The organism is Streptomyces sp. NPDC005302, from assembly GCF_040607345.1.
GTDB lineage: Bacteria > Actinomycetota > Actinomycetes > Streptomycetales > Streptomycetaceae > Streptomyces.
On record NZ_JBEXGN010000002.1, the window covers coordinates 397,862 to 496,082 of the forward strand.

90 protein-coding genes, 1 tRNA gene and 3 pseudogenes are annotated in these 98,221 nt (G+C 71.9%); 51 read left to right on the plus strand and 43 right to left on the minus strand.

Annotated elements, in window-relative coordinates:
- Positions 1-567 precede the first annotated feature (567 nt).
- A complete protein-coding gene (locus ABZT74_RS04140; RefSeq protein WP_356167250.1) occupies positions 568-1,068 on the plus strand; it encodes a hypothetical protein in 501 nt (166 codons plus the stop codon).
- Positions 1,069-1,118: 50 nt separating this feature from the next.
- Here ABZT74_RS04140 and ABZT74_RS04145 read toward each other — a convergent pair whose 3' ends face one another.
- A complete protein-coding gene (locus ABZT74_RS04145) occupies positions 1,119-1,820 on the minus strand; it encodes a pentapeptide repeat-containing protein (RefSeq protein ID WP_355873630.1) in 702 nt (233 codons plus the stop codon).
- A 149-nt stretch (positions 1,821-1,969) separates the two neighbouring features.
- Between ABZT74_RS04145 and ABZT74_RS04150 the strand changes: the two genes are divergently transcribed.
- From ABZT74_RS04150 to ABZT74_RS04160, 3 genes are all read left to right on the plus strand, one after another.
- The gene (locus ABZT74_RS04150) at positions 1,970-3,136 is read left to right on the plus strand and encodes an NAD(P)-binding protein (RefSeq protein ID WP_355873627.1); all 1,167 of its coding nucleotides are present in this window, start codon (positions 1,970-1,972) and stop codon (positions 3,134-3,136) included.
- 180 nt (positions 3,137-3,316) lie between these two features.
- Positions 3,317-4,300 (plus strand): zinc-binding dehydrogenase, encoded by a 984-nt coding sequence (locus ABZT74_RS04155; protein WP_356433335.1) that lies wholly within the window; start codon positions 3,317-3,319, stop codon positions 4,298-4,300.
- A gap of 80 nt (positions 4,301-4,380) precedes the next feature.
- Positions 4,381-5,880 (plus strand): MFS transporter, encoded by a 1,500-nt coding sequence (locus tag ABZT74_RS04160; protein ID WP_356167255.1) that lies wholly within the window; start codon positions 4,381-4,383, stop codon positions 5,878-5,880.
- 52 nt (positions 5,881-5,932) lie between these two features.
- Here ABZT74_RS04160 and ABZT74_RS04165 read toward each other — a convergent pair whose 3' ends face one another.
- Together ABZT74_RS04165 and ABZT74_RS04170 are read right to left on the minus strand one after the other, a co-directional pair.
- Complete coding sequence (locus ABZT74_RS04165) at positions 5,933-7,339, minus strand: FAD-dependent oxidoreductase (RefSeq protein WP_356433336.1); 1,407 nt, start codon at positions 7,337-7,339, stop codon at positions 5,933-5,935.
- A gap of 10 nt (positions 7,340-7,349) precedes the next feature.
- Positions 7,350-8,003 (minus strand): rhomboid-like protein, encoded by a 654-nt coding sequence (locus tag ABZT74_RS04170; protein ID WP_355873616.1) that lies wholly within the window; start codon positions 8,001-8,003, stop codon positions 7,350-7,352.
- A 174-nt stretch (positions 8,004-8,177) separates the two neighbouring features.
- Here ABZT74_RS04170 and ABZT74_RS04175 point away from each other — a divergent pair, with 174 nt between their 5' ends.
- On the plus strand, positions 8,178-11,150 hold the full coding sequence (locus tag ABZT74_RS04175) for a BTAD domain-containing putative transcriptional regulator (RefSeq protein ID WP_356167260.1): 2,973 nt from the start codon (positions 8,178-8,180) through the stop codon (positions 11,148-11,150).
- A 183-nt stretch (positions 11,151-11,333) separates the two neighbouring features.
- Here ABZT74_RS04175 and ABZT74_RS04180 read toward each other — a convergent pair.
- From ABZT74_RS04180 to ABZT74_RS04190, 3 genes and pseudogenes are all read right to left on the minus strand, one after another.
- Positions 11,334-11,873: pseudogene (locus tag ABZT74_RS04180) on the minus strand (sigma-70 family RNA polymerase sigma factor); the annotation flags it as partial.
- Positions 11,874-12,056: 183 nt separating this feature from the next.
- Positions 12,057-13,361 carry a hypothetical protein gene (locus ABZT74_RS04185; protein WP_356433337.1) on the minus strand — a complete coding sequence of 435 codons (1,305 nt, stop codon included), beginning with the start codon at positions 13,359-13,361 and terminating at the stop codon, positions 12,057-12,059.
- 11 nt (positions 13,362-13,372) lie between these two features.
- Positions 13,373-14,191, minus strand: coding sequence for a lytic transglycosylase domain-containing protein (locus tag ABZT74_RS04190; protein ID WP_355873608.1), 819 nt, complete (start codon positions 14,189-14,191; stop codon positions 13,373-13,375).
- A gap of 317 nt (positions 14,192-14,508) precedes the next feature.
- Between ABZT74_RS04190 and ABZT74_RS04195 the strand changes: the two genes are divergently transcribed.
- From ABZT74_RS04195 to ABZT74_RS04230, 8 genes are all read left to right on the plus strand, one after another.
- On the plus strand, positions 14,509-15,468 hold the full coding sequence (locus tag ABZT74_RS04195; protein ID WP_356433338.1) for a hypothetical protein: 960 nt from the start codon (positions 14,509-14,511) through the stop codon (positions 15,466-15,468).
- Positions 15,465-15,746, plus strand: a complete 282-nt coding sequence (locus ABZT74_RS04200; protein ID WP_081217966.1) for a hypothetical protein — start codon at positions 15,465-15,467, stop codon at positions 15,744-15,746. Before ABZT74_RS04195 ends, ABZT74_RS04200 begins: the two co-directional genes overlap by 4 nt.
- 78 nt (positions 15,747-15,824) lie before the next feature.
- On the plus strand, positions 15,825-16,112 hold the full coding sequence (locus ABZT74_RS04205) for a hypothetical protein (RefSeq protein WP_164371050.1): 288 nt from the start codon (positions 15,825-15,827) through the stop codon (positions 16,110-16,112).
- 13 nt (positions 16,113-16,125) lie between these two features.
- Positions 16,126-16,881 (plus strand): hypothetical protein, encoded by a 756-nt coding sequence (locus tag ABZT74_RS04210; RefSeq protein ID WP_356167267.1) that lies wholly within the window; start codon positions 16,126-16,128, stop codon positions 16,879-16,881.
- A gap of 1 nt (position 16,882) precedes the next feature.
- The gene (locus ABZT74_RS04215; RefSeq protein WP_355873598.1) at positions 16,883-18,121 is read left to right on the plus strand and encodes a hypothetical protein; all 1,239 of its coding nucleotides are present in this window, start codon (positions 16,883-16,885) and stop codon (positions 18,119-18,121) included.
- Positions 18,122-18,295: 174 nt separating this feature from the next.
- On the plus strand, positions 18,296-19,789 hold the full coding sequence (locus tag ABZT74_RS04220) for an SCO6880 family protein (protein ID WP_356167269.1): 1,494 nt from the start codon (positions 18,296-18,298) through the stop codon (positions 19,787-19,789).
- Positions 19,786-21,603, plus strand: coding sequence for an ATP/GTP-binding protein (locus tag ABZT74_RS04225; RefSeq protein WP_356167272.1), 1,818 nt, complete (start codon positions 19,786-19,788; stop codon positions 21,601-21,603). The genes ABZT74_RS04220 and ABZT74_RS04225 overlap by 4 nt, the downstream gene beginning before the upstream one ends.
- A gap of 35 nt (positions 21,604-21,638) precedes the next feature.
- The gene (locus tag ABZT74_RS04230) at positions 21,639-23,399 is read left to right on the plus strand and encodes a TraM recognition domain-containing protein (RefSeq protein ID WP_356167560.1); all 1,761 of its coding nucleotides are present in this window, start codon (positions 21,639-21,641) and stop codon (positions 23,397-23,399) included.
- On the opposite strand, the gene ABZT74_RS04235 is transcribed toward ABZT74_RS04230, so the two are convergent.
- Positions 23,317-24,549, minus strand: coding sequence for a DUF418 domain-containing protein (locus ABZT74_RS04235; RefSeq protein WP_356167275.1), 1,233 nt, complete (start codon positions 24,547-24,549; stop codon positions 23,317-23,319). The genes ABZT74_RS04230 and ABZT74_RS04235 overlap by 83 nt on opposite strands.
- Positions 24,546-24,956, minus strand: a complete 411-nt coding sequence (locus ABZT74_RS04240) for a hypothetical protein (RefSeq protein WP_356167278.1) — start codon at positions 24,954-24,956, stop codon at positions 24,546-24,548. The genes ABZT74_RS04235 and ABZT74_RS04240 overlap by 4 nt, the downstream gene beginning before the upstream one ends.
- Before the next feature lie 141 nt (positions 24,957-25,097).
- On the opposite strand from ABZT74_RS04240, the gene ABZT74_RS04245 reads away from it, so the two are divergent.
- Positions 25,098-26,138: an NlpC/P60 family protein gene (locus ABZT74_RS04245; RefSeq protein WP_356433339.1), complete on the plus strand. Its 1,041-nt coding sequence runs from the start codon at positions 25,098-25,100 to the stop codon at positions 26,136-26,138.
- 155 nt (positions 26,139-26,293) lie between these two features.
- Here ABZT74_RS04245 and ABZT74_RS04250 read toward each other — a convergent pair whose 3' ends face one another.
- A complete protein-coding gene (locus ABZT74_RS04250) occupies positions 26,294-26,737 on the minus strand; it encodes a DUF4913 domain-containing protein (RefSeq protein WP_355873589.1) in 444 nt (147 codons plus the stop codon).
- 197 nt (positions 26,738-26,934) lie between these two features.
- Between ABZT74_RS04250 and ABZT74_RS04255 the strand changes: the two genes are divergently transcribed.
- The 4 genes from ABZT74_RS04255 (at position 26,935) to ABZT74_RS04270 (ending at position 32,127) form a co-directional block, all read left to right on the plus strand.
- On the plus strand, positions 26,935-28,623 hold the full coding sequence (locus tag ABZT74_RS04255; RefSeq protein ID WP_356433340.1) for a hypothetical protein: 1,689 nt from the start codon (positions 26,935-26,937) through the stop codon (positions 28,621-28,623).
- Positions 28,624-28,982: 359 nt separating this feature from the next.
- Positions 28,983-29,177, plus strand: a complete 195-nt coding sequence (locus ABZT74_RS04260) for a hypothetical protein (RefSeq protein ID WP_356433341.1) — start codon at positions 28,983-28,985, stop codon at positions 29,175-29,177.
- Entirely contained in the window at positions 29,174-30,448 is a 1,275-nt protein-coding gene (locus ABZT74_RS04265; protein ID WP_356433342.1) for a hypothetical protein, read from the plus strand. Before ABZT74_RS04260 ends, ABZT74_RS04265 begins: the two co-directional genes overlap by 4 nt.
- A 104-nt stretch (positions 30,449-30,552) precedes the next feature.
- Positions 30,553-32,127 (plus strand): glycosyl hydrolase, encoded by a 1,575-nt coding sequence (locus ABZT74_RS04270; RefSeq protein ID WP_356433343.1) that lies wholly within the window; start codon positions 30,553-30,555, stop codon positions 32,125-32,127.
- A gap of 107 nt (positions 32,128-32,234) precedes the next feature.
- Here the strand turns inward: ABZT74_RS04270 and ABZT74_RS04275 are convergent, their stop codons facing one another.
- Positions 32,235-35,180: a BTAD domain-containing putative transcriptional regulator gene (locus ABZT74_RS04275; RefSeq protein ID WP_356433344.1), complete on the minus strand. Its 2,946-nt coding sequence runs from the start codon at positions 35,178-35,180 to the stop codon at positions 32,235-32,237.
- A 269-nt stretch (positions 35,181-35,449) separates the two neighbouring features.
- Here ABZT74_RS04275 and ABZT74_RS04280 point away from each other — a divergent pair, with 269 nt between their 5' ends.
- Positions 35,450-37,192: a hypothetical protein gene (locus ABZT74_RS04280; protein WP_356433345.1), complete on the plus strand. Its 1,743-nt coding sequence runs from the start codon at positions 35,450-35,452 to the stop codon at positions 37,190-37,192.
- A gap of 290 nt (positions 37,193-37,482) precedes the next feature.
- On the opposite strand, the gene ABZT74_RS04285 is transcribed toward ABZT74_RS04280, so the two are convergent.
- Positions 37,483-37,559, minus strand: a tRNA-Thr gene (locus ABZT74_RS04285).
- Between the two features lie 241 nt (positions 37,560-37,800).
- Between ABZT74_RS04285 and ugpC the strand changes: the two genes are divergently transcribed.
- The 3 genes from ugpC (at position 37,801) to ABZT74_RS04300 (ending at position 40,576) form a co-directional block, all read left to right on the plus strand.
- Positions 37,801-38,937, plus strand: coding sequence for a sn-glycerol-3-phosphate ABC transporter ATP-binding protein UgpC (gene ugpC / locus ABZT74_RS04290; protein WP_355873540.1), 1,137 nt, complete (start codon positions 37,801-37,803; stop codon positions 38,935-38,937).
- Between the two features lie 233 nt (positions 38,938-39,170).
- Complete coding sequence (locus ABZT74_RS04295) at positions 39,171-39,620, plus strand: hypothetical protein (RefSeq protein ID WP_356167298.1); 450 nt, start codon at positions 39,171-39,173, stop codon at positions 39,618-39,620.
- A 224-nt stretch (positions 39,621-39,844) separates the two neighbouring features.
- Positions 39,845-40,576, plus strand: a complete 732-nt coding sequence (locus ABZT74_RS04300) for a nucleotidyltransferase family protein (RefSeq protein WP_355873534.1) — start codon at positions 39,845-39,847, stop codon at positions 40,574-40,576.
- Positions 40,577-40,795: 219 nt separating this feature from the next.
- On the opposite strand, the gene ABZT74_RS04305 is transcribed toward ABZT74_RS04300, so the two are convergent.
- From ABZT74_RS04305 to ABZT74_RS04330, 6 genes are all read right to left on the minus strand, one after another.
- The gene (locus ABZT74_RS04305) at positions 40,796-42,448 is read right to left on the minus strand and encodes a DoxX family membrane protein (protein WP_356433346.1); all 1,653 of its coding nucleotides are present in this window, start codon (positions 42,446-42,448) and stop codon (positions 40,796-40,798) included.
- 117 nt (positions 42,449-42,565) lie between these two features.
- On the minus strand, positions 42,566-43,507 hold the full coding sequence (gene rlmB / locus ABZT74_RS04310; protein WP_355873528.1) for a 23S rRNA (guanosine(2251)-2'-O)-methyltransferase RlmB: 942 nt from the start codon (positions 43,505-43,507) through the stop codon (positions 42,566-42,568).
- A gap of 119 nt (positions 43,508-43,626) precedes the next feature.
- On the minus strand, positions 43,627-45,027 hold the full coding sequence (cysS, locus tag ABZT74_RS04315) for a cysteine--tRNA ligase (protein WP_356167304.1): 1,401 nt from the start codon (positions 45,025-45,027) through the stop codon (positions 43,627-43,629).
- 251 nt (positions 45,028-45,278) lie between these two features.
- Entirely contained in the window at positions 45,279-45,803 is a 525-nt protein-coding gene (gene ispF, locus ABZT74_RS04320; protein WP_356167307.1) for a 2-C-methyl-D-erythritol 2,4-cyclodiphosphate synthase, read from the minus strand.
- Positions 45,793-46,545 (minus strand): 2-C-methyl-D-erythritol 4-phosphate cytidylyltransferase, encoded by a 753-nt coding sequence (gene ispD, locus ABZT74_RS04325; RefSeq protein WP_356167310.1) that lies wholly within the window; start codon positions 46,543-46,545, stop codon positions 45,793-45,795. Before ispD ends, ispF begins: the two co-directional genes overlap by 11 nt.
- A 381-nt stretch (positions 46,546-46,926) precedes the next feature.
- A complete protein-coding gene (locus ABZT74_RS04330) occupies positions 46,927-47,409 on the minus strand; it encodes a CarD family transcriptional regulator (RefSeq protein WP_003953493.1) in 483 nt (160 codons plus the stop codon).
- 723 nt (positions 47,410-48,132) lie between these two features.
- On the opposite strand from ABZT74_RS04330, the gene ABZT74_RS04335 reads away from it, so the two are divergent.
- On the plus strand, positions 48,133-48,804 hold the full coding sequence (locus ABZT74_RS04335; protein WP_356167313.1) for a DUF461 domain-containing protein: 672 nt from the start codon (positions 48,133-48,135) through the stop codon (positions 48,802-48,804).
- Positions 48,805-48,935: 131 nt separating this feature from the next.
- Here ABZT74_RS04335 and ABZT74_RS04340 read toward each other — a convergent pair whose 3' ends face one another.
- Together ABZT74_RS04340 and ABZT74_RS04345 are read right to left on the minus strand one after the other, a co-directional pair.
- On the minus strand, positions 48,936-49,616 hold the full coding sequence (locus ABZT74_RS04340) for a response regulator transcription factor (protein WP_009340348.1): 681 nt from the start codon (positions 49,614-49,616) through the stop codon (positions 48,936-48,938).
- Entirely contained in the window at positions 49,613-50,890 is a 1,278-nt protein-coding gene (locus ABZT74_RS04345) for an ATP-binding protein (protein WP_355873514.1), read from the minus strand. The genes ABZT74_RS04340 and ABZT74_RS04345 overlap by 4 nt, the downstream gene beginning before the upstream one ends.
- Before the next feature lie 246 nt (positions 50,891-51,136).
- Between ABZT74_RS04345 and phoU the strand changes: the two genes are divergently transcribed.
- Positions 51,137-51,838 carry a phosphate signaling complex protein PhoU gene (phoU, locus tag ABZT74_RS04350; RefSeq protein WP_355873511.1) on the plus strand — a complete coding sequence of 234 codons (702 nt, stop codon included), beginning with the start codon at positions 51,137-51,139 and terminating at the stop codon, positions 51,836-51,838.
- A 153-nt stretch (positions 51,839-51,991) separates the two neighbouring features.
- Positions 51,992-52,144, plus strand: coding sequence for a hypothetical protein (locus ABZT74_RS04355; RefSeq protein WP_356167316.1), 153 nt, complete (start codon positions 51,992-51,994; stop codon positions 52,142-52,144).
- 88 nt (positions 52,145-52,232) lie between these two features.
- On the opposite strand, the gene ABZT74_RS04360 is transcribed toward ABZT74_RS04355, so the two are convergent.
- From ABZT74_RS04360 to ABZT74_RS04370, 3 genes are all read right to left on the minus strand, one after another.
- On the minus strand, positions 52,233-53,000 hold the full coding sequence (locus tag ABZT74_RS04360) for a calcium-binding protein (RefSeq protein ID WP_356433347.1): 768 nt from the start codon (positions 52,998-53,000) through the stop codon (positions 52,233-52,235).
- A 156-nt stretch (positions 53,001-53,156) separates the two neighbouring features.
- Positions 53,157-53,606 (minus strand): VOC family protein, encoded by a 450-nt coding sequence (locus ABZT74_RS04365; RefSeq protein ID WP_356433348.1) that lies wholly within the window; start codon positions 53,604-53,606, stop codon positions 53,157-53,159.
- Between the two features lie 110 nt (positions 53,607-53,716).
- On the minus strand, positions 53,717-54,202 hold the full coding sequence (locus ABZT74_RS04370; protein WP_355873502.1) for an ATP-binding protein: 486 nt from the start codon (positions 54,200-54,202) through the stop codon (positions 53,717-53,719).
- Between the two features lie 155 nt (positions 54,203-54,357).
- On the opposite strand from ABZT74_RS04370, the gene ABZT74_RS04375 reads away from it, so the two are divergent.
- The 7 genes from ABZT74_RS04375 to cpt all read left to right on the plus strand — a co-directional run bounded on the left by ABZT74_RS04375 (position 54,358) and on the right by cpt (position 61,918).
- Complete coding sequence (locus tag ABZT74_RS04375; protein ID WP_356433391.1) at positions 54,358-55,272, plus strand: helix-turn-helix transcriptional regulator; 915 nt, start codon at positions 54,358-54,360, stop codon at positions 55,270-55,272.
- Entirely contained in the window at positions 55,235-55,366 is a 132-nt protein-coding gene (locus ABZT74_RS04380) for a DUF397 domain-containing protein (RefSeq protein WP_356433392.1), read from the plus strand. Before ABZT74_RS04375 ends, ABZT74_RS04380 begins: the two co-directional genes overlap by 38 nt.
- 302 nt (positions 55,367-55,668) lie before the next feature.
- Positions 55,669-56,580 (plus strand): hypothetical protein, encoded by a 912-nt coding sequence (locus tag ABZT74_RS04385; protein ID WP_356433349.1) that lies wholly within the window; start codon positions 55,669-55,671, stop codon positions 56,578-56,580.
- Between the two features lie 289 nt (positions 56,581-56,869).
- The gene (locus ABZT74_RS04390; RefSeq protein ID WP_356433350.1) at positions 56,870-58,288 is read left to right on the plus strand and encodes a hypothetical protein; all 1,419 of its coding nucleotides are present in this window, start codon (positions 56,870-56,872) and stop codon (positions 58,286-58,288) included.
- A gap of 463 nt (positions 58,289-58,751) precedes the next feature.
- Positions 58,752-59,045 carry a hypothetical protein gene (locus ABZT74_RS04395; RefSeq protein ID WP_356167330.1) on the plus strand — a complete coding sequence of 98 codons (294 nt, stop codon included), beginning with the start codon at positions 58,752-58,754 and terminating at the stop codon, positions 59,043-59,045.
- A 282-nt stretch (positions 59,046-59,327) separates the two neighbouring features.
- Complete coding sequence (locus ABZT74_RS04400; RefSeq protein WP_356433351.1) at positions 59,328-61,289, plus strand: Ig-like domain repeat protein; 1,962 nt, start codon at positions 59,328-59,330, stop codon at positions 61,287-61,289.
- A 95-nt stretch (positions 61,290-61,384) separates the two neighbouring features.
- Complete coding sequence (gene cpt / locus ABZT74_RS04405) at positions 61,385-61,918, plus strand: chloramphenicol phosphotransferase CPT (RefSeq protein ID WP_356433352.1); 534 nt, start codon at positions 61,385-61,387, stop codon at positions 61,916-61,918.
- 340 nt (positions 61,919-62,258) lie between these two features.
- Here cpt and ABZT74_RS04410 read toward each other — a convergent pair whose 3' ends face one another.
- Both ABZT74_RS04410 and ABZT74_RS04415 read right to left on the minus strand, forming a co-directional pair.
- On the minus strand, positions 62,259-62,549 hold the full coding sequence (locus tag ABZT74_RS04410) for a hypothetical protein (protein ID WP_356433393.1): 291 nt from the start codon (positions 62,547-62,549) through the stop codon (positions 62,259-62,261).
- A 281-nt stretch (positions 62,550-62,830) separates the two neighbouring features.
- Positions 62,831-63,307, minus strand: a complete 477-nt coding sequence (locus tag ABZT74_RS04415) for an ArsI/CadI family heavy metal resistance metalloenzyme (RefSeq protein WP_356433353.1) — start codon at positions 63,305-63,307, stop codon at positions 62,831-62,833.
- Between the two features lie 79 nt (positions 63,308-63,386).
- On the opposite strand from ABZT74_RS04415, the gene ABZT74_RS04420 reads away from it, so the two are divergent.
- From ABZT74_RS04420 to ABZT74_RS04440, 5 genes and pseudogenes are all read left to right on the plus strand, one after another.
- Entirely contained in the window at positions 63,387-63,767 is a 381-nt protein-coding gene (locus ABZT74_RS04420; protein ID WP_356167345.1) for a metalloregulator ArsR/SmtB family transcription factor, read from the plus strand.
- A complete protein-coding gene (locus ABZT74_RS04425; protein WP_356433354.1) occupies positions 63,764-64,507 on the plus strand; it encodes an MIP/aquaporin family protein in 744 nt (247 codons plus the stop codon). Before ABZT74_RS04420 ends, ABZT74_RS04425 begins: the two co-directional genes overlap by 4 nt.
- Positions 64,508-64,536: 29 nt before the next feature.
- Positions 64,537-64,959, plus strand: a complete 423-nt coding sequence (locus ABZT74_RS04430) for an arsenate reductase ArsC (RefSeq protein WP_356167347.1) — start codon at positions 64,537-64,539, stop codon at positions 64,957-64,959.
- Positions 64,956-65,248 (plus strand): annotated as a pseudogene (locus tag ABZT74_RS04435) (GNAT family N-acetyltransferase); the annotation flags it as partial. The gene ABZT74_RS04430 and the pseudogene ABZT74_RS04435, both read left to right, overlap by 4 nt.
- Positions 65,249-65,255: 7 nt before the next feature.
- Positions 65,256-65,462: pseudogene (locus ABZT74_RS04440) on the plus strand (ribosomal protein L7/L12); the annotation flags it as partial.
- Positions 65,463-65,565: 103 nt separating this feature from the next.
- Here ABZT74_RS04440 and ABZT74_RS04445 read toward each other — a convergent pair.
- Complete coding sequence (locus tag ABZT74_RS04445; RefSeq protein ID WP_355879170.1) at positions 65,566-66,327, minus strand: phosphoglyceromutase; 762 nt, start codon at positions 66,325-66,327, stop codon at positions 65,566-65,568.
- Positions 66,328-66,525: 198 nt separating this feature from the next.
- Here ABZT74_RS04445 and ABZT74_RS04450 point away from each other — a divergent pair, with 198 nt between their 5' ends.
- On the plus strand, positions 66,526-68,016 hold the full coding sequence (locus tag ABZT74_RS04450) for an MFS transporter (protein ID WP_356433355.1): 1,491 nt from the start codon (positions 66,526-66,528) through the stop codon (positions 68,014-68,016).
- Between the two features lie 55 nt (positions 68,017-68,071).
- Here the strand turns inward: ABZT74_RS04450 and ABZT74_RS04455 are convergent, their stop codons facing one another.
- Positions 68,072-68,515 carry a DUF2000 domain-containing protein gene (locus ABZT74_RS04455; RefSeq protein WP_356433356.1) on the minus strand — a complete coding sequence of 148 codons (444 nt, stop codon included), beginning with the start codon at positions 68,513-68,515 and terminating at the stop codon, positions 68,072-68,074.
- Between the two features lie 49 nt (positions 68,516-68,564).
- Here ABZT74_RS04455 and ABZT74_RS04460 point away from each other — a divergent pair, with 49 nt between their 5' ends.
- Positions 68,565-69,356, plus strand: a complete 792-nt coding sequence (locus tag ABZT74_RS04460; protein ID WP_356433357.1) for an AraC family transcriptional regulator — start codon at positions 68,565-68,567, stop codon at positions 69,354-69,356.
- A 90-nt stretch (positions 69,357-69,446) separates the two neighbouring features.
- On the opposite strand, the gene ABZT74_RS04465 is transcribed toward ABZT74_RS04460, so the two are convergent.
- The 3 genes from ABZT74_RS04465 to mshA all read right to left on the minus strand — a co-directional run bounded on the left by ABZT74_RS04465 (position 69,447) and on the right by mshA (position 73,273).
- On the minus strand, positions 69,447-71,180 hold the full coding sequence (locus ABZT74_RS04465; RefSeq protein ID WP_356433358.1) for a glycosyl hydrolase family 28-related protein: 1,734 nt from the start codon (positions 71,178-71,180) through the stop codon (positions 69,447-69,449).
- Positions 71,181-71,329: 149 nt separating this feature from the next.
- A complete protein-coding gene (locus ABZT74_RS04470) occupies positions 71,330-71,821 on the minus strand; it encodes a YbjN domain-containing protein (protein ID WP_355879155.1) in 492 nt (163 codons plus the stop codon).
- A 114-nt stretch (positions 71,822-71,935) separates the two neighbouring features.
- Positions 71,936-73,273: a D-inositol-3-phosphate glycosyltransferase gene (gene mshA, locus ABZT74_RS04475; RefSeq protein WP_355879152.1), complete on the minus strand. Its 1,338-nt coding sequence runs from the start codon at positions 73,271-73,273 to the stop codon at positions 71,936-71,938.
- A 391-nt stretch (positions 73,274-73,664) separates the two neighbouring features.
- Between mshA and ABZT74_RS04480 the strand changes: the two genes are divergently transcribed.
- From ABZT74_RS04480 to ABZT74_RS04490, 3 genes are all read left to right on the plus strand, one after another.
- A complete protein-coding gene (locus tag ABZT74_RS04480) occupies positions 73,665-74,402 on the plus strand; it encodes a class I SAM-dependent methyltransferase (RefSeq protein ID WP_356433359.1) in 738 nt (245 codons plus the stop codon).
- Between the two features lie 207 nt (positions 74,403-74,609).
- Positions 74,610-75,719, plus strand: a complete 1,110-nt coding sequence (locus ABZT74_RS04485) for an NlpC/P60 family protein (protein ID WP_356433360.1) — start codon at positions 74,610-74,612, stop codon at positions 75,717-75,719.
- 491 nt (positions 75,720-76,210) lie between these two features.
- Complete coding sequence (locus ABZT74_RS04490; protein ID WP_355879143.1) at positions 76,211-77,542, plus strand: SpoIIE family protein phosphatase; 1,332 nt, start codon at positions 76,211-76,213, stop codon at positions 77,540-77,542.
- Between the two features lie 220 nt (positions 77,543-77,762).
- Here ABZT74_RS04490 and ABZT74_RS04495 read toward each other — a convergent pair whose 3' ends face one another.
- The 3 genes from ABZT74_RS04495 to ABZT74_RS04505 all read right to left on the minus strand — a co-directional run bounded on the left by ABZT74_RS04495 (position 77,763) and on the right by ABZT74_RS04505 (position 79,398).
- On the minus strand, positions 77,763-78,101 hold the full coding sequence (locus ABZT74_RS04495) for a DUF2516 family protein (protein WP_355879192.1): 339 nt from the start codon (positions 78,099-78,101) through the stop codon (positions 77,763-77,765).
- A 114-nt stretch (positions 78,102-78,215) separates the two neighbouring features.
- Entirely contained in the window at positions 78,216-78,806 is a 591-nt protein-coding gene (locus tag ABZT74_RS04500) for a hypothetical protein (protein WP_356433361.1), read from the minus strand.
- A gap of 61 nt (positions 78,807-78,867) precedes the next feature.
- On the minus strand, positions 78,868-79,398 hold the full coding sequence (locus ABZT74_RS04505) for a helix-turn-helix transcriptional regulator (RefSeq protein ID WP_355879137.1): 531 nt from the start codon (positions 79,396-79,398) through the stop codon (positions 78,868-78,870).
- A gap of 216 nt (positions 79,399-79,614) precedes the next feature.
- On the opposite strand from ABZT74_RS04505, the gene ABZT74_RS04510 reads away from it, so the two are divergent.
- The 3 genes from ABZT74_RS04510 (at position 79,615) to ABZT74_RS04520 (ending at position 81,229) form a co-directional block, all read left to right on the plus strand.
- The gene (locus ABZT74_RS04510) at positions 79,615-80,085 is read left to right on the plus strand and encodes a DIP1984 family protein (RefSeq protein ID WP_356433394.1); all 471 of its coding nucleotides are present in this window, start codon (positions 79,615-79,617) and stop codon (positions 80,083-80,085) included.
- A gap of 275 nt (positions 80,086-80,360) precedes the next feature.
- Positions 80,361-80,774 carry a DUF5958 family protein gene (locus tag ABZT74_RS04515; RefSeq protein ID WP_356433362.1) on the plus strand — a complete coding sequence of 138 codons (414 nt, stop codon included), beginning with the start codon at positions 80,361-80,363 and terminating at the stop codon, positions 80,772-80,774.
- A gap of 86 nt (positions 80,775-80,860) precedes the next feature.
- A complete protein-coding gene (locus ABZT74_RS04520; RefSeq protein ID WP_356433363.1) occupies positions 80,861-81,229 on the plus strand; it encodes a hypothetical protein in 369 nt (122 codons plus the stop codon).
- Positions 81,230-81,366: 137 nt separating this feature from the next.
- Here the strand turns inward: ABZT74_RS04520 and ABZT74_RS04525 are convergent, their stop codons facing one another.
- The 4 genes from ABZT74_RS04525 to ABZT74_RS04540 all read right to left on the minus strand — a co-directional run bounded on the left by ABZT74_RS04525 (position 81,367) and on the right by ABZT74_RS04540 (position 84,939).
- Positions 81,367-82,296 carry an RNA polymerase sigma-70 factor gene (locus ABZT74_RS04525; RefSeq protein WP_356433364.1) on the minus strand — a complete coding sequence of 310 codons (930 nt, stop codon included), beginning with the start codon at positions 82,294-82,296 and terminating at the stop codon, positions 81,367-81,369.
- Positions 82,293-83,231, minus strand: a complete 939-nt coding sequence (locus ABZT74_RS04530; protein ID WP_356433365.1) for an NAD(P)-dependent oxidoreductase — start codon at positions 83,229-83,231, stop codon at positions 82,293-82,295. The genes ABZT74_RS04525 and ABZT74_RS04530 overlap by 4 nt, the downstream gene beginning before the upstream one ends.
- Before the next feature lie 186 nt (positions 83,232-83,417).
- A complete protein-coding gene (locus tag ABZT74_RS04535) occupies positions 83,418-83,966 on the minus strand; it encodes a GNAT family protein (protein ID WP_355879123.1) in 549 nt (182 codons plus the stop codon).
- A gap of 109 nt (positions 83,967-84,075) precedes the next feature.
- Positions 84,076-84,939 (minus strand): SDR family oxidoreductase, encoded by an 864-nt coding sequence (locus ABZT74_RS04540; protein ID WP_356433366.1) that lies wholly within the window; start codon positions 84,937-84,939, stop codon positions 84,076-84,078.
- A 105-nt stretch (positions 84,940-85,044) separates the two neighbouring features.
- On the opposite strand from ABZT74_RS04540, the gene ABZT74_RS04545 reads away from it, so the two are divergent.
- The 3 genes from ABZT74_RS04545 (at position 85,045) to ABZT74_RS04555 (ending at position 87,938) form a co-directional block, all read left to right on the plus strand.
- Complete coding sequence (locus ABZT74_RS04545; protein WP_356433367.1) at positions 85,045-85,932, plus strand: sigma-70 family RNA polymerase sigma factor; 888 nt, start codon at positions 85,045-85,047, stop codon at positions 85,930-85,932.
- A gap of 483 nt (positions 85,933-86,415) precedes the next feature.
- A complete protein-coding gene (locus ABZT74_RS04550) occupies positions 86,416-87,270 on the plus strand; it encodes a nitroreductase/quinone reductase family protein (RefSeq protein WP_356433368.1) in 855 nt (284 codons plus the stop codon).
- Positions 87,267-87,938 (plus strand): SDR family NAD(P)-dependent oxidoreductase, encoded by a 672-nt coding sequence (locus ABZT74_RS04555; RefSeq protein ID WP_355879111.1) that lies wholly within the window; start codon positions 87,267-87,269, stop codon positions 87,936-87,938. Before ABZT74_RS04550 ends, ABZT74_RS04555 begins: the two co-directional genes overlap by 4 nt.
- A 49-nt stretch (positions 87,939-87,987) precedes the next feature.
- Here the strand turns inward: ABZT74_RS04555 and ABZT74_RS04560 are convergent, their stop codons facing one another.
- Together ABZT74_RS04560 and ABZT74_RS04565 are read right to left on the minus strand one after the other, a co-directional pair.
- The gene (locus ABZT74_RS04560; RefSeq protein ID WP_356433369.1) at positions 87,988-90,084 is read right to left on the minus strand and encodes an AAA family ATPase; all 2,097 of its coding nucleotides are present in this window, start codon (positions 90,082-90,084) and stop codon (positions 87,988-87,990) included.
- Between the two features lie 76 nt (positions 90,085-90,160).
- Positions 90,161-90,790, minus strand: coding sequence for a TetR family transcriptional regulator (locus tag ABZT74_RS04565; protein ID WP_356433370.1), 630 nt, complete (start codon positions 90,788-90,790; stop codon positions 90,161-90,163).
- 138 nt (positions 90,791-90,928) lie between these two features.
- Between ABZT74_RS04565 and ABZT74_RS04570 the strand changes: the two genes are divergently transcribed.
- Positions 90,929-91,912 carry a zinc-binding dehydrogenase gene (locus ABZT74_RS04570; protein WP_356433371.1) on the plus strand — a complete coding sequence of 328 codons (984 nt, stop codon included), beginning with the start codon at positions 90,929-90,931 and terminating at the stop codon, positions 91,910-91,912.
- A 28-nt stretch (positions 91,913-91,940) separates the two neighbouring features.
- On the opposite strand, the gene ABZT74_RS04575 is transcribed toward ABZT74_RS04570, so the two are convergent.
- The 3 genes from ABZT74_RS04575 to ABZT74_RS04585 all read right to left on the minus strand — a co-directional run bounded on the left by ABZT74_RS04575 (position 91,941) and on the right by ABZT74_RS04585 (position 94,935).
- Positions 91,941-93,017 (minus strand): phosphotransferase, encoded by a 1,077-nt coding sequence (locus ABZT74_RS04575; RefSeq protein ID WP_356433372.1) that lies wholly within the window; start codon positions 93,015-93,017, stop codon positions 91,941-91,943.
- Between the two features lie 299 nt (positions 93,018-93,316).
- On the minus strand, positions 93,317-94,054 hold the full coding sequence (locus ABZT74_RS04580) for an HAD-IA family hydrolase (RefSeq protein ID WP_356167400.1): 738 nt from the start codon (positions 94,052-94,054) through the stop codon (positions 93,317-93,319).
- Complete coding sequence (locus tag ABZT74_RS04585) at positions 94,054-94,935, minus strand: winged helix-turn-helix domain-containing protein (RefSeq protein WP_356433373.1); 882 nt, start codon at positions 94,933-94,935, stop codon at positions 94,054-94,056. Before ABZT74_RS04585 ends, ABZT74_RS04580 begins: the two co-directional genes overlap by 1 nt.
- Positions 94,936-95,112: 177 nt before the next feature.
- Between ABZT74_RS04585 and ABZT74_RS04590 the strand changes: the two genes are divergently transcribed.
- A complete protein-coding gene (locus ABZT74_RS04590; protein ID WP_355879089.1) occupies positions 95,113-95,301 on the plus strand; it encodes a hypothetical protein in 189 nt (62 codons plus the stop codon).
- A gap of 27 nt (positions 95,302-95,328) precedes the next feature.
- Here the strand turns inward: ABZT74_RS04590 and ABZT74_RS04595 are convergent, their stop codons facing one another.
- Complete coding sequence (locus ABZT74_RS04595; RefSeq protein ID WP_355879086.1) at positions 95,329-96,237, minus strand: GntR family transcriptional regulator; 909 nt, start codon at positions 96,235-96,237, stop codon at positions 95,329-95,331.
- A 213-nt stretch (positions 96,238-96,450) separates the two neighbouring features.
- Here ABZT74_RS04595 and ABZT74_RS04600 point away from each other — a divergent pair, with 213 nt between their 5' ends.
- Positions 96,451-96,636 carry a hypothetical protein gene (locus tag ABZT74_RS04600; RefSeq protein WP_355879083.1) on the plus strand — a complete coding sequence of 62 codons (186 nt, stop codon included), beginning with the start codon at positions 96,451-96,453 and terminating at the stop codon, positions 96,634-96,636.
- A 233-nt stretch (positions 96,637-96,869) separates the two neighbouring features.
- On the opposite strand, the gene ABZT74_RS04605 is transcribed toward ABZT74_RS04600, so the two are convergent.
- Positions 96,870-98,147 (minus strand): GNAT family N-acetyltransferase, encoded by a 1,278-nt coding sequence (locus tag ABZT74_RS04605; protein WP_356433374.1) that lies wholly within the window; start codon positions 98,145-98,147, stop codon positions 96,870-96,872.
- Positions 98,148-98,221 lie beyond the last annotated feature (74 nt).

Here is a 98,221-nt window from a genome sequence, read left to right on the forward strand (position 1 = left end):
CCGTTCCCCGCGCCCCTGGACAGCAACCGGCGTCGGCCCGGGCTTCGCCCCCGCCCATGCGCGCCGCCGCCCATCCGCCGCCCGCCGGTGGGGGCTCTTCGCACAGTTCCCCGCGCCCCTGAACACCGCCCGGCATCCCCTGGGCTTCGCCCGCACCCCTGCGCGCCGCCGTGTGTCGGCCGCCCGTCGGTGGAGGTCGAGCGCGCCGTTCCCCGCGCCCCTGGACAGCAACCGGCGTCGGCCCGGGCTTCGCCCCCGCCCATGCGCGCCGCCGCCCATCCGCCGCCCGCCGGTGGGGGCTCGTCGCGCAGTTCCCCGCGCCCCTGAACACCGCCCGGGGTCCCCCGGGCTTCGCCCGCACCCCAGCGCCCCGTCGTCCATCCGTCGCCCCGCCGGTGGGGGTCGAGCGCGCCCCTGGACAGCAACCGGCATCTTCCGGGCTTCGCTGGGGGTCGGCGCGTCCCTGGGCACCTTCCGGGGGCGCCGTGCGCGGGCGGCGCGTCGTCGGTGGGGTGCCGGTCGGTCGTCCGGCGTTCGGGTGGTGGGGGGCGTGGCACCATCTTCTACGTGCTCGACATCGGCTACGCCCTCTCCAACCGCTTTCCCGATCCCCCGCAGACCGACTACCGTCGCGCGGACGTCCGTGCGCTGCGGCACGACCTGTTCTGCGGGGACGTCTACCTCGCCGACACGAAGGCGGACCGCGAGGTGTCCACGGGCTGGGGATGGGTGCCGGTGCTCGACTTCGCGTGGGCGTTGTGCGACATCGTCGAGCAGCTCGACCGTGACCCGCTCGGCAGCCGGGCCTCCCGGCCCCAGCAGGCGGAGCTGGACTTCACCGAGTCGACCGACCGCATGCTCTTCGAGCGGCGCTTCGGCTGGGTGGACATCGAGGCCGACTGGATGCGGCGCGAGGAGGAGCCGCTGACCTTCTCGTTCACCGCGCTGCGCCGCGAGGCCCGCGACTTCCTGCACGACCTGCTGGCCGACCTGACCGACCTGCACGACGACCTGGCCGAGAACCCGGCCATCTGGACCCTCCAGGCCCGCTTCCCCCGCATCTCCTAGCCGCCTGTCGTTCGGGTCAGGTGGCGCCGAGGTACCCCGGACGACAGACCCTAGGGGCCCTCCACCCGGACGCCCAGCGCGGCGGCCAGCACCGGTGCCAGGTCCAGGAGCTGGGCCGTGCCGATGACCGCGCCGGCGAGCCGGTCCACTCCCCGTGCGATGTCCAGCTCCGCCGCGGCCCGCAGATCCACGTCCGTCAGGGTCGCCCCGGTGAGGTCGGCGCCCTTCAGGACGCAGTCCACGAACTCCACCCGCTCCAGGCGCGCGCCCCCGAAGTCCGGCTCGACCAGGACACAGCCCTCGAAGACGACGTCCTTCAGCCGCGCCTTGCGCAGGTTCAGATAGTCGATCTTCCCGCCGCGCACCACCACCCGCTCCAGCACGGAGCCGTGCAACTGCACGCCGCCGAGGCGCGCGTCGACCACCTCGACGTCCCGCAGCATCGCCTCGGCGAGATCGGTGCCCACACCCCGTATCCCCGTGAGGACCGAGTCCAGCACGCGCGCGTGGTGCAGCCGCGTCTCGTCCAGCGCGCAGCGCGTCAGCGCGCAGTCCATGAAGCGGGCTCCCCCGCCGTCCTGCCCGGCGAAGTCCGCGTCCGTGAACTCCAGCCCGTCGTAGTCGCCGTCCGGCTCCAGCTCCCCGCCGTCGTACGGCTCCAGGGCGGGCAGCCGCAGCTCGGGCCGCCGGGCCGCCTTCACTCCCCCGCCGGACGCCTTCGCACCGGACCCGCCCGCAACTCTCCTCGCCATGCCCCCATCCTGCCCTCCCCCACTGACAAACGCCCTGGCCTGCGCGAACCCGGCCCATGTCACATTCCCGGGTCCCCGATCGGTCCTCTTCACAGAAAGGCCCGCTGTCAGAGACCTCTCGGACCCCGAGCACGAGGAGACCTCCAGCCATGGACCGCATCACCGTCATCGGCGGCGGCTTCGCCGGACTGACCGCCGCGATCACCGCCGCGGAGGCGGGCGCGAGCGTGACCGTCCACGAAGCGCACCACACCCTCGGCGGGCGGGCCCGGACCGCCGAGGGGCCCTACCGGACCAACGAGGGCCCGCACGCCCTGTACAGCGCGGGACCGCACTGGACGTGGCTGAAGCAGCGGGACCTGATCGGACCGCTCGCACCGGTACCGCCCCGGGAGGCCGCCCGGCTGCGGCTGCACCACAAGGGCGCGCTGCGCCGCACCCCGCCCTTCGCGATGCTCAAACTGCTCCGGCGCTCCTGCCAACAGGCGCCCGAGGACGTCGACTTCATGACCTGGGCGACCGGACAGGCCGGAGCGGAGGGTGCGCGGGCCGCCGCCAACTACGCGGCCGTCGCCCTCTTCCACCACGACCCCGGATCGCTGTCCGCCGCTTTCGTGCAGGAGCGGCTGCGCCGGGCCATGAGGCTGCCCCCGGAGGCCAACTGCCCGCGCGGCGGCTGGGCCAACGTCATCGACCGGATGGCGGGGCGGGCCTGGAACCTCGGGGTGCGGATGGAGACGCTGGCCCGGGTGGACCGGCTGCCCGTGGGGAAGGGGCCGGTCGTCGTCGCGACCTCGCTCGCCTCCGCCCGGCGCCTGCTCGGGGACGCCTCGCTGACCTGGCCGAGCGGCCGTACCGCGCTGATCGACCTGGCGCTGACGAGCCGGCGCGGTGACGCGTTCGCCGTCTCCGACCTGGACGCGCCGGGCTGGATCGAACGGTTCACCGCGCGGGACCGCACCCTCGCCCCGGCCGGCGAGCAGCTCCTCCAGGGGCAGATCCCGATCGCGCCGCGGGAGTCCGGGGCCGACGGGGTCGCGCGCGCCGAGCATCTGCTGGACCTCGCCTTCGAGGGCTGGCGCGAACGGGTCACCTGGCGGCGGGAGTCGGTGGCGAGCGGCCGTACCGGCGCGGTCGACCCGCCCGGCACGAGCTGGCGGGACCGGCCCTCCATCGACCGCGGGGACGGCGTCTACCTCGTGGGCGACCAGGTGGCCGCCCCCGGCGTGCTCTCCGAGGTCTCGTTCAACAGTGCGCTGGAGGCGGTCGCGCTGGCCCTGCGCATCCGCGAGCGCCTTGACCTCAAGCATGCCTGAGGTTGAAGAGTGGTGAACCCACCGGCAGACCCGCGGTCTCGGGGCCACCGGCAGACCCGCGGTCTCGGGGCCGGCAGGCCCGGCGGTCTCCGGGGCCACCGGGCCGGCACCACGCGCACGGCCCGCGGCCTTCGCCCTCCGACCACCCTCGTACGCCTCTCCGAGCTTGAGGAGCCCCTGATGCACGCCATCCGACTGCACGCCTTCGGTCCCGCCGATCACCTGGTCCACGAGCGCGTCGACGACCCCGTGCCGGGGCCCGGCCAGGTACGGATCGCCGTGGCCGCCGCGGGGGTTCATCTGCTGGACGCGGCCCTGCGCGAGGGCATGCGGGGCGGTCCGGCGCCCGGGCCGACCGTTCTGCCGACGATCCCCGGGCGGGAGGTGGCCGGGACCGTGGAGTCCCTCGGCGAGGGGGTCGCGGCGCTCTGGCTCGGCCGCCGGGTCGTCGCCCACCTCGGCTTCGCGCCCGGGGGCTACGCCGAACTGGCCGTCACAGACGTCGACCGCGTCCACGACATCCCCGAGAACCTGGACTTCGCGCAGGCCGTCGCCATGATCGGAACCGGCCGTACGGCGATGGGGATCGTGCAGTTCGCCGAGCCGGGGCCCACCGACGTGGTCGTCGTGCCCGCCGCGGCCGGCGGCATCGGCACCCTGCTCGTGCAGTACGCGCACCACCGGGGCGCGACGGTGATCGGTCTGGCGGGCGGCCCGGAGAAGGTGGCCAGGGTCCGCGCGAACGGCGCGGACCACGCCGTCGACTACACGGAGCCGAGCTGGTCGGAGAAGGTCCGCGCGCAGCTCGGCGGCCGGACGGCGACCGTCGTGTTCGACGGCGTCGGCGGCGAGGTCGCCCGGGAGGCCGTGGCCCTGCTCGGACCGGGTGGCCGCCACATCGTCTTCGGCTGGTCGGGCGAGGGCATCCGGGACGGCTCCCCCTACCTGGTGGAGGGGGTGTCCGAGCAGGTGCTCGGGCCCGTGATGCTGAGGCGGGCGGGCGGCCCCGATCCCGTACGGACCCTGGAGCTGCGTGCCCTCGCCCATGCCGCGTCCGGGCGGCTCAGCCCGGCCGTGACCCGTTTCCCGCTGGTGGAGGCTGCCGCCGCGCACCGTGCCCTGGAGAGCAGGGCGACGATCGGAAAGGTGGTGCTGGAGCCGTGACCAGGAGCCCCGAAAAGGAGTCCCGTCAGGCCGTTTCGTCCGGAGATGCGACCCGCGCCGATCCATGGTCTTCTGAGCGGGTGAGTGCCCCCCGGACAGGCGAACCCAGCGTCCCCGCAGGTCAGGATGCCCACCGCTGGTGGGCGTTGGTGGTCATCGCTCTCGCACAGCTGATGGTGGTGCTGGACGCGACGATCGTGAACATCGCGCTTCCCTCGGCGCAGAACGACCTGAACATGTCCGACGCCAACCGGCAGTGGGTCATCACGGCCTACACGCTGGCGTTCGGCGGACTGCTGCTGCTCGGCGGCCGGATCGCCGACCTCGTCGGGCGCAAACGCACGTTCATCATCGGCCTGATCGGCTTCGCCGGTGCCTCGGCGCTCGGTGGCGCGGCCACCACGTCGGCGATGCTCTTCGGCGCCCGCGCGCTCCAGGGTGCGTTCGCCGCGCTGCTCGCGCCCTCCGCGCTCTCCCTGCTGACCACGACGTTCACCGATCCGAAGGAACGCTCGAAGGCCTTCGGCATCTACGGCGCGCTGGCCGGCTCGGGTTCGGCGATCGGCTTCATCGCGGGCGGACTGCTGACGGAGTACCTGAACTGGCGCTGGTGCCTGTACGTCAACATCCCCATCGCGATGATCGCGGTCTTCGGCGCGTACTCGCTGCTGCACGACCGGCCGGGCCACAAGAACGTCCGGCTCGACGTGCCCGGCGCGATCCTGGGCTGCGGCGGACTGGTGGCGATCGTCTACGGGTTCAGCGAGGCGGGGTCGCGCGGCTGGACCGACTCCCTCGTGCTGGCCCTCCTCGCGCTCGGCGTCGCGATGCTGGTCGCGTTCGTGTGGTGGCAGAACAGGGCTCCGAGTCCGCTGCTGCCGCTGCACATCGTGACGGACCGCAATCGCGCGGGCTGCTTCCTGACGATGGGGCTGGCCGTCATCGGCCTGTTCGGCGTGTTCCTGTTCATGACCTACTACCTCCAGGTCATCCTCGGGTACTCGCCGGTGAAGACGGGTCTGGCGTTCCTGCCGCTGACCGTCGCCATCATCATCGGCTCGACGCAGGTCTCCGCGCGGCTGCTGCCCCATGTGGCGCCGCGCAGGCTGATGGTCCCGGGCATGGTCCTCGCGGCCGGCGGCATGCTGTTCTTCACCCAGCTCACCGTCGACTCCGACTACGCGGGCGAACTGCTGCCGGGTCTGCTCCTGCTGGGCTTCGGTATGGGCATGACCTTCATGCCGGTCTTCGCCACGGCCACCGCGGGCGTCGCCCCGCAGGACTCGGGCGTGACCTCCGCGACGGTCAACACCTCGCAGCAGGTGGGTGGTTCCATCGGCACCGCGCTGCTGAACACCATCGCCACCACCAGCAGCGCGACGTTCATCGCCGCTCATCTGCGCAACCCCGCCCAGAAGGACCTGGTCATCCGCGAGGGCATCGTCCACGGGTACACGGTGGCCATCTGGTGGGCCGTCGGCATCATGCTGGCGGCCGGTTTGATCGCCGGACTCATGGTCACGGCCAAGGCCCCGAAACACCTCGCGCCGGACGCGCCGGTCCCGGAGTCGGCGGCCTGAGGCCCGGCGGCTCCATGGGCCGGGGTGGCCGGGGTGGCCGGCGGGACCGGGGTCAGTGCCGGCCGGCCACCCGGTCCGCGAGCCGGGCCAGCCGGGACGACTGAGCGCTGTGGGCGGCCAGTTCGCGCCGGTCGGCGGTGCGGTAGGTGGCGTACATGCCGTGCACGCCGATCCAGCGGAACGGTTCCGGCTCCCATTTGCGGACCTCGTGGTTGACCCAGGGCAGGCCGGTCAGCTCGGTCGCGCCCGCCTGTCCGGAGTCCTGCTGGACGAGGTCGCGCAGGGTGCGGGCCGCCAGGTTGGTGGTGGCGACGCCGGAGCCGACGTATCCGCCGGCCCAGCCGAGGCCCGTCGAGCGGTCCAGGGTGACCGTGGCGCACCAGTCACGCGGGACGCCGAGGACGCCGGACCATGCGTGGGCCACGCGCACACCGGTCAGCGGCGGGAAGAGGCGCACGAGGATCTCGTACAGGGCGTCGATGGTGGCCTGCTGGGTGCGGCCGTCGTTGTCGGTGCGCGAGCCGAAGCGGTACGGGACGCCGCGTCCGCCGAGCGCGATGCGGCCGTCGGCGGTGCGCTGGGCGTACATGTACGCGTGCGCCATGTCGCCGAGCGTCTCGCGGCCCTCCCAGCCGATGGCCGCCCACTGCTCGTCGGTCAGCGGCTCCGTGGCGATCATCGAGGAGTTCATCGGCAGCCAGGTGCGCTTCTGGCCCTTGAGGTTCGCGGTGAAGCCCTCGGTGCAGCGCAGGATGTAGGGGGCGCGGACGGTGCCGTAGGGCGTGACCGCGTGCTTCGGGCGGATCTCGGTCACCGGTGTCTGCTCGTGGATGGTCACGCCGAGGGCCTCCGCGGCGGCGGCGAGGCCCTTGACCAGCTTGACCGGGTGCAGCCGGGCGCCGTGCGGTGTCCAGGTCGAGCCCACCGCGTCGGCGACCCGGATCCGCTCGGCGGTCTCCTTCGCGCCGTACAGCTCGCGGTCCTTCTCGCCGTACGACAGCTCGTGCGCGTGAAAGGCCTTGAGCCGGGCCAACTGGGCCGGTGTGTACGCCACTTCGAGGACTCCGCCCTGGTGGACGTCCGCCTCGACGCCCTCCTCGGCGGCCACCCGGACGACCTCGTCCACGGTGTCGTTCATGGCCTGCTGGAGGCGGGTGGCCGCCTCCTTGCCGTGCAGTTTCGCGTACCGGTCGCGGCCCGCGATGCCGTTGTAGAGCCAGCCGCCGTTGCGCCCCGAGGCGCCGTAGCCGCAGAACTTCTGCTCCAGGACGGTCACCCGCAGGAAGGGCGCGGCCTTCTTCAGGTAGTACGCGGTCCACAGTCCGGTGTAGCCGCCGCCGACCACCACGACGTCGGCGGTCGCGTCGCCGGGCAGCGGTTCCCGGGGGGCGGGGAAGCCGTCGTCCGCGTACCAGAAGGAGATGCCGCCGTTCACGGCGTTGCCTGCCGAGCTGCTCATGAGCGGGACGTTAACCCCTGAACGCGGTGACTGTCTCCTTCGGATTCCATGCTTTTCCCCGCCCTCTGACCAGCGGATAACAGGCGAGACCGATCACGACGGAGGTGAAATGCCCGAGATCGGTGAAGGTGCGCCCGGTGACGAGAGGGACCCCGTAGACGGCCAGCACGATCACCAGATACGGGTACCGCCAGGGCGTCGCGATCCGGTAGGTGAGCACGCCGATCACCCCGGCGAGCGCGTAGCTGACGCCGATGTCGAGGGTGTCGGCGGCGGAGTGCGGGGCCATGCCGTGGCGGATCGCCCAGAGCAGCGCACCCTCGCTGATCAGCGTGGACAGCACGTGGGCGGCCGCGTTCACCGCGAGCCAGCGCGCGGTGCCCAGCCAGCGTTCGGCCGGCGCCTGGAAGACGGTGTAGAGCACGGCGTACGGCACCCAGTGCCCGCCGTCGATCCACATCGCGCTGGCGACGAGGACCCGCACCGGGTTGCTCGACAGCTCGTGCAGGTTCGTGGAGCGCTGCCGCAGGAACTCCGCTTCGAAATCCGGAGACATGTGATGCAGAGCGACGGTCGTGACGAACAGGATCGCCAGCCAGATGTACGTGCCCGGAGCACCGCGCACATATGTCCACACCCTGTGGATACCCCGCTCACCACGCACGGCCGGCCTCACCCATGCCAGTAGTGTCCCTTATGTGATCGGCGTTCCGGCGACATTCGGAACAGGCCACTCCGTACCGAGCGACCCCGACATCGCGCCCAATACATGGCTCGAACACATGAATCTCACGTTCGACAGAGTGTTCGTAACAGTGGCTCGCTACTCTCCGGTGCCGTGAGCGTTACCGGTGGTGCCGAAGTTCTGCGTTTTTCCTTACTGGGCCCGCTGCGGGCCTGGCGGGCCGGCACGGAGCTGCCGCTCGGTCCGCCGCAGCAGCGGGCCGTTCTCGCGGTGCTGCTGCTGCGCGGCGGACGCGCGGCCGGCGTCGGCGAACTGGTCGACGGCGTCTGGGGACCCAGCCCGCCGTCCGGCGCCGTCCCCATGCTGCGCACCTACGCGTCCCGGCTGCGCAAGCTGCTGGAGCCCGCCCGGCCGGCGGGCGCTCCGCCCCGGCTCGTGGTGTCCGTCGGCGACGGATACGCCCTGCGCACCGAGGAGATCACCAGCGACCTCGGCGTGTTCGAGGAGTGCCTGGCGCAGGCCGAGCGGCGCCGCGCCGCGGGCGACAGCCGCGGCGCGGCCAGGCTGCTCGACAGCGCGCTCGCCGCATGGCAGGGCCCGGCGCTGGGCGGTGTACCCGGCCCGCTCGCCCGCGCCGAGCGCACGCGGCTGACCGAGCGGCGGCTGGGCGCCCAGGAGTACCGGCTGCGCGTGGAGCTCGAACTCGGCCGCCACGAGGCGGTGTTGCCCGAGCTCAAGGCATTGCGTGAGGCACAGCCGTTGCGCGAGGCGGTGTGCGAACTGCTGCTGGTGGCCCTGCACCGGTGCGGCCGGCGGGCCGAGGCCCTGGAGATCTACGCGCGCACCCGCCGCACCCTCGTGGACGAACTGGGCATCGAACCCGGCCCGTCGCTGCGGGCCGCGCACGCACGGCTGCTGTCCGGCGACCCGGACCTGTCGCCGCCGGCCGTACCGGTCCCGGCCGCCGCCACCTCCGCGACCACCTCCACCACCGCCGACGGCGAGGCCGGACCGAGCACCGGACCCGCGGACGACCACGACGGGACCGAGCCCGTACGGCCCAGGGGTGACACCCAGCCCTCCCAACTCCCGGCAGATCTGGCGCTGTTCACCGGAAGGGAGGCCGAACTCGGTCTCGTGGAGGCGCTGCTGCCCGCCGCCGACCACCCGGACAAGGCCGTCATCGGCCTCGTCAACGGCATGGCCGGGGCGGGCAAGACCACGCTGGCCGTGCACTGGGCCCACCGGGTCGCCCACCGCTTCCCCGACGGCAGCCTCTACGTGAACCTGCGCGGATACACCCAGGGCGGTTCCGTCATGCACCCCTCCGAGGCGCTGGAGACGTTCCTCGTGGCGCTCGGCGTGGCCCCGCAGGCCGTCCCCGAAGGACTCGACGCGCAGGCCGCCCTCTACCGCAGCGTGCTCGCCCGGCGCCGCGTGCTGATCGTGCTCGACAACGCCCGCGACACCGAGCAGATACGGCCGCTGCTGCCCGGCACACCGGGCTGCCTGGTCATCGTCACCAGCCGCAGCCGGCTGACCGGCCTGGTGGCGGGACACGGTGCCCACCCGCTGACCCTCGGCCCGCTCACCGGCGACGAGGCGCGCGCCATGCTGACCCGGCGCATCGGCCGCGCACGGGTGGAAGCGGAACCGCAGGCCACCGACGCCATCGTCGAGCTGTGCGCCCGGCTGCCGCTGGCCCTCGCCATCGTGGCCGCGCGGGCCGCCCACCACCCGGGGTTCCGGCTCGCGGACATCGCCGCGGAACTCCGTGAGAACCACGGCAGCCTGGACGCCTTCACCGGCGGCGACGCGCGCACGGACGTACGCGCCGTCTTCTCCTGGTCCTACCACGCGCTGCCGCGCCAGGCGGCGGAACTCTTCCGCCGGCTCTCCCTGCACCCGGGGCCCGACATCGGCACCGCCGCGGCCGCGGCCCTGGCCGCCGAGCCGGCCCGCACGGTCCGCGCGCGCCTGAGCGAACTCACCGGGGCCAGCCTGCTCGGCGAACACGCGCCCGGCCGCTACGCCTTCCACGACCTGCTGCGCGCCTACGCGGGGGAACTGGCCGACGCCGAGGACGGCGCGGAGCGGCGCGCGGCGGCACTGCTGCGCCTGCACGACCACTACCTGCACACCACCCACAACGCCTCCGCGACCATCGGCCCGCTGCGCGAGACCCTCCCCCTGCCGTCCAGCACAACGGACAGCGGGCCCCTGCGGTTCACCGGCCGCAAGCAGGCCATGAACTGGCTGCGCGCGGAGCGCCACGTACTGCGCGCCGTCGTCGAGCAGGCCGCCGCCCTCGGCCACGAGGACCACGCCTGGCGCACCGCCGTCGGCCTCGACCTCTATTTCGACCGGCTCGGCTTCTGGCACGACCTGATGGAGATCAACAGTGCCGCGCTGCGCGCCGCCCGTGCCGTCGGCGACCGGACCGGGGAGGCGCACGCACTGCGCGGACTGGGCTTCTTCCACACGCGGTTCGCGCACTCCGCCGAGGCCCGCCGCGACCTGGTCCGCGCGCTGGAGCTGTTCCGGGCCGAGGGCGACGCGTTCGGCGAGGCCCGCACCCGGCGCTGCCTCGCCTACCAGGCCAACGGGGAGGGCAGGTTCGCCGTCTCGCTGGACCACTACGCGCACGCCCGCGAGCTGTACCGGGGCGAGGGCAGCACGAGCAGTGAGGCGATCGTCCTGAACGAGGTCGGCTGGACGTACATCCTGCTCGGCGAGCACGACAAGGCGCTGGAGCACTGTGAGAAGGCCGTGGCCCTGCATCAGGAGATCGGCGACCCGGTCGGGGAGGCCGCGGCGCAGGACAGCGTCGGATACGCGCATCACCAGCTCGGCCAGTACGGCGCGGCGGTCGAACGCTTCGAGCGGGCGGTAACGCTCTACCGGGAGATCGGCGACCACTACCTGGAGGCCGACACCCTGCGGCACGCGGGGGACGCGCACCTGGCCGCGGGCGATCGGGAGACGGCGGTCGCCGCGTTCGGGAGGGCGCTCGCTCTCCTGGAGGAGACCGGCCATCCGGAGGCCCCGGATCTGCGGGAGACCCTGCGCGGCCTGGACGAGCCGGGCCGGGGTGACACCGGTCCGGGAGGGAGCGGGAGCACGTGATCAGGCGGCGGCGTGCTCCGGGTGCCCGGACGGCGCCTGCCGGTCCTGGGGCTGCGGGTCCCGCGCGTGCTGGTGCTGCTCCTGCGGGTGCTGCGTCTGCTGGTCCTGCGCCTGCCGGTCCTGCGCCTGCCGGGAGTTCGGCCGCCCGGTCCGTGCCGGCTGCCGGTCCGCCTCCTCCACGACGACGCCCTGGTCGCGCAGGGCCAGCCGCAGACTGCGCAGGGCGTAGTACACCCGGGACTTGACCGTGCCCTGCGGGATGCCGAGGGCGTCAGCGGCCTCCTGGGTCGTACGGTCCGCGAAGAACGTCGCCCGGATGACGTCCCGGTGGGCGGGGGTGAGCGTCTCCAGGGCCTCCTGCACCACGATGGACGACAGCATCTGCTCGATGTCGTCGACCTCGGCGCCCAGTTCGCTCAGCCAGGTGGCGCCGCCGATCTCCAACGGCCGGGCCATCCGGGTCCGGTGTCCGTCGATGACGAGGTTGCGGGCCACCCGGAACATCCAGGGGCGCACCGCCATCCCCTCGTCGTCGACGAGGTTCCGCTTGTTCCAGCAGCGCAGCAGCGTCTCCTGGATGACGTCCTCGGTACGGTGCGTGTCCCCGCCGAGCATGCGCAGCACGTACGTGTAGAGCGCGGGTCCGTGCTCCAGGTACAGGTCGCGCAGCGCCCGTTCCTCGGCGGAGACCGCGCTCGCCGATCCGATGACCGTCACGTTCATGGTGTGCTCCTGTTCCTTGGGAATGGCCGGCTCCATGGGGGGTACGAGGAGCCGGGGCCTCCTGGGGAACGGAGTGTTCCGAGGGGTGTTCCACGTTCGTTTGACATCGGTTGTACGGATCGATGGACGAGCTGGTCGGGACGGGTGTGACCAGAGGTACGCGTGAGGTTTGCGCTCCGTGACTCAGACGTAGGCCGCCAGCGACTCCACCTGACTGCGGACCTGGCCGACGAGGGCCGCGTAGCCCGGGGGCAGCAGGCCGTTGCGCTCCAACGTGGTCCACATGTGCAGCAGTTCGCGGCCGTGTGCGACCACCGCCCGGTCGTCGTCGAGCTGTTGCCAGGCGGCCGCCGCCCGCGCCACCTCCGCCGGGGCCCGGCCGTCCCGCGCGCGGCACCGGATCCGGGCCACCGCCAGGGCCAGCACGATGGCCTCCCGGTGGTCGCCGCGCAGGTGGGCGAGGTAGGCCTCGACGGCCCGCGCTTCGACGGCGTGCGGATGCTCGGCGCCCATCGACTCGGTGAGGCTCTCCCGCAGCTCGGTCGCGTCGTCGAACGCCTCGTCGAGCATGCCCGCGGCGGCCAGTGCGTTGATGCGGCCGATCCGCTGGGTGAGCCAGTCCGGGAAGTCGGTGCGCACGGCGGGCGCCGTCACAGCCGCCGGGTCCGGCACCTCCGCCCGCGCGGCGGCGGTGGCCCGGGCCCTGGCCACCGCGGTGGCGACGGCGGAGGCCGTGGCCGCGGCGGACGGCGGCACGACGACAGCCGCGGGAGCCGGAACCGGGGCGGGGGCGGCAAAGGGGGTGGGCGCCGGGGCCGGCGTCGCGAACTCAGCGGGAGCGGCAACCGGTGCGAACGCGGGTGCCGGGACAGGCACCGGGGACGCGAACCCGGCCGGGGCAGCAGTCTCCGCAGGCGCGGCGGTCATCGCAGGGGCCGGGGCCGGCGTCACGAACTCGGCCGGAGCGACAGCCGGTGCGGGGACCGGGGGCGCGAACCCGGCCGGGGCAGCAGTCGCCGCAGGCGCGGCGGTCATCGCAGGTGAGGGGACCGGCGTCGCGAACTCGGCCGGGGCGACAGCCGGTGCGGGGGCCGGGGGCGCGAACCCGGCCGGGGCGGCAGCCTCCGTAGGCGCGGCGGTCACCGCAGGGGCCGGGGCCGGCGTCACGAACTCGGCCGGGGCGACAGCCGGTGCGGGGGCCGGGACAGGCGCCGGGGGTGCCAATTCGGCCGGGGCGGAGTCGGGCGCGGGGGGCTCGGCCGGGTCGAGGACGTGGCTGGAGCCGTCCGGGAGGACCTGGAGGACGAACCGTGCGGCGTCCGGACCGTCGTACACCGTCGCCTCGACCGCGCCACCGCGCTCCTGCGCGTGGGTCTGCAACCGGTCGAGCACCGCCTCGTGCACGGGCTGGCCCGGCGCGGGGACGAGGGTGTGTCCGTCGATCTCGGCGATCCCCTCACCCGAGATGTACACGTCGAAGTGGGCCATCGCTGTCCTCCTCATGCGGCGGGGCCGGTCGTGGTGGCGTCGGGGTCGGGGGTGACGCCGGGGGTGGCGCCCGAGGGCGGCGCGCCGATGCCCTGGTACTTGGCGAACTGGGCGCGGATCGCGAGGACATACCCCTGGGCCTCGTTCGTCTGCGGCACGCCCTTCGCCGCCTTGACCGCGTCCATCCCGACGTCGTACGCGGCAAGGGCGAGGTCCAGCGAGGTGTTGCTCGTCCCGTCCTCGCCGGTCTCCTGGATCTCGCCGCTGTCGATCAACGCCTGTCCCTGTTTGGCCAGTTCGCACATGTACCGGCCCTGGGCCATGATCGAGTCCTCCGCGTCCAGGGCCGAGGTCTTGTCGTTGTCGTCGTCGTCCTTGCCGTACTGCTTGAAGATCTCGGGCGGCAGCTGCGAGATGCCCTCTTCGCCGTTCGGGCCCACGAGCGACTTGTTGAAGCCGGACTCCTTCTCGATCTGCGAGGCGATGACGATCGGGCCGATCGCGCCGCACAGTTCACCGGCCTTCTGGATCGGGTCCACCAGGTCCTCGGGCACCGTCGAGGTGTCCAGCTGCCCCTTGCCGTCGCCCTGGAAGATGCTGAGCGTCTGATCCGCGGTGTCCTGGCTGGGGGGATCCCCGCCACCGCCGTGGAACAGCAGGTAGAGCGCGATGAGCGGGGCGAGCAGAACGCCGAACCCGCCCAGGATCACGACGACCACCAGCGTGCCGGCCAGGGCGAGCGGCGACAGCAGGCAGCCGCAGCCGGTGCCCGCGATGAGGCCGTTCCGGACGGCGGTCGACGCACCGCCTTCTCCGCCTTCTCCACTCATGGCGCCCGCCTTCTTCCCCACACCTTGAACCGCTGTGGCCACATGACCCGTTGTGCTGTCCGACGGGCTCGACAGATCCAAACGGCGCCCGGAGCAAATAAGTTCAAACCAGTGGAAACCAGATGAGCCAGAGCAGCGGATTCACGAGCGAAGAGGGGGGCGGGGCACACATGGGCACTCCTTCGGCACTGCCGTCGGGCCCGGGGTCATGGGTACGGGGACCGAAGAACCCACAGCCGACGCCTCCGGAAGCGCGGCCCGCTCCTGACACCGACGGGACGGTTCCCGCGGAGGCGGCCGGACCCGCGGTGGCCCCGGTGGCCCCGGCGGCCCCGGCGGCCCCGGCCCAGCAGATACCCCAGGCGGTCCAGCAGATACCCCAGGCGGCACCGGCCGCCCAGCCCGTACAGGCGACTCCCGTACAGGCGACCCCAGTTCAGGCGGCTCCGGCGCAGGCCGCTCCCGTTGCCTACACGGCACCGCAGCCGCACTCCGTTCCGGTGCAGGCGGCTCCGGTGCAGCCCGCCGCACCGCAGGTCCAGTCAACCCCGCACACGGCGGCCCCCGTTCAGCCCGCGTACGTGCAACAGGCAGCACCGCAGCCGACGTTCCAGCAGGCTCCCGCCGCGCAGTACTCGGCGCCCGCCGCCCCGGTGGCCCCGCAGCCGGCGGCCCCAGCGGCCCCCACACCCGCACCCGCCGCCCGGAAGGCCCCCGCCGCCCCGCGTCCCAAGTCCGCGGGCTCACCGCGGGCCGCGGGTGCGCGGCGTACGGCGCCGGCCTCCGACGCCGAGGCCGGGTGGGGGCAGGCGAAGCGGCCCCGGCCCGTCCGCGGAAAGTCGCGCGACGACGTCGGCTGGGTGAAGGCCCACGGCGGGTCCGGCGCGACCTCGATGGTCGAGGCCTTCGGCGGAGTCGACGTGGGAGCCCGCTGGCCCGACCCCGCCCGCGGCGAACCCCGCCGGGTCGTGCTCGTCGGCAGGACCAGCGCGCGCGGACTGCAGTCCGTCTCCCAGGCACTCGGCGCGCTGAAGGACGGCAACGCCCCGCAGGGACTCGAACTGCTCGGCGTGGTCCTCGTCGCCGACGCCCCCGGACGGCTGCCGCTCAGCCTGCTCCGCCGTATCCGCGTGCTCCGCTCGGTCGCCCGCGTGCACCGCGTGCCGTGGATCCCGGCCTGGCGCACCGGCGGCCGGCCGAGGTCCGTCCCCAGGCAACTCGCCACGCTGTCCCGGCTGGTGGGCGGCGAGCTCTACGGCGAGGGAGCCGTGTCATGACCCCACCCCTCCTCGACGCGCGGTTCCTCGCCGCGTACACCCCGCCCGTGGGTGCCGACACCATCCTCGGCCTGCTCGCCTGGTGCGCCTCGGCGTGCGGGGTCGGCGGACTGATCATCGTCGGCATCCAGATGGCGCTCCAGCTGCGCCGCGGCGACCCCGGCGAGGGCGGCGAGCACTTCCGCGGCGTCTTCTTCGTCACCCTCAGCTGCCTGGTCGCCACCTGCGCCGGGCCGCTCGTCGCGGCCCTCGGCAGCCTCCAGCTCCTCGGTCCCTGACCCCGCAACACCTTCGCGCAACGCCAGTCACCCAGTCGCCCACCGCTCGTGCCGGGCGCCGATTCCTCGGAGATCCCCATGTCCTCTCTGCTGTACGAAGCCTCCAACATCCTCGCCGCCGGTGTTCCCCAGCCGGCCCGCAACGCCCCCGGCGAGCTGACCGCGAAGGTCAACACGGTCCTCGGCATCGCCGCCTGGGCCGGCACCGCCGCCGGTGTCGCCGGTGTCCTCATCACCGGCGCGATGATGGCCGTCTCCGTGAAGCGCGGCGAGAGTTCGGAGCACATGAGCCGCCTCGGCATGGTCCTCGGCGGCTGTGTCCTGGTCGCCACCGCGGGCCCGCTGATCAGCTTCGTCTTCGCGTAAGCGGGCGCCGGTCGTGAAGTTCACACGCAGGGAGCGCCGGCCCGCGGAGACCGGGCCGTACTACAAGCAGCGCAGCTGGCAGCTGTCGGCGGGGTTCATCGGCATCGTGGTCGTGGTGGGCGGGATCGCCGGCCTGCTGTCCGGACCGGGTGCGAGCGCGGACGGTACGAACTCCGCGGCCTCCGAAGGACCGCTGTCGAAGGCCTCCGCCACGAAGGACGGACGCCCCAAGGGCTGTGACACCGACGACAGCGCCGGTTCCGCCCTGCCCAAGGCCGCGCCCAAGGACGTGACCTGGCGCACCCTCGGTGTCGCGCGGGTGCCGGTCTCCGCCTCGGCGGGCCCCACCCTGATCCAGGGGCCCCTGTGGTGGTGCTACGCGCACACGCCCGCCGGGGCCGCGCTGGCCGCGCACATCATCCCTTCGCAGATGAGCGGATCGCACTGGCGCACCGTCACCGAGCAGCAGGTGGTGGCCGGGCAGGGGCGCCAGATGTTCGAGTTCCAGCGGGCCACCGTCGCCAACACCGACGCGCAGAGCGACGGCGCGGCCGTCGCCTCGTACGCCGGCTTCTCGGTGACCTCGTACTCGGAGTCGGCGGCGACCGTGCGGCTGCTCCTGAAGAGCGCCCAGGGATATGCGGCGACCAACATCTCCCTGCGCTGGAGCGGCGGCGACTGGAAGGTGCGGCCCGACGACAACGGATCCCTGCACTCCCCGGTGTCCTCCGTCCAGAGCACCAACGGCTTCACCCTCTGGGGGGTCTGACGTGAACTGCACGTCCGGAAATCCGGTCATCGACCTGGTGAAGGGTTTCTTCAGCTTTCTCGGCGACCCCATCGGGACCATCGTCGACCTGATCGCCAAGACCATTCTCGCGGGCGCGGTCGCCGTGTTCGCGGCGCTGACCACCAACGTCCCGACGCTGGAGCAGACCGACACGTCGAAGGGCATCAGCGCCGACACGCAGTGGATCGTCGTCTACCTGGCCGTCGGCTCGCTGCTCTTCGCCGCCTGCCGCATGGCCATCGAACGCAAGGGTGACGCGGGGCGCACCGCGCTCAAGGGCATCATGCGGGTGGTGCTCGTGTCGGGCGCCGCCACCACCGTCGTCATGGCCGCCGCGGCCGTGGGCGACAGCTACTCCAACTACCTGTTCAACAACGCCGTACGCGATTCGCTGAACAACGTCGGAGCCTGTTCGGACGGCAGCGGCATCCAGTCGTTCCTGCTGCTGGTCCTCGCGTTCCTGCTGCTGATCTCCGGGATCATCCACACGATCCTGATGTACATCCGGCTCGGCGTCATGATGCTGCTGCTGGGCACCCTTCCGCTGGCCGCCGCGGCCTCGATGACGGACTGGGGTGCCGGCTGGTGGCGCAAGCACGTCGGCTGGATGATCGCCTGGCTGCTCTACAAACCCGCGGTCGCCCTCGTCCTCAACGCGGGCATGGCGATGATCAATTCGGGCCAGAACAGCGGCACGGGTGACGCGGCCACCATCAACACCCGCATCGCCGGTATCGGCGTGATGCTGCTGTCCGCCATCGCGCTGCCCGCCCTGCTGAAGCTGATCGTGCCCGCCACCGCCGCCATGGGCACCGGCAACCCGATGTCCAGCATGGGGCAGGCGGGTTCCAACCTGGCCAGTGGCGCGGTGCAGCTCGGCGGCCGGGGCGGCGGCTCCGGCGGCGGCGCGCAGGTGGGTCCGAGCGGGGCGTCCGGCACGGGCGGCGCGAAAGGGTCCGGCGGTTCGTCCGGCGCGGGCGGCTCCTCCGGCGGCGGCGGCGAGGCCGGCGCGACCGGATCGGGCGGCGCGAACGGCGCGGCTGCCGCGGGCCGGGCCGGTGGTGCCTCGGGTGCCGGAGCGGCGGGCAGCGGTGCCGCGGCGGCCGCGGGACCCGCGGGGGTCGCGGTGCTCGCGGCGGTGGCCGCCGCGCAGGTGGCCAGTTCGACGGTCTCCGGCGCCGTGGAGGGCGCCGACGGCGAGCTGGGCAACAACAAGTGACGCACGGGGAGCCGACGGCGGCCGGACCACGCCTCTGACGCGTCCGCCCCGCGTCTCCCCCTCGACCGGCCGCCGGGCTCCCTTCCCCCCTGGGAGTCCGGCGGTCTCCTCCCCACCGCCCGTCGCGCACCGCCTCGCCGCCCCCCCCATCACTTCACGAAGGGAACCGGACTCATGTCCACGGAAGCCGCCACCCATCCGACCTACGGAAACTGGCGCAGGCCACGGCGACCGGGGCTCGGACCGCTCGGACTCGTCGGCACCTTCGGGGTGTTCGGCGGTCTCATCGTCACCCTGCTCGCGTCGCTGATCTCGCTGTACGCGGCGCTGGTCGTGCTCGTCCCGGTCGTCCTGTTCCTGGTGCCGCTCTCCATCCGCACCCAGGACGGCCGCAACGTCTACCAGTTGATGACCCTGCGCATCGGCTGGTGGCGCCGCAAGGCGAAGGGCGCGCACCTGTACGTCTCCGGTCCGCTGTCCGCCCGTCCCGGTGGCCGGTTCCGCCCGCCGGGCCTGCTCAACAAGGTCACCGCGACCGAGGGCCGGGACGCGTACGACCGCCCCTTCGGCGTCCTGCACCACCCGGTCCGCAACCTGTACACGATCGTCCTCGGCTGCGACCCCGACGGCGGTTCGCTCATCGACCCCGACCAGGTCGACGTGTGGGTCGCGCTGTGGGGCGAGTGGCTGGCCCGGCTGTCCCACGAACCCGGCCTGCGCGGCGCCTCCGTGATCGTGGAGACCGCTCCCGACCCGGGCACCCGCCTCGCCCACGAGGTGCTGCCGCGCATCCACCCCGACGCCCCGCCGGCCGCCCGTGCCGTGATGGAGGAGGTCGTGGAGCGGTATCCGAGCGCGTCCTCGGAGATGCACACGTACATCACCCTGACCTACGGGGTCCCGCCGGGCCAGCGGCGCAAGAAGGACGACGTGATCACCGACCTCGCCATCCGCATCCCGGGTCTGCTCAGCGGACTCGTCGCGGCCGGCGGCGGTGCCGCGTACCCGCTGTCGGCGGAGCGGATCGCCGAGGTCGTCCGGGTCGCCTACGACCCCGCCGTCGCCGCCGACGTCCTCACCGCCCGCGCCCAGACGGGCGGAACGGGCCTGGAGTGGGACGACGCGGGCCCCGCCGCCGCCGTCGAGACGGTGAACAGCTACCAGCACGACTCCGGCGTCTCACGGACCTGGCTGCTGACCCTCGCGCCGCGCGGCACGATCCGCTCCTCGGTGCTGCGGGGCATGCTGGAGGCCGCCCCCGGCACCCGCCGCAAGCGCGTCGCCCTGGTCTACCGCCCCATCGACCCGGCCACCTCGGCCCGCATCGTGGAGGCGGACCGGCGCAGCGCACAGTTCATGGCGACGTCCGGCAAGGGCATGGTCCAGGCCCGCGCGGCCTCCGAGGTCCGGGCGGCGGAGCAGACTGCGGCCGAGGAGGCGTCGGGCGCCGGACTCGTGGAGTTCTCACTGATGCTGACGGTCACCGTCGACACCATGGAGGAGCTGGCGGACGCGAGCGTGACCGTGCGCAACCTGACCGCGGCGTCCCGCGTGCTGATGCGGCCCGCGGACCGGATGCAGGCGGCGGCGTTCAGCTGCACCCTGCCCGCCGGGATCCTCCCCTGGGAACAGACCCTCATCCCGCACGAGCTGCAGGAGGCACTGTGAGCCGCCGCCGCGAGGAGAAGCTGGCCGAGCGGGCCGACCGGCTCGCCGAGGAGCAGGCGCTCACGGCGCCCGCGCCGGGCGGGACCGGCGCGCAGCCCTGGCCGGAGCCGGCCGGGCGGAAGAAGCGGTCCAAGGCGGCGAAGTCCGCCGCCTCGGACAGCGCGACCACCTTGGCGCCCGGCACCGCGCCGACGGGCAGACCGGCTCCGCCGGACAAGCCCGCCAGGTCCGGCAAGGAGAAGACGCCGGGCAAAGCCAAGGAACTGTTCGTCCCGCACCGCGGCTGGTACGGCGTGGGCGGCGGACGCGTCGGCTACATGGACCCGCCCACCATGTGGCGCGCGACCACCGTGCAGGCCTGCGGCATGTGGCCCTTCGCGGCCGGTTCCGGCTCGCCGATGACCGGCGTACCGCTCGGTCAGCATCTGTTCACCGGCGCCACCGTGTGCGGCGACCCGCTGAACTGGTTCACCCGGGCCCGCTACATCTCCAACCCCTCCCTGTTCATGCTCGGCATGCCGGGTCTGGGCAAGTCCACCCTGGTCAACCGGATGCTGATCGGGCTCGCCGCGACCGGTGTCGTCCCGCTGGTCCTCGGCGACCTCAAGCCGGACTACGCCGACACCGTGCGCGCGCTCGGCGGCCAGGTCATCTCCATCGGCCGCGGCCGGGGCGGCATCAACGTCCTCGACCCGGGTGCGATGGGCGCGGCCGCCGCGAAGATCGGCGGCGAGGCGGGCGAGGTCCTGAAGGCCGAGGCCCACGGCCGCGTCCTGAACATGGTCGCCGCCCTCATCACCATCGTCCGCGGACGCCCCATGGACGATCACGAGCAGTCCGTGCTCTCCGCCGTCCTGCACCATCTGCGCGAACGCACCCCCGTGGGCCGCACCGTGCTGCTGCCCGACGTGCTGCGCGTCCTGACCGAGGGCCCGCCCCGGGTCCGCGCCGTCACGCTCGACCGGGGTGACGACGCCCGCTACCGCGACGCCGTCGACCCGCTGCACCGCTCCCTGCTCGGCATCCTCGACGGCCCGCTCGGCGACACCTTCGCCTCCGAGACATCCACCCGGATCAACCCGGACGCGCCCGCCGTGTGCATCGACATCTCCGGCATCGGCGAGGCCGACACCCAGCTCACGGCCGCCGCGATGCTCGCCGCCTGGTCCGACGGACTCGGCACGGTGGCGGCCTCGCACGCCCTCGCGGACGCCGGACTCGCGCCCAGGCGCTGGTTCTTCACCGTCCTCGACGAACTGTGGCGCCCGCTGCGCGCGGCCTCCGGCATCGTCGACCGCATCGACGCGCTCACCCGCCTCAACCGCTCGCTCGGCCTCGGCGACGCGAAGATCACCCACACCCTCAAGGACGCCGAGGCGCTCGGCACCGACGCGGACCGCGCCAAGGCGCGCGGCTTCGTCGAGCGTGCCGGGATGGTCGTGTGCGCCGGGCTCCCGCGGACCGAGATGGAGGACCTGGGCAAGGTGGTCGGCCTGTCGCGGCGCGAGATCGAACTCGTGTCGTCCTGGTCGTCACCGCCGGGCTGGGGTGTCAACGGCGACAACGAGGAGCCACCGGGGCGCGGCCGCTTCCTGATCAAGGTCGGTGGCCGCCCCGGCATCCCCATCAAGGTCGCCATCACCGACGCGGAGCGTCACCTGCACAACACCAACACCCGCTGGACGCCCAACGAGGACGCCGTCGAACAGGCCGCCGCGCGCGCCGCGCAGCAGGTAGCGCGGGCCGCCCGGGAGGGCGTCCACGGACTCCCCGGCGGGCCCGGCGCCGACGCCTCGGGGAGGTGGACGGCGTGAGCGCGCCCCGCGGCGGCGGCGGTGACCTGCACGACATGCTCCCGTGGGCGATCGTCGCGGTCGCCGGCACCGGCCTGGTGATGTTCACCGTCGCCTGGTCCGGCGGCACCCTCGGCGCGGGCCTCTCCGGCAACGGCTGGGACGCCCCGCCGTTCGCGCTGTCCACCATCGCCCACCTGGTCTCCGACGGGCCCGGCGCGCTGTGGCCGGCCGCGCCGCCAGCCGCCGTCTACGCGGGCATGCTCGGGCTGCTGGTCCTCATCGCGGTTCCCCTCGCCCTGGTCGTCCGCCTCTTCATGGACCACTCGGCGCGTCCCAAGGGCCTGGCCGGACGGCGGGAACTCGCCGCCATGTGCCCCAAGGGCATCGAGTCCCGCGCCCGCGAACTGCGCCCCGGCCTCAAGGGCCGCGACCACGTGCACCCGGACGAGACGGGCAACCTCCTCGGCGACCTGGAGCCCAAGGGCCCCGAGCTGCGCAGCAGTTACGAGGACGTGGAGCTCGACCTGATGGCGCCGCGGGCCGGCAAGTCCACCGGCATCGCCGTGCCCCGCGTCCTGCGCGCCCAGGGCGCGGTGCTGCTCACCTCCAACAAGGCCGACGTGTACGCCGTCACCCGCGCCGAGCGCGCGAAGGCGGGCACGGTCTGGACGTTCGACCCGCAGGGCATCGCGCACACGCCGCGCGCCCTGTGGTGGAACATCCTCGGCGAGTGCCACACCATCGAGGGCGCCCGCCGGATGGCCGGCCACTTCGTCGCGTCCGTCAACGACGACACCGCGAAGAAGGACTTCTGGATCTCGGCCGCCCAGAACACCCTGACCGCCCTGTTCCTCGCCGCCGCACGCGGCAGGGCCCCGCTGACCGACCTCCTCGCCTGGCTCGCCGACCCCGCCGACCGCACCCCGATCGACCTGCTGCGCGAGGTCGGACTCGTCGCGATGGCCGAGCAGTTGCAGGGCACGGTTCGGGGCGCGGTGGAGACCCGGGACGGCATCTACGAGACGGCACGGCAGACCGTCTCCTGCCTTCTCGACCCGGAGATCCTCGCCTGGGTCACCCCGGACCCCGACCTCCCGGAGTTCCGGCCCGACCGGCATGTCCTCGGCCACGACACGCTCTACCTGCTGTCGAAGGACGGCGGCGGCTCCGCGGCCGGCGTCATCGCGGGGCTCGCGGACGCGACGATGCGGGCGGGCGTGGTGGCCGCCGAGCGGATGGGCGGGCGCCTCGACCCGCCGCTGACCGCCGTGCTCGACGAGGCGGCGAACGTCTGCCGCATCTCCGATCTGCCCGACCTCTACTCGCACTTCGGCTCCCGCGGCATCAACGTCGTGACGCTGCTGCAGAGTTACCGGCAGGGTGCCCGTGTATGGGGCGAGGTCGGCATGGACGCACTGTGGAGCGCGGCGACCGTCAAGCTCCTCGGCGCGGGCCTCGACGACGCCGACTTCGTCCAGAAGATCTCCACCCTGGTCGGCCAGCACGACGTGAAGACGCCGAGCATCTCGCGGGGCAAGGACGGCACGTCACGGTCGTACTCCTACCGCCAGGAGGCCGTCCTGCCGCCGGACCGGATCCGCGCCCTGCCGAAGGGCACGGCGCTGCTCCTCGCCACCGGTGTCAGGCCCGCCCTGATCCGGCTGCGCCCCTGGTACAAGGAGCCCGGCGCCGGTGCCATCTCGGCCGCGGCGAAGGCGGAGACGGCGGCGATCACCGAACGGGCCGCGAGCCGTCTGCTGCCGGGCGTGACCCTGCACAAGCCGGAGCCCGGCCGGGACACCGCGCCAGCGTGACCGTCCTGAGCAGCAGCTCGGCGGGCCCGTACCGGAAGCGGCCCATCAGCCAGTGGCCGTAGCCGAGTTGGAGGCCGTACAGCAGCACACAGCCCGCGAGGACGGCGGCGGTGCCGACGCGGTCGTAGAGCCCGAACCCGTAGCCGGTGAACACGCAGGCGAGGACCAGCGACTGGGTGAGGTAGTGACTGAGCGCCATGCGCCCGGAGGCGGCGAGCACGTCCGCCGCCGGGCGCACCGCGCCGGCCAGCAGGAGCACCCCGCACCCGTACGACGCCGTGAGGGCGGGCGCGGTCAGCAGCGACACCGCGTGGCCGACCAGGAACCAGCGGCTGTCGAGCGGCCCGTTCGCGCAGACGGCCGTGACCGCGCCGCCCACCAGGCCGACGGGCAGCCACCGCAGCACGGTCCGCCGCAGCCACGCCCGGTCCCGGCCGCGCCGCTCCACGAGTCCGGTCCTGGCCGCCGCGAGGCCGGCGAGGAACGCGGCCAGCATGTCCGGCGCGTACAGCAGGTTGGCGCCGAGCGCCGACGGCAGCTCGCGCAGATGGGCCCCGATCACCGAGCCGAACCCGCCGCGGTAGGCGGCGACGGTGTCCGCGACCCGCGGCGCGTACTGGGCGGGGGTGACCGGTTCGGTCAGCACGACGGTCAGCAGCCCGTACCCGAGCAGCAGCACGGCCAGGCCCGCCACCAGACAGACCGCGACCCGCACGGCGGCCCGGGGGGTGAGGTCACGCAGCCCGTACAGGATCAGGCCGAGAGCGGCGTACGTCATCAGGATGTCGCCGGGGTAGAGCAGCACGGCGTGCGCCAGTCCGAGTCCGAACAGCCCTGCCGTGCGCCGCAGATGGCGCAGCCCGGAGGCGGTGTCCGACGGGCGGCCCGCGCGACGGTCGAGGACGAAGCTGTAGCCGAGGAGGAAGGAGAAGAGCTGGTAGACGGTGGTGGTCGCGGTCACGCCCCAGGCGGCCGCCCGGTCCACGGCCGTGGCACCGGGCCCGCCGCCGAACGCCGTGTACGGGCCCGCCATCAGCTGGGCGTTGACGAGCAGGATGCCGAACAGGGCGAACCCGCGCAGCACGTCGACCTCGACGACCCGGCCGCCCCGCACGGCACCGCCGCCCGTCCCGCCCTCACGTCCGTTCACGACGAGACCATGACCCCGGTGCCGAAGGCCAGGGTCGAGGACAGGAACCAGCCGAACGACGGCGCCAGCAGATACCGCAGCGTCCACAGCCCGGCCGCGGCGGGCCGGTTCTGCGCGTAGACCACCGGCACGGTGCCGCCGACCGGCGGCAGCCCGCACAGCGGCCCCCGCCACCCGGGATCGAAGACGAGACCGCGCCCCAGGTGGTCGGAGAACACCACGAGCCCGCCGGGCCTCCGGTCGGCGACCTTGCGGGGCGTGACCTGGCCCATCACCCGCAGCCCGCGCAGCCACAGCCGCAGGGCTCCCATCACCGACCGTGCCGCCAGCGTCAGGAACCCGAGGCCGAACCCCGTGCACAGCGCCAGCGGCACCAACTCCGCGACCATCCCCACCCCTTCGTCCACGACCGCCTTCGACGCACAACGTCCGCCGGTGTCCGACCGGTTCACACCGTCGCTTTGAACCGCCGCCCCGCACGGCCCCGTTGTGGGGACGACCCCCGGCCTCCCTCCCATGCGGCGCCTACGAAAGGAGCTTCGGCCCAGATGAGACGGACCCTGCGCGCACCCGGCCACCGGACGGCCGCGACCCTCGCGCTGGCCCTCGCGCTGACGGCGACGGCCCAGCAGCCGGCCCGGGCCGAACCCGAGCCCGGCACCCTCACCGAGGTGCACGCCGAACTCGAACGGCTCTACCACGACGCGGAAGTGGCCACCGACAAGTACAACGCCGCCGACGAGAAGGTGACCGGGCAGGAGAAGCGCGTCCACACGCTCCAGGACCAGATCGAGACGGCCGAGACGAAGCTGGGCCGTCTCACCCGGCTGGCCGGTGCGGCGGCCCGCGCCCAGTACCGGGGCGACAGCCTGCCCGCCGAGATGCAGTTCGCCCTTGCCGACAACCCCGAACACGCGCTGGAAAACGCCGCGTTGGCCCGTCAGGCCCAGCAGGCCACCCAAGGGGTGCTGGCCGCCCTGACCGCCACCCGCGAGGATCTGGGCACCCGCACCGACAAGGCCAGAGACGTCCTGAAGAGCCTGCGGGCGAGCCGCCGCGCCCAGGACACCGAGCGCCGGTCGGTCGAGAAGCACATCGACGAGGCGAAGGAACTGGAGTCGCGGCTGGAGAAGAAGGAGGTCGAACGGCTCGCCGCGCTGGAGAAGAAGGAGGCCGACGACGCCCAGACGAAGTGGGTGGACACCGGCATCCTCAAGAAGGTCGGCACCGACGCGACCCCGGCCGGCCGGAAGGCGATCGCGTTCGCCACCCGCCAGATCGGCAAGCCCTATGTGTGGGGCGCCGAGGGCCCCGACTCCTTCGACTGCTCCGGCCTCACCTCGCAGGCCTGGCTCGCGGCCGGCCACGTCATCCCCCGCACCTCGGAGGAGCAGTGGCGCCGCCTGAAGCACGTCCCCATGGAGGACATGCGCCCCGGCGACCTCATCATCTACTTCGCCGACGCCAGCCATGTCGCCCTCTACATCGGCGACGGCAAGATCATCCAGGCCCCCCGCCCCGGCCGCTGGGTGTACGTCTCCCCGGCCGCGTCGATGGAGATCCTCGGGGTGGTCCGACCGGACGCGTGAACCCGGCGGGGGCGAGCCCTGTGCCGAGGACCTGGCCGAGGACCTGGCCACGGACGGCGACGAGGGGCGGGCCACGGTGGCCCGCCCCTCGTTCCCGTCCGTGCCTACGCCGTGCCCGTAGGCAGCGCCCCACGCCGTGCCCGTACGCCCTGAAATCAACCCTGCGCGGGCGGCGGTCCGAACGGGTCGACGGCGTCGACCACGGGGGCCTCCTTCGCCCGGTGGGACCCCGACTTACAGCCGGCGAACACACCCGACGGGTCCCGCAGGTTCTGCATGATCGGCCCGAGGAAGTCCCGGTGCCAGCTGGCGGGACCGCTCATCCCGGACTCGGAGCCGGTGTCGCTCAACTCCCCCCAGGCGAGCCACAGTCCGTGCAGCTGGGCCACCGCCTCCGGGTGGTCCCACCAGCGTGAGCACCAGGGAGCCAGCGAGGTGACCTCACGGCCGTACACCGGCAGCAGTACGTGATGCACCCACAGGGTCAGCTGCCGCAGCGCCTGGCCATACTCCGGCCCCTCCAGATAGAGGATGAACTTCGGCGCGGGCGGCGGAGCCGGAGCCTCCTGCTCGGCGGTGCCTCCGGTCTGAACGGTCATGGCGCTCCTCCCTGACGGGTCGGTCTCGTCCGGGACCACAACGCGCCCGTGCGGTACGGGGTTCACGGAACCGGCGAATCACCGCCCCCCACAGGGGGTTGAACCGCCCGGCCGCAGCGGCCGTTGAATCGGCACGACTGTTCCACAACGCGGGCGAGTGGCGCGTCTTTCGCCGCTCCGGCGAGGAGGACCTCACGATGGCGGGATTCAACGAGCAGCAGTTCAGGGCCGAGGAACAAGAGATCAGGTCGGACCTCAAGAAGTACGGCCTCCACCACGACAAGCAATTCATGAAGGCCTTCGACGGCTACATGACCCAGCTCCACAAGAACGGGCTCTGGGTCCAGGCACAGCACACTCCCAACCCGGCCTGGGCCGCGGACGCGGCGACCAACCTGATCGCCGAGTTCGACCGGACGAACGCTCTGCACGTCCCGGCCAAATGGTGGCGGGACAACAAGAGGAACAAGAACTTCGCCGCGGAGCGGGACGCGAAGGCCCAGGACACCTTCAACAAGAAGTACCTGTGGAGCAAGACCGAGCCCTACTACCCGGCGAAGAAGGCCGCCGAGGCCGGCGGTCTCATCCTGGAGACGTCGTTCCCGGGAAAGATCTTCAACGGGAAGAACTTCGGATTCGAGAACTGGTCGGACGCTCCCGTACAAGCGCAGCTCTGGGAACACATGTCCAGTCACTACGTCGACGCGGCCCGGGGCCCCGTCGAGGCGGTGATGCTCGGCGGCAAGGTGGACGGCAGTGTCCTGACCAAGCACGAGTGGCCTCACCTGAAGAAGCGGATCGAGGCCGGTGAGGTCTCCAACCTGCACGTCAAGGTGATGGGATTCAGGAACGACTCGCAGGAGTCGCAGGCCTGGTCGCTGGAGACGAGGGCGACGTTCAACGTCCATTCGCAGAACTCGTTCGACCAGATCCCCTCGCCCCAGGACCCCGACTTCTGGGACAAGCAGAACCGTTGGCGCAACCAGGAGAAGGCCCGCAACGCCAGCAAGTCCTCGGCGAGTTCGTCGAGTTCTCAGGACAGCGCGGCCAGCAACTTCTCACTGAAGAGTTTCCACAAGGCCTTCGACGACCCCAGCGCGGTCGTCGTCCTGGCGGACCCGGGCGCACCGAGCACACAGCGGGCCGAGAGCCCCGGTGAGGAACAGCTGTCGCGGGTCGTCACCCGTCAGATGTCCGTCGCGGACACCACGGCCGCGCGACAGCCGCTGACCAGGCAGCAGACGATCGACGCGGTTCGGACCGAACTGCAGGCCCAGGCGGCCGCCGTCCACTCCCTGGACGAGAAGCTCTCGGCCCTCAGGGAGCAGCAGGTGCTGCGGGCGGCCGGCACCCCGGCGTGGCCGGGCGCGCAGAACTACGAGGCCGGGCTGAACCAGGGCATGTCCTCGATGGCGCCGTTCAGAGCGCCCACTCTCGACTACTCCCCCACGGCGTCCGCTCCCGGGGCGAGCGAAAGCTACTTCCCGCAGGGTCTCCGGTACACCGCCAATCCGGTGACGACTCCCTCGTACTCGTACACCCCCCAGGCGATGGGCAGCACCCTCCCGCAGTCCGAGTCTCCGCTCCAGACCGGTTCGTTCGAGTATCCGCCGGCGCCCGTCCACGGCGCTCAGACCTTCAGTCCCTACACGAACACGCAGGAGCGCACTCCGAGCACGGGCTCGGCCTCCTCGGACTTCGGGGCACCGCTCCAGCCGACCCAGCGGCACCCCAGCCCGCCGTCCGAGGCTCCGGCCCCGGTGGCGAGCAGTGCCTCGGGGGGGCACGGGCACAACAGCTCGAAGAAGAGCAAGAAGACCAAGGAACCGTCCTCCACGCTGATGTGGCTGGCGGGGAAGAAGCAGGGCGGCCCGAGCAAGAAGTAGGTGCCGTCGGACCGGCCGCGGCCGCCCGCTGGAGCGCTCTCCGGCCGGCGGCCGCGTCGATGGCGGACCTGGTTTCCTCAGGCGCCCGGCCGCGGGGCCGCGGGCGGTGCTGGTTCCCTTCGTGGTGCTGCGGACGAGGACGGCTGGGACGGCGATGTGTCGCACCCCCCGAGCGTGTGACACCCCTTGGGCACACCGCGGGCGTGCCACCGGGAGGTTCCTCGACCGATGCCACCGTCGCCGTGCCCGTGTCGGCGCCGTCCGTATTGAACTGCCGCGCATTCCGGACCCGTTGTAGTTGCCGAACCACGTCGGCGCCCGCCGACCCCGCACGGCCGCCAGGTTGAGGAGGTACGCACATGTCCGCTGCCCGCGCACGGAGGTTCGCGTCACAGGGCCTGCTGGAACGCCGCCGGTCCGCGTCCCGGGCGACCGGCTGCTACGACCGCGAGACGCTGCCGTGCCCGGCCGACGGCGCCCCCTGGTACCCCGAGACCACGCTGCCGCCGGGTCTGCTGCCCCTGCCGGCCGGCTTCGAGCTGCGCGGGGCGTGAGCGGCACCATGGCGGACCAGAACGTGGCTCCCCGGAACGCGAAGCGGCTGACCCGGAGGAATCCCGGGGCCAGGCTGGCGCGCGACCTGCTCAAGACCGAGTACGGCCTGCGGGGCCAGGACCGGAGCGGGGCGGGACGGACGGACGGGGAGGGCATCTGGGAACGGCTCGCTGCCGAACTGCGCCGACTCCTCGCGCGCTTCACGGGCGGCTCACGCCCGGCACCGGCCGGCGGAGGCTCCGCGCCCGGCGGCCAGGAGGGCGGACAGAGTGACGGGTCCTTCGACCCGGCCGCCGCGACCGCTCCGGGCGGTCCCGGGCAGCCGTCGCCGACGACACCGCCGCCCACCGGAACAGCCCCCGCGGACACGCTCGTCCACACCGGGATGGCACGTCTCGAAGAACGCATCCGCCGGCTTCCGGCGCACGAACGCGAGACCTTCGAGAACGCGGTCCTCCACCTGGTCAGGAGCGACAAGAAGTACCGGAAGGCTTTCGAGAAGTCCCCCGAGAGCATGCCGCTCGTGGCCCGCTGCGCCGTCAACGCGCATCTGCGGGAGGTGGCACCGGAGGTGGCGGCGGCGGACAAGGCGGCACGGCAGCGGGCGCTTTCGCGGCCGGGCGCACCCGGCGACGAGACCCGCTCGCGATGGGAACGCCCGGCCCGGGACCTCGGCGAACCGGCGGTCGACGTCGTCCCCTCGTCGTCCAGGGGCAGTTTCGCCGCCCCCCGCCCGGACGAGATGACCGACGGCCTCGGCTTCCAGGAGGCCGAACGCGTCAGCCTCGCGGAGCGGACCAGCACCGCCACCCTGACGCCACGGGAGAGCGACATGTTCGCCGGGCACGGCTTCCTCGCCGCGCAGAACGGCAGTCTGGGACTCGGGTCCGGCGACGACACCCTCGCCCCCGCTTCGGGACGGGAGCCGGTGTCGCCGCTTCCCGCGGAAGCGCAGCTCGTGTCCCCCGTGCTGGGCGACGCGGCCCCGGTCTCCCCGCTGCCGGCCCACGCCCAGCCGTTCTCCCCCGCGCCGGACCACGCGTCCCTGGTCTCCCCGCTGCCGGAGCGGGCCGTCCCGGCCCCGTCACAGCAGAGTCCGGTCCTCCCGCCCTCCCCGCTCAGCCGGGAGGGCCACCAGTCCCTGCGGGACACTCGCGACGCCTTCCCGACCGCCTCGACCTCCAGCGGCTCCGACGCGACCACCCGGTCCGCGGCTCCGGCGCACGGCGTGCAGAGACAGCCCGTCCAGAGGCCGGTACGGCGCACGTGACATCCCCCGCCCGGTGAACCATCCACCCCCGCCCATCCGTGGTGCCTGCGGCGACGCCACCTGATCGCCGAACCGGCGCAACGCCCCACGGAGAGGCACGCTCTATGCGCAGACGTACATCCCTACTCCTGGCTCTACTCCTGGTCGTCGTCGGTGTGACCGGCACCGCCCTCGCGGTGCAGTCCCACCGCTCCGGCGGCCAGAGCATCCAGGGAACGCCGGCGGCCGACGTCGCCGAGCACACCGTCACCCTGCAGAACAGGACGGACAGCCGTATCTGGGTCGGCAGCACGGTCAACGCCGACGGCTCGACCGCGCTCACCGGCCTCCCGGCGCTCGACCCCGGCCAGTCCGCCACGGTCACCGTCCCCGAGCGCGCGGGAGCCGGGCACTGGCGCGGCACCTTCTTCGCCCGTCAGGGCTGCGGCGGCGAGGACGGCAGTACGTTCCACTGTGCCGTCGGCGACTGCGGACCGCACGCGGACCGCTGCTCGACCGGTGAACAGCCCACGGGGCTGGCGGAGTTCAACTTCGACCCGGCCGACTCGCTCGCCCCCTGGTACGACGTGAGCTACGTCAACGCCGTCGCCGCGCCCGTCACCATCACCCCGAACGACGTGGCACCGCCCGCGAGCGGCGAGTGCGCAGTGGCGGGTTGCGCGGAGGACCTGCTGTCCGCGTGCCCGGCCGACAACCTCACCAAGGACCCCGGCACGGGCAAGCCGCTGGTGTGCGTCAACCCGAACCGGGACGCGAAGACCGGCTACAGCGACATGGTCAACCAGAAGTGCCCCACCGCGTACGCCTGGTCGAAGCAGGACGCCGAGCCGGGCAACAAGGTCATGTACCAGTGCACCAAGTGCACGGGACTGACCGTCGCGTTCGGCACCGGCAGCGCGGCCCCGGCCGAGCCCGCCGCCACCCAGCCGGCCCCGGAGAACAAGACCCCGGCCGCCGGGCGCAAGGGCGTAAGCCTCAACCCCGTCGACGGCGCCTCCCAGGCGCTGGCCGACTCCGGCGCCTCCTGGTACTTCAACTGGGCGTCCTCGACCGGCGCGGTGACCAGGCCGGACGGCGTCGACTACGTCCCGATGATCTGGGGTCCCGGCTCGGTCACCGACGCCGAACTCGGCCAGGCCGCCAAGGAGGGCAAGGAACTCCTCGGCTTCAACGAGCCGGACTCGCCGACCCAGGCGAACATGACGCCCGAGCAGGCGCTCGACCAGTGGCCCCGGCTGGAGGCGACTGGTCTGCGGCTCGGCGCTCCCGCGGTCGCCACGGGCGCCGACGTGGCCGGCGGCTGGCTGGACCGGTTCATGCAGGGAGCCGCCCAGCGCGGACTGCGCGTCGACTTCATCCCGGTGCACTGGTACGGCGCCGACTTCGGACCCGACGCGGCCAACCAGCTCCGCGGCTACCTCCAGGCGGTGCACGACCGGTATCACAAGCCGGTCTGGCTGACGGAGTACGGCCTGATCGACTTCTCCAAGGGCACGCCCCGCTATCCGAGCGGGCAGGAGCAGACCGACTTCATCCGCTCGTCGACGCGGATGCTGAACGGGCTGGACTTCATGGAGCGGTACGCGTGGTTCACGCTCTCCACGGTGACCAGCCCGACCGGCCTGTACGACGGGGCGACCGCCAACGCGAGCGGCCGGGTCTACCACGACGCGGGCTGACCTGCCGCGGCGTTGAACCGTCCGCCCCCGTGCCCCGTTGTGCGGGTGGAACCCGGTCGCGGCCCTCCCCCGGGCCGCGGCCGGCCCCTCGTCGAAGGAGACTCATGTCAGGCGGTCCGTCCCGGCTCGGCCCTCGGGGCACGGGCGTCGGACGGCCCGTCCTCCAGGCGGCCGAGCCGTGCACGGACCTTCTCGGCGTCGGGATGGTCGAACTCCACGAAGATCGCCAGCGCCTGGCGCCAGCTGTCGCGCGCCGCCTCCGGCTCCTCGGCGTCCAGGTGGACGTCCCCGAGGTTGCCGAGCGTGTGGCCCTCGCCCCACCGGTTGCCGATGTCCCGGTGGGTCCTGAGCGCCTGGAGGTGGTACTCGACCGCGGCGTCGTGACGCCGCAGACGCCGGTGGACGGTGCCGAGGATGTCGAGGGTGACGCCTTCGACCCAGCGGTTGCCGCCCGCGCGCAGGACGGTCAGCGCCTGGTCCAGGCAGGCGACGGCCTCGTCGAAACGGCCGAGCTTCTGGTAGGCGTCGCCCAGGTTGCTGAGGGCGATGCCCTCACCCCAGGCGCCGCCGATGACGCGCTCGATGGCCAGTCCGCGCCGGGTGTACTCGATGGCCTTGTCGAACTGCCCCGACTGGAGGTAGGCGTCACCGAGGTTGGCGACGGCCGAGGCCCTGCCGTCGTGGTCGCCGAGGTCGCGGTAGGCGGTCATGGCCCGGTGCAGGTGGTCGATCGTCTCGTCGAGCCGGCCCGAACCGCGCAGCGCGGCGGCCACGTCCGCGAGTCCCTGCGCCTCACCGAGGCGGTCGTGGGCGGCGCCGGCGGCGGCCAGCCCGGCCTTCGCGGTGTCGAGCCAGTCGTGGATGTGGCTGCGCAGGTAGAAGAAGCCCCACAGCACTGCGGGCAGCCGCCACGCGATCCCGGGATGCCCGGACGCGGCGGCCTGGTGCACGGCGCTGACGAGGTTGCCGCGCTCCTTCTCGCACCAGCGCACGGCCTCGTCCTGCGTGCCGAACTCCAGCGGCCGGCACAGCGGGGGCAGCGGATCGAGCGGGATGCGGCGCCGGTGCGGGGTGATGTGCGGGTAGGCGGCCTCGGCGGTGTGCAGGTACCAGGAGAGCAGCCGTTCCACCGCGAGGTCGCGTTCCTCGGGCGTCTCCTCGGCGCGGACGCGCTCGGCGGCGTACACCCGCAGCAGGTCGTGCAGGGTGTAGCGGCCGGGGAAGTGCTCGGTGAGCAGGTGCGCCCGGGTCAGCTCGACGAGCAGCCCGCGGGCCTCCCGGGACGGCAGCCCGGTGAGCGCCGCCGCGGCGGGCGCGGAGATGTCGGGCCCGGAGTGCAGGCTCAGCAGGTGGAAGTGGCGCGCGGCGGGCGCCGACAGCACCTTGTACGACCAGGAGAAGACGGCCCGTACGTCGGTGGTGATGTCGTCGCCGCCGGCGAAGGCGTCGAGGCTGCCGTGGGTCTCGCGCAGTTCGTCGACGATCGCGCTGAGCGGGAAGCCGGGGTACGCGGCCGCGTGCGCGGCGACGATCGACAGGGCGAGCGGCAGCCGGGCGCACCGGGTGATGATCTCGTCCGCCGCCTGCGGTTCCGCCGCGAGCCGTTCGGTGCCGAGTCGGCGTGCCAGGAGGTCGTGCGCCTCGGCGGGCGACAGCTGGTCCAGCGTCAGCGGATGCGCGCCCTCCCCGGCGACCAGTCCGGTGAGCTGGTTGCGGCTGGTCACGATGACCAGGCAGCCCGGGGAGCCGGGCAGCAGCGGCCGGACCTGTTCGGTGTCCCGGGCGTTGTCGAGCAGGACGAGCACCCGCCGCCGGGCGAGGAGGCTGCGGTACAGCGCGGCCTGGGCGTCGAGACCCGCTGGAATCCTCATCGGGGGGACACCGAGCGCGTCGAGGAACGTACGGATGGCCTCCTCCGGCGTCACGACGACACCGGTCGGGTCGAAGCCGCGCAGGTTGACGTAGAGCTGCCCGTCGGAGAAGCGGTCGGCGATCTCGTGGGCCCAGTGCACGGCGAGGGTGGTCTTGCCGATGCCGGCCATGCCGCCGATCGCGCTGATGACCACCGACGCCGGGGTGCTGCCGCCCTCGGGCAACAGGGCTCGTGCACGCTCCAGTTCGGCGGAACGTCCAGCGAACGTCGGCAGATCGGCGGGGAGTTGAGCTGGTCGCGCAGGGTGGGCGACGGCGGGCGGAGCCGGTTCGTCGGCTGTTCCCGCCTGCTCCGAGAGCACCACCTGCTCCGGCGGCTCGTGCGCCGGGGACGGTCCGGCACCGAGAGTGGGGTCGGCGGCGAGGATGCGGTCGTGCAGGTCCCGCAGCGCGGCGCCGGGTTCGATGCCCAGCTCGGCCACCAGGGTGGTGCGCGTCCTGCGATAGGCGGCGAGCGCCTCGGCCTGCCTGCCGGACCGGTACAGCGCCAGCATGAGCAGCCGGCACAGCTGCTCGCGCAGCGGGAACCTGCCGGTCAGCGCGAGCAGTTCGGCGATCACCTCGCCGTGCCGTCCGAGCTCGACGTCCACGTCGAGCCGGGTCTCCAGGGCGGCGAGCCGCTGTTCGTCGAGCCGGGACGCCTCGGACTCGGCGAGCGGGCCGGGGACTCCGGCCAGCGCCGCGCCCTGCCAGCTCGCGAGGGCCGCGTGCAGCAGATCGGCCGCAAGGGCCGGTTCGCCGTCGGCGCGGAGCCGGCGGGCCTCGGCGATCCGGCGCTCGAACACGTCGAGGTCCAGGGCGCCTTCGGGAACCTTGAGGAGATAGCCGTCGCCGACCGACACGACCACCCGGGGCGCGTCGGCGGAGTCACGTTCCGGTTCCAGCGCCTTGCGCAGCCGGGACGCATAGGTCCGCAGGACCGACACGGCGGCCGCCGGCGGCCGCTCGCCCCAGACCGCGTCGAGGAGTTCGCCGAGCATGACGGGGCGTCCACGGCGCAGCAGGAGCGCCGCCAGAACCGCCCGCTGCTGCGGGGAACCGACGTCCACCTCCTGTTCGCCGTGCCATGCCCGGACCGGCCCCAGCACGGCGAAACGCACGGATTCCTCGTAGGCCTTCACTCTTCGGACTGTACTGAACACCTGTTCCACACAAGGGGCCTTGACGGTTCCGGAACTCCGGCGGCGGCTTGGCCCGCTGCCCTCCCGGTCCGCCCGCGCCCGCCCTCCGGGGCAGCGGACCGTGGACCTGAACGCATGGGCGCACAGGACCCGTTCCGCGGGGCCGCGGGATTGAACCGTTTCCGGGCGGCACCCGTTGCGCTACGCGGGGACCGACGCGACGGACCCTGCCGGAGCCGTGCGGCGGGGAACGTCAGGAAGGAAGCGCGATGAGCCGGGGCGAAGAGACCGAGGAGCCGATCACGGGAGGCGTCGACCCTGCCGCGCCCGGGAAGCCGATGGATCTCGGCAAGCCGGAGCCCGCGGGCGAAGCGGCCGGGACGGTGCCGCGCTTCGCGGTGGTCATCTCCGGCGACGGCTCGGCCGCGATCGACGGCGAGCCCGTACCGGCGGCGGAGGGGGCGACGGTCGACGCCGCGATCCTCGACGTCCTCCACGGCTACGCCCGCGACCTGGACACCACGGTGACCGCCACCATCTCCGACCCGTCGGCGGGGTACGTGGCCTCCGTCGAGGTGGCCCCCGACGGTTCGAGCAAGCTGGTGGACCAGCAGGAGCAGCAGCCGGAGACGATGCCGGCGCCCGTTCCCGTACCGATACCGGTCCCGGCATCCGAGCACACGGGTACGCCGACCGCCGAAGCCGAACAGGCCGAGCGAACCCGGGACTTCACCGGCGAGCCCGATGACGAGTGGGACGACGACTCCTACGCGGAGGCCGCCGACGACGGTGCCGCCCCCGACGATGACGCCGACGACGAATATGACGATGACTATGCCGATGACGACACGGCCGATGACGACGGCGACGAGTACGACGTAGAGGCGTACACGCTGGAGCAGCAGAGGCTGCGGGAGTCGGCGCCCCTCCCCCCGCCGCCGCCGGCCCCCAACGCGCCCTCGTCCTCCTACCCGTCGTCGCCCTCGTACTCGGACGACGACGATGACGATGACGAGGCAGAGGACGAGGGCGACGAGGTCGCGGGCTTCGGCGCCGACTCGGGCCGGGAGGGGGGATTCCCGGTCGCCGGAGCCGCCGCCCGGCCCGCGCCCCAGCTCGTCCGCCGGCCGGGCTCACGCCAGTCGGACGACGAGTACCGGGGCCCGGGGCTGCTGCACCGGCCGATGGTCGTCGGGCCGGTGGCCCTCGTCGTGGCCGCTCTCGTGATCGTTCCGCTGGTGATCCTCGGCAGCGGCGGCTCGGACGACGGCGGGCACCGCAAGGAGGCCGCCCGGTCGAGCGACGAGACGAGCAGGAGCCCGCAGGCCGGGAAGTCGGGGCCGATATCGACCTCGTCCCCGAGCCTCCCGCCGCCGCCCAGCGTCTCGGCGTCCCCGTCGGCCAAGCCGAAGAAGTCGAAGGACGCGACGAAGAAGGCGAAGGAGCCGGGGAGCGGCGGAGGAGGGGTCGTCGTCACCGTCACGGCCAGGCCGCCGCAGGCCACGGTGACGGCGAAGCCCCCGCAGGACACGGCCGCGAGCGCCGTGAAGCGGCTCGCCAGGAACGATCCGTCGGGGCGGCACATCTGCTACCGCGCCTACGTCTCCGGACAGGGCTGGCAGAAGCCGGTGTGCGACGGCACGATGGCCGGCACGACCAACCAGAACCGCCCGATCAAGGCCCTCAACATCGCGGTGTCGGGCAGCGGCGGATCGTCCGCCAACGCCTTCGTCCACAACTCCGCCTCCAAGGACGGCAGGGGCAAGTGGATGCCGCAGTGGACCCCCGTCAGGGCCGACGGCACGAACAACTACATCGGCAGCGCCAAGCAGAGCGCGCCGAACATGTCCGGCTTCGCCATCAACGTCGGCACCGGCCGCGTCTGCCAGCTGGCCAAGGTCCACTCGTACGCCTGGGGCGGCCAGGGCTGCGCGGACGCCCGGCCCGGCTACATCTTCGGCGGCGCCCTGGAGAACGACCGCTACCTGGAGGCGGTCAAGTTCACGGTCTGACGTTTCCGCGTCGCGGGCGCCGTCACGGCCCAAGGATCTACGGGACGGGGACCGGAACCGCCGCCGAGGGGTTGTGGGGCCGAGGGGCGGAACACTCTGCCCCGGCGGCCCCCTCCGGCTGCCCTGCCGACTGCCCTTTCGGGCACGAAAGGCGTCCCCGAAACCGTCGACGCCCCCGGCCCGCCGGCTGATGGACGGGTACTACCCGCGTCAGCTGATCACTGAGCCCCGCCGCACACACGTCGGAGGGCGACGCGGATGATCCGCGCCGCCCTCCGACGTCTTTCTGCTGGAGCCCCCTGTCGGATTCGAACCGACGACCTACGCATTACAAGTGCGTTGCTCTGGCCATCTGAGCTAAGGAGGCCTGCACGCGCGCGTGCGGTGTTACGTGCCCGAGCAGTGTACCCACGTCACCAGAGGCCCCTGTCGAAAATTTCCGCGAACTTCACCGGTCCCGGAGTACTGACAGAACACGTGAACGGCAGGTAGCGTCCTGAACCAGTTCACCCATGTGGACTACACCACTACGGACCATCTCGTAGTGGATCACCACCTTTACAACGGATCGTCCGGCACGTTCCTGCCGGTGAAGGGGGCCCCTCACCATGGCCACTGTCTCGTTCAACAAGGCGACCCGCATCTACCCGGGTGGCGACAAGCCCGCCGTCGACCAGCTCGAGCTCGACGTCGCGGACGGCGAGTTCCTCGTCCTCGTCGGTCCCTCCGGCTGCGGAAAGTCCACCTCCCTGCGCATGCTCGCGGGTCTCGAGGACGTCAACGGCGGTTCGATCCACATCGGTGACCGCGACGTCACGCACCTGCCGCCCAAGGACCGGGACATCGCCATGGTGTTCCAGAACTACGCGCTGTACCCGCACATGACCGTCGCCGACAACATGGGCTTCGCGCTCAAGATCGCCGGCGTCAACAAGGCCGAGATCCGCCAGAAGGTCGAGGACGCGGCGAAGATCCTCGACCTCACCGAGTACCTCGGCCGCAAGCCGAAGGCCCTCTCCGGCGGTCAGCGCCAGCGTGTCGCGATGGGCCGCGCGATCGTGCGTGAGCCCCAGGTCTTCCTCATGGACGAGCCGCTGTCGAACCTCGACGCCAAGCTCCGCGTCTCCACCCGTACGCAGATCGCGTCCCTGCAGCGCCGCCTCGGCATCACCACGGTGTACGTCACCCACGACCAGGTCGAGGCCATGACCATGGGCGACCGCGTGGCCGTGCTCAAGGACGGTCTGCTCCAGCAGGTCGACTCGCCGCGCAACATGTACGACCGCCCGGCCAACCTCTTCGTCGCCGGCTTCATCGGCTCCCCGGCCATGAACCTGGTCGAGGTCCCGATCACCGACGGCGGCGTGAAGTTCGGCAACAGCGTCGTCCCGGTGAGCCGCGAGGCCCTCTCGGCCGCCGCCGACAAGGGCGACCGCACGGTCACCGTCGGCATCCGCCCGGAGCACTTCGACGTGGTCGAGCACAACGGCGAGGCCGCCAAGTCGCTCACCAAGGACACCGAGGACGCTCCGGCCGGCCTCGCCGTCTCGGTGAACGTCGTCGAGGAGCTCGGCGCCGACGGCTACGTCTACGGCTCCGCCAAGGTCGACGGCGAGCTGAAGGACCTCGTCGTCCGCGTCAGCGGCCGCGCCGTCCCGGACAAGGGCGCCACGCTGCACGTCGTGCCGCGTCCGGGCGAGATCCACGTGTTCTCCACCTCCACGGGCGAGCGCCTGTCCGACTGACGACCGCGTCGTCCGGGCCGAACGCACACCCCGTAGAGGGTGAATTCACCCAAGTTGACGAAGAAGGCCCCGCAGCCTGCTGCGGGGCCTTCTTCGTTGTCGACAAATACCCCGGCAGACCGGGCATTTCGATATCTGTACGTCAACTCACTACCTCGAAAAGGCGGTTTCCCCATCCCCCGAACCGGTGACTAAATGTCGCCAAATCATCACCCCGCGCTACCCTCACTCGCGTGAAGCACTCCACCACTAACCAATCGACCCGGCGTGGCCGTGGCCCCGCCCGCCGGATCGGCCGCACCCTCGCCCTCGTTCTGCCTGTCGTCCTGGTGCTCTCCGGGACTCTCGCGGTCACCCGAGTCAACTGGTCGGGGAATCCCTCGAACTCGGTGCTCACCGCGTCCTCCGAAGACGTCTCCTCGCGAGCCGTCTCCCGCGCCCCGCAGGACGTCCTGCGCGACAAACTCCTCCTGGAGCTCCAGGAGAAGAACCCGGGCGTCGCCCTCACCCATCTCCAGGAAGCGGTGAACGGGCGCCCGTCGCTCGCGAAGCACTGCGTGTCCATCGCCCGCGCCCTGGGCCGCGCCGCCGTCCGTGCGTACGGGCCCACGCGCGCCCAGTCGTTCGCGCGGCCCGTCTGCGACACGGCGTTCGCCTCGGGGGTGGCGAACACCCATTTCTGAGGTACCCCGCCCCCGCTCCGGGGACGACATCGCCCCTCGGAGGCCACCGAGCGCTCTCCGAGGGGCACAGCACCGCAGGCCTCCCGCCGCACCGACCACCTCCCGCGCCACCACCGACCTCTCCGGTCGCCCCGGGCCGGCTCCGGCCGCCCCCGGTCACCCCCGGCCGGCTCCTCCGACCGGTCTCCCGAAGTCGCCCGGACACCGCCACGTACAGTTCGGTCATGACCGATCCGAACGCCGAGGCACGCCCCGTTCAAGCCGTCGTCCTGGCCGGCGGCCAGGGCTCCCGGCTGCGGCCCTACACCGACGACCGGCCGAAGCCCATGGTCGAGATCCCCGGCACCGGGACACCGATCATCGGGCACCAGCTGACCTGGCTCGCCGAGGAGGGCGTCACCGACGTCGTCATCTCCTGCGGCCACCTCGCCGGGGTCCTGCAGACGTGGCTGGACTCGGCCGAGCTCCCGGTCAAGGTGACGACGGTCGTCGAGTCGGAACCCCTCGGCCGTGGCGGCGGCCTCCGGTACGCGGCGGCCCACCTCCCGCACCCGGACCGCCCCTGGTACGCGACGAACGGTGACATCTGGACCCGTTTCTCGCTGCGCGACATGGCCGACTTCCACGCCGAGCGCGACGCGGTCGCGACCCTCGCGCTGGCCCGCCCCCGCATCCCCTGGGGCGCCGTCCAGACGGACGGCTTCGGACACATCACGGACTTCATCGAGGCGCCGCCCTCCACGTTCGAGATCAACGCGGGCGTGTACGTCTTCTCCCCCGAGTTCACCGGGCTGCTCCCCGAGCGCGGCGACCACGAGCGGACGACCTTCCCACGCCTGGCCCGCGAGAACCGGCTGGCCGGCTTCCCCATCCCGCAGGGTGCCTACTGGCGTGCCATCGACACCGCCAAGGACCTCACGGAGGCGGCGAAGGAGCTTGCGGCCCTGGGCCGTTGAGATCCCTCGGCCCGCACCGCCGAGCCACCCGGGGACCCGCGGGACCACGTGCGGCCGTCCGGCCCGGCCGCTGAAGCCCGCCGAGAACCTCCCCGTGCCACCCAGGACGCCACACAGCGCACCGTAGGCGGTCCGGCACAGTCCGTACGCGTCAGGGCCCCGCACGATCCCGTGCGGGGCCCTGACGCCGTTCTCCGCGATCCGCGCGGCCGGCCGGGGTCAGCCCAGCAGACCGCCGACCAGACCCGGCTGCCCGGTGGACGAGCTGCCGCCGGGAGCGGTGCCGCCCGTGGAGCCGGTGCCGCCGGTCGACGTGCCGCCGCTGTTGGTCGGGCCCGCGGTGGTGCTCGGGGCCTGCTCGGCGGGCGAGGTCTGCTGCGGCGGCGCCTGACCGCTGCTGCCCTGCGTCTGGCTCGGCTGCTGCGCGCCGCCGGCGGCCGAACCGGTGTCCCGGGTCGCGCCGGGCGTCGTGGCCGCCTGCGAGGGCGTCGAGGAGCTGCGCTGCGTGGGCGCCTCGGAGGCCGACGGGGTGGCCTTCTGGTGCCGTTTGCCGGGCGTCTCCGGGAGCGGGGAGCCGGGCAGTTCGTTGCGCGGGGCCTCGCCGGGACCGGGGACGACCACACGGTCGGAGTCGCGGACGGCACCGCCGAGCAGCGATCCGACGAGCAGCGTGAGGCCGATGACGATGGCGGAGGCGATCGCACCGCGGCGCAGCACGCGCCCGCGCAGGTCCCAGATGTCGGCGCGCGGTCCGAGCGTGCGCCACGCCTCGCCGGCCAGCCGGCCGTCGACGGAGTAGACCGGGGCGCCCGCGATGATCAGCGGGGACCAGGCGGCGAGGTAGATGATGTCGGGCGCGTCGTACGCGGGCACCGTCTTCCAGCTGACCGTGACGATGAGCGCGGCCGACAGCATCGCGCCGACGACGGCGGCCACCCGCTGCCACAGTCCGAGGACCGTGAGGACGCCGACGATGACCTGGAAGAAGGCGATGACGAGGCCGGAACCGACGGGGTGCTGGAGGGCGAGCTGCCGCAGCGGCTCGGCGACTTCCCACGGGTGCAGCGTGTTCAGCCACTTCATCATGGAGCCGCGCTTGCCGCCGTCGAAGTAGACGGGGTCGCAGAGCTTGCCCATGCCGGCGTAGATCGAGATGAAGCCGAGGAAGACGCGCAGCGGGAGCAGCACGACGCCGAGGTTCATCCGGCGGCCGGGGTGGTAGGCGTGCCGGGCCGGGTCGGACTCGCCGCGTTTGACGGGAGCGCCGGTGCCCGGGCCGTCGAGGTCGTCGTCCTCGAAGTCGGTGTCCGTGAAGGCCGGTTCGTCGTAGGCGCTGCCGACGGTGCGCATCTGCGGGAGCAGTCGCTGTTCGTCGCCGACGGGGTCGCGCTGGCTGCCGACGAGGGGTGTCTCGACGGTGTCGACGGTCAGGTCGCCCGCGTAGCCGGGCTGTTCGCCGATGCGCGGGATGACCTGGGTCGCACCGGCGTCGGCGTTCGGCAGACTGCCGCCGCCGTGGCCGACGCCCGCGCTCCGTACGGCCTGCAGCAGTCGGTGGGCGCCGGTGTCGTCGGGGGCGGACTTCCCGCTCCAGACGACGGGGGCGCGGCGGCGGCCACCGCCGGCCCCGCCCGCTCTGCCCGGCGTACCGCCGCCGGGGAACCGCGCGGTGTCGTCGGGGCTCAAGTGCCGCGCGACGCGCGCGGATTGCCCCCGCGACGCAGCTCCTAGCTGGACGCGGAAGCTCGCATGATTGACGATGACCTGCGCCGGATCGCTCGGCACCTTCACCATGCTCAGCGCGGGAACGTCGTCGAATCCAGACGAGCGGTCCCCCGTGGGTGTGCGGGGTGTTCTGGTGTCCACACTCATCTAACCGAGTGACGTGTGCTTAGGACACTGCTTTGACCGCGTCGATCTGTCCGGACCGCGTCAAGGTGGTCCCGAACATCCCGATTACCCCACGGGGGTGACGACTGGGACGTTTGTTCAGGCGCGTCGTCGCGCGGCCTCGTAGAGCACAACTCCCGCCGCGACACCGGCGTTCAGCGACTCGCCGCCGCCGGGCATCGGGATCCGGACGCGGAAGTCGCAGGTCTCGCCCACCAGTCGGGACAGTCCCTTGCCCTCGCTGCCGACGACGATGACGACGGGGCCGCCGAGGGCCTCCAGGTCACCGACCTCGACATCGCCGTCCGCGGCGAGACCGACGACGACGAGCCCGGCCTTCTTGTACGACTCCAGGGCGCGCGTCAGGTTGGCGGCGCGGGCGACGGGCGTACGGGCGGCGGCACCGGCCGACGTCTTCCAGGCACCGGCGGTCATGCCGGCCGCGCGCCGCTCGGGGACGACGACGCCGTGCCCGCCGAAGGCGGAGGCGGAGCGGACGACGGCTCCGAGGTTGCGCGGGTCGGTCACCCCGTCGAGGGCGACGATCAGCGGGTCCTTGCCCTGGTCGTACGCGGCGGCGGCGAGGTCCTCGGGGTGCGCGTACTCGTACGGCGGGACCTGGAGGACGAGACCCTGGTGGTTGAGGCCGTTGGTCATGCGGTCCAGCTCGGGACGCGGGGCCTCCATCAGGTGGATGCCGCCGCGCTCGGCGACGAGCTGGAGCGCCTCGCGGACCCGCTCGTCGTTGTCGACGAACTGCTGGACGTACAGCGTCGAGGCGGGCACGCCCTCGCGCAGCGCCTCAACGACGGAGTTGCGCCCGACGACCATCTCGGACGTGCCCTTGCCGCCGCGGCCGCGGGGAGCGGGCTTGCGGAGGGTCTGCTTCGCCTTGGCGTTGGCGACGCGGTTCTTCTTGTGTCCCTTGCGCGCTTCGGCGGGCGGGGTCGGACCCTTGCCTTCGAGGCCCCGGCGTCGCTGGCCGCCACTGCCGACCTGCGCGCCCTTCTTGCCGGACATGCGGCGGTTGTTAGCGGCCATGACCTACCTGTCTGTGTGAGGCGTGCGTACGTACGTATATGAAGTGTGCCGCCCGGAGGCCCGGGCGGCACAATCGATCAAGGTCGAGGGTGATCGGCCGGGGCCGGCGGAGCGGGTGCTCAGCGCGGCCCGAGCGTCCACCGGGGCCCCTGCGGGCTGTCCTCGATGACCAGGCCGGACTGGTTCAGCTGGTCGCGGATGGCGTCCGCGGTGGCCCAGTCCTTGCGGGTGCGGGCGGCCTCGCGCTGGTCGAGGACCATCCGGACCAGGGTGTCGACCGCGCCGTGCAGATCGTCGCCGCGGTCGCCCTCGCCGGCCCAGTGCGGGTCGAGCGGGTCGAGTCCGAGGACACCGAGCATGGCGCGCACCTCGGCGAGGCGGGCGACGGCGGCTTCCTTGTCGTCGGCGGCCAGCGCGGAGTTCCCCTGGCGGACCGTCGTGTGCACGATGGCGAGCGCCTGCGGGACGCCGAGGTCGTCGTCCATGGCCTCGGCGAAGGCGGGCGGCACCTCGGCGGACGGCTCGACGACGCCCCCCGCCTTCTCGACGACCCGCTGCACGAAGCCCTCGATGCGCGCGAACGCCGACTCGGCCTCGCGCAGGGCCTCTTCGCTGTACTCGATCATCGAGCGGTAGTGCGGGGTGCCGAGGTAGTAGCGCAGCACGATGGGGCGCCACGTCTTGACCATCTCCGAGACGAGGACCGAGTTCCCGAGGGACTTCGACATCTTCTCGCCGCTCATGGTGACCCAGGCGTTGTGCACCCAGTACTCCGCGAACTCGTCGCCGAAGCCCTTGGCCTGCGCGATCTCGTTCTCGTGGTGGGGGAAGATCAGGTCGATCCCGCCGCCGTGGATGTCGAAGGCGCTGCCGAGGTACTTGTGGGCCATGGCCGAGCACTCCAGGTGCCAGCCGGGACGGCCCCGCCCCCACGGCGTCTCCCAGCTCGGCTCGCCCGGCTTGACGGCCTTCCACATGGCGAAGTCACGCGGGTCGCGCTTGCCGGTCTCGCCCTCGCCCGACGGCTGGAGCAGGTTGTCGAGCTCCTGGTTGGAGAGCTGGAGATAGCCCGGGAAGGACCGGACGTCGAAGTAGACGTTCCCGTCGGACGCGTACGCGTGACCGCGCTCGATGAGCCCGCGCATCATCTCGATCATCTCGGGGATGTGCCCGGTCGCCCGCGGTTCGTAGGTGGGCGGCAGGCAGCCGAGCGCGGCGTAGCCGTCGTTGAACGCGCGCTCGTTCTCGTAGCCGATGGACCACCAAGGGCGGCCCTGGTCGGCCGACTTGGCGATGATCTTGTCGTCGATGTCCGTGACGTTCCTGATGAACGTCACGTCGTAGCCGCGGTACTCGAACCAGCGGCGCATGATGTCGAAGTTCAGGCCCGAGCGGATGTGACCGATGTGCGGTGCGGCCTGCACGGTGGCGCCACAGAGGTAGATCGAGACGCAACCCGGCACGAGCGGGGTGAAGTCACGGATCTGCCGGGCGCTGGTGTCGTACAGGCGAATGGTCACCACTCCAGGGTAGTGGGCCACGGGTAGTGCCCCGCGACCCTTCCCGCGCAAGGGCCACGGATTCGTGACAAACGGCGGGCCGCCCGTCCCGTCGGGCTCCGCAGAGGGTGCCTTCGGGGCGAGCGGCGGTCGGATCGCGGGGGTGTCCGCGACCGGAGCGACACGACCGGGCGACACGAGGGGAGCGACCCATACGGATGCGAATATCCCGGAATGGCTGAATCGTTCGCCCTCGCGCGACGGTGGTCGGCTCAGGGCGTCCGGACGACCAGAGCGGTGGCGACCGCCATCAGTCCCTCGTCCCGGCCCGGGAAGCCGAGGCCGTCCGTCGTGGCGCCGGACACCGACACCGGGGCGCCCACCGCGTCCGAGAGGATCTTCTGCGCCTCGTCACGCCGCTTGCCGATCTTCGGGCGGGGTCCGACGACCTGGACCGCGACGTTGCCGACGGTGAAGCCGGCCTCGCGGACGATCCGGGCCGCCTCCGTCAGCAGGACGACGCCCGACGCGCCGGACCATTCGGGCCGCCCGGTGCCGAAGTGGGCGCCGAGGTCACCGAGGCCGGCCGCGGAGAACAGGGCGTTGCAGGCGGCGTGCGCGACGACGTCCGCGTCCGAGTGCCCGGCGAGTCCGGGTCCCTCGCCCTCCCATTTCAGACCGGCGCACCACAGCTCCCGGCCCTCCTCGAAGGCGTGGATGTCGGTGCCGATCCCGACGAGCGGGAGCACGGGCGCCGGAGCCTGGGGTGCGGCCTGGCCGGCCGGGTCAGAACCCATCGTTGAGCCTCCGTCGCGCCAGAACCGCCTCCGCGAGGACCAGGTCCAGCGGGCGGGTCACCTTGAACGCCTCCTCGTGGCCGGGCACGACCACGACCTGCAGGCCCAGCTGCTCGACCATGCTCGCGTCGTCGGTCACGTCGTCGCGGACGGTCTCGTGGGCGCGTACGAGCGTGGCGCGGTCGAAGCCCTGGGGCGTCTGGACGGCCCGCAGCCGCGCCCGGACGGGTGTGGCCACGACCGGCTCGGGCTCCCCGGCGACGGCCGCGGGCTCGACCTCCTTGACGGTGTCGGCGAGCGGCAGCGCCGGCACGACGGCGGGGGCGCCGTCCCGGACGGCCTCGATGACGGCGTCCACGGTGTCGACGGGCACGAGCGGGCGGGCCGCGTCGTGCACGAGGACGATGTCGATGCCGGGCGGCAGCGCGTCGAGCCCGTACTTCACGGACTCCTGGCGGCTCTCGCCGCCGGGGACGACGAGGAAGTCGGTGCGGTCCGGCAGCGCGTGCACGTCCAGCAGCGACTTCACCTCGGCCGCGCCGTCCGGCGGGGCCACGACGACGACCAGGGAGACCGCGCGGGACGCGGCCATCGCGCGGGCCGCGTGGATGAGCATGGGCGTTCCGTTGAGCGCGCGGAGTGCCTTCGGGGCGCCCGGACCAAGGCGTACGCCTCGTCCGGCGGCCGGAATCACGGCTGCGGTACGGGACCCCGACGGCGCGGGAAGCGAAACGTCAGACATCGGTTCCTGTCAGGTTTGTGTGCTCGACCGGTATGGGTATGGCCTGGTGAGTACCCCCTGCTCGGAGAGAGGGGGAGTGCCGGGCGTGACGCCCTGACCGGGGACCCTTCCGTGACATCCGGTCGAGTCGGCCGCCGGGCACATCGAGTATCGGACATGCCGGTACGGCGGGGGACAGTCGATGCCGGGTGAACATCCGGTGGACCTGGTCGGACCGGGTGAAAGTGGGCCGGGCGAAGTGGACCGGGTGTGTCGGGGTACGAACATGCCGCAGCGCCCGGCGACAGCAATTGCGTCATCGGGCACCGCGGCATTCATTGCGCAGCTGCGCGGGCTGGTGCGTACGTCAAGACGGCTGGCGTCTCGGCGACTGAGCCGGCGTCAGGACGCGAGGACCTCGTCGAGCAGGGCCTCGGCCTTGTCCTCGTTGGTGTTCTCCGCGAGAGCAAGCTCGCTCACCAGGATCTGGCGCGCCTTGGCGAGCATGCGCTTCTCACCGGCGGAGAGTCCGCGCTCGCGCTCACGACGCCACAGGTCACGCACGACTTCCGCGACCTTGATGACATCGCCGGAGGCGAGCTTCTCCAGATTTGCCTTGTAACGACGGGACCAGTTCGTGGGCTCCTCGGCGTACGGCGCGCGCAGCACCTCGAAGACCCGGTCCAGCCCGTCCTGACCGACCACATCACGCACGCCGACGAACTCCGCATTGTCCGCTGGCACACGTACCGTCAGATCGCCCTGGGCGACCTTCAGCACCAAGTAGGTCTTGTCCACGCCTTTGATCTGGCGAGTTTCGATAGCCTCGATCAGCGCGGCCCCGTGATGGGGATAGACCACGGTGTCGCCAACCTTGAACGTCATGTGACAGGTACCCCTTCCGTGGCTATCCAGGATAACACGGAAACGGCGTCTTCTGAATGGCGTTTTCGCAGGTCAGGGCACATCTCGGGGCTTGACAACCACAACAGGAACGTGCTGCGGGAGGCGAGCGGAAGAGGGTATTCGCAGGTGGGAGCGGCTGTCCAGGCGGAGAGAAACGCGTACGTTACACACACCCCGGGGCTCTGACCAGGGTCCGAACATCCCGATTTGTCCGCCTCCAGGAGCGCGACTTCCGCTACTCCGTTCGATGGGCGCGGCCGGGCGCGGAGCGAATCCGGAATTGATCAAGACGACCGGTGATCACGTGCGTGATCACGTGATGATCGGCTCGCGATGACCTGCTGTTCCGGCACCGTGATCGATTTTCCGGGCGGCCGGCATTCATTCCCCGAAATGCGCAAGGCCGGCTCCGCGGAACTTATGTGAATGGCGGACGAGGGCGCGATCAAAGTAGCCGACGACCCGCCCGGGCGGGTCGGGAAGAACGGGGCGCACATCCGGCGCACCGGAGCCCCCCGGGCGCGTGTCCGGCGCGGCGGCGGGACCCCGGCACCCTTCCGTCGAGCAAAGTCGGGTCCTTGGGGAGGGTCGGGTGCGGTCGCACGGGAACGGATCGGTAACCTAAGGCCGCTGACAGACCCTTAGGGCGGCTTTACACAGGAGTCGCCCTGCTTCGCCCACGTTCAAGGAGTTGCCGCCGCCGTGAGCAGCAGCCTTCGACGCGGCGCCTCCGCCGCCGCCGTCATCGCGTTCTCGATCGCCTCACTCGCCGCGTGCGGCGCGGGAAGCGATGCCCAGACGTTGGAGGTCAAGCCGGACAACGCGGCCACCTCCGTGGGCAACATCAAGATCCAGAACGCTCTCGTCATCACCCAGCCCGACGCCAAGGCGACCGGTCCGGCGGTGATCTCCGCGACGCTGTTCAACAGCGGCACCACCGCGCAGACCCTCGACTCGATCGGCCTCAACGGCGAGGGGGCCATCAAGATCACGCCTGCCGGCGGCAAGGGCCAGGTGACCGTCCCGGCCGGCGGCTCGGTCGTCCTCGGCGGCAAGGACAACGCCTCGGCGGCCCTGACCAGCCCCAGCGCGGCCCTGATGGACGGCAGCGTCCGCAAGGTCACCTTCGGCTTCAGCGAGACCGGTGACGTGAGCCTGCGCGCCTTCGTCGTCCCGGCCCAGAGCTACTTCACCAAGTGGGGTCCGAGCGACATGCCGTCGGCACCCGGCGCGTCGGCGGGCACCTCCGCCTCGCCGTCCGGCTCGGCGACGGGCTCCCCGTCCGCGTCCACGTCGGGCAAGCCGTCGGAGGGCGCGTCGTCGTCCGCCGCGGGCACGGCCACGGCCACCTCCTCGGCGTCCGCAGGACAGTGACCCCGCACCGGGCGTCCGGGAGGGCCTCAGGCGCTCCCGGCGGCCCGCGGGCACGCAGCTGACACGTACGAAGGGCGGGACCCCTCCCGGGGGTCCCGCCCTTCGTCGTGTCAGTGGAGCGTGGGGCCGGTTTACGGCTCGAACTTGTAGCCGAGACCGCGCACCGTGACCAGGTAGCGGGGCGCGCCCGGGTCCGGCTCGATCTTCGCGCGCAGGCGCTTCACGTGGACGTCGAGGGTCTTGGTGTCACCGACGTAGTCGGCGCCCCAGACCCGGTCGATGAGCTGCATACGGGTCAGCACGCGGCCCGCGTTGCGCAGCAGCATCTCCAGGAGGTCGAACTCCTTCAGCGGCAGGTCGACCTTCGAGCCGGAGACCGTGACCACGTGACGGTCGACGTCCATGCGGACGGGCCCGGCCTCCAGCGCGGCGGGGGTGACCTCCTCGGGCTCTCCGCGGCGGCGCAGGACGGCCCGGATGCGGGCGACCAGCTCCCGGGAGGAGAAGGGCTTGGTGACATAGTCGTCGGCTCCTATTTCGAGGCCCACGACCTTGTCGATCTCGCTGTCCTTGGCGGTCACCATGATCACCGGGACGTTGGAGCGGCCGCGCAGCTGGCGGCAGACCTCGGTGCCGGGCAGGCCCGGCAGCATCAGGTCGAGGAGGACGAGGTCGGCGCCGTTGCGCTCGAACTCGTCGAGTCCGTCGGGCCCGGTGGTCGCGATGGCGACCTCGAAACCCTCCTTGCGGAGCATGTACGACAGGGCGTCGGAGAAGGACTCCTCGTCCTCGACGACGAGCACACGGGTCACGGAAGGACCTCCGGGGCAGGAAGCGGTTCGTACGGGGATGTGACGGTGGTCGTCCCGTCGGGCTGCTCGGTCTCGTCCTCTTCGTCGAGGCCGGGCATGTGGTGATCGGTCACGCGGTCGCGGGCCGCACTCGCCTCCGGCAGCCGCAGGGTGAACGTGGAGCCCTGACCCTCGGAGCTCCACACCGTGACCTCCCCGCCGTGCGAGGCGGCCACGTGCTTGACGATGGCCAGTCCCAGCCCCGTACCACCGGTGGCACGGGAGCGGGCCGGGTCTACTCGGTAGAAGCGCTCGAAGACGCGCTCCTTGTCCTTCTCCGAGATGCCGATGCCCTGGTCGGTCACGGCGATCTCGATGTGTTCCCCACCGGGTGCCGTCACCCGGCGGACGGCTATGCCGACGCGGGTGCGGGCGGGCGAGTAGTTGACGGCGTTCTCGACGAGGTTGCCGAGGGCGGCGGCCAGCTGGCCCCGGTTCCCCCACAGGCTCAGGTCGGCGGTGCCGCCGGCTGCCATGGTGATCTGCTTGGTGCCGGCCTGGTGGCGGCAGCGGTCGATCGCCTCGGCGACGAGTTCGTCGACGCGGACGGGCTCGGCGTCCTCGAGCGGATCGTCGTTCTGCACCCTCGACAGGTCGATGAGCTCCTGGACGAGGTTGGTGAGGCGGGTGGCCTCTATCTGCATGCGTCCGGCGAAGCGCTCCACGGCCTCCGGGTCGTCCGAGGCGTCCATGACGGCCTCGGAGAGCAGGGAGAGGGCGCCGACCGGCGTCTTCAGTTCGTGGCTCACGTTCGCGACGAAGTCACGGCGTACGGCTTCGATGCGCCGGGCCTCCGTCAGGTCCTCCACGAGGAGGAGCACCAGGCGCGATCCGAGGGGAGCCACCCGTGCCGAGACGGCGAGCGCCTCTCCCCTTCCTGTCCCCCTTCTGGGCAGATCCAGCTCCACCTGGCGTATCTCCCCGTCACGCCGGGTGTCACGCGCCATCTGGAGCATCGGTTCGACGGCGAGTTTGCCGCCGCGCACCAGTCCGAGGGCGTACGCCGCCGAACTGGCCTTGACCACGGCGTCCGCTTCGTCGAGTACGACTGCCGATGACCTGAGCACGGAGAGCACGGTGTCGACACCCGGCGGAAGCACCGGGTCCGTGTGCAGCGAAGTGCGGGTCGGGCGTTTCTGGTCGCGCTCGCTCCAGCGGAACGCCAGCATGGCGATGACACCGGTAAGTACTCCGGCGATCGCTGCCGCTGCGGCGACCGCCGCGTTCACGTCCATGCACCCAGGTTAGGCATGCCGTCGCTCCTGGCCACAGCCATCCGAGTGCGACCTCGAACACTCGTCGCCCAGAGTTCACCCAGGAGCCAGTGTTGGTTCATTTGGGGTGCCGGAAACGGACGCGTACGAGCCGGATCGTGGGAGCGTGGGGTTCACGGGTCCCGTCCGCCGTCCTCCAGGTGGCCGGAACAGGCCGGTCCCGGACCCCGGACCCCCCGGAAGCTGACGTAAGAGAGGGACAACCACATGCGTGACGCGTATCACGAGGAACTTGACTCGATCGGCGACGGCCTGGTCGAGATGGCCCGGCTCGTCGGGTCGGCGATCGGGCGCGCCACGACTGCCATCCTCGACTCCGACCTGAAGCTGGCCGAGACGGTCATCGCGGCCGACCAGCGGGTCGACGATCTCCAGCACGAGCTGGAGGCCCGCGCGATAGCCCTGCTGGCCCGCCAGCAGCCGGTCGCCACCGACCTGCGCATCGTCGTCACCTCGCTGCGGATGTCGGCCGACCTGGAGCGCTCCGGCGACCTGGCCCAGCACGTGGCCAAGCTGGCCCGGCTGCGCTTCCCGGACAAGGCGATCCCGCACGACCTGCACGCCACGATCCTGGAGATGGGCCAGCTCGCCCAGCGCCTGATGGCGAAGGCCGCCGAGGTCATCATCACCAAGGACGTCGACCTGGCGATGCAGCTGGAGCAGGACGACGACGAGATGGACCTCCTGCACCGCACGCTCTTCCAGCACCTGCTGGACGACAAGTGGAAGCACGGCATCGAGACGGCTGTCGACGTCACCCTGCTCGGCCGCTACTACGAGCGCTTCGCCGACCACGCGGTGTCCGTCGCCAAGCGCGTCGTCTACCTGGTCACCGGCGAGCACGCGGACGAGCTGCAGCCGGACATCCAGCCCGACATCCAGCCGGCCGCCGGAGTCGAAGGGGTCTGAGCCCCCTCGCCCCGGGCGTGGGATTCACGCCCGGGGCGCGCGAGAAGCCCCAGTGCGCTGTTGATGCGCCGGGCCGAGTGGGCATGAGATGGGCGAACAGGAGCTGTGCGGCGCGGTCCGCCCCGCACGCCTCCGTGCCTGAAGGAGGGTCCCATGGCCGAATCCCCCAGCACGCCCGATCCCACGCAGGACCGCGACACCCGGCAGCCCGCCGAGATCAGGAGTCTCCCGCTGTTCGGCGCCTGCGGCTGCGGTTCCGGCTGCGGCTGCGGCTGCCAGTCGGGCAATCCGTGCCAGTGCGGCTGATCGTGTCCGTACGAAGCGAAGGGCCCCGTCGTCCTGACGGGGCCCTTCGCGTTCGTCCGGCACCGGTGGCGCAGGCTCCCCCGATGCCCTACTTCAGGGCGACGCCGTCCCCGTAGGCGGTGGCCCCGCTCGTGGTGCCGGTGGCGGCGAAGCTCCAGCGCCAGGTGCCGGCGGACTGCGCGGTGACGGTGGCCCTGACCTTGCCGCTGCTGTCGCTGGTGACGGTCTTGACCGTGCTGTACGAGGAGGACCCGGACTTCTTGAACTGGAGCGCGACGGACTGCCCGGTGTACCCGGCGTACACGTTGGTGTCCCAGTTGGCCCGGGTCAGCTTCCCGGTGACGGTGAGGGTGTGGCCCTTGGTGACGGGCTCGGGTGAGGCCTGGGTGTTCGCCAGCTCGGCGAACCGCTTGACCTTGACCGGCGCGCTGGTCTCCAGGTCGTAGAAGTCGCCGTCCTTGGCGGCGGCCTCCGCGGTGAAGTGCCAGGTCCCCGCCGAACTGTTCTTGAGGTCGTAGTAGTCGGTGCGGTTCGCGTCGAGGGCGTACTTGTAGGTGCACTTCAGGCTCGTCGACGAGGGCCGGGTGCAGGAGACGGAGTCGGGGTGGACGATCCGGCTGTCGGGGCTGACCAGCTTCGCGCCGTAGATGTCCTTGATCCCGGACCCGTCCTTGGCGGTGGCCGTGACGGTCATCGCCTGTGTCTTGCTCACGCCGACGTTGACGGTCGTCCTGCTGAAGGACAGCGAGGTGAACGCGGTGTCGCCCTTCCTGGTGTCGGCGTGCGCGGCGGGCGTCACGAACGACAGCAGGGCGAGGGTGCCGGCGGTGGCGGCCGCGGCGGTACGTATGCGCATGGTTCTCCAGGAACTCGGCCGGATCGTGGTCCGGGTAGGGGAGAGACACCTGGAGGGCGCGATTGGTTGTACGGAAGAGGGCGGTCGTTTGTACGGAAGAGGGCGGCGACCTGCGCCTTCGCGGCGGGGCCGGCCGGTACGGCCGCCCGCGGGCGCTCAGACGACGGGTTCCCCGACGCCGATCAGGTTGCCCTCGCTGTCGTGGAACCAGGCGCCGCGTTCCCCGCGGGCCCCCTTGCTCGGGTAGTTCCCCTCGACCTCGGCGATCCCGCCCCGCGTCCGCAGCGCCGGCAGGTCGACCTCCTCGAACACCACACCGCGGCGCTTCAGCTCCGCGACGACCGCCTCGATGTCGTCGACGCCCAACGCCATCTGCGTGAAGGTCCCCGGCGAGGACCCGGTCGACGCGAACAGCACGAACTCGCCGTCCCCGCACCGGTACAGCAGCCCGCCGGGCCGCTCGTCCACGGGGTCGAGCCCGAGCACCTCCGAGTAGAAGCGCCGGGCCCGCTCCAGATCCTGGGCGGGCAGCCGCGTCGCCACACCGCGCGCGCGGGTCCCCAGATCGTCCCTGCCGTTCGTGCCGCCGACTCCGTCCGTGTCCATGTCTCCACTGTGCCGCGCGCCGTGCCGGACCGCCCGGTCGCCCGATCGCCCGGAGGAGGCGCGAGGCGGCTGTGGGCCGGCGTGCCGATCACGCGGCGCGGGAGTCCCCGTCAGGTCGCCGGCTGCGTCGGCACCTCCGCCCACACCGTCTTGCCCACGGGGTGCCGAGGCGTCCAGCCCCAGCGCGCGGCCAGGACGTCCACCAGGAGGAGGCCGCGCCCGGACTCGCCGTCGGGATACGCCGGGGGCGGGGCGGCGGGCGGCCGTTTCGCGGCGGCCGCGTCGCTGACCTCGATCCGGACCAGCCCCGCGTCCGCGTCGAGGCCGAGCCGGAGCCGGCAGCCGTGTCCCGGGACGTGACCGTGCCGCACGGCGTTCGCGGTGAGTTCGCCCACGACGAGGGCGACCGCGCAGGACGCGTCCGACTCCGGCGCGTAACCCCACTCCTCCATCCGCCGTACGGCGAGACGCCGGGCGAGCCGGGCACCTCGCGGCGAGGAGGCGAACGGTGCGGTGAGTGCCCCGGTGTCCGGGTCCGCCTCCGGGTCCGCATCCGTCGGGGGCTCCTCGTCCGAGGTGGTCGTTCCTGTCAGCACAGCGTGTCCGTCCTTGCCGTCGTCCCCGAGTCGTCACGTTCCGTACTCAAGAGTCGTCGGACGCCCCTACGCTCGGTAGGTGACAGAGCCTTACCTTTCGGTTCGTAAGGAACGGAAGTGACGCCTTGGCCAACGGAATCGACCCCAGTACGTCGATGGCGGCGCTCTTCGGCTCACGGGTGCGCCGGCTCCGTACGGAAGCGGGGCTGACCCAGGCGGAACTGGGCCGCAGGACCCACGTGGTGAGCACCCGGATCACCCAGATCGAGCGGGCCTCCGGCGCGAAGCCCACGCTGGAGCTGGCGCGGGCCCTCGACGAGGCGCTCGGCGCGGACCAGTTGCTCGTCGAGCTGTGGCCGTACGTGTATCGGGAGGCGTTTCCGGACTGGTCGCGGAAGTTCATCGAGTTGTCGGGGCGGGCGGTCTCCATCAGCCAGTACGCGGCCCACGTGGTCCCGGGCCTGTTGCAGACCGAGGCGTATGCGCGGGCCGTCCTGAGTCTCGACGTACTCCTCAGCGGTGAGGAGCAGTTGGAGGAACGCGTGGCCGCCCGGCTCGCCAGGCAGGGGCGTCTCCGGTCGCCGGACCGTCCCGGCCTGTGGGTCGTTCTGGACGAGGCCGTACTCCGGCGCCCGATCGGCGGACCGAAGGTGATGCGGGAGCAGCTGGCCCAACTGCTCGACGCCGCGGGCGAATCCGGCTTCGGGGTGCAGGTCCTGCCGTTCGATCAGGGCGGGCACGAGGCGATGGGCGGATCGCTCACCATCCTGAGCCTTCCGGACGGGACATCGGCGGCCTACACAGAGGGGTCGGACTACGGCCAACTCATCGAGGAAACAGCCGACGTCAGTCGCTACACGGTGATTTACGATCGGCTTCGGGCGGCGGCCCTGCCCCCGCTCATGTCGCTCGACATGATCCGGTCCGCGATGGAGGGCACCTACCGTGGCGCGAATATCCCGTCCCGAACGGAACGACGCAGAGTGGCGCAGGAGCAGCTACAGCAATCAGGCGGGAGGCGACTGCGTGGAGGTGCTGGACGGAGTCCCGGGCGTCGTCCCCGTGCGTGACAGCAAGGCTCCGCGCGGGCCTGTACTCGCCTTCGAAGTCGGCGTCTGGACCCTGTTCATAGGCGAGTTGAAGGTCGGCGAGCTCCGGGTCTGAGCGAGCCGGGCCCTGGTCACCCTCCGTCTGTCGGCCCCGCCGGATCCTTGTCCGCGAGGGACCGGCGGCCCGCTGACCTCCCCAAGAACCGGGAGAAAGAACTACCCGCCCACCCACCCTCCCGCGCATGTCACCCGTCCGGGTGACGCGCTTGCGACGGAGGGATACGGACGGTTACGTTCGCCGCGACAACCGCAAACGAAGACGGCCCCCGGCCGGGACGGCAATCCCGAACGAGGGCCTGACCCATCAGGAAGAAGCACCTTCCCGATGGCTACCAGCAGGAAGAAAAGAGCTTCCCGATGGCTGATTCACAGTCTAACGCGCGCCTGCGCGCCGACGCCGGAGCTCCGACCTCCGGCGTGATCCACGTACGCACCCGCCTCACCGCCGACTTCACGGTGCTCGCGAACGTCCTCGCGCAGCGACGCGGCAGCGCGGTCACGATCGGCGTCGCGGCGTACATCTCTTCCCTGCCGGACGGCTCTCCCGTGAGCATCGCAGCACTGTGCGAGCACTTCACGGAGGGCGAGATCCTGATCTCACGGGCCCTCAGGGAGCTGGAGGGGGCCGGGTACCTGGAGCGACGCCGAGAGCGGATCTCCACCGGACAGATCCGAACGCGGACGTACTTCTACACGGTCCCCGGCAGTGACACGGATCCCGACCACCCGCCTCAACCACCGCGCCCGCGAGGCCCCTTGAGGCAGCAGGGGGACGCATCGAGGCCGGTACGGACGACGGTGCGGACGACGGCGGAGCCGCCGTCCGGGCGGCCGGAGCCGACGCAACCCGAACCGGAACAGCGGGAGGGGGGCGGGCCCGCCCTCGCCGACGCCGATCCGGGGGCGGTAGCCGTCCTCGCCTCCCTGCGCAGAATCGACCCGCGCCTGATCCTCTCGGAGGGGGAGGCGCGCCGCCTGGCACCGCCGGTGACGGAGTGGCTCGCGGCGGGCGTGGAGCCGTACAGGATCGCGGAGTTGCTGACCACGGGCCTCCCCGCCCACTTCATGGGCCGCCCGTCGGGCCTCCTGGCGTTCCGCCTGCGGGAGACACCGCTCCCGATCCCGGTCCGCGCACCCCAACTCCCCGCGGATCGCACCGTCGTTCACCCCTTCCAGACCTGCGAGGGCTGCGAACGCGCGTTCCGCGCCCCGGCCCCGGGCCACTGCCGCGACTGCCGGTCGAGAGGCCGCCTGCGCACGGCGAGTTGAGCCGCGCGGCGGCGGGTCACGGGGCAAGCGGGTCGCGGGGCAGGCGTCAGTCCTCCCCCGAGTGGGACCGCCGAACACCACTCGTCCGGACCTCACTCAGCGCTGAACCGAGGGAGCGTTCGCACGTTCTCTACCCGTACATGGGCAACCGTTCATGTGCCCCGAGGGTCTGGAGTGGTGAAGCCGTACGGCGTACAGCGCACGGAGTTCCTCGTGCCCGTAGGCGTACCGGCGGACTCGTATGCGGACGGCACGGGACGAAGCAGGACGACACGGGAGTGTGAACGGCATGGGACGGCGACGGATCCTCGCGGCGTGCGCGACGGCGCTGGCGGTGACGGGCGGGGCCTTGGGCATGGTGCCCGCGCAGGCGGCACCCGGCGGTGGTTCGGCCGCCGCCCGCGCCGGTGATCTCGACGGTGACGGCTTCGGCGACCTCGCCGTCGGCTCCCCCAGCGGCACGATCGCGGGCCACGCGAAGGCCGGCTACGTCTCGGTGATGTACGGCACCGCGCAGGGCGTACGCACCACGCGGAAGAAGGGCATCACCCAGCAGACGGCGGGCATACCCGGCACGCCCGAGGCGGGCGACCGGTTCGGGTCCGCGGTGGCCGTCGGCGACGTGGACGGCGACGGGTACGCGGACCTGGTCATCGGCGCGGGCGGCGAGGCGATCGGCACGGTCAAGGGCGCCGGCTCGGTCACCGTCGTGTTCGGCGCCAAGGGCGGCCTGAGCAACAAGGCCATCGCCTTCAACGCGCCCACCCCGACGGCTCGTCAGGGCTTCGGCGACCGGATCGCCGTCGGAGACTTCGACCACGACGGCCGTGACGACATCGCGGTCGTGGCGGGGACGAAGGTGCAGGTCGTGAAGGGCGCGGCCAAGCTGCGCGACACGGCGAAGCCCGCCATGAAGGCGTACACCCCGCCGGGCGGCGGCGCCGGAACCGGCCAGATCGCGGCGGCCGACGTGAACGGCGACGGGTACACCGACCTCGCCACCGTCGCCTACTTCGACGACCCGGCGGACGAGGGCACGCTCGGTGTCCTCGCCGGCTCGGCGACGGGCCTCACCACGAAGGCGCTGGGCAAGACGGGGCTGCCGTTCGCGGGGTACAGCATCGTCACCGGTGACATCACCGGCGACGGCAAGGACGACATCGTCATCGACACGAACTTCTCGGACGGCCCGGACGACTACCTGCTCCGCATGTACCCGGGCACGGCCTCGGGCCTCGGCTCGGGTGTGGCCTTCGGGGGATCGCCGCAGCCCGGCAGCGCGACCGCCCTCGCGGACTTCGACGGCGACGGCCACGCCGACCTGGTCACCTCGGACACCGGAGCGCCCGACCCGGACGGCTTCAACAACGCGGGCGCGGTGACGGTCGTCAAGGGCACCGGATCGGGCCTGGACCCGGCGCACCAGCAGACGATCACTCTGGACACGCCGGGTGTGGCGGGCGCGAGCGAGGGCAACGACCTGTTCGGCAGGGCGGTGGCGGCGGGCGACTACGACGCGGACGGCAGGGCCGACCTCACGGTGGGCGTCCCGGGCAAGTACCTGGGCACGGGCGCGGTCAGCGTCATCCCGGGCTCCTCCACCGGCCCGACCGGCACGAACTCCATCCTGGTCAACCCGGAGTACCTGGACCACCCGACGACGAAGGCGGCCTGGGGCTCGGCCCTGGGCGCGACGACCCGCCCCTGAACAGGATCATCACCTCGGGCCCGGCCGGTCACGTCACCGACCGGGCCCGAGCCTTGTGCGGACCGAAGAGAGACCCCGGCCGCCGAGAGTGAACTCCAGCCTCCTTCGGGCGAGTTGCTCAAATTGTGCTCAGGAAAAGGATCTTTCGCCTGAAGCGCACATGTCGCACTCATAGGGTCGGGGATGCGATCGCCGGCCAGGCGTTCCATCACCAACGGGAGCGACCATGGGCCACCGGCGTACACCGAACTACCTGGGCGAGCGGCACAGTTCGCGGCCACCGGTGAAGCGTCGGACGCGCCGTCCCCTCAGGTGCGCACTGCTGACGCTCCTCTGCCTGACGGGCTGCACATCCCACGGCTCCGCACCCAACGGCCATCCCTCGACGACTGCCCCTCCGCGGAGCGTCGCCCCACCGTCCCAGAAGCAACTGACCGCTCAGGCGCAAGCGGCCCTGGACGCCGTGACGGAGGCGGACAGTTCGATGGTCGAGTCGGGTGCCGAGCGGGTGACCGACGGTGTGCACACTCAGCCCGACCTGGCTGCCGGCACCACCTACGGACTGACCGTGGTGTGCGTCGGCCACGGTGGCGCCGAGACCGCGTTCACTCCCCGCGACGCAGGCCCGAAGAAGCGGATCCCTTGCGACGGGTCGGCGGTCTTCGAGCGGTTCACGGGCCGGGGTCCACTGCGCGTGGACGTCCGAGGAAACCCCGGTTCGACCGGCGTGATCGCCTGGCGGGTCAACAAGGTCTGATCACCGAACGGGCTCCCGCCTTACGGGGTTCCGTGCCCCTGCGCAGCGCAGCGCGGCCGTCTCGGGTCGGACGATGTTCACCCTCCTCATGCGGAAATCAAGCGCATACACGTGATCTCCGCACACCCGAAAACCTCTCCTCAATTGTCACAGCCATGCCATACGCTGCTCACAGCAGCCGCGCCCCGCACATCACCGCAGTTCCGTGGTCATGTCCGGGTGCTGCGCGGCGCACTCGTCTCCCCGGTCTCGTACCGGGTTCCACGTGGGGGTAACAGCACTGTGCGTACGCGCAGCATCTCGATCGCGACGGCTGTCGCGGTCCTCTTCGGTTCGGCCGCTCTGAGTCTCGGTACCGCCGGCACCGCCTCGGCCGCTCCGGCCGCCCGGGTCACCACGCCCGGCGGCCTCGCCGTGGACGGCGTCGTGAAGCGGGTGTTCGTCGGCGACAGCGCCAACGGCACCGTCGTGGCCGCCGACTACTCCGGTGCGGTCCTCGGCTCGATCAAGGGCGTCACGGGCGTCAGCGACCTGGCGGTCTCGGACGACGGGGCGACCGTGTACGCGGCCGCGCCCGAGATCCACGAGATCTGGGCCATCGACGCGAGCACCCTCGGCCTCAAGGCCCGCTACACCGTCCCCACCAACACCGGCCCGCGCCATGTCGCGTTCAGCGGCGGCAAGGTGTGGTTCTCCTACGGCGACCAGTGGGACGGCAACATCGGCTCCGTCGACCCGTCGGTCGACCCCGCGAGCGGCACCGACCCGGTGACCATGGAGCAGATACCGACCGAGGGCACGTCCGTCGGTATCTGGGGCCAGGCCCTGCTGGACACCGATCCGACCCAGCCGGGCATCCTCGCCGTCGGCGAGACCGGGCTGTCCACGGCCTCGATGGCCGTGCTCGACGTCTCCAGCGGCAAGCCCGCCCTGGTCGCCTGGCACAACGGCGACTACTCGCTGAACAGCGGCATCGGCGACATCGACCTGGTGCCCGGCGGCAAGCAGGTGCTGGTCAACGGCAAGGACCGCGACGCCTACGCGGACGGCTCCTTCAAGGCCGCCGGCTCCTACCCCAACGGCCAGTTCGCGGACGTCGCCTCCAACGGCTTCCTCGCCCAGGTCAACGGCTCCAAGATCCTCACGTACCAGCCCAACGCCACCCTGCCGCTGCACACGTACGACCAGGGCACGGCCCAGACCGCCGACCTCGCCTGGGCGCCGGACGACTCCCGGGTCTTCGCGCTCGTCAGCGCGGACGGCGGCTACGGCCTCAAGGTGCTCACCGGCACGGCGCTGAACAGCCCGACCCTGACGGTCAACGCCCCGTCGAGCGCGACGCGGGCCAAGAAGCTCACGGTCACCGGCAAGCTCACGGCGACGGTTCCGCTGCCGGCCGGCGCGAAGCTCCAGGTCACCCGGACCGACCTGGACTCCCCGAGCGGCAAGGCGCTGCCCGCCGTCACGGTGAAGTCGGACGGCACGTACTCCTTCTCCGACACCCCGCCCGCCGGCGGCACGGTCACCTACAAGGTGTCGTACGCGGGCGACGCCGGGCACTCCGCGGTCACCGCGAGCGACAAGGTCGACGTCTCGCGCGCCTCGGCCTCGCTGAGCCTGAACAACAACGGCAAGGTCTACTCGTACGGCACCGACGTGACGTTCACGGCGCACCTCGGTACGACGTACAAGAACCGCACGGTCGAGATCTGGGCCAACCCCTACGGCGGCGACAAGCCCAACAAGCTGATCAAGACGGGGACCGTCAGCTCCGGCGGCAACATCTCCGCGAAGATCGACATGACCCGGGACACCGAGGTCACCGCGATCTTCAAGGGCGACGCCCGCTACAAGTCGAAGACCGTCAAGGCCACGGGCTACGCCAAGGTGAAGAACTCCACCGCGGTGACGAAGCAGTACAAGACGGCCAAGATCGGCTCGCACTCGTACTACTGGTTCCACAAGAACACCGACCCGCTGCTCACCACGACGATGACGTACTACCCGGGCCGCAAGCAGCGCATGGACATGCAGGTCTACTACGCCGGTTCGTGGTACACCACCGACGGCAGCCCGCAGTACTTCAAGCTCGCGTCGAACGGCAAGTCCGGCGTGCGCCTGGAGGCCCCCGGCACCTCCGGCATCAAGGTGCGCATGCGCTCCTCGTACATCAACAACTCCTCGGGCGACAACGTCAACTCGACGACGTACGGCTCGTGGAAGTACCTGTACTTCTCCAACTGACGGGAGCGCCGGAGAACGGCGCCCACCCCGAGCACTGGCCCTCCTCTCCCGGAAACCCGTGGAGAGGGGGGCCGTTCCGTGTCTACGGTGACGCGGTGACAATTCAGGTGATCGTCCTCAACGGTGGTTCCAGCTCGGGGAAGTCGGGGATCGCCCGGTGTCTTCAGGCGGTCCTGCCTCAACCGTGGCTGGCGCTCGGGACCGACACCCTGGTCGACGCGATGCCGGCCGCCATGCGGGCCTCCGACACGGGGATCGAGTTCGCTCCCGACGGCGAGGTGACCGTCGGGCCGGAGTTCCGGACGCTGGAAGCCGCGTGGATCGAGGGCATCGCCGCGATGGCCCGCGCGGGGGCCAGGATCATCGTCGACGAGGTCTTCCTCGGCGGCCCGGCCTCGCAGAAGCGGTGGCAGGAGGCCCTGCACGACGTACAGGTGCTGTGGGTCGGCGTCCACTGCGACGCCACGGTCGCGGCGGGCCGCGAACTCGCACGAGGCGACCGCCCCGTCGGAATGGCCACGTCCCAGGCGGACGCGGTCCACCGGGACGTGTCCTACGACCTACAGGTCGACACCACCCACACCGAGTCACTGGACTGCGCACGGATCATCGCGGCACGCACGGGGTGACGGACGCCGGGCCCGTCCATCGCGCTGAGGTGCCGAGGAGCGACCGGCGCCGGAAGCCTCAACTGGCCGACACGGCAAGCCACTCCGAGACCAGCCTCAGCCACGCTGCCGTCGAGAGGAGCAAGCACCGACAACCGGGGCCTGGCGGCGGCGATCGAGCCCTCAGCTTGGGAAGCTGCGGGCATTTGGAAGCGGCTGGGCCGCTGACCTGAGTGAACGGCAGGGATGAAGGCTTGCCTGGCTCGGCGGCCTTCACCGTGATTCCCCGCTGTTCACCGCTCGATCTGGTGCGGTAGTGGTGCGGCTGGAGCCCCACTTGCCGGGCAGCTCCGTCGCCTACTCAGCCGATGAGTTCATGGATCGCGACCAAGAGGTTGAACACAGCCGGCAGGACGAAGATGCCGCCAACGCCGATCCACATACACCCGGCTGTTCGGTGCCCACGGCTCGGGGCTGGCGGCGGGATCAGCCGATCAGCGGTTCTCATCGTCTCGCTCGGGGCGATCAGGCTGCGCCCGGTGCTGCGCTGCCGTCGCCCCAACCATATGAAGACGACTGCGGCCATGGCCGTGAAGGCCGCCAGTTGAAGATGCTCACCCGGCGTATCGGCGCCAGCAAGCATTACGGCCACGTACGACAAGACAACTCCCCCACAGGATCACGATGCGTGGATCACCTCACAACGGCATAACCATGTCAGGCGGGTTGGACGCCGCTCACGGAGTGCATTGTCCACACGCTTTCCAACTGTGGTGGTGGGCTCGGGGGTCGCGAACGGGGTCGTTCATCTGCGTTCACGGGGGATCGACCGTGGGAGCGGCTACCGGCTTCCGTCTCGTCTGAACGACCGTGAACGGCGCTGAATGAGACGGAAACTGACACGGCCGGGCGCGTGCGGCCGGGCTGTTCGATTTACTGCCCGCAGGCACATCCGGCGGCTGCGGGGGCTGCTTCCTCGGTCGCCTGGCTGGTGCAGCAGCCGTCACCGGTCGCGGCCGGGTCGGCGCTCTTGCCGAGGGTGTCGGCGTCGGCCTTGACCACGTAGACCTCCCAAGGCTCCTTGCCGGGTCCATGCACCCACACCTTGTCCTGGAGGGCGTAGCAGCAGGAAGTGTCGTTCTCCTCGAAGGTGGCCAGGCCGGCGTCCTTGAGCCGGGTGGTGGCGGCGCTGACCTGGTCGGTGGACTCGACCTCGACGCCGAGGTGGTCGAGCCGGGTCTCCTCGCCGGGTGCGCCCTCGATCAGGACGAGCTTGAGCGGGGGTTCGGTGATGGCGAAGTTGGCGTAGCCCTCGCGTCGCTTGGCCGGTTCGGTGCCGAACAGCTTCGAGTAGAAGGTGATCGACGCTTCGAGGTCGCTGACACGCAGGGCGAGCTGAGCGCGGGACATGGCGGGTCTCCCATCGGCTTGCATTGATGTCTGTCGATGCAAGCTTGTGTCCTGAATCGAAGGATGTCAACATAGACACATGTCGAAGCAAGAGCTTGTGGTTCTCGGCCAGGCCGACGAGAACGGCGCGTGCTGCCCCGGCCTGGCGACCGCCCCGCTGAACGAGGACCAGGCGGCCGAGCTGGCCAAGCTGTTCAAGGCGCTGGGCGACCCGGTACGCCTGCGGCTGATGTCGATGATCGCTTCCCAGGCGGGCGGAGAGGTCTGCGTGTGCGACCTGACCCCGGCCTTCGACCTGTCCCAGCCGACGATCTCGCACCACCTGAAGCTGCTGCGGCAGGCCGGTCTGATCGACTGCGAGCGGCGGGGTACCTGGGTCTATTACTGGGCCCTGCCCGCCACCCTCGACCGGCTCGCCGCCTTCCTGAAGACGCCGCAGACGTCGGCGGCGACCGCGTGAGCGTCCCGTTGGCCCGCCGGGTTGTCGCCGAGTTCGTCGGCACGGCGGCCCTGGTCGCGGTCGTCGTCGGCTCCGGCATCCAGGCCACCGAACTGACCCATGACGTGGGCGTGCAACTGCTCGCCAACTCCCTGGCGACGGTCTTCGGCCTGGCAGTGCTGATCCTGCTCCTGGGACCGGTCTCCGGTGCGCACTTCAACCCCGCCGTCTCCCTCGCCGTCTGGGCCTCCGGGCGCCGTAACGGTGACGGACCGGCCGGGCGGGAGGTCGCCGCCTACATCCCGGCGCAGATCACAGGAGCTGTCGCGGGCGCGGTTCTGGCCGATGCGATGTTCGGCAGGCCGCTCGTGCAGTGGTCCGCCCACGACCGCTTCGCCGGTCACCTATGGCTCGGCGAGGTGGTCGCGACCGCCGGACTGATCCTGCTGATCTTCGGCCTGGCCCGCACCGAGCATGCGCGCTTCACGCCCGCGGCTGTGGCCTCCTACATCGGCGCGGCGTACTGGTTCACATCTTCTACCTCGTTCGCGAACCCTGCGGTCACCATCGGCCGGGCCTTCACGGACACCTTTGCCGGAATCGCCCTCGGCTCCCTCGGCCCGTTCATCGCTGCCCAACTGGCGGGCGCCCTGCTGGGCCTGGCCTTGGTGGACGCGATCTTCGGACGCCCGGCGACCGCACCGGCCGCCCCCGCCGGCCTTCGGGCCGAACCCGAACTCGCCGCCCCGGCAGCCCCCTGACAGGCCCTCCACCAGAAAGCTCACCCGCCATGAACACCCCCGCTGAAAAGCCGTCCGTACTCTTCGTCTGCGTGCACAACGCCGGTCGCTCGCAGATGGCCGCAGCGTTCCTCACCCACCTCGCGGGCGACCGTGTCCAGGTGCGTTCCGCCGGGTCCGCGCCCGCCGCGACGGTCAATCTGGCGGTCGTGGAAGCGATGGCGGAGGTCGGCATCGACGTCTCGGCCGAGGTCCCCAAGGTGCTGACGGTCGAAGCCGTTCAAGCCTCGGACGTGGTCATCACGATGGGCTGCGGCGACACCTGCCCGGTCTTCCCCGGCAAGCGCTACCTCGACTGGGAGCTCCAGGACCCGGCCGGACAGGGCGTCGATGCCGTACGCCCCATCCGCGACGAGATCGAAAAGCGCATCCGCGGCCTGATCGACGAGATCTCCCCGGCCGACCAGACATGAGCGCCGCCGGTGGGGTTCGCATCGCGGCCATGAGGCCCGCGCACGCCGACGAGGTATTGAAGATCTACCAACTCGGCATCGACGAGGGCAACGCCACCTTCGAACGATCGCACCCACCTGGGAACACTTCAACGCCACCAAGCTGCCCGACCACCGACACGTCGTACTCGACGACTCGGGCACGGTGCTCGGCTGGGTCGCGGCGGTGCCGGTGTCGGACCGGTGTGTGTATGCCGGCGTCGTCGAGCACTCGGTGTACGTCCACCCCGACGCCCGCGGCAGGGGGATCGGTAAGTCTCCGTGTGATGGACGTCGTCCAAGTCGTGCGTCGGCTAAAGGGGCTGAGCCTGTGGCACAGCAAGGTTCTGGTGACGCAGGTTCCCGCCGTCATCCTCGTCGGCCTGCCCGAGGAAGACGCGGCGGCAGCCGTATCGGCCCTCCGCGATGCGGGAGGCCAGGCAGAGTCGAGAGAACAGCCGGAGCCGGACTTCCTGAAGCGCTGAGCACGGCCCGACGAAGCAGCTGACGGCCCAGAGACGGCCTCAGCACAGCAACAAGCCCCCTACCGGCGGAGAACCCGCAGGTAGGGGGCTTGTCCGTGTCGCGTTACTTCTTCTTGCCCTGGTTCTTGACCGCCTCGATCGCTGCTGCTGCCGCGTCGGGGTCGAGGTAGGTGCCGCCCGGGGTGAGGGGCTTGAAGTCGGCGTCCAGTTCGTAGGAGAGGGGGATGCCGGTGGGGATGTTCAGGCCCGCGATGTCGGCGTCGGAGATGCCGTCGAGGTGCTTGACCAGGGCGCGGAGGCTGTTGCCGTGGGCCGCGACCAGAACCGTGCGGCCGGTCAGCAGGTCGGGGACGATGCCGTCGAACCAGTACGGCAGCATGCGGACGACGACGTCCTTGAGGCACTCCGTCTGCGGGCGCAGCTCGGGCGGGAGCGTCGCGTAGCGCGGGTCGTCGAACTGCGAGTACTCGGCGTCGCGGTCGAGCGGCGGCGGCGGGGTGTCGTACGAGCGGCGCCAGAGCATGAACTGCTCCTCGCCGAACTCGGCGAGCGTCTGCGCCTTGTCCTTGCCCTGGAGGGCGCCGTAGTGACGCTCGTTCAGGCGCCAGCTGCGGTGGACCGGGATCCAGAGGCGGTCCGCGGACTCCAGCGCCAGCTGCGCGGTGCGAATCGCGCGCTTCTGGAGCGAGGTGTGGACCACGTCGGGCAGCAGGCCGGCGTCCTTGAGCAGCTCACCGCCGCGTACTGCCTCCTTCTCGCCCTTCTCGTTGAGGTTGACGTCCACCCAACCGGTGAACAGGTTCTTCGCGTTCCATTCGCTCTCGCCGTGGCGGAGGAGGATCAGCTTGTACGGTGCGTCGGCCATGCCTCCGAGCGTAATCGAACCCCCCGACCGCTCGCGCGCTCGGTCGCCAGTCGGACACCCGCGCCCCCGCTTCGCCGTCCCGCGCCCTCCCCGGCGCCCGTCAGTTGACGGCATCTGTTAATCGAGTGGCTCTCCGGGGCCACCCCCTCGTAAGTTGTGCTCACCGCCAGAGCCGCTTACGTCCGTGGGGGATTTTCCATGCCTGTCGCCGTCGTCAGACGTGCCGTCCGGGAGACCGTGTCCGGGCTCCCCCGCGAGTTCTGGTGGCTGTGGACCAGCACGCTCATCAACCGGCTCGGCGCCTTCGTCGCCACGTTCATGGCCCTCTACCTGACCCTCGACCGGGGCTACTCCGCCTCGTACGCCGGTCTCGTCGCGTCCCTGCACGGCCTCGGCGGCGTCGTCTCCTCGCTCGTCGCCGGCGTCATGACCGACCGGTTCGGGCGGCGCCCCACCCTGCTCGTCGCGCAGGTGTCGACGGCCGGCTCGGTCGCGCTGCTCGGCTTCATGCAGGACCCGGTGGCCATCGCCGCGGTCGCCTTCCTGGTCGGCATGGCCAGCAACGCCTCCCGGCCCGCCGTGCAGGCGATGATGGCCGACATCGTCCGGCCGGAGGACCGCGTCCGCGCCTTCTCCCTCAACTACTGGGCCATCAACCTCGGCTTCGCCGTCTCCTCGATGGGCGCCGGCTTCATCGCCGAGTTCAGCTACCTCGCGGGCTTCCTCATCGAGGCCGGCATGACCCTGATCTGCGCGTTCGTCGTCTTCGCCAAGCTCCCGGAGTCCAAGCCGGTCCAGGTCGCCAAGGAGACGGCGCCCGCCGTCGGGCTCGGGACGGTGCTGCGCGACGGACGGTTCATGAGCGTCGTCGGCCTGTCGTTCCTCGTCGCGCTGGTCTTCCAGCAGGGCTCGGTCGGGCTCCCGGTCGCGATGGGCGAGGCCGGCTTCACCCCGGCGGACTACGGCACGGCGATGGCGGTGAACGGCGTGATGATCGTCGTGCTCCAGATCCCGGTGACCCGTTTCATCGAGCACCGGGACCCCCGGCGGCTGCTCGTCGTCTCGTCGATCCTCGCCGGGTACGGGTTCGGGCTCACCGCCTTCGCCGGGTCGGTGGGGGCCTTCACCCTGACCGTCTGCGTGTGGACCCTCGCCGAGATCGTCAACGCCCCGACGCAGACCGGGCTCGTCGTCCGGCTCTCCCCCGTCCACGGCCGCGGCCGCTACCAGGGCATGTACACCCTCTCCTGGGCGCTCGCCTCGCTCGTCGCCCCCGTGATGTCCGGCCTCGTCATCGACCATTTCGGCGCCGCCTACCTCTGGGGCCTGTGCGCGGTGGTCGGCACGGTGGCGGGCCTCGGCTACGCCCTGCTCATGCGCCGGCTCCCCACGGAGGACTCGGTCCGGGAGCCCGTACGGGAACCGGTGGCGGCGACCGTGCGGGAACCGGTGAAGGCAGCCGTACGGGAACCGGTGACAGCGGCCGTACGACAGCCGGTCGCGCAGGCCGTACGGACCTCCGCGCGCGAGTCCGTGCCCGAGCCCGAGGCCCGTCCGGCATCCCTCGCGGACGAGGTGGTCGTGGACGTCGGCCCCGCCGCCGTGGGCTGCGGCCCCGCCCTGGAGGCCGCCCCGACACCGGCCCCGGAACCGGCACCGGCCCTCCGTACGGAGTCCACCCCGGTCTGAGCGGCGGACAGCGGACACGGCGTCCTCGGGGCGGGACGACCCCGGCCCGAAGACCTCACGGATGCATCCGCGCCCCCTTCACCACCTTGTCCACCGCGTTCCGGGGGCCGTGCACCGCGAGGCCCACCAGGTCCAGGTCAGCGGTCGGCACGGCCCGTACGGCCGCGCGGTTGTCGCGGTCGTTGCCCGTGGCGAACAGGTCGGACGTGAAGATCGACCTGGGCAGGGCCCGGGAGAGCGCGCGGCCGTGGGCGGCGGTCAGCGTCTCCTTGGACGCCTCGAAGACCATGACGGGCTGGCGGAACATCGGCAGGTAGGCGACCGCGTCGGCGTCCTCGTAGGGCTCACCGACCACCTCGGGGACGGCCGTGCCCAGGCCGCTGACCAGGAAGGCGGTCACATTGAGCCGCTGCCAGGGCTCCAGGTCGTCGCGCAGGACGACAGCGATCTTGGTGTCGAAGCGGACGGGTGCGTCGTCGGAGACGTTCATGCTGCTCATGCACTGAGACTGCCGACCGGGGCCCGCCGCGGTCTTGTACGTTCTTTGCATGGCCCCGCAGCGGGAGATCTCCGCGTGGCGCCCGGGTGTCCCGGGCGTCGTCGAGGTGTTCCACGCCCACTACACCGAGTACGCGTACCCGATGCACGTACACGAGGCCTGGACGCTGCTGATCGTCGATGACGGCGCCGTCCGCTACGACCTGGACCGGCACGAGCACGGCACCCCGCACGACACGGTGTCGCTGCTGCCGCCGCACATCCCGCACAACGGCGCCCCGGCCACCGCGGACGGTTTCCGCAAGCGGGTCCTCTACCTCGACAGCTCGCGTCTCGGCGACGACCTCATCGGGGCCGCCGTGGACGGACCCGACCTGGTGGACCCGGTGCTGCGGCAGCGCGTCGGACAGCTGCACACCGCGCTCGCGCACCCGGGGGACGAGCTGGAGGCGGACAGCAGGCTCACCCTGATCTCGGAGCGGCTGCACGTTCGGCTGCGTCCCGCCGCGGCGGCCGGCCTCGTGCGCCCCGACCGGCCGCTCGCCCACCGGTTGCGCGAACTCCTCGACGCGCGCCTCGTCGAGGGGATCGCCCTGGACGAGGCGGCCCGGCTCGTGCACGCTCATCCCGCCCATCTCGTACGGGCGTTCAGCGGGGCGTTCGGCATCGCCCCGCACCAGTACCTGATGTCCCGCCGGGTGGACCGCGCCCGGCGGCTGCTGCTCGACGGGCGCCCGCCGGGCGAGGTGGCCGCCGCGACCGGTTTCTACGACCAGTCCCATCTCACCCGCCATTTCCGGCGGTTGGTGGGGGTGACTCCGGGGCGGTACGCGCGGTCGTGAACGGCCGCCGCCCGCCTCGGAGTCGACCGCTGCCTCCGGAGGCCCGCGCTCGGCCTCGTGCGGCTAAGGGTCCCGCTCGCCCTCGTGCGGCTAGAGGTCGCGCTGGGCCTCGTGCAGGTTGCGCGGGCGCACGACGTCGGTCGTCCCGTACAGCTCCAGGCGGGCGTGCAGGTCGCCGGTGAAGTCGGGGACGTCGATCTGGTCGGACTCGGTGACCTCGTTGACGCCGACGGTGGCGCTGTAGGGGGCGAGTCCGTCGATCTTCATCAGGCCGGCGCGGCCGTTGGTGACCCGGATGTTCCAGTGGGTGAAGCGGGCGCCGAACAGCGGTCCGGCGGAGGCGTCGCCGCCGTGCCGGCCGTCGTTGTCCACGGTGATGTCGGTGCGGACGTTGGCGAACGGCAGCCCGCGGTGGGAGTCGAAGGTGCCCATCCGCATGTCACCGCGCGACCAGACGTTGTACGAGGACAGGCCCTCGACGTTGATGCCGTGCAGCTGGGTACCGGCGGGCGCCGGGACGGTGCGCTCCTCGATGGTGAAGTCCTCGATCAGGTTGTCGTGCGAGCCCTCGCGGCAGAAGTACGGGTGGTGCGAGCCGCGGCCCGCGACCCGGGTGCGGCGCAGGGTGCAGGCGGAGGCGGCGACGAGGCCGAAGCCGTTGTCGACGTGGCGCACGGTGACGTCGTCGACCCAGCAGTCGTAGGCGCACTGGAGGACGACGCCGTTGTACCCCTTGTCGAGGAGGTGCGGGGACTGCGGTGTCTCCACTGCCTCCAGGGTCAGCCCCTCCACACCGGAGCCGGTCAGTTCCTCGACGTGGGTGGTCAGCCGGGGGTCCCACTCGGGGCGGACGTCGAGCGGCAGGGGCCGTTCGAGCGTCACCCGGCGGCCACGCACGCGTGCCACACGGACGGGCCATTCGTAGGGGACGTACGACGTCAGTTTCGTCTTGTCGTCCCAGTAGTACGCCTCCGGGCCGGGGCCGCCGCCCGACATGTGCTCCAGGAGGGTGTGGTCCGCGTCGTCGGCGAGGCGGAGGAGGACGAGGGCGCCGGGGCGCAGTTCGGAGGCGTCCGCCACGGTCACCGTCCAGGAGCCCTGGCGTGCGGGCTCGACGGTGGTGAGGGTCTGCCAGGCGTCGCGCGTGTTGCCGGTCCAGCCCTCGAAGGGCCACGCCTTCGCCCTGATGGCGTCGACGAGCGAGTCCAGCCGGGCGGTGGGTGCCAGCCAGACGAGGCCGCCGGCCCAGGACCAGGAGGACTTGTCGCCGCCGTAGCGGGATCCGTAGGGGCCGATCAGCTCGGTGAGGTTCTTGGTCGCGTGGAGCGTCGTCCGGCCGCTGCCGGCGCCCCGGAGGACCACGTTCGAGTGACCGATGCGGATCAGGTCGTCGATGCGGTAGGTCCCGGGCGGGATGGTGACCGTGCCACCGCCGGCCCTTCCGGCGACGGCGATGGCACGGTTGATCGCGGGGGCGCAGTCGGTCGTCCCGTCGGCGGCGAAGGCGCCGTGGTCGCGGACGTCGGTCACGGCACGGTGCCGGGGCAGGCGTGCCGTTCCGCCGCCGAGGCCGGCCCTGCCGACGTACGGGATCTGCGGGTGGGTGAACGGGGAGCGGGCGAACTCACGCCAGATCGCCGGTACTTCGCCGTGCCGTGCCGGGGAGTTCGGCGGAATCCCCGCGGTCCCCGCGGCCGTTCCCGTCGCCGCGGCCGTTCCCGCCGCCGTGCCGGTCACGGCGACGGCCGCCACGGCCGTGGCACTGCCGAGCAGGGTCCGTCTGGCCATCCCCGCGCGCCCGCTGTCCCGGTGCCTGTTGCTCATGCCCGTCCGCCCTTCCATGGTGCTCGTCCGACCCAACACACTCTTCATGGATGTGAACGACGTTCAGATCTGCGTCGGCGGCGAGCATGCCACGAGGACCCTGTGCACCGGAAGGGGTCGCGCACGGGTCAATGGCAGGGTGGGGAGCGTCAGTTGGCGGGGCGCTCGGTCAGATGCGTGAACGCGTCCAGGTTGCGGGTCGACTCGCCGCGGGACACCCTCCAGTCGTACTCCTTGCGGATCGCGGAGGCGAAACCGAGCTCCAGGAGGGTGTTGAAGGAGCCGTCTGCGGCTTCCAGGACCGAGCCGAGAAGCCGGTCCACCTCGTCGGGGGTGACGGCGGCCAGCGGCAGCTTGCCGACCAGATAGACGTCCCCCAGGGAGTCGACCGCGTAGGAGACTCCGTAGAGCTTGAGATTGCGCTCCAGGAGCCAGCGGTGGACCGCCGCGTGGTTCTCGTCGGGGTGGCGGACCACGAAGGCGTTCAGCGACAGCGAGTGCTTGCCGACGATCAGCGAGACCGTCGTGGAGAGCTTGCGGGTACCGGGCAGTTTCACCACGTACGAGCCCGTCGCGGGACTCTCCCACTCCAGCTCGGCCTCGGTGAGGACCTGCTCGATGATCGACGCTGCGTCAGCCATGCAGCGAGCGTACGTGACCGCCCCGGACGCGGCTCAACCCCTCCGGGCCACGGCCGCGCCCCGTTCGCCGGCACGACCGCGCCCCGTTCGCCGGCGGGACGAACGTGGTCCGTCTCAGGCGTGGTGCGCCCGCACCCGGCGCCGGTGTTCCTGGGTCGCCGCCGCGTAGACGTCGGCCGTCGCGGCGGCCGCGGTGTCCCACCCGAAGCGCTCCGCGTGCCGGGCCGCCGCGGCGCCCATCCGGTCCGGGAGGGTCGCGTCGTCCGCGAAGTCCGCCAGTACGCGCGCGTAGTCGGCGGGACGGTGACCGGGGACCAGGAATCCCGTCTCCCCGTGGCGGACGGCCACCGGCAAACCGCCGACCTCGGCGGCGAGCACCGGCGTACCGGCCGCCTGCGCCTCGATGGCGACGAGCCCGAAGGACTCGCTGTAGGAGGGCATCACCAGCACGGACGCGGCCCGGAACCAGTCCGCGAGCTGGTCCTGGTCGACGGGCGGCCGGAACCGCACGACGTCGGCGATGCCCAGCCGCGCGGCGAGCTTCTGGAGTCCCTCGGGCTTGGCGAGTCCACTGCCGCTCGGACCGCCGACCACCGGGACGACGATCCTGCGCCGCAGTTCGGGCCGCTCGTCGAGCAGCACGGCGACCGCGCGCAGCAGCACGTCGGGAGCCTTCAGCGGCTGTATGCGGCCGGCGAAGAGCGGGATCAGGGCGTCCTGCGGCAGGCCGAGGCGGGCCCGGGCGGCGGCGCGGCCGTCGGCGGGACGGAAGCGGTCGAGGTTGACGCCGGGGTGGACGACGGCGACGTTGCCTGCCGCGGCCTCGTAGTGCCGGACGAGTTCGTCGGCCTCCTCCGCGGTGTTCGCGATGAGGCGGTCGGCGGCGCGCACGATCTGGGTCTCGCCGATGACGCGGGCGGCGGGCTCCGGGGTGTCGCCCTCGGCGAGCGACGCGTTCTTGACCTTGGCCATCGTGTGCATGGCGTGGACGAGGGGGGCGCCCCAGCGCTCGGCGGCCAGCCAGCCGACGTGGCCGGAGAGCCAGTAGTGGGAGTGGACGAGGTCGTAGTACCCGGGGCGGTGACCTGCCCACGCCTGCATGACGCCGTGCGTGAAGGCGCACAGCTGGGCGGGGAGGTCCTCCTTGGCGAGGCCTTCGTAGGGGCCCGCGTCGACGTGCCGGACGAGGACGCCGGGGGCCAGTTCGACACAGGGCGGGAGCGCGGCCGTGGTGGCGCGCGTGAAGATCTCGACCTCGATGTTGATCGCGGCCAGCCGCTGGGCCAGCTCCACGATGTAGACGTTCATGCCGCCCGCGTCACCCGTGCCGGGCTGGTGCAGGGGCGAGGTGTGCACGGAGAGCATCGCGACGCGCCGGGGCCTGCGGTGCAGCCTGAGCCGCGAGGGCGCCGCCGCCGAGCGACGCCCGAGCCTGCTGACGTACTGGCTCACGTGGCGTCTCCTCCTCGCTGCGGGCATGCCGGTCGGAGGACACATGGCGCCCTCCAGCAGGGGGAACGTCGGAGGCCTCCGCTCCATTTCCGCTTTGCCGAATCATTACCGCCGATCGCTCAACCGTTCGACCCGATAGTGCGTCTGCCCCGCTGTCCGCCGGGTATTCCGCGGACGGGAGCACGCGCACCTCCCCGGTTGTCCACAGGGCTGTGGGGACGGGCCGGAGGTTGTCCACAGGGCGGAACGGCCCTCGTCGGAGCCGCCTACTCTCGTACGCATGGCAACCCGCGCAGCGTCCCCTCCTCCCTCTCGGCTTCGCTCGAGCAGCGGGACCCCTGTCGTGGGCACGGTGACGCGCGGGACCACGAATCCGAATCGGCTTCGGCGCATGGACCGCTGGATCGCCGCGACGCACGGCGCCGAGCTGCGCCGGTCCGCGGACCCCGTGGCGGTCGACCTCGGCTACGGGGCGGCGCCGTGGACAGCGGTCGAGCTGCTGGGCCGGCTGCGCACGGCCGCGCCCCGCACCCGGGTGTTCGGCGTCGAGATCGAGCCGGCCCGCGTCACCGCCGCCCTGCCGTACGAGCGCGAGGGCCTCGCCTTCCGGCACGGCGGCTTCGAGGTCCCGGTGCCGGGCCGTCCGACCCTGATCCGCGCGGCGAACGTGCTCCGCCAGTACGACGAGGAGCAGGTCGCCGAGGTCTGGCGGCGACTGTGCGCGCGGCTCGCGCTGGCGGGGCAGGGTTCGCGGGGCGGACTGCTCGTCGAGGGCACCTGTGACGAGATCGGCCGCCGGCACGTCTGGGTCGCCCTCGGCCCGGAGGGCCCGCGCACGGTCACGTTCGCCACCCGGCTCGGCTCCCTCGACTGCCCGTCCGACCTGGCCGAGCGGCTGCCCAAGGCGCTGATCCACCGCAATGTCCCGGGCGAGCCCGTGCACGCCTTCCTGCGGGACTTCGACCGCGCCTGGGCGGCCGCCGCACCGTACGCGTCGTACGGCGCCCGGCAGCGCTGGATACGCGCGGTCCACGACCTGTCGGCCGACTGGCCGGTCGCGGACGGGATCGCGCGCCGGCGCCAGGGCGAAGTGACGGTGCGCTGGGAGGCGTTGGCGCCGCGGCTCTGACGTGCCGCGGAACCGTCCCGTCCGCGAGCGGGCGGGAACGATCTCGATGAGTCGCACGTCACACAGGCCGGGGAGCGGGATCGTCATGCCGGGCGGGGCTGGTGGGAAGGGAGTTCTTGCCCGGCTCTGTCGCATTGCGCGCCGACATGGCACGATCCCCGAGGCGTCCGGAAGTTACTGACGGTAAATCAGGTAGGGGGCGGAGCAATGGGATCCGGCAAGCGGAGCCTGACGACGGCGACCCTGTTCCTGGCCTGCGCATGTGCCTGCGCGGTGCTGGCGACACCAGGAGTGGCGTACGCGAGCCCGGCACCGAAACCGACGTCCACCCGCACCCCGACACCCACGCCGACTCCGACCGCGACACCAAAGCCCGTGAGCACCAAGGAGCTTGAGGCGGTCCGCCTGAAGCTGGACGAGCTCTACCACGACGCGGCGGTCGCCACCGACGCGTACAACGCGGCGGAGGAGAAGGCCGACAAGCAGTCGGCCGAGATCGTCGGCCTGGCCCGGGAGATCGTCAAGGGCCAGGCGAAGCTGGACGAGTTGAGGGACCGCGCGGGCGCCGCGGCACGCGCCCAGTACCGCGGCGGCAGCCTGCCTCCCGAGGCCCGGCTGTGGCTGAGCGACAACCCGCAGCGCTTCCTCGACGGCGCGGGCCGGGTGCGGGCGGGCGAGCACGCGACCAAGGGGCTGCTGGGCGAGATGGCGCGCACCCAGCAGGACCTGAAGCAGTACGAGAAGGACGCCTCGGCGCAGTGGAAGAAGCTGGAGGCCAACCGCGAGGCCAGGGCCGAGGCCAAGAAGAAGATCACGAAGCGGATCGCCGCCGCCGAGCAGCTGGAGTCCCAGCTGGAGAAGAAGGAGAAGGAGCGGCTGGCGAAGCTGGAGGAGCAGGCCGCGTATCAGGCGCAGTCGGTCTGGCTCAGCTCCGGCGTCCTCGCGGACATCAAGAGCGAGGCGTCCGCGGAGGGCAGGAAGGCCGTGAAGTACGCGACGGACCAGATCGGCAAGCCGTATGTGTGGGGCGCCGAGGGACCGGGCTCGTTCGACTGCTCGGGGCTCACCTCGCAGGCCTGGGCCACCGCCGGCCACCCGATCCCCCGCACCTCGCAGGAGCAGTGGAAGCAGCTCAAGCACGTGGCCGTCGAGGACATGCGCCCCGGCGACCTCGTCATCTACTTCGACGACGCGAGCCACGTCGGGGTGTACATAGGCGACGGCGCCATCGTGCACGCCCCCCGGCCCGGCCGGAACGTGACGATCACGGGAGCCGGTTCGATGCAGATCCTGGGCGTCGTACGACCGGACGCGTAGGACGGCGCCGACCGCGCCCCGAGCGACCCCGCCCCACGACGACCCCACGACGACCCCACGGCGCCACGGTTGGGCGACGGGGCGACGGGGGACAACGCGCGTGACGCAGCGCACGTGACCTCCCGCACCCTTGTGTCCGCGCGTGCTCGCCGCGCACGCGGGCCGTCACGCGCTCCGATCGTGACCGACCCGCCGCACCGGACGCACCGCACACGACCCACCACACAACACCCTTCGCACGTGACCCACCGCACGTGACCCACCGCACCGTTGCCCCGGCCCCCGTCCCCGGGGACGTGACCTTCGTCATCCCTGACGGGACCGCGTCCTGTCCAAATGCGGTACGGGATGCGGCATATGACGCTGGCCCTTTGCCGTACGCCGTGCCGTACGCCATTCCGTTGCGGCACCGCCGGGCGCTATGGTCCCCGTCGGTGGGTCGACGTCCTTCGTCCCACCACGCCCTCGGGGGGAGGGAAGGAACCCAGACGATGCCCGTACCCGTACCGCGGCAGAGAGCGATCCCGGCCGTGGAAAGTGGTCAGGCTCAAGCCGTGTTCTCACCCGGCGGCCCATCCGGAGACACAACCGGCGGCCTCGCCGGGACAGCACCGGCACCTCGTGCCGCCACGGCCCCGGCCGACAGCACCACCAACCTGACGCTCCTGGTCATCGAGGACGACCCGGCGGGCGCGCTCGGCGTGCCCGAAATGCTCGACGCGGCCGGCAGGCCGATCCGGATCCGCACCGCCCGCAACCTCACCGAGGCCGAGCGGCTGCTCACCCATGACGTCCACTGCATCCTGCTCGACCTGGCGCTGCCCGCCCCGGGCCGCGCCACGGACGTCGCGGACGAGCTGGCGACCCTCAAGCACGTCCTGGAGCTCGCGCCCCGGCACGCCGTCCTCGCGCTCACCGCGTCCGGCGACACCGAGACCGGCGCGGAGGCCGTACGGGTCGGCGCGCAGGACTACCTTTTCCGTGACGAGCTGGACAGCCGGCTGCTGAGCCGCGCGATCCGGTACGCCGTGGAGCGGAAACGTTCCGACAAGGCCGAGCGACGGCTCACCGAGTCCCGGCTGCGCGCCCAGGAGAACGCCCGGCTGGAGCGCGGCCTGCTGCCGACTCCGCTGCTGGAGGGCTCCTCGCTGCGGTTCGCCGCGCGCTACCGCCCGGGCCGTTCCCGCGCGCTGCTCGGCGGCGACTTCTACGACACCGTGCGCACGGCCGACGGCACGGTGCACGCCATGATCGGCGACGTCTGCGGGCACGGGCCCGACGAGGCGGCGCTCGGCGTGGAACTGCGTATCGCCTGGCGCGCGCTGACCTTCGCGGGCCTGTGCGGTGACGAACTGCTCTCGACGCTCCAGCAGGTTCTGGAGCACGAGCGCGAGAGCGACGAGATCTTCGCGACGCTGTGCACGGTGGACATCGCGCCGGACGGCCGCCGCGCCGGGCTCTGCCTGGCCGGTCACCCGTCGCCGCTGATCGCCCGCCCGGGCCGGCCCGCGGAGCTGCTGCCGTACGAGAACAACGGCCCGGCGCTCGGGCTGCTGCCGAACGCCCGCTGGCCGCGCATGCAGGTGGAGCTGGGCGCGGCATGGAGCCTGATGCTCTACACCGACGGTCTGATCGAGGGCCACACCGGCGTCGGCAACGAACGTCTGGGCCAGGACGGCATGGTGGACATGGTCCGCCGACAGCTCGCGCAGGGACTCGAAGGCGAGGAACTGCTGCGCGCCGCGGTCAGCGAGGTGCGCGAACTCAACGGCGGGGAGCTGGCGGACGACGTGGCCGTCCTGCTGCTCGACCGGAAGCCGTAGCGGGGACGCGTCGCGCGGGCCGGGGCCGCTCCGCCGGCCTCCGCCGAGGGGCGGGGCACAACCGGCTGGGGCACAACGGCGTGAGGCGCGACCCGGTGGGCCACAACGGCGTGAGGACCGACCGCGTGGGGCACAGCGGGGTGAGGCGCGACGGCCGGCCATCGAATGGACAGGCCGATCCGTCTCGCCGCCGGTGTCCGGCGGCGAGACGGGTGAGGTTCTAGCGGCCGCCGTTGTAGGGGCCGTACGGGCCGTCGCTGCTGCTGCCGCCGCGGCGGCCACGGCCTCCTCCGGAGACCTGGCGCAGGGCGGGACGGACGTCGACGAAGAAGACGATCGTGGCGATCAGGCCCGCGATCTGCAGGAACAGCATGGGAACCAGCAGGTTCACGGCGACCGTGATGCCGAGGATGATCAGCCAGAACATCTTGTTCTGCTTCTCGGCGGCGCGATAGGCGTCGTCGCGGGCGACCGCGGCCATCACCAGCGCCACCACGGCGAGCACCAGCATGGCTGTGAAGATCAGCCACATGAGGCCGCCGAATGCCGTCATCAGCACAATGCCCACCGCCCGGGTCTAGTCGTCTTGTCGCCACCGTACCCGGAGAACGGGCCGGTAACGCGGAGAGTGCCCGGCCCGTCCGAGGACGGGCCGGGCACTGACGCCGCTCGCCTACTTGGCGGGCGGAGTGGTCTTCTTGGCGGCCGGCTTGCGGGCCGCGGGGGCCTTCTTCACCGGGGCCTTCTTGGCGGGCGCGGCCTCGGCCACGACGACCGGCTTCGGCGGGGTCTTGATCTCGCCCGGCTCGGCGTTCGGCTCCACCGCGATGGCGAAGTCCTCGATCTCCTCGGCGGCCTCGCCGCGCCAGGTGCGCACGGTCAGCTCGCCGTGCTCGGCGACCTTCTCGTACGTCTCCCGGGCCTTGACGGCGTACTCGGCGGCGACGCCGACCCCGCGCAGGGCGAAGTCCTGGGCGGACTCACCGAGCTTCTTCAGGTCGGTGTCGAGGGAGTTGATGAACTCCGTCACCTTCGTCTGCAGGTTCTCCTGCGCCTCCTTGGCGCGGGCGGAGGCCTTCTCCTGCACGGCGTTCGGGTCGAGGTTCTTCACGGTGTCGATGTGCGCCGGAGCATCGGTGCGGATCTGCTCCACCAGGCCGGGGACCTTCTTCGCCTGCTGCACGGCCAGGTCGGCGGTGCCGGCCAGGAAGTAGAGCGGGGTCGGGTCGGTGGCGGCCCTGCGGATGTCGTCGGTGATGGCCATGACGGTGGTCCTCCCGTGAATCGCTGTCAGCTGAGGGTTTTTGTGGTCCGCACGCAGGTGGTCAACTGGCGTTCTGCTGCGGACCGGCATCGTTGCCGTCGGCCGTGCGGGGGCCGCGGACGGCGGTGTCCTGTGCAGGCTGGGCGCCCGGTATGTCCTGAGCCGCAGGCACGCCGGTGCCGGGGTCCTCGTCGGTCCCGGGCACCTCGGTGACGTGAGCGGTCTCGTCCGCCGGCGCGATCTCGAATCCGTTCTCCTTGCGGAAGGACTCGTAGATCTGGAGCAGCACCTGCTTCTGCCGCTCGTTCAGCGTGGGATCGGCGAGGATGACGGCACGCGTCTCCACCTCGTCCCGGTCCCGTTCGGCGTCGAGGATCCCGGCCCGCACGTACAGCGTCTCGGCGGAGATCCGCAGGGCCTTGGCGACCTGCTGGAGCACCTCCGCGCTCGGCTTGCGCAGCCCGCGCTCGATCTGGCTCAGATACGGATTGGACACCCCGGCGGCATCGGCGAGCTGCCGCAGGGACAGCTGCGCGGTGCGCCGCTGTTCCCGCAGATACTCACCAAGGTTGCCGACGTTGAGCGATGCCATGGCTCCACCTTGCCGCATCCCCGCTAACTTTTGCAAGCACCCGCTTGCAAAAGTGTTCCACGGCACGGCGGGCGGGTCTGGTGGCCACACCCGACCCGACTGTCCGCTCTCTCTCCAGTGGCTGGTCAGGGCTCCGTAGGGATCAAAATCCAGGTGCGTACGACCTGGTTCGCACTCCTATACTCGTGCGAGCTCATGGAGGGGGAGGTGGAGACGGTGAAGCTTGCCGAGGCACTGGCGGAACGTGCAGAGGCGACGCGCCGCGTAGAACAGTTGCGAGCGCGCGTCGTCAGCAGTGCGCGGTACCAGGAGGGAGAGACGCCCGCCGAGGATGCCGCCCAGTTGTTGGCTGAGGCCGGTGATGTGCTGAGCACTCTGGAAACGTTGATCCGACGGATCAACCGGACCAATGCCACCGTGGACATGGGTCCCGACGGCACGCTCACCGATGCCCTCGCACGCCGGGATGTCCTGCGGTTGCGTCACTCTGTGGTCACTGCGGCGGCGGACGCGGCGGCAGGGAGCGGCGAGCACGGATACGGCCGGCAACTCCGGTCCGAGCTGATGATGCTTTCCGCGCTTCCGGTCTCGGAACTGCGCGGTCAGGCAGACGTGCTCGCGCGGGAGATCCGCGAGGTCGATGTGCGGATCCAGCGCATGAACTGGGAGGTAGACCTGCTGGACTGAGTAGTCCAGCAGGCGGAGACGATGTGGAGCAGGTAGCTGCTTCGGAGGCGTGCACACACCGAGGGCCGGCGGTTTCCGGCCCACTTGTGGCGCGTGAAGAGCAACGCGGGGTTCGACTCCCCATCAACAGCGCAGCTCAGCATGGCGTACAGGTAAAGGTGCACATCGCACAGCACATCACCACGTGCAGATCCGAAGCGGTGAGGGCGGGTTCGGGGCATTCCACATCGCAACACCACGGACAACGGCGATCTGAGCGCAACGAGGGCGCGCGAATGACTGATCCGCACATCATTCTGAACGAACTCGCTCAGGAGCTTCGGCCGATGTCACAGGGCATCGAGTGGTTCGAGAGCCTCTCCGCTGAAGAGCAGTCCAACACCCTGCGCCTCCTGTCGCAATTCTGCGTTCAGGCCCGCGCCACCACCGAGGACGGCCAGGAAAGTATCCGACGTGCCGGACTTCGCGCCACGCACACACCGGCGGTTCTGATCGCACGAGGGCGGATCGACCAGCAACTCGGAAAGATCATCAGTCTCACCCCGGACGACGAGCGCCTCAAGTCATTCCGGCTACTGATCGCGGTGCTGGCCGTCGCCGACGAACGCCGACGAGAGCGCTTCTGCTCCGACGGTTGCGGCCACGCGTGGCATCGCCTGTCTGTCGACACCCCCAAAGCCTCGGCCTAGGAATCAACGTCCACAAAGGCACTGTGCCAGGCACCCCTGACAGCACAGGTCGACAAACTGGTTCGAGGGGTGGAGGGTGCGGACGCATGAAGCCCCTCTCGGAGATGACTGAGCGCGAGTACTTCGCCAACGTCGGCGAACGTCCCGGCATGTTCGTCGGCAGGGCGTCCTTCTCCACGCTGACCGCGTTCCTGACCGGTTATGACCAGCATGCTCTCCGGCACGGTGGGCCTGGGCTCATCGGCTGGCACGACTGGCTCGTCGCCCGTCGCGGACGCGACTGCAACCACGCATGGCCCGGCCAGGTTCTCCATATCGCCCTCCCGAACGGCTGGGACGACTTCCGGAGCCTTCCGCCTGAGGACGAACAGCAGGCGATCAAGTTCCTGTTCGAACTCCTCGACGAGTTCGCCGCCCTGCGCGAGGCAGCGCAGGGCTCGCAGACCTCGGATTGAGTGAGACACCGCGCCGCACCGCGTCTCACCCAAGATGAACCACTGACGGTCAAGGCCAGGGTTCACCTGAGGGCCGCCCCGCAGCCGGTCCCCTGTGGCCGCGCGAGCAGGGACGAACGGCCCACCCCCTCCACCCCTCACCCCCGCGGCGGCCACCCCTCGTCTCCCCCCGCCTCTGCGGCGAGGGCCCAGGCGTCTGCCACTGGGCCCACGTGGGTGAGCTTGTCGGGGTTCATGATCGAGCGGATCGTCACGATGCGCCCGTCGAGGGTCTCCAACGACCAGATGCCGACGGTCCTGCCGTCCCGGTCGCGCAGGACCGCACCCGGCAGGCCGTTCACCTCGTGCTGCCGCAGCGTGACCCCGACCCGGTCGAACCCCGGGGCGAACGCGGCCAGGAGCCGGGCCACGTTTTCGGCGCCGCTGACGCCGCCCACCAGTTGCGGTGCCTTGCCGCCTCCGTCGCCGACCAACTGCGCGTCCCCGGCGAGCAGTTCCCGCAACGCGTCGACGTCGCCCTCACGGAACGCGTCGAAGAAGCGGCCGGCGAGTTCGTCGCGTGCCCTGCGGTCGACCTCGAAGCGGGGCCGGCCCGCTTCCATGTGGCGGCGCGCCCGTACCGCGAGCTGACGGCAGGCCGTGTCCGAGCGCCCCACGGCGGTGGCGATGTCGGCGAACCCGAACCCGAAGACCTCGCGCAGCACGAAGACGGCGCGCTCCAGAGGGCTCAGCCGCTCCAGCAGGAGCAGCGCGGCCATCGACAGCGAGTCGGCCAGCTCCGCCGACCGCTCCGGATCCTCGTACGGGTCGTCCAGGAGCGGCTCCGGGAACCAGGGTCCGACGTACTCCTCGCGCTTGACCCGGGCCGAGCGCAGGACGTCGATCGAGATCCGGGTGACCACGGCGGCGAGGTAGGCCCGGGCCGACCGGGGCTGTGTCGTGGAGGCCGCCCAGCGCAGCCAGGTCTCCTGGACCGCGTCCTCGGCCTCGGTCACGCTGCCGAGGATCCGGTAGGCGATCGCGAAGAGCAGCGGCCTGAGTTCCTCGAACTCCTCGGTGCGGGTCACGTCAGCGCTTCCTCGAACCCGGTCCGCCACGAGGGATGGCCGGGCTGCCAGCCGAGCTCGCGTCTGGCCTTGGCGTTGGAGAAGCCGCGGCCCTCGGTCATCATCACGACGGCCTGGTCCCCGGCGAGCACGCGCGCCAGCCACACGGGGATCCGCATCGGCCGTTTCGCCCCGGCGCACGCGGCCAGGTGCGGCAGCCACGCGGAGGCCGGGGCGGGTTCGTCGTCGACGATGTTGAACACGCCCGTCACGCGCTGCTCCACCGCGAGGACGGTGGCGCTCGCCGCGTCGTCGAGGTGCACCCAGGAACTGTGCCCGGTTCCTCTCCCGACCAGCGGGAACTGCCGCCTGCGCACCAGCTCGACCTGGTCGTCGGTGGCGCCGGGCCCGTAGAACGCGCCGTAGCGCAGGACCGCTCCGCCGGCCTTGAGGACGACGTCCTCGACGTGGCGCATCGCGAGCATGCCGCCGTGGGCCGCCGTCCCCTCCATGAGGTCCAGCGGGTCGTCCTCCGTCTTCACCCAGCCGCCCTCGCGGATGCCGTTCCAGCTCGCGTACCCCTGGGCGACGACGTGGGAGACACCGGCCGCCTCGGCCGCGGCCAGCAGATGGTCCGTCCCCTCGGTGCGCAGCCGGTTGGTGGTGGCGAACCACCGGTCCGGATGCTTGATGTCGGGCTTGCCCGCGTGGGCCACGGAGATCGCGGTCATCTGGTGGACGATCGTGTCGGGCCGGGCGCCCGCCACCGCCTCGCCCACCGACACCGCGTCCAGCCCGTCCATCACGACGCCGTCCGCGCCGAGTCGCCGCAGCAGACCCAGTTTGGCCGTGCTCGTCGTCGTAGCCGTCACCTGGTGGCCGCTGGCCACGAGCTGCGGCACCAGCCGTTGCCCCAGGACCCCGGTACCGCCCGCCACGAACACCCGCATGACCATCACCTTCCTGATTTCCCCGACCGGCTCTCGTCTCTGGGACGAGACAGCCCCCGGCAGGTGTGACATGCCGGGGGCGGGGAGGGTGTGGATACCCGTGGAAAGGCGTGCAATGTGCACGGTGCAATGTGCGGCGCTCTGTACGGCGGTACCGCTCGCCGGGGCGGACGCGGCGGCCGTACGGGATGCTCAGCGGCCGGCGGCCCACTCCTCGCGCAGGAGGCCGAACTCGACGCTGTCGTACCAGGCGTCCCCCACCCGGACGCTGGACCGGCGGCGCCCCTCCTCGACGAAGCCGACCCGGCGGAAGGCGCGCATGGCGCGTTCGTTGCCGCTCCAGGTGTCCAGCTCGACGCGGTGCAGACGGCAGGCCCCGAAGAGGTGGCCCACCAGGAGGCTCAGCGCCTCGGAGCCGTAGCCGCCGCCCCAGCGGTCGCGCTCCCCGATCGTGATGCCCACCGTCGCCCGGCCGGCGAACGGGTCCAGGTCGCGGTAGTCGGCCATGCCGATCGCCCGGCCGTCGGCCAGGTCCTCCACGGTGAACGTCAGCTCGCTGCTCGGGTTGTCGCGCAGCCGGGCCTCGTGGAAGGTGGCCATGGCCTCCCGGCTGACGGGTCCGAAGTAGGGGTTGTCGCCGGTGGCCCAGTGCACGACCTCCGGGTCGTTGCGCCACCGGAAGTGAGCGTCGAGGTCCTCGGCGCTCAGCGCCCGCAGCCGTACCAGTCTGCCGTCGATCATGCGGTGATCATAAGGAGCCGGGGGCCGCTGTCCAGCGAGTTTTCCGGCCGCGGGCGGCGAGCCCCCGCCGCCGCGCCGCCGGGGTGCACGCCCGCGCGCACCCGCTCCGCTAGCCCAGCCGCTCGGCCAGGAAGTCCTCCCAGGTGCGCCCGCCGGTTTCGGCGCCCGTGAGTGAGAGGTTGTCGCCCGCACGGTAGGCGCGTCCCGCCTTGCCCGGGATACGGACCGGCAGCAGCGGGCGGCGGCGCCTGCCGCGGGCCAGGGCGTAGCCGTCGGCGAGTTCGGCGAGCGCGTAGACCCTCGGCCCCGCGAGGTCGGGAACCAGGCCGGACGGGCTGCCGAGGGTGAGTTCCGTGATGCGGGCCGCCACGTCGCGGACGTCGACCGGCTGGAGCCGCAGCCCGCCCGGCGCCGGGAACACCGGCAGTCTGGCCATCCCGGCGACCATTTTCAGGGTCAGGTCGTTGAACTGGGCCGCCCGCAGCGTCGTCCACGGCAGCCCCGACCCGGCGACCGCGCGCTCGGCCTCCCGCTTGGACCGGAGCCAGGCGAGCGGAACGCGGTCGGCGCCGATGACGGAGATGTACACGACGTGCCGTACGGCCGCGGCCTGCGCGGCGCGGACCAGGTTGCGGGTCGCGAGGTCGTCGCCCTTGGGCCCGCCCGCGAGGTGCAGGACGGTGCCGACGCCGTCCAACGCGGCCTCGATGCCGTCGCCCTCGCCCTCACCCTCGGCCTCGGTCTCGGTCTTGAGGAGGTCGACGGCCACGTACGTGACGCCGTCGACGGGTTCGCGGCGGTGCCGGCTCAGCACGCGCACCTGGTGTCCGGCCTCGCGCAGGAGGGGGACGACCAGACTCCCCAGGGTGCCGGTGCCGCCGGTGACGAGGATCGTGGACGGGGTGGTGGGGGCCTTGTCGGAGGCGGCGGCCGGGGTGGGCAGGCCGGTCGGGTTCGCCGGGTCGGTGGTCATGGCTGCTCCCAGGGTGTGCGGGGCCGGGGTCCGAAAACCCGGGCCCCGTCGGCGGGTTCCGGTGTTCCATTGCCCTGACACCCGGGACGAAGGGAATGTGACACGGTGAGCGAGATCGCGTGGTCGGCCGAGCTTTTCGAGGAGCAGCGGCCGCGTCTGCGGGCGGTCGCCCACCGGATGCTGGGCTCCCTGAGCGAGGCGGACGACGCCGTCCAGGAGGCGTGGCTGCGGGCCTCCCGCGCCGACACCGGCGCCGTGGAGAACCTCGCCGGCTGGCTGACGACGATCGTGGCGCGGGTGTGCCTCAACATGCTGCGCGCGCGGGAGCGCCGCCACGAGGAGCCCTTCGACGTACGGGTCGCCGACCGGCCCGCCGTCGCCGGGAGCGGCGCCGACCCCGAGGAGGAGGCGGTGCTGGCCGACTCCGTCGGGGTGGCTCTGCTGGTCGTCCTCGACACCCTCGCCCCGCCCGAACGGCTCGCGTTCGTGCTGCACGACCTGTTCTCCGTGCCGTTCGACGAGATCGCCCCGCTGCTCGACCGTTCGCCCGCCGCCGTACGGCAGCTCGCGAGCCGGGCCCGCCGCCGGGTGAAGGGCGCTTCACCGCTGCCGAAGGCCGAGCTGGTCCGGCGGCGCGGTGTCGTCGAGGCGTTCCTGGCCGCCACCCGCGGCGGCGACTTCGAGGCGCTGGTCGCCCTGCTGCACCCCGATGTCGTCCTGCACGCCGACCGCTCCGTCGTCCCGACCCCCGAACCGGTCCTCGTCAGCGGGGCGGCCACGGTCGCGAAGGGCGCGATGGCCGCCACGGGCCGGGCCCGCTTCACCGGCCCCGCCCTCCTCGACGGCACGGTCGGGCTCGTCATGGCTCCCTTCGGCCGGCTCGGCCTGGTCCTCGGTTTCGCCATCGCGGAGGACGGCCTCATCACCGAGATCAGGGTCGTCGCGGAACCGGACGACCTCCGCCGCGTCGAGGTCGCCGCGCTCGACGCCTGAATTCCCCGTACGTCCACCGCACCGCCGCTCTCCCCTTTTCCGACGGATCGAACACCCCGCCGGAAAAGGGGACCGGAAACGGGTATTGCCTTTTCGCGCGCGGAGGCAATACGGTTGCGCCCATGACTGCCGGGTCGGCCTTGTGCCGTGAGCGAGTCGGGTGCCCGGCCTCCGAGTGAGGCCGGCGCGGGCCAGAGGCCCGCCTCCCGCATTTCCCCTTCACCAGTGGCTTGTGCCGCGCCCCCGTGTGAGGCGCGCGCCGTGCCGAGCCTCTGATCTCGTACGACGCCGTGCCCGACAGGGCTGCCCGCCGCCTTAGGCGATGCCGCGCCGGTCCACAAGCGCGTACGCGTGCCCCGTGTGCCCCTCGCGCGCCTGCGTGATCCCGGACGCGGGCCCTTCTCACCGTCGCCACCGCGGACGGCCGGAACCCATTCCGTCCGCGGTAATTCGCCATGCCCGAGACCAAAAAGAAAGCCGAGAATGCCCAACCCTTTCAATCAGCAGGTCATCGATGAATTCCGGGCCCGAGACGGGCGCGTCGGCGGTCCTTTCGAGGGGGCTCGGCTGATTCTGCTGACGACCCTCGGGGCACGGACCGGGACCCCCCACACGACTCCCCTCGGCTACTACCCCGACGGCGGCGAGCGGGTACTCGTCATCGGGTCGGCCGGGGGTGCGCCCCGTGACCCGGACTGGTTCCGCAATCTCCTCGCGAACCCGCGGGCGACCGTCGAGGACGGGGTGTTCACCTACGAGGCGCGGGCCACCGTCCTCGGACGCGACGAGCGGGACCGGGTCTTCGCCCGCGCGGTGCAGGCCGATCCGGGCTGGGCGGACTACCAGGCGAAGACGGACCGGGTCATCCCTGTCGTCGCCCTGCGCGCGCTCCCCGAAGAGGGGCCTCCCGACCTCGGCGGCCGTTCCCTGGGCGCGTACCTGAAGGCCGTCCACGATGCCTTCCGGCATGAACTCGCGCTGATCCGGCGGGAGGTGGCGGACCAGGGCACGGCGACCCTCGGCGCCCAGCTCCGCGTCAACTGCCTGACCCTCTGCCAGGGCCTGCACAACCACCACACCGGCGAGGACCTCGGCATCTTCCCCCTCCTCGCCCGCCGCGGGCCGGGGACCGCGCCCCTCCTGGAGCGGCTGCGCCGCGAACACGCGCGGATCGCCGAACTGCTGGAGGAACTGCGCGGCGCCGTCGCTCCCGGGCAGACGGACCCGGCCCGCGTACGCTCCGAGGTGGACCGCCTCACCGGCGAACTCGAAGCCCATCTGACCTATGAGGAAGAGCAGTTGATCCCACTCCTGGACAGCGCCGGAGCGCCCTCGTGATCGCGCTCGTCACCGGAGCGAACCGCGGAATCGGCCGGGAGGTCGCCCGCCGATTGAGCGCCGAGGGCCACACCGTCTACCTGACGGCCCGGTCCGCCAAGGCCGCCGCCGACGCCGCCGCGGCCATCCGCGGACGGGACGTCCGCCCGCTCCGCCTCGACGTCACCTCCGACGAGGACGTCACGGCGGCGGCCCGGGACATCGGCGCCCTCGACGTGCTGATCAACAACGCGGCGATCACGTACGACACCTGGCAGCGCGCGACGAACGCCGACCTGGACGTCGTGCGCGAGGCGGCCGAGACCAATCTGTACGGGCCCTGGCGGCTGACGCGGGCGCTGCTCCCGCAGTTGCGCGCGAGCGCGCACCCGCGCGTCGTGAACGTCTCCAGCGAGGCGGCGTCCCTCACCAGCATGGGCGGCGGGACCCCGGCCTACTCGGCGTCGAAGGTGGCGCTGAACGCCCTGACCAGGATGTTCGCGGCCGAACTGCGTTCCGACGGGATCCTCGTGAACGCGGTCTGCCCGGGCTGGGTCGCCACCGACATGGGCGGGGAGGGCGGCCGCCCCGTCGGGGAGGGCGCCGCGAGCGTCCTCTGGGCGGCCACCCTCCCCGACGACGGCCCCACCGGCGGCTTCTTCCGCGACGGACGTCCGCTGCCCTGGTGAGAGGGCCGGAGCGCCACGGCGGACGGCGCCGGGGCCGGCGTCGTCGGTGTCACCAGGGCAGCGGACGGGTGTGCACGACGTCGAGCCGCGAGACCGCGCGGGTCAGTACGACGTAGAGCCGGTGCAGTCCGCGCTCCTCCGCCTCGGCGATCGCGGCCGGTTCCACGGCCACGACGTGGTCGTACTCCAGTCCCTTGGTGAGGCTCGCGGGCACCACCGCGATCCGGGCGCCGGGTTCGTCGGGACCGGCCGCGACGATCCCCGCGGCGCCGAGCGCCTCCCGCACACCGGCGACGTCCGGGTCGGCGGCGATCACACCGATGGACCCCTCGTGCGCGAGCGCGCCGCGCACCGCCTCGACGGTCCCGGCCAGCGGGTCCTGGACCGGCCGGATCGTCAACTCCCCTTCCCTGCGCAGGGATCGGGCGGGCGGTACGCCCACATCGAGTTGTTCCAGCACCTGGTTGGCGAGACGGACGACGGCCTCGGGGACGCGGAAGCCGACCGTCAGCGGGACGACGACGGCATCCGGTTTGCCGAGGTGGCCGAGGAGTTCGCCCCAGTCCCGCGCCGCCCAGGGGGTGGTGCCCTGCGCGAGGTCCCCGAGCACGGTCAGCGATCCGAAGGAGGCCCGCCGGGCGATCGCCCGGCACTCCATCGGAGACAGGTCCTGCGCCTCGTCGACGACCAAATGGCCGTAGCCCTCGGGGTGTTCGACGAGCCCGGCGATCTCGTCGAGGAGGACGAGGTCGGCGGCGGACCACCGCGCGGACTTCCACGAGCGCGGCGGCCTCACCCACAGCAGGGCCTTCCGTTCCTCGGTGTCGAGGACACCGTCGGCGGCCCGCTCCAGCGCGTCCGCGTCGGTGAGCAGCCGGGCGAGCAGTTCCTCGGGGCGCACCCGGGGCCACACCGCGTCGACGTACGCACTGACGGGCCGGGCCCGCGAGATCCGCTGCGCCCAGGCGCTCGACTGCGGCCCGGCCCGCAGTTCGGCCTGGGCCCGCACATGGTGCACGACCCGGGTGCGCACCCGCTCCCGCCCGACGGCGTACGGAGGTTCCTCCGCGCGTACGCCGTCCACGATGCGCCGCAGCACCCCGACCGGGACCCGCCAGCGGTAGGTACCGTCCGGCACGGCGAGGGAGTCGGCCGGCACGCCGACGTGGCCGTACAGCGCCCGGCGCAGCACCTCGGCCATCCGGGCGTCGTGCTTGACGACCGCGGTGTATGGCTCGTCCTCGCCGGTCACGGGCCGGTCCGCGATCTCCTCCCCGATCGTCGACTGCCTCACGCCGGTTTCGCCGAGGGCGGGCAGCACCTCCGCGATGTACGACAAGAACGTGCGGTTGGGGCCGAGGATCAGCAGCCCACCACGGCGGATGCGCTGGGGATGCGTGTAGAGGAGGTACGCGGCCCGGTGCAGGCCGACGGCCGTCTTGCCGGTGCCCGGGGCGCCCTGCACACAGACGGAGGACGTGAGATCACCCCGTACCAGCTCGTCCTGTTCGGGCTGGATGGTGGCGGCGATGTCCCGCATGGGGCCGACACGGGGGCGCTCGATCTCCCCGGCGAGGATGCGGCTGCCGCCGAGCACGCCCTCGTCGGCGCCGCCCCCGGGGTCGGCCGGCCGCCCTGCTCCGATGGGCTCGTCCTCCAGGCCGGTGAGGTCGGCGGAGTCGCCGCGGCTGCCCGGGGCCCAGCCGAAGCGGCGGCGGACGGCGACGCCCTGTGGCTCGCGGGTGCTCGCCTGGTAGAAGGCCCGTGAGACGGGGGCGCGCCAGTCGACGACGAGGGGCGGGGTGGCGGGGCGTTCGCTGATCCGCAGCCGCCCGATGTGGTAGCTCTGCCCGGCGTGGTCGCCGGCCGCGGCGCCCGCGTCCTCGAAGTCCAGCCGGCCGAAGAACAGCGGGCCCTGGGGCAGTTCGCGCAACGCCTTCGCCTGGCTGCGCAGCACGTACCCCAACACCTCCGCGTCGGCGCCGGAGGCGGAGACGTCCTCGCCGGTGACGACCTGTTCCTCGGCTCCGTCGACCATCGCGGCGAGGGCGGCGCGACAGGTGTCGTGGAAGGCGCGCTCACGGTCGAGGGAGCGGGTGAGCGGGGTGGCGTGGGCGCGCCCGGGGGCGGGGTCGGGTGGCGTCATTCCATCCAGCGTAGCCGAATAACGTAACCGAGTAATATTTTTTACCGAGGCATGCCGGGTGGGCCGCTCCGCGCCCTCAGGCGAGTTCCGGAAGGGCCGCCGCCAGCCGTCCGAAACTCCGCTCGGCGGCGGTCACGGCCTCCGGGCGCACCGCGTCCACCGGCTCACCGTCCGCGATCCGCCGCCAGTTCTCCAGAGCGAGAATCCGGCGTACGGCGGTGATCTGCCCGGCGGCGAGCCGCGCTTCGAGCCCGTCGCCCAAGGGCTCGGCGAGCACGGCGGCGAGCGCGGCCTCCGAGCGCTCCAGGTACCCGCCCAGGCGCGCCACCAGCGCGGGTGTCCCGTAGAGCAGCCGGTGGAAGGCGAGCACCGCGGGGTGCGCGTTGAGCCCGGTGACGGGGTCCTCGCCGCGCAGCCCGTCCAGGAAGTGCTCGCGCAGGGCGTCGATCGCGGACCGCCCGTCCGCCCGGCCCTCCTCGACCACCCGCGCCGCCTCCGTCTCGTGGTCGGCGAAACGGTGCAGGACGAGGTCCTCCTTGGTGGGGAAGTACCGGAAGAGCGTCGGCTTGGAGATCTCGGCGGCGGCCGCGACCTCGGCGACGGACACGGCGTCGAACCCCTTCTCCAGGAAGAGGCCGATCGCGGTCTCGGAGACCTCCTGGTACATGCGCTGCTTCTTGCGTTCACGCAGTCCGGTGTCGCTCATGGCCCCGAGCGTACGCAGCGCCGCAGGCCCGCACGCACCCCGCGATCCGGGCGCTTGACCTCAACCGGGCTTGAGGTCGAAGACTGATCGCGAGGGGCACCCCTCACCGACGTCCGCGATCACGCCGAGGAGCGACTGATGCGAGCAGTACAGGTGAAGGAGTTCGGCGGTCCCGACGTACTCGTCACGGTCGAGGTCCCGGATCCGGTGCCGGGGGCCGGTGAGGTCCTCATCGATGTGGCGTACTCCGACACGATCTTCGTGGAGACCCAGATCCGGGCCGGCTGGGGCGGCGAGTTCTTCGAGGTGGCGCCTCCGTACGTACCGGGCGGCGGGGTCTCCGGGACGGTGAGCGCGCTCGGCCCCGAGGTCCCGGCCGAGTGGCTCGGCCGCCGGGTGACGGCGTTCGTGCAGGGCAGCTACGCCGAACGGGCCGTGGCACCGGTCACGGCACTGACCGTCGTGCCGGACGCCCTGGACCTCTCGTCCGCCGCCGCCCTCGTCCACGACGGCGTCACGGCCGCCGGCCTGCTCGAACTGACCGGCCTCGGCGCCACGGACCGCGTCCTGATCCTCGGCGCCTCCGGAGGCATGGGCACCCTGCTCGTCCAACTGGCGCATGCCCACGGTGCACGGGTGGTCGGAGCGGCCCGGGGAGCCGAGAAGCTCGCGCTGGTACGGGAGTTGGGCGCCGACGCGGTCGTCGACGTGACGCGTGCGGACTGGACGGACACCGCGCGCACGGCCCTCGGCGGAGGCGCCGGCGGCCGGCCGGAGGCCGCGGACCTCGTCCTCGACGGAGTGGGCGGCGAACTCGGCCTGGCCGCGTTCGCGTTGACGGCGGACGGCGGCCGCTTCTCCGCCCACGGGGCACCCTCGGGCGGCTTCTCCCCCGTCGACCCGGCCGAGGCCCGCCGCCGCGCCATCACCCTCTTCGGCATCACCGACGTCCAGTTCGCCCCCGCCGACCTGCGCCGCCACAGCGGGGCCACCCTGACAGAGGCGGCAGCGGGCCGACTGCGCCCGGTGATCGGCGAGGTGTTCCCCCTGGACCGCGCCGCCGAGGCCCACGCGGCGGTGGAGGGACGGGGGGTGGTGGGGAAGGTGGTGCTGGGGGTGTGAGGGGGCGGGTGCGCTTCCCCACGCCGATTCAGGCGTTCCTGCACCACTTCTCAAGCGCGAGGGCAATGTCTGCCGTGCCCGGCATCCTGTCGATCTCCAGCGTTACCTCCGCGGCGATCAGCACCTTCTCGATCCTGCGGCCCGCGCGGTCGAGCGGCTCCCGGTCGGTCACCGGTCCGGGGTCCAGCGTCAGGGCCGTCCGGATGACGTCGGTGAACACGGACTGGGCGCGCTTGTAGGCGAGCAGTTTCGGCAGATCGTCCGCGTACCCGGCCGAACTGCCGGGCGCGACGGCGTCGACGGCCTCGCGCCACCGCCGCACCACGTGCCGCTCCTGGTCCGCCGGGTAGCGCATCAGGTAGACGTGCGTGGCCAGGTCGTACAGGGGGTCGCCGAACATCGCCAGCTCCCAGTCGATCGTCCAGAGCCGGTTCTCGGGGTCGACGACGAAGTTCTCGCGGTGGAGATCGGCGTGCAGCAGGCAGAAGGGGCGCTCGGTCAGGCCCGACACCCGCCTGCGGAGCTTCTTGAAGGAGCCGTCGTCCAGCCCGAGGTCGCCGAAGAGGCCCGCGAAGCGGGGCAGGTTCTGCCGGTACACCCGCTTCTCCGTGAACAGGAGCAGCCGTTCCAGGAAGCCCGAGCTGTCCCCCTCGGCCGCGCGGTCCGCGGGGTCGCAGGTGCGCTCGGCGGTCAGGGAGCCGGGCCGGACGGCTGCCAACTGCCGGAACAGGTTGATGACTTGGCTGACGAGTTGCTCGGGGACCTCGGTGCCGGACCCGTACGACCGGCCCAGCGTGTGACCTTCGACGAACCGCTGGAGGCGGGTGGAACCCGCTTCGATCAGCTCGGGGATGCCGTCGATCCGCCCTTCGAGGGACCGGAGGAGCTGCTCCTCCGAGGCGAAGCACCGCCGGTCGAACCACAGCAGATCGGGGCGCGGCTCCCGGCACTTCCAGCGGACCTGCCCGGCCGGCCCGGTCACACCCGGCAGGGGGAAGACATACGTCTCGTGGTGGTAGCCGTGCAGCGGCCCCTCGACCGCGGCCGCGTCGCCGCTCACCGCGACGGCTCGCAGCAACGCCGGGGAAGCCGATTGGGCTGACATTGACCGTTCTCTCACGTGAGACCGCAACCAATGAGGAAAGAGGGGAGCACGGTACTCCCCCACGAGTGCGCATGGTGCCAGAAGGTTTCTTCTGATCACCTCACCCCTTTTCCTGAACGGATGGCCTCCCCTTCACCCGGAAGCGGGCACTGAACAGGCATGACTCCTGCAGCCGGCGCCGGCCGGCGCCCTGCGAGGTTCACACGGTCGGGTTGGCCACGCACCGGCTGCCGAGCCGCGGTCCGGGCGGCACGGCCCCTGACGAGTACCCGATGACACGCACGTATCGCACCCATATCTCAGAGCTGACCGCGCAGAATCCGCAGAACGGTCTCCAGCGAGGACACCACGTCCTCGGCTCCCGCGTCGCGCAGCAGTTTCTCCTTGCGCTCGTTGCGCGCGTAGCCGAGGAAGGGGACTCCGGCGCGCTGGGCCGCGTACAGGTCGGACGGGGCGTCGCCGATCATGAGCGCCGTGGAGGGAGCCGCGCCCAGGGCGTTCAGCGCACGGTGGAGGCAGTGCGGGTCCGGCTTGAGGTGGTGCAGGTCATGGGTGCGACCGTAGATGTTGGGGGTGAAGCACTCGGTCAGGCCGCGGCCGGCCAGGTAACGCGCGGCGGTCTGGGGCGAGTTGTTGGTGGTGATCGCGAGACGGGCGCCCACCGCGCTCCAGGTCCTGATCACCGGGTCGGCGTACGCGGTGGGCCAGGCGGAGACCACCGCCTTCAGCTCCTGCTGGGTGAACCGCGCCTCCAGCTCGGCCACCAGATCGCTGTGCGGGCGCCGCCGGTTGACCGCGTGGAGCACCACCATCGGGTCGGGGTGCACCCGCTCCTCCGCGGTCAGCAGCCCGCGCATCCCCTGCCGTTCGAGCCATTCGACCAGATCCTGGGCCACCCGCTCCGCCGAATGACCCGCGAACAGCCGGCAGACGGGCCCGTCGAAGTCGAAGAGCACGAAGCGGGCGCGGGTGATCGCGTCCCTGAGTTTCGCCGTCCGTGTCGCCGTCGCTTCGGCCTGGGCCGTTTCAGAAGTCACTAGGAGAGTTTCAGGTCCGTGGTGATGGTTTCCCAGAGGGCGTCGAACCACTTCTGCGATTCCTCCACGAACGCGGCGTCCCGCCGGCCGGCCTGCTTCTCGAAGGAGAAGAGGAGGGAGGTGGCGCCGATGGTGTCGTACATGTCCAGGACCTCGCTCTCCACGGTCTCCTCGCGCCTGGCGATCATGTAGTACGCCATCAGCGCCTCGGACCCGTTGAGCAGGTACAGCTTCACCGGCGGGGTGAAGGGCAGCGCGCGGAAGGTCACGCGGACGTCGATGCCGTGCGAGGAGCGCAGGGACTGGAGGTTGTGCCGCAGCACCTGCCCCTGCGCGTTGCGCTGGCCCAGCCACCGCTTGTGGACGGCGTCGTCGTCCTCGCCCTGCCCGGGGACCGGCACCGGGAACGCCAGCGTGATGTCCCGGGAGGGCAGCAGGATACGGACGTCGATGGACTGCGGCCGGAGCCTGCCGTCGTGGATCTGCCGGACGGGCTCGCTGATCGCCATCATCAGGGTCTCCGCCGTGAGACAGGCCGCGTCGATGCGCACGTGAGGCACGGAGAACGCCTCGGTGAGCCGGGGGGCGAGCCCCACCATCGTCGGCTGCGGCCCGTCGCGGGTGGGAGCGACGTCGGCGATGCGCGGCGGGCTGCCCTTGCTGACGTTGCTGAGGAGGCCGTCCGTCTGGAGCATGCCGAGGGCCTGGCGGACGGTTCCGCGTTCCACACCGAACTCGTCGGCCAGCTCGGCCTGGGTGGGCAGGCGGTCACCCGCCTTGAGCTCACCGGCCCGTATGCGCTCCCGGAGGGTGTCGGCGATCTGCTGCGGCGAGAGCTTTCTGCTGTCGTTCACGGCCACGTTCTCCTGAGTCACGACCAAACGCTACAACTACCGTCCATCTACGGGCAGTTGCTTGAAAGTTGTTTATGACTAGTCGCCAAGTGGGGACAACTTAACCATAGTTGGTAACCAACATGGCCAAGTTGGCGGAAGTTTTGCCTCCCCATCGTGGCCGGTCCCCCTGCCGGCCCTCCCAGCACCGCAGGAGGAACCACCATGCCCGTCATCGCCCTCCTCGCCGCCGTCTTCGTCGTCGGCTTCGAGCAGCTCGTCCAGTGGCAGTACGGCCCGTCCGGCATCGTCGGACTGCTGCTGCTCACCATCGGGATCAAGGCCAAGAGCCCCACGTGCAGCTCCATCGGGGCGGTCGTGCTCGCCCTGATGGTCTCGGGGCCGGCCCTGTGAGCTGCGCGCCACCGCATCCGGGAGGCCTCAGCCCGAGAGCACCAGCTCCGAGCTGATGGTCTCCCACAGTGCGTTGAACCACAGGTGGGACTGCTCCACGAACGTCGTGTCCCGCAGCCCCGCCCCCTGCGCGAAGGGGAAGAGCGTGGAGCGGGTGCCCTGGACGTCGTACATCTGCAGCTGCTCATGGTCGATCTCCTCCTCACGCCGGGCGAGCGTGTAGTACGCGAAGAGGGCCTCGGTGCCGTTGAGCAGGTACAGCTTCACCGGCGGGGTGAACGGCAGCGCCCGGAAGGTGACCTCGACGTCGATGCCGTGCGTGGACCTCAGGGCCAGCAGGTTGTGCCGCAGCACCTGCCCCTGCGCGTTGCGGTTGGCGAGCCAGTTGCGCTGGAGCCGGCTGTCGGAGCGGGCGTCGACGGGTGCCGGGAAGGCGAGGTCGATGTCACTGCTCGGAAGCAGCACCCGGACGTCCACCCTGGCCGGTTTCAGCCGTCCGGCGTGAATCTGACGCAGGGGCTCGCCCATGGCGAGGGTCAGCGATATCGACGTGAGACACAGCGCGTCGATCTCCACGTGAGGAGCGGCGAACGCGGCCGTCACGCGCGCGCCGAGCGCCACCGTGGTCGGCTGCGGCACGGCTTCCGGGCCGGTCAGGGCCCTCTCGGGAGGTTCCGCGACGGTCGCCGGACTCCCCTTGGACACATTGACGAGCAGATGCTCCGACTGCAGGATGCGCAGCGCCTGGCGCACCGCGCCGCGCTCGACGCCGAACTCGTCGGCCAGCCTGGCCTGGGTGGGCATGCGCTCACCGGCCCGCAGCTGACCGGACCTGATCCGGCTGCGCAGCTCCTCGGCCACCTCGCGGTGAGACCTGGGCGACCGTGGCGACCTCTTCCGCCCGTTGACGGATGCATGTTCCGGCTCCACGACCAAACACTACAACTTCCCGCCATCTTTGGGCAGTTGCCGGATAGGTGGTTATGAGTCGTCCCAACATGGAGATAACTAGGAGTGAGTTGGTCGCCAACTTGCACAACATGGTCAAGCTTCCCGGGGGTTGGCCGCCTGAGCATCGCCCGCGGATCGGGTGACGAGGCGGACGGTCCTCAACGGGGTTCGCCTCCCCGTCCCGAAGGAGGGACCGTCATGCCGCTCATCGCCCTCGCCGTCGCCGCCCTCGCCATCGGATTCGAACAGCTCATCCAGTGGAGGTACGGACCGATGGGCATCATCGCGTTCGTCGCGCTGTCCGTCGGCCTCAAAGCCAAGAACACCATGATCAGCGGAATCGGAGCGGTGATCCTCGTGATGCTGCTCGCCCAGTCCGGCTGACCGGACGCCTGCCGTCCGCCAGCCCGGCCGACCGGTCTCTCCTCCGGAGGGGAGCCGGGAGCCCGGTCGGTCCGCACCACCGCACGACAGCTCCACCGCACGACCAGAAAAACAACCACAACTGAATCGCTACGGATCAAGAGATCAAGAGCTTACGAGCTCGGAGAACAGAGCCCACGGGACACAGCCCGGCACCCGCACGGAGGGAGAACCGACGGACCGACAGCGGTAGTTCAGAAGATGTCCGGGCACCACGGTCGCCTGGACGTCCGCAGCAGGGCGTCGGCGACGGAGGCGGCGCCCTCTTGCCGTTCCCGGACCCGGCCGAGCGCCACGAGCCGCTCCGCGGAGTCGTCGCCGAGCCAGAGGGTGGCCAGGTCGGCCACCGGGACGGCGAGTTGGGCGTCCTCGGTGGTCGGGGCGCAGGTCGCGGTCCCGTCCGCGGCGGCTTGCAGCCGGTAGCGGCCACCCGCCGGCCCGCTCTCGTCCGTCACCTCCAGGACGAGCGTCCCGGCAGCGCCGTACGTCCGTGCCTCCAGGGCCCGTACGACGTCCAGGATGCGTACCCACAGCCAGTCCGACTGGGTCGTGATGCGCGCGGCCCGCGGGTCCGGCAGGAACTGCGGCACCAGGTCGTCGGGGGCGCGCCCGCCCGTCTTGACCCGGGCGATCCAGTCGACCGAGCAGAGGAACCGCCACAGGGCGCGTTCCGCCGCCGGCGTCACCGCGATCAGCCAGTTCACCGTCGCGGTGTTCTGCGGCTGGTTGGAGTCGTCCCAGTGGTCGTCGGACTCGTAGGAGACCAGGCCCTCGATCTCGCCGGACGCCGAGCGGTACGCGGCGTGGAAGGGTTCCTTCCACGGGTCGCCGCTGAGCCGCAGGACACCGGTGTTGATCTGCCACCAGCGGTCGTCGCGGTTGATGGCGCCGGGCCGGCCGCGGCGGAAGCGTTCGTGCAGTCCCGGTCCGTCGCGGCGCACGTCCTGGGCGTCCACGAGGTCGACGCGGCCGCCGTCGCCGGGGCCCGCCCAGCGGGGGTCGAGGCCCGTGCGCGCGACGTCGATGGTCCACTCGGCGGTGGTGGTGACGGGGCCGAAGCCGTAGCGGCCGTAGATCGGGTACTCGGCGGCGATGAGCGTCGCGACGACGTCACCGCGGTCCTTCGCCGCCGCCAGGTCGGCCTCCATCATCCGGGTGAGGAGGCCGCGGCGGCGGTGTGTGGGCGAGACGGTGACGCTGGAGATCGCGTCCGCGGGGACGGTGGCGCCGCCCACCACGGTGAGCTCCTGGGGGAAGGAGCGGAACGTCGCCACGCAGCGGTCCCCGTCGTACGCGCCCAGGGTGCGCGGCAGGACGAGTCCCGAGCCTCGCGCCTCGGTCTCCTCCTTGGACACCGTCGGCGGGCGCAGGAACCCCGTGTTCAGCGCGCGCAGCCAGTCCGGGATGTCGGGGGGTGCGAGGGGGCGGACCGTGAGGGGGGTGGGGGCGGCGGGGGTGTCGTGCGGGGTCATGGGGCCACGCTAGGCGCCTGTCGGCGGGGTGTCGCGGGGATTTCCGCCGCCACGATCGCAGCAGGTGACGCCTC

What these genes read in the sequence shown, in the direction of transcription:
- ABZT74_RS04145 (WP_355873630.1), bottom strand. Translation starts at nt 1,820, where the DNA reads ATGGCGAGGAGAGTTGCGGGCGGGTCCGGTGCGAAGGCGTCCGGCGGG.
- ABZT74_RS04150 (WP_355873627.1), top strand. Translation starts at nt 1,970, where the DNA reads ATGGACCGCATCACCGTCATCGGCGGCGGCTTCGCCGGACTGACCGCC.
- ABZT74_RS04155 (WP_356433335.1), top strand. Translation starts at nt 3,317, where the DNA reads ATGCACGCCATCCGACTGCACGCCTTCGGTCCCGCCGATCACCTGGTC.
- ABZT74_RS04165 (WP_356433336.1), bottom strand. Translation starts at nt 7,339, where the DNA reads ATGAGCAGCTCGGCAGGCAACGCCGTGAACGGCGGCATCTCCTTCTGG.
- ABZT74_RS04185 (WP_356433337.1), bottom strand. Translation starts at nt 13,361, where the DNA reads ATGGCCCACTTCGACGTGTACATCTCGGGTGAGGGGATCGCCGAGATC.
- ABZT74_RS04190 (WP_355873608.1), bottom strand. Translation starts at nt 14,191, where the DNA reads ATGAGTGGAGAAGGCGGAGAAGGCGGTGCGTCGACCGCCGTCCGGAAC.
- ABZT74_RS04200 (WP_081217966.1), top strand. Translation starts at nt 15,465, where the DNA reads ATGACCCCACCCCTCCTCGACGCGCGGTTCCTCGCCGCGTACACCCCG.
- ABZT74_RS04205 (WP_164371050.1), top strand. Translation starts at nt 15,825, where the DNA reads ATGTCCTCTCTGCTGTACGAAGCCTCCAACATCCTCGCCGCCGGTGTT.
- ABZT74_RS04220 (WP_356167269.1), top strand. Translation starts at nt 18,296, where the DNA reads ATGTCCACGGAAGCCGCCACCCATCCGACCTACGGAAACTGGCGCAGG.
- ABZT74_RS04230 (WP_356167560.1), top strand. Translation starts at nt 21,639, where the DNA reads ATGCTCCCGTGGGCGATCGTCGCGGTCGCCGGCACCGGCCTGGTGATG.
- ABZT74_RS04245 (WP_356433339.1), top strand. Translation starts at nt 25,098, where the DNA reads ATGAGACGGACCCTGCGCGCACCCGGCCACCGGACGGCCGCGACCCTC.
- ABZT74_RS04250 (WP_355873589.1), bottom strand. Translation starts at nt 26,737, where the DNA reads ATGACCGTTCAGACCGGAGGCACCGCCGAGCAGGAGGCTCCGGCTCCG.
- ABZT74_RS04255 (WP_356433340.1), top strand. Translation starts at nt 26,935, where the DNA reads ATGGCGGGATTCAACGAGCAGCAGTTCAGGGCCGAGGAACAAGAGATC.
- ABZT74_RS04260 (WP_356433341.1), top strand. Translation starts at nt 28,983, where the DNA reads ATGTCCGCTGCCCGCGCACGGAGGTTCGCGTCACAGGGCCTGCTGGAA.
- ABZT74_RS04270 (WP_356433343.1), top strand. Translation starts at nt 30,553, where the DNA reads ATGCGCAGACGTACATCCCTACTCCTGGCTCTACTCCTGGTCGTCGTC.
- ABZT74_RS04280 (WP_356433345.1), top strand. Translation starts at nt 35,450, where the DNA reads ATGAGCCGGGGCGAAGAGACCGAGGAGCCGATCACGGGAGGCGTCGAC.
- ugpC (WP_355873540.1), top strand. Translation starts at nt 37,801, where the DNA reads ATGGCCACTGTCTCGTTCAACAAGGCGACCCGCATCTACCCGGGTGGC.
- ABZT74_RS04300 (WP_355873534.1), top strand. Translation starts at nt 39,845, where the DNA reads ATGACCGATCCGAACGCCGAGGCACGCCCCGTTCAAGCCGTCGTCCTG.
- ABZT74_RS04305 (WP_356433346.1), bottom strand. Translation starts at nt 42,448, where the DNA reads ATGAGTGTGGACACCAGAACACCCCGCACACCCACGGGGGACCGCTCG.
- rlmB (WP_355873528.1), bottom strand. Translation starts at nt 43,507, where the DNA reads ATGGCCGCTAACAACCGCCGCATGTCCGGCAAGAAGGGCGCGCAGGTC.
- ispF (WP_356167307.1), bottom strand. Translation starts at nt 45,803, where the DNA reads ATGGGTTCTGACCCGGCCGGCCAGGCCGCACCCCAGGCTCCGGCGCCC.
- ispD (WP_356167310.1), bottom strand. Translation starts at nt 46,545, where the DNA reads ATGTCTGACGTTTCGCTTCCCGCGCCGTCGGGGTCCCGTACCGCAGCC.
- ABZT74_RS04330 (WP_003953493.1), bottom strand. Translation starts at nt 47,409, where the DNA reads ATGACGTTCAAGGTTGGCGACACCGTGGTCTATCCCCATCACGGGGCC.
- ABZT74_RS04345 (WP_355873514.1), bottom strand. Translation starts at nt 50,890, where the DNA reads ATGGACGTGAACGCGGCGGTCGCCGCAGCGGCAGCGATCGCCGGAGTA.
- phoU (WP_355873511.1), top strand. Translation starts at nt 51,137, where the DNA reads ATGCGTGACGCGTATCACGAGGAACTTGACTCGATCGGCGACGGCCTG.
- ABZT74_RS04355 (WP_356167316.1), top strand. Translation starts at nt 51,992, where the DNA reads ATGGCCGAATCCCCCAGCACGCCCGATCCCACGCAGGACCGCGACACC.
- ABZT74_RS04360 (WP_356433347.1), bottom strand. Translation starts at nt 53,000, where the DNA reads ATGCGCATACGTACCGCCGCGGCCGCCACCGCCGGCACCCTCGCCCTG.
- ABZT74_RS04365 (WP_356433348.1), bottom strand. Translation starts at nt 53,606, where the DNA reads ATGGACACGGACGGAGTCGGCGGCACGAACGGCAGGGACGATCTGGGG.
- ABZT74_RS04375 (WP_356433391.1), top strand. Translation starts at nt 54,358, where the DNA reads ATGGCGGCGCTCTTCGGCTCACGGGTGCGCCGGCTCCGTACGGAAGCG.
- ABZT74_RS04385 (WP_356433349.1), top strand. Translation starts at nt 55,669, where the DNA reads ATGGCTGATTCACAGTCTAACGCGCGCCTGCGCGCCGACGCCGGAGCT.
- ABZT74_RS04390 (WP_356433350.1), top strand. Translation starts at nt 56,870, where the DNA reads ATGGGACGGCGACGGATCCTCGCGGCGTGCGCGACGGCGCTGGCGGTG.
- ABZT74_RS04415 (WP_356433353.1), bottom strand. Translation starts at nt 63,307, where the DNA reads ATGTCCCGCGCTCAGCTCGCCCTGCGTGTCAGCGACCTCGAAGCGTCG.
- ABZT74_RS04420 (WP_356167345.1), top strand. Translation starts at nt 63,387, where the DNA reads ATGTCGAAGCAAGAGCTTGTGGTTCTCGGCCAGGCCGACGAGAACGGC.
- ABZT74_RS04430 (WP_356167347.1), top strand. Translation starts at nt 64,537, where the DNA reads ATGAACACCCCCGCTGAAAAGCCGTCCGTACTCTTCGTCTGCGTGCAC.
- ABZT74_RS04445 (WP_355879170.1), bottom strand. Translation starts at nt 66,327, where the DNA reads ATGGCCGACGCACCGTACAAGCTGATCCTCCTCCGCCACGGCGAGAGC.
- ABZT74_RS04450 (WP_356433355.1), top strand. Translation starts at nt 66,526, where the DNA reads ATGCCTGTCGCCGTCGTCAGACGTGCCGTCCGGGAGACCGTGTCCGGG.
- ABZT74_RS04455 (WP_356433356.1), bottom strand. Translation starts at nt 68,515, where the DNA reads ATGAGCAGCATGAACGTCTCCGACGACGCACCCGTCCGCTTCGACACC.
- ABZT74_RS04460 (WP_356433357.1), top strand. Translation starts at nt 68,565, where the DNA reads ATGGCCCCGCAGCGGGAGATCTCCGCGTGGCGCCCGGGTGTCCCGGGC.
- ABZT74_RS04465 (WP_356433358.1), bottom strand. Translation starts at nt 71,180, where the DNA reads ATGAGCAACAGGCACCGGGACAGCGGGCGCGCGGGGATGGCCAGACGG.
- ABZT74_RS04470 (WP_355879155.1), bottom strand. Translation starts at nt 71,821, where the DNA reads ATGGCTGACGCAGCGTCGATCATCGAGCAGGTCCTCACCGAGGCCGAG.
- ABZT74_RS04480 (WP_356433359.1), top strand. Translation starts at nt 73,665, where the DNA reads ATGGACCGCTGGATCGCCGCGACGCACGGCGCCGAGCTGCGCCGGTCC.
- ABZT74_RS04485 (WP_356433360.1), top strand. Translation starts at nt 74,610, where the DNA reads ATGGGATCCGGCAAGCGGAGCCTGACGACGGCGACCCTGTTCCTGGCC.
- ABZT74_RS04490 (WP_355879143.1), top strand. Translation starts at nt 76,211, where the DNA reads ATGCCCGTACCCGTACCGCGGCAGAGAGCGATCCCGGCCGTGGAAAGT.
- ABZT74_RS04500 (WP_356433361.1), bottom strand. Translation starts at nt 78,806, where the DNA reads ATGGCCATCACCGACGACATCCGCAGGGCCGCCACCGACCCGACCCCG.
- ABZT74_RS04505 (WP_355879137.1), bottom strand. Translation starts at nt 79,398, where the DNA reads ATGGCATCGCTCAACGTCGGCAACCTTGGTGAGTATCTGCGGGAACAG.
- ABZT74_RS04515 (WP_356433362.1), top strand. Translation starts at nt 80,361, where the DNA reads ATGACTGATCCGCACATCATTCTGAACGAACTCGCTCAGGAGCTTCGG.
- ABZT74_RS04520 (WP_356433363.1), top strand. Translation starts at nt 80,861, where the DNA reads ATGAAGCCCCTCTCGGAGATGACTGAGCGCGAGTACTTCGCCAACGTC.
- ABZT74_RS04530 (WP_356433365.1), bottom strand. Translation starts at nt 83,231, where the DNA reads ATGGTCATGCGGGTGTTCGTGGCGGGCGGTACCGGGGTCCTGGGGCAA.
- ABZT74_RS04535 (WP_355879123.1), bottom strand. Translation starts at nt 83,966, where the DNA reads ATGATCGACGGCAGACTGGTACGGCTGCGGGCGCTGAGCGCCGAGGAC.
- ABZT74_RS04540 (WP_356433366.1), bottom strand. Translation starts at nt 84,939, where the DNA reads ATGACCACCGACCCGGCGAACCCGACCGGCCTGCCCACCCCGGCCGCC.
- ABZT74_RS04550 (WP_356433368.1), top strand. Translation starts at nt 86,416, where the DNA reads ATGCCCAACCCTTTCAATCAGCAGGTCATCGATGAATTCCGGGCCCGA.
- ABZT74_RS04560 (WP_356433369.1), bottom strand. Translation starts at nt 90,084, where the DNA reads ATGACGCCACCCGACCCCGCCCCCGGGCGCGCCCACGCCACCCCGCTC.
- ABZT74_RS04565 (WP_356433370.1), bottom strand. Translation starts at nt 90,790, where the DNA reads ATGAGCGACACCGGACTGCGTGAACGCAAGAAGCAGCGCATGTACCAG.
- ABZT74_RS04570 (WP_356433371.1), top strand. Translation starts at nt 90,929, where the DNA reads ATGCGAGCAGTACAGGTGAAGGAGTTCGGCGGTCCCGACGTACTCGTC.
- ABZT74_RS04575 (WP_356433372.1), bottom strand. Translation starts at nt 93,017, where the DNA reads ATGTCAGCCCAATCGGCTTCCCCGGCGTTGCTGCGAGCCGTCGCGGTG.
- ABZT74_RS04590 (WP_355879089.1), top strand. Translation starts at nt 95,113, where the DNA reads ATGCCCGTCATCGCCCTCCTCGCCGCCGTCTTCGTCGTCGGCTTCGAG.
- ABZT74_RS04600 (WP_355879083.1), top strand. Translation starts at nt 96,451, where the DNA reads ATGCCGCTCATCGCCCTCGCCGTCGCCGCCCTCGCCATCGGATTCGAA.
- ABZT74_RS04605 (WP_356433374.1), bottom strand. Translation starts at nt 98,147, where the DNA reads ATGACCCCGCACGACACCCCCGCCGCCCCCACCCCCCTCACGGTCCGC.